Here is a 115,343-nt window from a genome sequence, read left to right as displayed (position 1 = left end):
AACCAACACATACCCATTCTCTACTTCAAAGTGCTCAAGTAAATTTATTAAGTGTTTATGTTTCAAATGTTCATATATGGGAATGGAGTTCTTTAATATTGCTATAGCATCTTCTGGTTGTCCTGTATATTCTTTCGTCTTCGCACCAGCATACTTTACAAATTTTCTTGTCCCATCTTTTTCAATTCCAAAACATATATTACCAGAGTCCTGTTCATCAAAAACACTGAATACTTCCCCCATATTTATAAGCCATTCGAAGTTATGTATTTCTTTTAATTGAAATGATACTTTATCTAAATTTATAACCTTCATTTCGTCCATTTACTCCCTCCATTTTCTTATAAAGACATATTCTGTTAATGATGAGGATTACCTTCTTCTACTCCCCTTTCGCTCCAAAGCAGCCTAAATAAAAAAGCATCATCCCTTTTACAATCAATGTGTGATTAGTTAAGTGTCTGCTATTTACCTCAGCGCTTTCCCTAATATCTTTGTTACAAATTTAGTTTTACCTTCCGTATAGGCAGTTCGGTCTTTTGCTGTTTTCGCCAACTTCATTTTTATCTCTTCATATTCTGCAACTGCTTCAGGATTGCTACGAAGGTAATTTCGAAATAATAAATGTTTAGCTAACTCTGTACTATCTTTATTACACACATATAGGTGGTGTTCCATCCAATTAGTATGTTTTCCATTCCAAGGAACTGTTTGATCTTTTCTACCAAAGGCTTCTCTTCCCTTAAAACTCCAATTCTCTTGATAATAATACCCTATTACTTGGAGGTTTTTTATAACAGTAGGGAGAACACTGTAATCTTCTATTACAACATCTATATCTAGAATTGGCTTTGCTCCAAGCCCTTTAACCGACGTACTTCCAACATGTTCTACACTTATTATTAAATTTCCTAAATGATTTTTAAGACTATCTTCTATTAATAAAAATGAAACTTCCCATTCTTCCGTTTAAGGTGAAATTTCAATACCAGTTGGATTATTCTCATTTATAAACAAAGACATCCCCTCCGAAATATTCAGAATTTTACTTTAATGAATAATCTTCTCCAAATAACAATGAATTCCTTTTTGAACTAAATTTACCCTCTTCTACCATAAGCAAGATTCCATTTATTACAGAAATGCTGCCCTATAGGATATTAAAAATAGGGCATCCCTTTTATTCAAGGAAAGCCATCGTGTACTCTCCCGTGGACCAACTATTTACATTTTATCTGTAAAGTGCCACAGCTTGCTCTAAAAATTTTACATATTTTGCAATAAAGCCTTTGGGCTCTAAAATCTTAACTTTATTACCAAATCCAGCTAAAAATTGATAAGCATAATGATTCTCAGGCAATTCAATTGTAACAAGGTAACTTCTTGCCGCTTTTTTTATAACAGCGTTTTTCCCGTATCTTTCAATAAATTGATCTCTTACAGAAACATCTATCGATAGTTGTACATGAACCAATTCTTTTTGTTCATTATGTTGTTTTTCATGATTAAATTCCTGATCAGTCCTTGGAACAAAAAGACCGTCTTTTTGGATATTTACTATCCTCGTCAACTTAAATGTTCGATAGTCTTCCCGTTCTAAACTATAACCAAAAAGGTACCAATGCATTTCCCTAAAATGTACCTTATAGGGTTCTACGAGTCTGTACGTTTTGTTTCCTATTTGATCCACATATTCAAATTTTAATAACCAATTTTTCTCAATTGCTTGCTGGATAAATAAAATTTCTTCGTTGATTTGGCTTCTTCCAGGCCAATCATAGAATGTTACATCAAGTGTTGGAGAAATATCTGCGCTAGTCATTCCTTTTATTTTTTGAATAGTCGTTTGAATCTCTTGATTGGTAATCAATCCCTCAAACCCACCTAAAGCTACCAGAATGTTTTCAATATCCTTGTGATTTAGTAATCGTTTATCGAATTTATACTCTTCCATTAGCGCATATCCCCCTTCAGCACCATATTCCGCATAAATAGGGATGTTAGCATAACTTAATGTTTCCATATCACGTTGAATCGTTCGTTTCGATACATGAAAAAGTCTGCTAAATTCAGTTGCCGAAACAACCTCTTTTTGTAGCAAAATCATCACTATCGAGATAAGTCTCTCAATTTTTTTCATTTTTCCCTCCAATATACGACATACATATGTCGCCTATGTCCTATTATACTTCAAATATGAAAAGGAGGAATAAAATATGAAAGCAGTAACTTATCTACAATTTGATGGAAGAGCAGAAGAAGCTTTGTCTTTTTATGAAAAGGCATTACAAGCAACTAGTGTAAAAATGGTGAGATTTGGTGCCTTTGGGCAAGATCCAAATGCCCCATTAACGGAAGAAGAACAAAACATGATTATGGAATCTCGTATGGAGTTTTCAGGAAATATTTTAATGATTTCTGATGTTCCGCCTTTTATGAAACCTGCGACTGGAGAACTCATAAAAGGAAATACAGTCTTAATTAGTATTATTGATGCTGATCCAGACAGGAATAAGCAAATTTTCGAAGCGCTTTCAGAAGGTGGGACTGTGATCCTCCCGATCTCTTCTACACCCTGGTCAGTAAGTTTTGGAATGTTAGTTGATAAATTCGGTATAATGTGGAAGTTTAATAGTGAGGCAAGTAAATTTCTAGATGGTTTTGTAGAGTAATATTATATTATTACTACTGTATAACATGAAGATAGTTGCCTTGAACAAATAGAGATTAATTAGCAAAGACAATGGATTAAAGATTAGGATTTCTAGCTATTGAAGGACTGCAATTCGGTACTTTACTAAAATAACTAAAAAAGCCCAATTTCTCCATTCCACTGAGAAATTGGGCTTATATATATGTGGAATTACATTAACGGTATAAATCCACATTTTTCTGATGCTACCCTTTATTAAAGTTGTTGCCATTATCATTAACAAATCTTTCAAGAAAAAGAATGCTTTTTTCCTTGCTTTCCTTCACCAAGTGATGAATAGGACAGATTTTTTTATTTGTCTATTTTTAATCATTCCATACCTTTCTCAAAAAAATCGATATGATATATGATTTTCTCGTAAACCTATTCAAATGCCAATCTATGAATCCTTCATTATTCTCCAAACCTTCTTTTACGTTAAGTCTCGAAAAATCTGTCCTATGATCTCAGCAAGTATAGTACCTATCTTTCCACTTAGAAATAAGCAGAAAGAATTCTATCCATAAAATTTAGTTTTTAACTAGAATCATAAAAAAATGTATATTGTATTCTATTTTCTCTTTCCTAGAAATTACCTATTATATCTTGTTATAACTTTATCTTAGTTATGGAATTAATTTCAATTGAAATTTCTTTTTTTAAACCGATATTAAGATTAGATAAATATTTTGTAAAGGAGTTCATCATTTTGAAATTTCTAAAAAATTTAAGTATTACTAAGAAGTTATTAATTATTATTATTGTAAGTGGTTTAGGGCTTAGTACAGTAGGAACACTAGGCGTTAGTTATATTAATAAAATGGCAAAGAGTTCAAATGAAATGTATAAAGATAACCTAATACCTCTAAACATGGTGATGCAAATCAGAGTAAATGCTAGAGCTAGCGATGCATATACTTTAGAGCTTTTAGTAACAAATGACCCTGAGAGAAACAAAGAATTAATCAAAGAAATCTCTTCCGCATGGGTGGAGATTAATTCACTAATTTCGGAAATTGAAAGTACGAACTTAACAAATGAACAAAAAAATCTAATAGAGCAATACAAGCAACGTGCACAAGAACTTGCTAAAAATAGAAATAATGTAGTGGAGCTTGCTGCTAACAATAGAAATGAAGAAGCGTACTCTTTATATCTAGGTCAGGTAGAAGAAAGTCGAGCGGCTCTTAATGATACTTTAAAAGAATTGCAGAAGTCTAACCTAACAACGGCTGAATCAATAGATACAGAGAATAAAGAAAGTAAACAAGAAATACTTATTTTTGTTACTAGTATAGTTGTTATAGCACTAATCATTTTAGTAACGCTAAGTATCTTAATTAGCCGTATGATAGTTCGTCCTATTAAAGAAGTTAAAGGCTTACTTATGGAAGCTGAAAAGGGTGACTTTAGGGTTAAGGGGAAATATGAATCCAAGGATGAAATTGGTGAGCTTACTTCTTCCTTTAACAATATGACAAATTCACTCCAAGCTGTATTCAGTACGGTACAAGACTCTTCACAACAAGTTGCATCTGCTTCTGAACAATTAAGTGCCAGTGCAGAGCAAAACAGTAACGCAAGCGAACATATTACTCTAACAGTTCAAGAACTTGCACTAGGATCTGATAAGCAGTTGGATACAGTCGAGGATAGTTCTATAGTTATTAGAGACATAACGGATCATACTAAAACAATATCTAATCATACAGATAAAATTACGAGAGAAGTTCTACATGCATCAACACTATCCACTGAAGGAAATAAGGCAATTCAAAAAGTAAATGTACAGATGAATTCTATTTATGAAAATGTAAATAGTCTTTCTAAGGCAGTAAGAAGTTTGAATGACAGATCTCATCAAATAGGTCATATTACTAACGTGATAACAGGAATATCAGCACAAACTAATTTGTTAGCATTAAATGCAGCTATTGAAGCTGCCAGAGCTGGTGAACATGGTAAAGGTTTTGCAGTAGTTGCCGATGAAGTAAGAAAGCTAGCGGAAGAATCAACTAATTCAACTGAACAAATTGCGAATCTTATACAGTTAATTCAAAATGATACGAATGTAACACTAGAAACAATGGAAAAAGCAGCGGAAGAGGTTCAATCAGGTCTTAATGTTGTGAACATAGCAGGTAGCTCTTTCGAGAAAATCGAACAAGCTGTAAATGGGATAGTTTCACAAATAGAAGATATTTCAGAATCACTTAAGAAATTATCAAGTGGAACAAACTCAGTAAATGAGTCCATTAAAAATGTAAGTAATGTTGCTCAAGAATCTTCCATGATTACTCAGAATATCTCAGCTGCAACAGAAGAACAGCTTGCTTCTATGCAAGAAATAACATCATCCTCACTGGCCCTTGCCAAATTAGCTGATGATTTACAAGTTATTATCAACCAATTTAAAATTTAGTGGTATAGTTCATTATTTAGCACCTTTTGTCTTAAAAAGAATTTATACTAGGAGTTACAATGAGAAGTGTCTTTTTGTTACTCCTAGTTTTTTTCTAAAAATCATCATCTTTTAAAAATGCATAAGCATCCCTTCTTTCATAAGCTAATTCTACGTTTTCTTTCTTCATATTTCTTAATGAAACCTTCCAAAACTATTAATCTTTAAAAGTAATAATATTTAATTCGACAAGAATTTATATAATCCATTTGCAACATAACTACCTCAATTGTTTCTTGAAAAATAATTCCTTTCAGTATTAATAAATTAAGCATGACTATAGGCGATTTAAACTTTTAAAATCATTTTATCTTTCATTTAAGTAGTAAATGCATAACTATTAACTTTGTAATAACAAAATCCTTCTTCTATAAATTTATTGTTCTGTACTATTATAACAATTGCTTATTTTTATAAGCGATTATACTTACTATGGGATAGTTGCTCATTTAGATTTTGAATAGTATCAGTATGCTGATTATTTTGGACGGAGAGTTGTTCGTAGAGATCTTGGTTAGCCTTGTTTAGTTGGAGGATATTAGATAAGACTTCTCTTTTAAATTCCTCGTAATTCATTTTCATTTCCTTTAATTCTTTTCTTAGTATAGATACATCTTTAAATAACTGCTCATTTACCTCCTGTTGTATATTTTTAAATTCCACTTTAGCTTTAAAAGAAAGCACAGTGTATTCTCCTCTCCATTTTAGGTTTCTGTCATTTATTTTATATATATGTTTTTCCGCCAAAAGTGAATGGATGATTGTCCAAGCATTCTACTATCAACTATATACATTTGTAGATAAATTAATTAAACTTTTTTGGAGTTTTGTTCCTTAATAACAATCCGTGACTCCATTCCTTTGAATAAAAAGCTTGCCCAAAACAAAAAGACCCCATTTCTGGAGTCTTTTGTTTTACTATTATCTGCTTCCTTTAATATAAGGAATACCAGATGCTTTTGGTGCTTCTGCACGACCGATAAATCCAGTTAATGCAATGATTGTTAATACATATGGTGCGATTAACAAGTACACATTTGGTATATCTTTTAGGAATGGGAAGCTGCTTCCTACGATACTTAAGCTTTGAGCAAATCCGAAGAATATTGCTGCGCCCATTGCTCCAAGAGGATTCCACTTACCAAAGATTAATGCTGCAATCGCCATGAACCCTTGTCCACTGATTGTAGAATGTGTGAAATCATTTGTAATCGATTGGGCAAAAACTCCCCCACCAATACCACCAAATGCTCCAGAAATGATTACTGCTGTATAACGCATTTTCGTTACATTGATTCCCATTGTATCAGCTGCCATTGGATGTTCCCCAACAGAGCGAAGACGTAAACCAAATGGTGTTTTATACATAACAAACCAAGCTAAGATAGCTACAATAATAGCTAAATATGAAGTCCAATATGTGTTAGAGAAGAAAATATCTCCAATTACTGGTATATCACTTAGCAGTGGAATATCTACCTTTTTAAAACCATAGCTAATTGTTTCTGTTTGTCCTTTTCCGTCAAATATTAACTTTACTAAGAAAAGAGAAAGTCCAGTTGCGAGTAGATTGATTGCTACACCAGAAACTGTCTGATCCGCACGGAATGTGATAGATGCAACAGCATGAAGAATGGAGAACACTGCTCCAACCACCATAGCAACAAGTAATGATACCCATGGAGTCCATCCATGCAATTTATCTGCAAAAAAGATATTAAATACAATAGAAGAAAATGCTCCCATTACCATTAATCCTTCTAGTCCAATGTTTACTACCCCTGCTCTTTCAGAGAAATTCCCTCCAAGTGCAGTGAAAATAAGTGGAGCTGCAAATAATAGCGAAGAAGGTATGACAATTAATAATACATCCATTAATCCCATTTACTTCTCCCCCTTTTTACTTTTATTTTTACTTAATCTATCCAATAATAGTCGAATCATGTAACTAGAAGCTACGAAGAATACAATTAACGCAATGATAATATCTACCATTTCATTTGGAACCTGTGCCTCAAGTGGCATATTTAATGCTCCAACCTTTAAGAAACCGAATAAGCAAGCAGCTAATAGAACACCTAGTGGTCCATTTGCACCTAGTAACGCAACTGCGATACCGTCAAAACCAACCCCAGTAAATCCACCTTTATTACTTACGTATTCAAATGTTCCTAAGCCTTCCATAACTCCAGATAATCCTGCGAATGCACCAGAGATAACCATTGCTAAAACAATGTTTCTGTTTACATTCATCCCTGCATATTGTGATGCATGTTGGTTAAATCCTACAGCCTTTAATTCGTATCCTTTAACTGTTTTATTTAACAAGAACCACATAATCAATACACAAGCAACTGCAATCAGAATTCCCCAGTGAAGACGGGAATAATCTGTAAGTTCTGCTAAAAAGTCTGATCGTAAACTTGCAGATGGAAAAATAGTTTCTGTACGATCTTCTTTATTAGTTAATACATTTCGAATTAAGTAGTTACTCACATGTAAAGCGATATAGTTCATCATAATACATACGATAACTTCATGTACACGGAATCTTGCTTTTAAGAATCCAGGTATGAATGCCCATAAAGCTCCCGCTGCTGCACCTGCTAAAACAGCAAGAGGTAAATGAATGATTGCTGGTAATTCGAATGCTACTCCTACCCATACAGATGCAAGCCAGCCAACGATTAATTGACCTTCTACCCCTATATTGAAAAGTCCTGTACGAAAAGCAAAAGCAACGGCTAAACCAGCTAGTATTAGTGGAGTAATCTGACGGACTACTTCACCAAAGTAATATACTTCACCAAATGCTCCATTCCATAATGCAGCATATGCATCAACTGGATTATAACCAGAAACAAGCATAATTAACGTTCCAACAATACCACCTAGTAATACAGAAATTACTGGTATACTAATTCTCTTTAATGTATTAGACATTATTGCTCCACACCTACTTTTTTAGCTTTCGATCCTGCCATTAATAATCCTAATTCTTGCTCTGTCGTTTCTTTCGGATCAACAATAGCAATGATTTCCCCTTCGAAAATAACGGCTATGCGGTCACTAACGTTTAATATTTCCTCTAATTCAAAGGAAATGAGTAGTACTGCTTTCCCTTTATCTCTTTGCTCAATTAAACGTTTGTGAATAAATTCAATTGCACCAACATCTAGACCTCTTGTAGGCTGTGCTGCAATAAGCAAATCAGGATCACGATCTACTTCACGACCAATAATTGCTTTTTGTTGGTTACCACCTGAAAGCGCTCTAGCAGGAGTATGTAGTCCTGGCGTTCGCACGTCATATTCACTAATTAAATCGCTTGCTTTCTTTTCCATAAATTTATGATTTAAAATACCAGCTTTTGAGTATGGTTGCTTATAATAGCTTTGTAAAGCCATATTATCACCAATAGAAAAATCTAATACAAGTCCATGTTTATGACGATCTTGAGGAATATGACCTACGCCACTTTCCGTGATTTTACGAGGAGTCAAAACACTAATGTCGTTTCCGTTTAGTGTAATACTACCTGAGTCTTTTTTGGTTAAGCCCGTTATTGCTTCTATTAGTTCCGATTGTCCGTTTCCGTCTACTCCAGCAATCCCAACAATCTCTCCTGCTTTTACCTCTAAATTCAGTGAATTTACAACATTTACTCCACGAGAGTCCTTCACATTGAGGTCAGCAATTTTTAAAACGGTTTCTTTTGGTTGTGCTTGTGTTTTATCGGTTTTAAACGTTACCTCACGGCCAACCATTAAGTTTGCTAATTCGTTTGCATTAGTACCACTTACGTCATATGTTCCAATACCTTCTCCTTTTCGGATAACGGTTACTCGATCACATACTTCCATGATTTCCTTCAACTTATGAGTAATAAGAATGATTGATTTTCCTTCTTTAATTAAAGTTCGGAATATGGAAATTAATTCGGTAATTTCCTGTGGTGTTAATACTGCTGTAGGTTCATCAAAGATTAAGATTTCTGCACCACGGTATAACGTTTTTAATATTTCCACCCTTTGTTGCATACCAACGGAAATATTCGCTACTTTTGCTTTCGGATCAACAGCTAAACCATATCTTTCTGAAATCTCTTGTACTTCTTTTTCTGCTTTTTTTAGATCAATTTTCCCCTTATTAACCGTTTCTTTTCCTAGAATAATATTTTCCGTTACAGTAAACGTATCAATTAGCATAAAGTGCTGATGAACCATCCCTATTCCTAATTCATTTGCAATATTAGGATTTGAAATATTAACTACTTTCCCACGAGCACGGATTTCGCCACGTTCTGGCTGATACAAACCGAAAAGAACGTTCATTAATGTAGACTTTCCTGCACCATTTTCCCCCAACAATGCATGAATCTCACCTTTTTTTACTTGAAGGGTAATATTGTTATTTGCAACAATACCAGGGAATTCTTTTCGAATGTTTAACATCTCGATTACATATTCCATTGCTTCCACTCCTTCTTACAACCTACAAAATATTCATTCTAACTTATGGCAAATTAAGTATTTCAAGAAGCAAAACCTTCATTTATACAGCATTTATAACTATATTACTATAATTTCACCAAGATAAAATTTTTAATAAAAAATAGAATTTAGCTTCTATTTTTTAGTTAAAATTCTAAATCTTAGTCGTAAAAAAGGAATAAGTGTTTGCTATGCAAATCACTTATTCCTGTATTAGCATTAATTACTAATTATTTTACAGTATCAGGAACAGTGTACTCACCGTTTTTAATTTTTGCAGTCCATTCTTCAATAGCTGCATCGATATCTGCTTTGTTTTCTACTTCTTCGTTAATTGTAGCAAGACCAACACCATCTTCAGCTAAACCGTAAACAGTAGTTTCTCCACCTGGGAAGTTACCATCTTTAGCTTTTGCAGAGATATCTTGTACTGCAGTAGAAACACCTTTTAATGCAGATGTTAACACAATGTTATGATCTCCTACTTTTCCTTCAGCAGCTTGGTCAGAGTCTACACCAATTGCCCAAATATAACTTGAAGGATCTTTTTCTTTTAATTCTTTAGCCTCTGTGAATAATCCAGCACCAGTACCACCAGCAGCATGGAATACTACGTCAGCACCAGAAGAGTACATTTTGTTAGCAATTGTTTTACCTAATTCTGGCTTATCAAAAGCACCAGAATATTGAGAATCTACTGTTGCTTCTGGATTTGATTCTTTAACACCAGCTTCAAAACCAGCTTGGAAACGAGCGATTACTTCACTTTCAACCCCACCAATAAATCCGATTTTGTTACTTTTAGTTGCTTTACCTGCAGCAACACCTGCTAAGAAACCAGCTTCTTGTTCTTTAAATGTAATACTTGCAACGTTTGGCTCATCTACTACAGCGTCAACAATTGCAAAATGTGCATCTGTTTGTTGTTTTGCAATCTCATCAATTGCACCTTCCATCATGAAACCAATACCAAATACTAAGTCAAAACCTTTACGAGTTAAGCTATTTAAGTTAGTAGCATAATCTGCATCAGATTGAGATTGAAGGTAATCATATCCACCTTCACCTTTTTCTAAGCTGTTTTCTTTACCAAAAGCTTGTAATCCTTCCCAAGCAGATTGGTTGAAAGATTTATCATCTACTCCACCTACATCTGTAACCATTGCTACGCTAAAAGAATCTTTTTCTTTATCTCCCTCAGCAGCATTATCATTTTCATCATTGTTACTTCCACAAGCTCCTAATACAGTTCCTGCTGCTAGTACTAATGAAAGTGCTAGGCCAAATTTACGCTTTTTCAAGGTTTGTACCCCCCAGTTTTTTGTATTGAAATGTTTAGTAAGAAGACCCTAAAAGTAGCTTTCCCTAGAATTATGAATAAATTCTTTTTCTTAAAACTTGAAAGCTAAATTTATCTGCTCGAAAATAATTGACAGAATAAAGAATTGGTGTATCCTTCTCATCATAGTGCATTTGCTTTAAAACAAGCAATGCCGTTTCAGGTTCACATTGTAAAATGGGAGAGACTTTGTCGTGATATCCAATCGGTTCGATTTGTGCAACAGCGTATGTAATATGCCTTTGACTATCCGATTCCAAGAATTGAAAAATAGATTCTTGATCGTATGAAAATCGTTCTGGTAAGAACTTCTGTGGTAGCTTATCCATACAATAAACAACCGGCTCGCCATTAGCTGTTCGAACTCTTTCGATACACAATAGCTCTTCCTCTTGTGAACTTGAGAAGCGTTTTACATCCTCTTCTGCCATGAGCAATGAATTGGAGCTTAGAAAAATTGTTCCGGGATTCATACCTGCTTGCTTAATCATGTTCGTGACACTACTTAGTTGCTCAATGCCAGAATTAAATAATGGCCTGCTGTTTACAAAAGTTCCAACACCATGTCTTCTGACAATAACATTCTCTTCTTCTAATGTTCGGAGCGCTTCTCGTAAAGTTGCTCTACTGACACCTAAGGTTTTCGCAAGTTCGAATTCAGAAGGGAATTTTTCTCTTTCTTTATATATTCCGACTTCTATGTCTTTTTTCAGACGATCCACAACCTGCAAATATAAATGTCTCGAATCTGATTTAATTAGCATGTGATGTTCCTCCAAAACAGTTCTAAGACATCAGACATCTGATGTTCAATCATTCCTACTAATCGAAAATACTATAACACTTTTTTACTAATAAATAAATAGAGTTTTAAGAATTTCGTCGAAAAAATACAGAAATAATTAATTGTTCGGAAATCAAACGGTTTCAACTGTATAAACTTCCCAAAAAACCACTAGTTTTACCCTTATATCATTATATTCTTTTGTTTTCATTCAGGATGGTAAGCAAAAAGAAAGCCTGAAATAGGTTATACTATTTCAGGCTTTCTTTATTGTATATTCATTTCTTCTGAGGATTTTGGCAGTAATACCGTTCTTGGTTTGCTACCTTCATACGGCCCAACTACCCCTCTTGCTTCCATTTCATCTATTAATCTTGCTGCTCTTGTATATCCTATTCTAAATCTTCTTTGTAACATACTAACAGATGCGGTTTGCATTTCAACTACTAAATCAACTGCATCCGTATATAAATCATCATCCACTTCACCAGATACTTCTGTTACATCATCTGGAATCATTTCTTCTTGGTATTGTGCTTTTTGCTGAGCAATGACAAAGTCTACTACTTCTTCTACTTCTTCATCAGAAAGAAAAGCCCCTTGTACCCTAACAGGCTTACTAGCTCCATACGGGAAGAATAACATATCTCCTCTACCTAGTAACTTCTCAGCACCGCCCATGTCTAAGATTGTACGAGAATCGGTTTGAGAAGAAACCGCAAAAGCAATACGAGAAGGAATATTAGCTTTAATAACACCTGTGATAACATCAACAGATGGACGCTGTGTAGCAATGATCAAATGGATACCAGCTGCACGAGCCATTTGTGCAAGTCTCGTAATAGCATCTTCCACATCATTTGAAGCAACCATCATTAAATCTGCTAACTCGTCTACAATTACCACAATAAATGGAAGAAGTGGTTGTTTTTCTCCTTCTTCTTTATTTTGGCGTTTAACATACTCATTATAGCCTTCAATATTTCTTGTTCCAGTGTGAGAGAATAGATCATATCTTCTTTCCATTTCACTAACTACTTTTTGCAAAGCTTGGGATGCTTTCTTTGGATTGGTTACAACAGGTGCTAGTAAGTGTGGAATACCATTGTATACATTTAGCTCTACCATCTTTGGATCAATCATCATCATTTTCACTTCATGTGGCTTTGCTCTCATTAGAATACTTGTGATGATTCCGTTAATGCATACACTTTTCCCACTACCTGTAGCCCCTGCTACTAGTAAATGAGGCATTTTATTTAATTCTGCACAAACTGCTTCTCCTGTTATATCTCTTCCAAAAGCAATCATCAGCTTCGAATCTACTTTATCATTTTTACTAGAATCTAGTACTTCCCTTAAAGAAACGACAGCCACTTCTGAATTAGGCACTTCTATTCCTATTGCGGACTTTCCAGGTATTGGTGCCTCAATACGGATATCTTTAGCTGCAAGTGCTAGTGCTAAATCATCACTTAGGTTTACTATTTTGCTTACTTTTACACCTTCCGATGGATGAACTTCATATTTTGTCACAGCCGGTCCTAAATGAACTTCTGTTACTTTTGCTTTTACTCCAAAGCTATGAAAAGTTCTTTCCAGTTTAGCAGCATTTGCATGAATTTGCTCGTACTCATTACTTTGATCTGTTTTTCTTGGTAGCTTTAAAAGTCTTAATGGCGGAAGTTGGTAATCTTCATTCTCTACCTCTGTGAACGTAATTGGTGCTATTACCTCTTCCGGCTCTTGCTTGGAATCCTTGCTTACATCTTGCTCTTCTTTGATTGCTTCTTGCTCATATGCAATATCTGCAAAAGTATTTATGATAGGTTCTTGTGGGTAAATTTCTTCTTCTTGGTTTATCTGATTTACAATGAGAGAAGGAGTTTCCTCTTCTTGATGTTTTGTTTCTTTTTTGGCTTCTTTCTGTTGTTTACGTTTTTCTTTATTTCTTTGTACAGATTCTTTCCAATCTTTCATATCTAATACAAATTCATTCCATTGATTCTTCATGAAGTTGCCAATACTAGACATGACTTTCTTAAAGGCTCCACTAACGGTTTTACCAGTTAGTAAGATAAACCCTATTATAATAACTAGAAAAGCAATTAACTGGGTTCCTACTGTATCAAATAAATAATGAAATAAAGCAAACAATACTGCTCCAATCATTCCTCCACCTAAATCTACATTTGTTGACTGACCATTTACTTCCATCCAAAACAGTTCCCACGTATTGAAGATAACACTCGGATTATTAAAGTTCCCTGTACTTGCCAGTAATTTAAATAACGTAACATGACTAAGCAATAACAGAGATGCTGTTATTAAATAAATTCCTACTAGTTTGGTATGAAACAAATAAGGCTTGTCCCTTTTCCACATTAGGAAACCAGCATAAATAATTAAGCCTATAAGGCTTAGCATATACCATGATCCCATAAAAAAGCGGAAAAAGGAGACCATTGTTGTACCAACTGCACCTAATTTGAGAATGGAAATGAAACTTATGGCCATAATCATCAAAGCGGTAAGTTCATATCGTATAGTTGTCTTGAGATGTTGTTTTTGTCTAGTTTTTCTTCTTTTTCTTTTAGCCATCTTATCACCTTATATTTTATATCGAATTTAATCACTTTCTTTTTTATGTATGAAAGAAAGCAGCCTAGTGGCTGCTTTTACCTCTTACTATATTATACCATAATTTATAAAAATACGATTATATGTGCGTAATTTTTGAACCAGGCTGAAATTGACTAGAAAGAAAGTGATTTGGGTCCGTACTTAATATGCGTATCACTTCATACTCACTTGTTTCTGTTCTAGCTACAAGGAGTGGAATACCATTATAATTAATAACCTGTTGTTGTTCAAAAGTTTCCTGAGAATAGGGAAAAATTAACTCCTCTGGCATCATGGTGTACATAATCATTGAATGATCCCTTCATTCTTTTCTGTATTATTAGCATCTATCAATTGATTTAACTTTGTCATGGCATCACCAACTCCACCTACTCCATCAATTAAACCAGAAATTACCGCGTCTTGACCGATAACATTTGTCCCTATATCACGAGTTAGATTTCCTTTAGCAAACATTAAATCTTTAAAATCATCCTCTGTGATTTTGGAATGCTTCGTTACAAATTTCACGACTCTCTCTTGCATCTTATCTAAATATTCAAAGGTTTGAGGAACACCAATAACTAATCCTGTTAAACGAATTGGATGGATAGTCATCGTTGCTGTTTCTGCAATATAGGAGTAATCACAGGATACTGCAATAGGAACACCAATAGAATGTCCTCCTCCTAATACTAGGGAAACAGTAGGCTTGGATAAGGATGCGAGCATTTCGGAAATCGCAAGACCTGCTTCCACATCTCCGCCTACTGTATTAAGAATGACTAGCACTCCTTCTATTTTAGGATTTTGCTCGATTGCGACGATTTGTGGAATTAAATGCTCGTATTTTGTTGTTTTATTTTGAGGAGGTAATTGTAAATGGCCCTCAATTTGTCCGACGATTGTTAAACAATGTATTTTAGAATCCTGAGATAGTTGTGGTACATTTGTCTGTCCAAGCTGCTGAATCTTTTCCATTAATCCGTTAACAGGCTTATCTTCCTTTGGCTGTTCTTCTGTATTATTATTATTTTGTTTAACCATATCTTTCTCCCTTTCTAAACATGATGGTAGTAGTATTAGAAGAGATCTCTTTTTTCATGCGAAAGAAAAATTGGGAAAAGTTCATGGTTATGATAGGTTGAGTGATTATAGCAGTAATTGCAAATTTGTAAACCCTAAGCTATGCATAGGATTCAAAAAAGCTTACAGCGATGGTAGGAAAAAAATTCATGCCATGGAATTCATAGAATATGCAGTAATCAGCAAAATAAACGGAGAATTTCCGGTTAAATGCTGATAGACACTTATTTTCAGGATAATAAGGGTATCTTTTCCGGTTAAGTTATGAAAAGTCCTCGTATTTCATGTGTTTTAAATAATCGGAATTTTTCCGGCTATTGGAGCCATTTTTCATGGAAATAACGAAATAAGGGTATTTTCTCCGACTATTTATCTGAATGGAGGCTTCCTTAATTCTCCGACCAATAAGATCACTCCGTCTTGAACCCAAAAGGAGTAACAAAAACAAATGTAAGATGATGAAGTATATCAATCCGTTTATGGATAAAGAAGCCGTGAAAAAATAAAATGGAGGTACCTTTAGGTTAGGCAGTAGAAGTAGTACAATTGTTGAACCTTGTAGTAGCTCTTTTGGACTTAGTCAGTTTTAACTGCAGAGAAACCACCCGTTCTCACGGGTGGCAGCTGTTGTTATTTATTTCTATATGGCTTGATTTCCATAATGATTGGTAAGATCATTGGTCTTCTTTTTGTTTTTTCGTATAGGAATTGGTTTAGGGTATCTCTAATATCTTGTTTAATGCCTGTCCAATCAAAGCTATCTTTACTAATGCTTTTTTCCACGATATCTTTTACTTTTTCAGCAGCATCTTCTAATAATTGTTCTGACTCGCGAACATAAACAAAACCTCTTGTAATAATTTCAGGTCCAGCAGAGATTTTTCTTTCTGCTTTATTTAAAGTAACTACTACTGTTAAGATCCCATCTTGAGATAATAATTTACGGTCTCTTAATACAATATTACCTACATCTCCGATTCCTGCACCATCAATTAATACATTTCCAGCAGGAATTTTCCCACCTACTTGAAGTTTATCTTCGTTATACTCAAGCACTTCGCCTTGCTCTGGCAAATAGATATTCTGAGGCTTTATGCCACATTCCTTAGCAAGCTTCTCATGTGCTTTTAATACACGATATTCACCGTGAATAGGGATAAAGAATTTCGGCTTCATCATATTAATCATGAATTTTAATTCTTCTTGGTTTCCATGATTAGAGCTATTAAATGTTTTATATCCTGCCATTAGAGTAGCCCCTGCACGATATAATTTATCAATTGTTTTCCCAACAAATACTTCACTACCAAGGAATGAGGAAGCAGCAAATAGAATAGTGTCGCCTTCCATAATGCTTACTTGCTTATGATTTTTCTTCACCATTTTTTGTAGTGCTTCAATTGGCTCGCCCTTAGTTCCAGTAGTAATAATAACCATTTGATTTAAAGGATATTCCTGCAACTCATTGTAAGTTAGAAGTGTTTCTTCCCCTACATGGAGGTAATTATATTTTGTAGCAATTTGTAACACACGTTGCAGATTTTTGCCTAATACCGCTACTTTGCGGTTTGTTTTTTCTGCTGCATCAATAATATGCTGAATTCTATTTAGATCTGTTGCAAAACAAGCAGCGATAATACGTCCATTTGTTTGAAGAAATGCTTCTGTTAATTGTTGAGTAACCGCGAAATCCGTTGTAGCGTATCCTGGCTTATCTGCATTTGTACTATCAGATAATAAACACAATACTCCTCTTTCACCAATTCTTGCCATTGCAGCATAGTCTGGCTTGTACAAGTCGCTTGCCGTCTGGTCAAACTTGAAATCACCTGTATGTACAATTGAACCTTCAGATGTATGTACGACAACTCCAATACTATCTGGAATACTGTGATTAGTCTTAAAGAATGAAACTTTAGAAGAGGTAAAGGTTAACACCGATCTCGCCGTTATCACTTCAAATTTAGCTTGTCCTTTAAAATCTTGTTCCTTCATCTTTTCCTTCGCTAATTCCGCAGTTAGGCGAGTCGTATAGACTGGAACATCTAACTCTCTTAAGATATACGATAATCCTCCAATATGATCCTCATGACCATGTGTTAGGAATATCCCTTTTACTCTTTCCCTGTTTTGTTTTAAATAACTAATGTCTGGAACGACAATATCGATTCCAAGCATTTCATTTTGTGGGTACATTAAGCCAGCGTCAATCACAAATATGTCTTCGTCCACTTCGACTACAAACATATTTTTTCCGTTCTCCCCTACTCCTCCGAGGGCGACCAGCTTTATCTTTTCGTTTTTCATCACTTTTTGTTTCCTCCTTGTTGAGTTAGGCCGACCATTGATCAGTTATGCTTATTATACTTGATGTTTAAAAATGTTTACAACCAATTTTATGAAATCTCCTCTTTTATCGTGTATTTATTTTTATAAACTAGGTAGATTTAATCATTTTACACTATTAAGATATTATTAATTCCTGGTTATCTATCCTTTGCTTATTAAGTTAAGTTTTGCATATTTTACGATCAAGAGGCAGATAAAATTTGTTTTATTACCCTGCTATTTTTTAATTTCCTCTTCCAGGCTACTTCCAAACAAGAAAATCTATGTAGTAAACAAAAAAGCCAGGAGGATAGAAAGTTTAATTTAATACGAAGTGAATTCGTCTCAAACTAAACTTCCATCCTACTGACCAATTGATCGATTGTATTTATTACAGTTAATAAATAAGGAAAATTATAATAGGTTCGCTAGGTTCTTACGCTCTTGTTCAGAAAGAGGTACTAAAGGTAATCGAACAGAGCCAACATCAAATCCTTTTAACTGTAAAGCAGTTTTGACTGGAACTGGATTAGGTGCAACAAATAGTTCGCACATTAGAGGTAATAGTTTTTGATGTAATTTAGAGGCAGTTTGAATGTCTCCTTTTAAAAACGTGGTTACCATTTCTTGCATTTCGTTACCTATAATATGAGAAGCTACTGAAATAATGCCTGTTCCTCCTACAGATAACAACGGTAATGTTAAACTATCATCCCCGCTATATACATAAAAGTCATCTGGAGTTGACGAAACGATTTTAGATACATTATTTAAATTTCCGCTTGCTTCTTTCACTGCTACAATATTTTCAATCTCAGACAATCGAATAATCGTTTCTGGTTCTATATTCACAACAGAACGACCTGGAATATTATAGATCATAACGGGTAGTTTTGTAGACTCAGCAATTGCTTTAAAATGTTGATATAGACCTTCCTGATTTGGCTTGTTATAGTATGGACCTACAATCATAACAGCATCCACACCAGCCGTTTCCGCTTGTTTCGTTAATTCTATGGAGTCATAAGTGTTATAACTGCCTGTTCCAGCAATAATGGGAACTCTTTTCTCCACTACTTTTACCACATGTTGAAACAAAGCAATCTTCTCTTGTTTGGATAATGTGGGTGATTCGCCAGTCGTCCCTGCGACAACTAGTGATTCTGTTCCATTTTCAAGTAAGTGATTAATTAATTGTGTTGTCTTCGGAAAATCTATATGTCCCTTTGCATCAAATGGTGTAATCATGGCCGTTGAAACTCTACCAAATAAACCCATTGTTCCACTCCTATTCTCACTTCGATCTCATTGTTTCTAATTCTTTATATATCTTTCTCTAGCTCAAACGCATCATGCAACACATTTACTGCACTAATCAAATCTTCTTGCTTCACTAATACCCAGATTGTCGTATGGCTATCAGCTGATTGTAAAATGCGAATTCCCTTATTAGAAAGTGCTGTAACAATTTTAAACGTCACACCAGGTACACCTGCCATACCTGCACCAACCACGGAAACTTTTGCACATTCTCTCTCTATAGTCGGCTCATAACCAATATTTTCTAATATGGAAACCGCTTTGTTTGTCATTTCATTTGTTACAGTATAGACAACACTGTTAGGAGATATATTGATAAAATCAACGCTAATTTCCTCATTCGCCATTGCCTTAAAAACATGTGCTTGTAGGTCGTATTGATCTTTTTTCGCATGTACTTTTATTTGTGTTACGTTTGCAACATGTGCAATACCAGTCACAGGTCTTTCTTTAATATCACTACCCTTACTTTCAGGGCTAGAAGTAACTAGTGTTCCTGTTCCTTTTGAATAAGTCGAGCGAATTCTAATAGGAACTTTTGCTTGCATAGCAATTTCTACTGCACGAGGATGGATTACTTTAGCACCTTGATATGCCATATTACATACTTCTGCATACGTAACCACTGATAATGGTCTAGCATTTTCTGCAATTCGTGGATCAGCTGTCATAATTCCTTCCACATCTGTAAAAATATCTATATAATCAGCACTTAAAGCAGAGCCTAGAGCTGCAGCTGATGTATCACTGCCTCCTCTGCCTAATGTTGTTATATCCCCATTTGGTGCAGCACCTTGGAAGCCAGCTACAACTATCACGTCATGATTTTTAAGTTCTTCTAGAATTCGGCTACAATCCATTTCCATTATTCTTGCATTTGTATAATCAGAATTCGTCAAAAATCCTGCTTGAGCACCTGTTAAAGCTGTAGCAGAAATTTGATCTTTTAGCAACATTTCTGTGAAAACTACACTAGAAATAATTTCGCCACAAGACAGTAGTAAATCATTTTCTCTCTTACTTAAGTTTGTTTCTGTCCCACCAATTAAAGATAATAAGGTGTCAGTCGCGTAAGGTTCCCCTTTACGTCCCATCGCAGACACTACCACTACTACTTTGTAGCCTTCATGAAGAGCATCCTTGATATGGTCTTTTGCCTGATTACGACTACTTTCATCTCTTACAGATGTACCACCAAATTTTTGTACCATTATTTTCAAATTAAACACCTCTGTACACTTTCTAAGTGTTAGTTAAGGTTAATTGTTACTAGAGAGTGAAGAGATGTTGTGTTGAGGTAACTAGTTCAACACATGAGAAAACACCTCTTACACTCTAATCTAGTTAACATCCTTCATTATTTATTGTTAAAAGCACCTATCAATGTAGGCTACTTTTTTATTCTTGATGCATGTATCTCCTGTATGTAGAGGCTAAAACAGTCTACTACAGGAAGGGCATTTTTCCTGTATGGAAGAAATTATACTATGCCTAATTTGATTAAGCTTTCTGCAATTTGTACAGAATTCCATGCAGCACCTTTTAATAGGTTGTCAGATACAACCCACATATGAAAACCATTAGGTGCATCTAAATCTTTACGAATTCTTCCTACAAATACATCATTTGAACCGACACAATCAGCTGGCATCGGATAAATTTGATTGCTAGGATCATCCTGTAGCACAATACCAGGTGCAGATGAAAGTAACTGTTTTACTTCCTCTACTGTTACGTTATCTTGATCTAATTCAAAATACACAGACTCGGAATGTCCTGTCGCAACAGGTATTCTTACACAAGTTGCAGCAACATTTAAGTCCTGATCATGCATAATTTTTTTCGTTTCATTAATCATTTTCATTTCTTCATAAGTAAAACCATTATCTGTAAACACATCAATTTGCGGAACTGCATTAAAAGCAATTTGATAATGCTTTTTATCGCTTTTTACAGGAAGAATTTTCGGTTCAAATGCTTCCTCATTTAAGATAGCTTTTGTTTGACTGTGTAGCTCATCTACAGCAGCTGCACCAGAACCTGAAACAGCTTGATAAGTAGAAACTAACACTTTAGATAGTCCATACTTTTCTTTAAGTGGTTGCAAAGCAACAACCATTTGAATAGTAGAACAGTTTGGATTTGCAATAATCCCTTTATGTGTATGAAGATCTTCTTCATTTACTTCTGGAACTACTAATGGTACTTCTTGGTCCATACGAAATGCACTTGTATTATCTACTACAATTGCTCCATGCTTCACTGCATGTGGTGCAAGATCCTTTGAAACGCCTCCACCTGCACTAAATAATGCAATATCAATGCCTTTAAAGCTATCTGGAGTAGCTTCTTGTACTTCTACTTCTACCTCTTTATAAAGAACTTTTGTCCCTGCAGAACGTTTGGAAGACAAAAGAGTTAACTTAGATATAGGAAAATCTCTACTTTCTAATGTTTTAATCATTTGCTGTCCAACGGCCCCTGTTGCACCTACTACTGCTACGTTAAATCCTTTTAATTGCTCCATTTAAAGGCTCCCCTTCCAAAGGCGAATTCTATATACATAATAAGACGATAAACATCGCCCTAAATAATATTATCTATTTTAACACAATAAAGCTGTAAGAAAAGAACCTTTTTCACAGATTCTTTAAAAAACAAGGAATTGTGAAAGCGGCTTGCTTATCACCTTACGAATGGAAAGATTAACAACTGAGCTACTGGGTCACAGTGAACCTTAGGGAGGAGAAAGAATCAGATCCTAGAAAACTATTCTAGAATTTCGCTAGATGATAAACTACTTAAAACATACTTATGAGAGGTTGAAGACTAGATAATATCTTACCATTTCAAAGAAAGGGAGAAAATCAACTCTCCGTATATATTGGAAGATTTCTCAACATTCTTCAACCCCAAAAATTAAGCTACAAAAAAGTGATAGATGGCATTTTCACGCATACACTTCTATTAATCTAAATACTTTTCTACTATAACTGGTTGAATTTGTTTCTTTTGTAGCGCAGCTTCAATTGTTTCAGGAAGCATAGACATTCTTGCCACCATGGAATTAGGTTTCTTTACAGGATCATCTTGGCCAAATGGTATAAAGTAAATATTCTTGGTTGCCATTAGTTTCATCAAATTTACTCCATTTAAACCTAGAGCATCATTTGTAGAAATTCCTAAGACGACAGGATTTTCATTTCTTAATGTAGCTTTTGCCGCCATTAGTACTGCGTTATCTGTCATGGCATTTGCAAATTTACTCATGCTATTACCTGTTAAAGGAGCAATAACCATGCAATCAAGTGGTATTTTCGGTCCAAGTGGCTCTGCTGCTACTATGCTATCAATAATTTCGTTTCCAGTCACTTCTTCTACCTTACTAACCCAATCTTTCCCTTTACCGAATCGAGTATCTGTGTTCTTTACATTTCCAGTTACAACTGGTACTACATCTGCACCGAGTGCCACTAGCTTTTCTACTTGTGGGACTACTTCTGCATACGTACAATGTGAACCTGAAATTCCAAATCCAATTCTTTTCCCTTTTAAGCTCATATTATGTTCTCCTTTCATGGTTGCAGTTGCTCATAAAGTAATTGAGATAATACCTCTGCGAGAATATTTCCTGCTGTTTTTGGAGCTACTATCCCTGGTAAGCTAGGTGCAAGCAATGCTTTAATCCCTCGTTTTTCTGCATATGAAAAATCCGTGCCTCCTGGCTTTGATGCAAGGTCGATGATTAATGTGTGTAATGGCATTTTATCGATGACTGTTGGAGTGACAATTAAATGAGGAATCGTATTTATACAAATATCCATTTCCTCTACGGCTAGAGGTAAATCTTCTAAATGTACTGGTGTTAGCCCCATTTCTATAATTCGAGCAATATGTTCACTTTGATTTGTCGCAACTTTTACCTTTGCACCTAATCCATGAAATGCTCTTGCAACGCTCATTCCCACTCTTCCAAGCCCAAGAACAATCACATTTGATCCATGAATCGTTGTATCTGTGTTTTGGATAGCCATCATAATGGTACCTTCTACTGTTGGAATAGAATTTAAAATAGCTACATCATCTCGGTTGAATAACTGGACTAGAGATCTGTTGGAATCTTTTATAATAGAATTTAAAAAATCATTTGTTATACCAGAATAAACAGTGCAGTGTTCTGGTGTTTTTTCTAGTAATTCTTTTGATAGAAATATCTTTTCATTTGAAAAAATGGTTTCTACATGTCCTTTTAAGTCCGTTCCTTTAACTGGTAGGATAATTGCATCCATATTGACAAAATCTACATTATCGATTTTTTCCTTCGTTGCACCGGTGAAGGCATGGTCCAGTTGTTCAAAACCGACTAAGGAAAGCAATGCATGTTGCTCTGTTAATTTTCTAACGATTTCAAGCTGCCTTGCATCGCCACCGATAACTGCGATTTTCATCCCTTTCAGCATGAATATTTCACCTTCTTTTTTTAGAAATCCATTTACAATTAACTACTTCAACATCTTATGTCATAATCTAATATTAGGTGAGTTGTTTGTATGAATTCGAGGAAATTCATAAGAAAAAATACGGAAGTGGTATTTTGTTCTGTGCGGAGCTTGAATCTTGAAATAAGAGGACACTGAAAAAGTGATTATATGTGTAGGCAAAAAACTAACCCATTTCTAGTTAGTTTGGAGAGATATCAGATTGATTCTGACTGGAGCGCCAGCTGGCAAAGGGCAAATCGCATTTTGTAAATGAGCTCCGTAGAAAGCCTCGGAAAAGTTTGACTTACTGTATTAATCTGTAGGAAAAGATCTCCATCAGATAAATAGTCGGAGAAATCCCCTTATTCCGTTTTTACCTTGAAAATTAGCTCGAATAGACGGAGAAATTATGTCTATTACCTTAAAACACATGAAAAACATGGACTTTTCCTTCCTTGACCGGAAAATCTACCCTTATTTACCTTCATATACGAGCCTATTTTGCAGTTAACCGGAAATTTCCGCTTATTTTGCTGATTTCTTACCATCTTAAACCATGAGTAGGGTTTACTCTAATAAAAAAAATCGATAGAAGGTCCCCCTTCTATCAATTCTTTTGCATCTTCATATGTACATAAAATTATTGTACAGCTTTAGGCAATTCTCCACTTGGGCTAATAAGAGATATTGAGAATGTATCTGTAAAGATTTTATGTGCCATATGGTCAACATCTTCTTTTGTAACAGAATCAATATCTGCAATAATTTCATCTAATGAACGGTGCTTTCCTAATAGTAATTCATTCTTACCGTTTCTACTCATTCTACTGTTCGTGCTCTCTAAGCTAAGCATTAAGCTTCCTTTTAATTGTTCCTTACTATTGAAGAGTTCCTTATCTGTGATTCCCTCTCCTTTTAAGGTAGCTAGAGTAGTTTGAATGGTGTCGTATAATTCATCTAATTGCTTAGCACCTGTTCCAGCATAGATCGTTACCATTCCACTATCTTGAAAAGCAGAGTGATAAGAAAACACAGAATAAGCTAAGCCTTTTTGCTCACGTACATCTTGGAAAAGTCGGCTACTCATACTTCCACCAAGAATATTATTTAAAGAAATAAGTGAGTACATTTCATCATGACCAATTTGTAATCCATCATATCCTAAACAAAGATGTGCTTGTTCTGTTTCTTTTGTTCTTGAAAGCTTGTTTGCATGAAAAGATGGTTTCACTATTTCCAGTTCACTTTTTCCTGCTTCAAAAGAACCAAAGTATTTTTCTACCTCTTTTATAAATGCTTCTGTAATATTACCAGCAATAGAAATAACGGTATTCTCAGGTGTATAATGATCAAACATATATCCTCTTAATGTATCACCATTAAAGGATGATAATGTTTCTTCTGTACCTAAGATCGGATACCCAAGTGGATGCTGTTCATAAACTGCCTTACTCAATAAATCATGAACAATATCATCTGGTGTATCATCATACATTTTGATTTCTTCTAATACAACATTTTTTTCTTTTTTTAGTTCTTCTTCATCAAATAAAGAGTTAAAATACATATCTGCAAGCACTTCTAATGCCATATCTGCATGAGTGTCTAAAACCTTTGCATAGTAGCAAGTATATTCCTTAGAAGTAAACGCATTAACTTGCCCTCCAATGCTATCAAAAGACTCTGCTATTTCTCTTGCATTTCTCGATTTTGTTCCTTTAAAAAACATGTGTTCCAAAAAGTGAGATACTCCATTATTATATTCATCTTCCTTACGTGAACCAGTACCAATCCAAACACCTAGTGCAACAGAACGTACTGTTGGAATATTCTCTAACACAATCCTAACACCATTTTGGCAAGTATATCTTTTTATCAATTAATTTCCTCCTGTTCTAGATACCTAGTTGAAAACTCCTATTGCCTGCTAGTATAGCTTATTCCTTCTATTTTTTCCAAAAACTTGTTTGATTATCAATGGAATTCCGATAAAATAGATTATATTCTAACTTATTTCATGCTATTATTCGAATGAAATAGGATAAATCGATTAAAAAAAGCTATTCTGATGTCAGATAGCTTACTCTTTCTTCACTAAGCATATCCGAAACAGTGTCTATTTTTAATCCTTTACTTTCTATTTGCGTAATTAGTTGATCTAGACTTTTCGTAGTAGATTCCGTTGGATGCATGAGTATTAAGGCACCATTATGAACCTTACTAATAACTCTATTAATAAGCACTTCAGGTGTAGGCTTTTGCCAGTCTATTGTATCTACTGACCAAATAACCGTACCAAGGTTGAGTGTATCTGCAACACTAACTACCTCATTAGAAAAATATCCACTTGGTGGTGCTAACCAGGTTACTTGTTTTCCTGTTGTTGCTTCTATCACATCATTCGTTTTTACGATTTCTTCATGAATTTTGCTGCTAGTAATTTTACTCATATCTGGATGAGTATAGGAATGATTACCAACTTCATGTCCAGCCTCTACGATCATTTTTGCTAATTCAGGATTCTTCTGTACCCATCTGCCTTCTAGAAAAAAACTTGCTTTTACTTGATGTTTTTCTAAAGTAGAAATAATGGAAGGAATATATTCATTTCCCCAAGCCACGTTTATGATAAAGCTTACCATCTTTTTATCAGGATTTCCCTTGTAGATTGGAGATGCTGGTAAGTCTTCTAAAGAAACTTTTGGTTCTATTTGTTTAAGAACTAGCTTCTTCTCATCAAACTGCCCACTCTTCTTCATTTTCTTGTAGGATTCTTCAATATCTACTTCCACACCATTTAAGCCTGGAATAGCTTTCCACACAGGGTCAATTTTTGCATCAATAGGCTCTACTTTATATTCTTTTGCTTTTTGTTTAATCGTATTATAGATCTCATTGTTTGCACTAGCTACGATGGAGTCTGATTGTAATGAACTTACATATGTATTAGATAATGGATTATTCACCAACACCCATGATAGAGCTAAAAAAACTACTAATGGTAATATCTTTTTCATCGTACACACCCCTTTACCTCCACTTTATGATGGTTGAGGACAAGGTAGAACAAAAGGGTACTGTTATGTATAGAAAAAAGATGAGCCTACTAGTAAGAGAAAATAAGGATTTACTTTCATCGGCCTCTTCACTATTAAGTCATCTTTTCCATCATGCATTATTTACTTATTGCTTTGCATCTTCTGCTTGCTCTTTTTGTTCTTTAAGAACTGCTTTACGAGAAAGATTTACTCTTCCTTGCTTGTCGATTTCGGTAACTTTAACTAGAATCTCATCGCCGATTGCAACAACATCTTCTACTTTACCGACTCTTTCTTCTGCAAGCTCAGAAATATGAACAAGTCCATCTTTTCCACTAAAGATTTCTACAAAACAACCGAATTTTTCAATACGTTTCACTTTTCCTAGGTACATTTGACCTACTACTACTTCACGTACGATATCTTCAATAATTTGCTTCGCTTTTTTATTCATCGTTTCATCTATAGAAGAGATAAATACTGTACCATCTTGCTCGATATCAATTTTCACGCCAGTTTCTTCAATAATTTTATTGATTTGTTTTCCGCTTGGTCCAATAACATCACGGATTTTATCTGGGTTGATAGACATCATTAAGATTTTTGGTGCATAAGAAGATAATTCTTCTCTTGGTGTATTAATTGTTTTCATCATAGAATCTAAAATCTGCATTCTACCGATTTTAGCTTGTTGTAAAGCCTCTTCTAGAATTTCACGGGATAATCCATCGATTTTGATATCCATTTGAAGTGCAGTTACCCCTTTAGCTGTTCCTGCTACTTTAAAGTCCATATCACCTAGATGATCTTCCATCCCTTGAATATCTGTTAAGATACTGTAGAAATCTCCAGTTTTAATAAGACCCATTGCAATCCCAGCAACTGGTGCTTTAATAGGAACTCCTGCATCCATCATTGCTAGCGTACTTGCACAAATACTTGCTTGTGAAGTAGAACCATTTGATTCTAATACTTCAGATACTAGACGAATGGTGTATGGGAAATCCTTTTCAGAAGGAATGATAGGCTCAAGTGCTCTCTCCCCTAATGCACCATGTCCAATTTCGCGACGTCCTGGTCCACGCATTGGCCCTGTTTCACCAACACTGAAGTTAGGGAAGTTATAGTGATGCATAAATCTTTTTTCTTCCTCTACGCCCAGTCCATCAAGGATTTGAACATCTCCTAATGCTCCAAGTGTACAAATACTTAATGCCTGTGTTTGTCCACGAGTGAATAGACCTGAACCATGAGTTCTTGCTAGTAAATTAACTTCTGAAGATAATGGACGAATTTCTTCTAATCCACGGCCATCTGGACGAACTTTATCCTCTGTGATTAAACGACGAACTTCGTTTTTCACTAATTTATCAAGGATCGATTTAACCTGTTTTAGTTCATCTTCGTCTGTTTCTTCTGCTTCATATTTAGCAATAACAGAATTTTTGACTTCTTTAATAGCTGCTTCACGAGCATGCTTTTCTTGTACTCGAATAGCATCTAACATTTCAGTCTCGCAAAGTGCACGCACATCTGCTTCAATGTCAGCGTTCAATTCGTAAAGTACTACATCGACTTTTTCTTTACCAATTTCAGATACAATCTTTTCTTGGAAAGCTATTAAACGCTTGATTTCATCATGACCAAACATAATTGCTTCTAACATAATTTCTTCTGGAACTTCATTTGCTCCTGCTTCTACCATGTTAATAGCATCTTTAGTACCTGCAACTGCTAAAGAAATATCACTTTTTTCTGCTTGTTCTACAGTTGGGTTAATAACAAATTCTCCGTCAATTCTCCCAACATATACTCCAGCGATTGGACCACCGAATGGAATATCTGATACAGATAGTGCTAATGACGAACCAAACATTGCAGCCATTTCAGTCGAGCAATCTTGATCAACGCTCATTACTAAACTAACTACTTGTACCTCATTACGGAATCCATCTGCAAATAACGGACGAATAGGTCTATCAATTAAACGGCTTGCAAGAATCGCTCGTTCACTTGGTCTACCTTCTCTTTTAATAAATCCGCCTGGGATTTTACCTACTGCGTATAGACGCTCCTCATAGTTAACTGTTAACGGGAAGAAATCTAAGTTTTTAGGTTCTTTTGAAGCTGTTGCTGTACTTAGCACAGCAGTATCTTCATAGCGTACTAATACAGCGCCATTTGCTTGTTTTGCTAATTGTCCAATTTCAACTGTAAGCTTACGACCAGCCCAGTCAATGGAATAGACATGCTTATCTTGTCCCATTCATAAACTCCTCTCATTCACTCACTTTATCTAGGTTCATTTAGAAATAAATTTCAACCTATGTAGTAATTATTTATCAAAATCTGCTTATTATTTCTATTCTATTAGTATACACAATTTATGTAAGTTAAAAACGGTAATCATTTATGTAATCTATAGAAGAAAACAGTAAAATTTGTATTTCTTTACAATAAAAAAGCGGGAAAAATATCCCGCTTTTTTAACTATCTACGTAAGCCAAGTTTTGTAATTAAAACACGGTAACGTTGAACGTCTTTATTACGTAGGTAAGTTAATAGGTTACGACGTCTACCTACCATTTTCAAAAGACCACGACGTGAGTGATGATCCTTCTTGTGTGTACGTAAATGATCATTTAAGTTGTTGATTGACTCAGTAAGGACAGCGATTTGAACTTCTGGAGATCCAGTATCGTTCTCATGCGTTTTGTACTCATTGATAAGTTCGTTTTTACGTTCTTGAGTGATTGCCATCCTGTTTCACCTCCTAATTCTATTACACTAATCCCCTATTACCGAGCAAGTCGTTGGTGAATCGATATGCCAAGCAATGGTTGTTTTTAGTACGTTAATAAGAATAACCTTTTTCCCTAAAAAAATCAAGTCAAAAACTCTTTTAAAAAGAAATAGTTTAGCTGATGCCTACCAGTATATCCTATATACTATTTTTTATGCCTTATTCTCTTTATTTTTTCGAAAATATTCTAAGGCTGTTTGCTTATCTTTTGCGATTTGTTCTATTAATTCATTTATTCCATTAAACTTTTGTTCACTTCTAATCCTTTGATGCCATTCTACTTTAACCTTCTCACCATATATTTCAGTATGAAAGTCAAATATATGAACTTCAATGGATACTTTTTTATCATCAGGGTGGAAGGTAGGTTTTGTTCCAACATTACATACACCATCATGCCATGTATCATTCACTAGAAGTCGAACTGCATATACTCCTATTGGTGGCAGCATAACATCAGCTGCCTTCTCTACATTGGCCGTCGGGAAACCAATGGTTCTTCCTCTTTTATCGCCATGAATCACTGTACCATCTATTGTATAAAATCTGCCTAACAATAAAGGTACCTTCTCCATTTCCCCTTTTGATATAAGGGATCGAATGAAAGTAGAACTCACCTTTTCTCCTTCGTATGTTTCTTTATCAATAATAGTTGTGTCAAACTTTCCACGAGAATGAACGGAAAGAGTTTGAGCGGTTCCTACTGCTCTTTCTCCATATGTATAATCAAAGCCAGCAACCACGTGTTTCGCATTTAGCCCAATTAAATAACGATCTACAAATTCCTGCGGTGGCAAAGAAGCAAATTCTAATGTAAAATCTGCAATTATTACATAGTCGATTCCGAGATTCTCCATGATTTCCAGCTTAGAATCAAAGGATGTTAAATAATCCACTTTTTTTGACTTCCCGCCAAAGATAACAGAAGGATGTGGATCAAATGTCATCACTGCACTGCTCCAACCATGTTGGTCTGCTATCCTTTTCGCTTCCCCAATCACTTTCTGATGTCCAAGGTGTACGCCATCAAATGAGCCTAGGCCAATTGCCAGTGGTGGAAAAGAATCTATTTCTTTTGCGTTTAATTCTAAATGATTCATTCTTACAACTTTCACTTCTCGCCTCACCTTTTCTAGCTTTAATTACTGTTATTCTGTCATACTAAATAGCTTATGACTCGATAATTTTTAAAATTTTCGATGGCTTTATTATATTTTTTTTCGTAGGATGATGCATATATATGGCTAATGCTTCTCCACTTTCATCTTCTATTACTATCGGATTATTTACTTGTCGTAAGTGTTCAGGTGTTTCTAAAACAGACCCGTTTCTTACCTTCATTGCTAATGTATCATTTATTATAAATTTGGGCAAATCTAATAGCGCTTTCTCAATGGGAAAAAGATAGGAATCAATAGTACCGTTATTTACATGCATTTCTATCTCTTCAAACGTTAAACAATCTTTCTCCGTGAAACTTGCAGATCTTGTTCTTGATAAATCTGACATATGGGCAGGATAACCTAGTTTTTCTCCTATCATGACAGCAAGTGTACGTATATAAGTCCCCTTGCCACAATTTACACGAAAACGAAATGAAATGGTATCTCCTTTTAATTCATCCCACTCTTCTGTAAGTTCAATGGAATAGATGTTTACTTGTCTAGAAGGTCTTTCTATTTCTATTCCTTTTCTCGCATATTCATACAATCTTGTTCCATTGACTTTTACTGCTGAAAACATGGGAGGAGTTTGGGTGATAGTACCTGTTAAACTAGCAAGAACCTCTTGTATCTTTTCTCTAGTATACGATTCTTCTACCTTTTTCACTTCAACTACTTCTCCAGATGCATCTTCTGTTGTAGTAGAAAATCCAATAGTAACCTCTGCATCATATTCCTTCCCAGCATCTGTTATATATTCAGCGACTTTAGTAGCTCTTCCTAGACAAATCGGTAACACTCCTGTTACATCAGGATCTAATGTTCCTGTGTGACCAATTCTTTTCATATGTAATATTTTTCGCAAACGGAAAATACAATCATGCGATGTAAGTCCCTTTGGTTTCCATAATGGTAATATACCTTCCATTCTATTCCTATCCTTTCTATCCTATAAAAAATGGCTCCTATTTTATCCTTTCTATCTAAGAAGGGAACACCTTTTTAGGGAAAGAACATTAGTAGGAGCCATCGTAAATATTAATCTTCTGAATGATTTTCTTTTGAGATTTGATTCAGAAGTGTATCAATTCTATTTCCATAATCAATGGATTCATCAAACTCAAAAGTAATCTCTGGAGTTTTACGTAAACGAATTCTTTGTCCGATCTCAGAACGGATAAATCCTTTCGCTTTCGCTAGTCCTTGAAGTGTATTTTCTCTTTGTTCTTGGTCACCCAAGACAGAAATATACACAGTTGCTTGTTGAAGGTCACCTGTAACATTTACATCTGTTACTGTAACGAAACCGATGCGAGGATCTTTAATTTTACGACTAATAATCTCGCCAAGTTCCTTCTTCATTTGTTCACCAACACGATTTGGTCTTAGACTCATCGCGCAATTCACCTCATTTATTAAAGCCATTCTAAATCTGTAATGGTTCTTTCTATTTCTGGAAAAGAATCAATAAATTTTTGAACTTGCTGTAAGACTGCATCACAAGTAGCTTGGACACTTGCAACTGTAACTACAGCTAACTTTGTTCTTTGCCAGGTGTCTTGAAAGTCTATTTCTGAAATAGACACATTAAACTTTTGCTTTAAGCGGGTGGTAATTCTTTGAAGAACCGCCCGCTTTTCTTTTAATGAGTGAGCATCATAAATGATACATTCCACTGTCATTAAGCCAATAATCATTTACGCTCAATTTCTTCCATTACGTATGCTTCAATAATATCGCCTTCTTTAACATCATTGAAGTTTTTAATGGTAATACCACATTCGTAACCTTGACTTACTTCTTTCACATCATCTTTGAAACGTTTAAGAGTATCAATTTCCCCTTCAAAGATTACGATACCGCCACGAATTAAGCGAATGCCTGAATCTCTTGTAATTTTACCATCTGTAACATAAGAACCGGCGATTGTTCCGATTTTAGAAACTTTGATTGTTTGACGAATTTCTGCTTGACCGATAATTTTTTCTTGGAATTCTGGGTCTAGCATTCCTTTCATCGCTGCTTCAATTTCTTCAATTACTTTATAGATAATACGGTGTAAGCGTACATCTACTTCTTCAGCATCTGCAGCACGTTTAGCATTCACATCTGGTCTAACGTTGAATCCAATCACTATTGCATTAGATGCAGCTGCAAGCGTAATATCAGATTCATTAATCGCACCAACACCCGTATGGATAATTTTTACGTTAACACCTTCTACTTCTATTTTGTAAAGAGCTGCAGCTAATGCTTCAGCAGAACCTTGAACATCTGCTTTCATAACAATGTTTAAGTCTTTCATTTCCCCTTGCTTCATATGTTCGAAGAGGTTATCAAGACTAATTCTTGCTTTTTCCGATCTTTGTGCTTGAATTGCTTGTGAAGAACGAGCTTCCCCGACTTGTCTTGCTGTTTTTTCATCTTTAAAAACAACAAAGCGGTCACCTGCTTGAGGTACATCATTCAATCCTGTAATTTCAACAGGAGTAGATGGTCCAGCAGTTTTTACTCTTCTACCAAGATCATTCACCATTGCACGAACACGTCCAAATGTAGCTCCAACAACAATTGGATCTCCTACATTTAATGTTCCATTTTGAACAAGTAATGTAGCAACAGAACCTTTCCCTTTATCTAGCTCTGCTTCTATTACCGTTCCAACAGCATGACGATTTGGATTCGCTTTATATTCTTCTACTTCACTTACAAGTAAGATCATTTCAAGTAGAGAATCAATGCCTTCTCCTGTTAACGCTGATAGTGGAACAAATATAGTTTCTCCACCCCATGCCTCTGGTACTAATCCATGTTCTGTTAATTCTTGCATAACACGGTCTGGGTTAGCGGTTGGTTTATCCATTTTGTTTACTGCTACGATGATTGGTACTTCTGCTGCTTTAGCATGGTTGATTGCTTCAATAGTTTGAGGCATTACTCCATCATCCGCTGCAACAACTAGGATGGTAATATCCGTAATTTTAGCACCACGTGCACGCATTGTAGTGAAGGCAGCATGCCCAGGAGTATCTAAGAACGTAATTTTCTTATCATTATCTTCAATTTGGTAAGCACCGATATGCTGTGTAATACCACCAGCTTCACCAGCTGTTACTTTTGTGTTACGAATGCTATCTAAAAGCGTTGTTTTACCATGGTCAACGTGTCCCATGATTGTAACAACAGATGGACGCTCCACTAATGCTGCATCTTCATCATCTGTAAAATACACTTCTAAATCAGTAGTATCAACAAGAATTTCTTCTTCTACTTCCACACCGTAATCTGTACAAATTAACTCAATTGCATCTTTATCTAATTCTTGGTTAATAGTTGCCATTACACCAAGCATAAATAATTTTTTAATGATCTCAGATGGTTCACGATACAATTTTTTTGCAAGTTCCCCAACTGTTAATGATTCAACAAACGTAATTTTTTCAGGAAGTTCCTTTTCCTTTCTTGGTGCTGGTGGTGCTTGAGGAACAGGATTTTGCTTCCCTTTACGGTTGTTATTATTGTTTCTCTTATTGTTGTTATTATTAAAATTATTGCCTTTTGGCTTATTAAAGCCGCCTTTATTGTTGTCTTTAGTTGTTTTTCCAGGTGTGTTTACTTTACCTTTTTCAGCCATTGCATCACTTTCCGCTTCATATACCTCTGCAATATTCTTTGTCACAGGTTTATTTTGTGTCGATTCTTCCGTTTTTTTATTATAAAAACTTTCCAATTTCTTAACTGTATCTTCTTCTAACGTAGTCATGTGATTGGACACTTCAACGCCCAATTCTTTTAATTTTGAAATAACATCTTTGCTTGAAATATTATGTTTTTTTGCATATTCATATACTCGCACTTTACTCATCATTTCACCCCCGCTAGAATTAATCGAGCAGCGTTAAAAGTTTCTTCGCAAAGCCATTATCTAACACAGCAACTACTACTCTTTGCTCTTTGCCAATTGCTTTTCCTAGCATTTCTCTATTAGGAACCAACTTGACAGGCACCTTATATGAGTTGCACTTGTCCGTGATTTTTTTTGTTGTGTTATGTGAAGCATCCTCAGACAATAATATTAGTTTTGCGTTTCCACTTCTAATTTCTTTTACGGACAGTTCCTCACCAGAAATAATTTTCCGTGCTCGATTTGCTAAGCCAAGTAATGACATCCACTTGTTCTCGTTCATCTGGATTGTCGTTGCTCCTCTTCGATTAGATCTAATAACTCGTCATAAATGGTATCTTCCACTTTCACCTCGAGTTGGTTAGAAAGAATGTTTTTTTTCTTGGCCAAAAGTACTGCTTCTTTATCCATAGAAAGATATGCTCCACGACCTGATTTCTTGCCAGTTATATCGATAGATACAATTCCTTCTTTAGATCGAACGATGCGAACTAGTTCTTTTTTCGGTTTCATTTCACCTGTAGCGACACATTTACGCATTGGAACTTTTCTACGATTGTTCACACACATTCACCTCAATCACTCAAAATCTTCCGTATTTAAGCGAAATTCCTCTTCTTCTACTTCTTCATCATCGAAGTTGATTAGAGTATTTTCTGTTGGATAGATTCCTGATTCTCTAGCTTCAGACTCTGATTTAATATCAATTTTCCATCCAGTTAGCTTAGCGGCTAAACGAGCATTTTGGCCTCTTTTACCGATTGCTAATGATAATTGATAATCTGGTACTACAACCGTTGTTGCTTTTTCTTCCTCGTTTACAATTACTTCTAAAACTTTGGAAGGACTTAATGCGTTTGCTACAAAAACAGTTGGGTCATTTGACCAATTGACAATATCAATTTTTTCCCCTTTTAACTCATTTACAATAGCTTGTACACGAGTTCCTTTTGGTCCTACGCATGAACCTACTGGATCTACCTCTTCGTTAGCAGAGTATACAGAAATCTTAGAACGATCGCCAGCCTCACGTGCTACTGATTTTATTTCTACAGTACCATCAAAAATTTCTGGTACTTCCATTTCAAATAATCTCTTTAATAAACCAGGATGAGTTCTAGACACATAAATTTGTGGACCTTTTGTGGTTTTTTCCACTTTTGTTAAAAAGACTTTAATGCGCTCATGAGGTTTATAATGTTCATTTGGCATTTGTTCATTAGTTGGTAGGATAGCTTCAATTTTACCTAAGCTTACATAGATAAATTTACTATCTTGACGTTGAACAATACCAGTCATTATATCTTCTTCGCGGTCAATAAACTCAGAATAAATAATGCCTCTTTCCGCTTCACGGACACGTTGTGTTACCACTTGCTTTGCAGTTTGTGCTGCAATACGACCAAAGTCTTTTGGTGTAACTTCTAACTCTACTATATCTTCTATTTCATAATTTGGGTTGATCTTTTGTGCATCCTCTAATGAAATTTCTAGACGAGGATCAAAAACTTGATCGACCACTTCTTTTCTTGCAAAAACACGCATAGATCCAACACCTAAATTTAAATCAATGCGCACATTTTGTGCTTGGTTGAAATTTCGACGATAAGCTGAAATGAGTGCTGCTTCAATTGCATCCATAATCACCGCACGCGAAATTCCTTTTTCTTTTTCAAGTAACACTAGAGCATCAACTAATTCACTGCTCATGAGCGTGTATCCCCCTTTAATCTCTAATATAAAACCTATTGACCCAACAAATAGAGATGTTTCTTTGTCAATAGAATTGTTCCTTTATTTAGGAAAGAAAATTAAGAAAAGCTTACAGCCAATCTTGCCTTAGCAACCTTTTCATAAGGTATTTCTATTATTTTCTTTCTCGTTTTAATTCTGACTTCCACAGTAACCGTTTTGCCATCAAAAGCTGACAAAACTCCTTCGAAAGTCTTTTCGTTTTCAATAGGTTCATATGTCTTTATATGCACATTCTTACCAATTGATTTTTCAAAATCTTTGTCTTTTTTCAAAGGTCTTTCCGCACCAGGGGAAGATACTTCCAGAAAATAATTTTCTTTAATAGGATCGACTGCGTCCAGTTTTTCGCTTAGCTTTTCACTAACCTCTGCACATTCATCTATATCCACACCTGTTTCTTTGTCAATATATACTCGAAGAAACCAGTTTGGACCTTCTTTTACATATTCTACATCTACTAATTCTAATTTCAGCTCTTGTAAGATTGGTTCTACCATTTCTTCAACAATTTCTGTTACTTTGCTCATAATTTTTCCCTCCTCTAGCAAGGAACCATTCATTATGTTTTTTAGGTCAACCTAAAAATATTCATTTGGTTTCATATGTATAGGCTGCCTAAAGTTAACTATCTATTAGCCCTGTCATTTGCAAAAAATGCCTACAACAAACAGGAAAGAGTGGGTTGCCCCACTCTCTACTCGTGAAAGTTATCTTTAGTATTTCCAAATAAACTATACCATAACCACATGATTTATGCAAATGAAAGTCCGCTAATTCAAGGTTTGTCCATATATTACATGGAACTTCTAGAACAATGAAAGCTGATTTTGATCAGGCATATCTCCTAAACATCCGTGGTTATCTAAGTATTGCATAATGGTTTTAGAAACCTTTCCACGTTGTTGTAAATCTTCTTTTGATAGAAATTCTCCATCTTTCCTTGCTTGCACTATATTGATGGCTGCATTTGTTCCAAGCCCTGGAATACTATTAAATGGCGGAATTAAGGAGTTTCCCTCTATAAGAAATTCAGATGCACTAGATTTATATAAGTCCACCTTTTTAAAGTTATATCCTCTTTCCACCATTTCAAATGCAATTTCCATTACTGTTAACAGGTTTTTTTCTTTCGTAGAGGCTTCAAGTCCTTTACTACTTATATCATCAATAACTGCTTTTATACTTTCAGACCCTTTTACCATGGCATCTACATCAAAATCATCTGCGCGCACGGTAAAATAGGCTGCGTAATACAGAAGGGCATGATGCACTTTAAAATAAGCAATTCTTACAGCCATTAATACATATGCTGCCGCATGCGCCTTAGGAAACATATATTTTATCTTTTTACAAGAATCTATATACCATTCAGGCACTTCATTCTTGCGCATTTCCTCTTCCATATCATCACTTAGCCCTTTACCTTTACGCACACTTTCCATGATTTTAAAGGCAAAACTTGGCTCTAATCCCTGATAAATCAGATATACCATGATATCATCACGACAACCAATTACTTCACTTAAATTACAAATATTATTATGAATTAGTTCTTGTGCATTACCTAGCCATACATCTGTTCCGTGTGATAATCCTGATATCTGTACTAATTCTGAGAAAGTTGTTGGTTTTGTATCTTCAAGCATTTGTCGAACAAATTTTGTCCCAAACTCAGGTATTCCAAACGTTCCTGTTTTACAATAAATTTGTTCTGGAGTAACACCTAAAGATTCTGTACCACTAAATATCTTCATTACTTCTGGATCATCTGTTGGAATAGTCTTTGGATCTATACCACTTAAGTCCTGAAGCATCCTAATTACAGTTGGATCATCGTGTCCTAGTATATCTAGCTTTAAAACATTATCATGAATGGAATGGAAATCGAAGTGAGTTGTTTTCCACTCTGAATTACGGTCATCTGCAGGAAATTGTATAGGCGTAAAATCATATACATCCATATAGTCAGGTATTACAATGATTCCACCTGGATGCTGACCTGTTGTTCTTTTAACACCAGTACAACCAGATGCTAATCTATCAATTTCTGCCCCTCTTATTTGCAGATTATTATCATTTTGATATGCTTTTACATAGCCATACGCTGTTTTATCTGCAACTGTACCAATGGTTCCAGCACGGTAAACGTATTCTTCACCAAATAGTTCCTTGGTATAGTTATGGGCAATTGGTTGATATTCTCCGGAGAAGTATGATGATAGGTAAGCATTTGAAGTTATCTCCAGCTTTTCCCCCATCTCACACCGTACGTGACCCTTTCAGTGTCATACGGCGTTCCATCGTTAACATTGTCGAAGTTATTCAGCTAAGTTTTGGATTTCCTACTTCCATTCTTAACTGATTTAGTTTTTTAACTGCTTTTAAATCAAAAGTTTCAAGCAGTGTTTTGTACTTTGGATTTAGTGTTGGGTTACTATTGTGAATTAGCATATGGTAGTCCTTTTTAATAATTATTAGGTTATCGTAATCATCAGCTCCACCTTGGGCAGTAGGTTTTTTGTGGTGACATATTGCGTTAAACGGAGTTAATCTTTCAGCCGTTATTCCACAGCAACCTTTTTGGGCAACGTATTTACTTAGACGATTATCTTCGTATTTTACGCTTTTGGACTTATAGATACCTTTTCTAAACAATTCTATTTCAGTAATGGATACGTTGATAATCTCTTTGTGAATGGTTTTTCGGTCATTCGCCTTGTAAATTGTGAATTCTGGTTTGCGTTGACCTCGTATATCGTGTCTGACGGCTTCCATCGGATATACTAATATGCCATTGCTTTTAAATCTAGGACAATTGTAGCCAGTGTAGAATTTTTCAATCACTTTGTTCTTTTCAATCGTTAGGTTGAAAATATTTCTATACAGAAGTGATTTAATATTTTTGTGCACTTTATGCCTAATATCATTGAAATCTAGAGATACTCTAGTAGCTATTTTGTAATAGTTTTGCATTCCAAGGATATTGGCGTTGTACATCATAATTCTTTCTGGCGTGGGACTCTTTCTTATCTTTGTAAGTTTATGCCTAATTACTTCTTCTACCTTATTTTTGGATTTGGGACTCATTTTTGAGTTCACTATATATCCAGTTTTTCTAGTTCCCTTTTTGACGGCTCTGAACCTAATTCCTAAGAAGTCTGTACCGTTCTTACGGAGATTAGTAATTTTGCTTTTTTCTTTACTTGTCTCTAATCCAAGTCTTTCTTGTAGCCATTTTTCGACGGCTATTTTGATTTTCTTGGCGTTATCGTAGGAGTTCGTAAAGATTTTAAAGTCATCCGCGTATCTTACTAGGTACATTGGTTTGAGCTTAGTTTTCTTTAGGGCATCTGTTTTGTTTCTTTTTAGTTTATAAGGTACTCTCGTAGGTTTTGTTTCCCATTGATTTGAAATCCACCAGTCAAACTCGTTAAGTACAACATTTGCAAGTAAGGGTGATAATATCCCTCCTTGTGGTGTTCCATTCTCTGATACTCCTATCCCTTTGATTTCAGCTTTAAGCATTTTCTTAATAATAGATAATACTCGTTTGTCCCGTATTCCAATAGTCCATAGTTGTTTGAGAAGCTTGGAGTGATTAACGTTATCGAAAAATCCTTTTATGTCTACATCTACCACATAATGATTTAAACTATGATTTACTAGATGATAACACCTTGCCAATGCATCGTGGGTACTTCTTTTTGGTCTAAAACCAAAGCTGTTTGAGTTAAACTTTCCTTCCACAATCGGTTCTAGAATTTGCAAAAACATTTGCTGAATTAGTCTATCCTCAATTGTTGGAATTCCAAGTGGTCTCATATCGCCATTAGGTTTAGGTATTAGTACCCTCTTTACAGAATGAGGTTCGTAGTTTTTGAGTCTTTTTCTTGTTAATGCTACAAGTTTATTGGTATCCATACTTTGTAGATGTTTGATTGTGTGTCCATTTGTGCCCTTTGTTTTGCTTCCAGTGTTACTTTTGATATTCCGATATGCTAACCTAATGTTCTCTTCCGATATGATAAAATCATATAGGGTTTTAAAGTATCTACCGTTAGCACTTTCATCGTATAAACTATCCAACTGGTCTTGCATTCCAAAGTATTCGTTGTTTCTTAACTTTTGTATCATTAAGTCAGTCAACTAATCACTTCCTCTCGAAAGTTTTCGTTTCTTTAAGTCTTACTAGAACCTGACTTTTTGTAGGTTTGTTTCGACGTTAACGACTAATGCCCTTCCCTCAAGAATGTTTTATCCTCTGACCTATTGGTTATTCAGTCGTCATAGGCATTCTTGTCAGCGGTACTACGGCATCACTGCCACTTCCGTAAATCTATGTTATAGCGTTCACTTTTCCATAGAAACACTTTTAACGAAGTGCAACCTTCTGATGTGTCGGAAGCTTCTCACGTTCCACTATTCCTATCTGTACATAATCTACTTAGGTCCCCCCTAAATCCCGTTGAGCTGGACTGTGCCTATAACACAGTATGGACTTTCATAATCAAACGTTTACTCATCCACACTCAAAATTCCTAATAGGAACCCATACCATTTCTGGTATGTGACATTAACGAGAAGTCAATCGAGGGTTCGTCCCAGTTATTCTACTGATACTGACCATATAGATTTTATAGACACCAGACCTATCATTCACGGAAGCTTTGTAGCTCCTTTTCCTCGCCTAAAACGTTAGGGTGAACTTCAGCCCACTTTAGCGGGCTTCAGACAAAAGTTTTTTTTGCAATACTTCTAATGCCTGCCGCAGCTTCAGTGAGTGCGTTTCAGGGCGTTACCCCATCATTCCGCACTTCGAAATAGCAGTTCTCCTAGCTTTAAAAGCTAGTGGCTAATCTTTTCAATTAGCAACGTGACGCACTGAGATCAATATCCGGAACCTTATCCCCCTTAAATCCAAGAAAAGTTTCGAATGGAATATCGTGTCCATCTTTTTTATATCTAATTCCACAATTTGGACAGTTTTTGTCTGGTAAGTCAAATCCAGATCCTACAGAACCGTCATTGAAGAATTCCGATTGCTTACATTTTGTACAAACATAATGTGGTGGCAATGGATTTACTTCGGTAATTTCCGTCATTGTTGCAACAAAAGAGGAACCTACAGATCCACGAGATCCTACTAGATATCCATCATCTAAGGATTTTTTTACAAGCTTATGCGAAATCAAATAGATAACGGCAAATCCGTGTCCTATGATACTTTTCAACTCTTTTTCTAACCTTGCTTCTACGATTTCTGGTAACTCGTCTCCATAAATGCTTCTTGCCATGCTGTAGCTCATTTCGCGCATTTCTTCATCAGAGCCTTCAATTTTAGGTGTGTAAAGGTCGTCTTTAATAGGCTTTATCGTATCAATCATGTCGGCAACTTTATTTGTGTTTGTTACGACAATTTCTTTCGCTTTTTCCTTGCCAAGAAAGCTAAAGGAATCTAGCATTTCATTCGTTGTACGAAAATGCACATCTGATAGCTTATGACGATTTAAAGGATTTGCTCCTCCTTGTGATCCAACTAAAATTTCGCGATAGATTTTATCATTCGGATTTAGATAGTGAACATTTCCAGTTGCAACAACCGGGATTTCTAATTTATCTCCTAGTTTTACAATGTTTCCAATAATTTCTTCGAGTGCTTTTCTATCTTGTACTAACTCTAACTCTATTAAATGGGCATAAACCTCTTTTGGCATTACTTCTAAATAATCATAAAATGGTGCAATATCTTCTACTTCTTCTGGCGCCTTCTGCATCATTGCCTCGAAGACCTCGCCTTTATCACAAGCAGAGCCAACTAATAGCCCTTCACGATATTTTTGTAATACAGATCTTGGAATACGAGGTACTCGGTAGAAATAATTAATATGAGAAATGGATACTAGCTTAAATAGATTCTTCAAGCCCACTTCATTTTGAGCTATAACCGTGCAATGATAAGGCCGCGCTCTTTGATAAGCATTACCTTGACCCATATTGTCGTTCAATTGATTATGATTTAAAATACCTTTTTCAGCTGCATCCTTTAACATCTTTAATGCAAGATAACCTGTTGCTTCTGCATCATAGATAGCGCGGTGATGCTGTGTTAATTCGATATCGAATTTTTTAGCTAATGTATTTAAACGGTGGTTCTTCATCTCTGGATACAAAAATCTACCAAGTTCTAATGTATCTATTACGGCATTAGTTGATTTTGGAAGTCCTGCTTTTTGATACCCAACGTTAAGAAAGCCCACATCAAAACTTGCATTGTGTGCTACCAGAATGCTATCTCCTGTCCAATCTGCAAACTTTCTTAAAACAATATCTATTTCAGGTGCATCTCGGACCATATCATCTGTAATACCAGTTAAATTAATCGTGGTCGCAGATAATCTATGGTGAGGATTAGAGAATGATTCAAACCGATCAATAATTTCGCCATTATGAATTTTTACAGCAGCCAACTCAATAATGGTATTATACACGGCAGAAAGTCCTGTTGTTTCCACATCAAATACTACATATGTTGCATCTTCCAGTACTGTATCTATAGGGTTATAGGCGATAGGCACTCCATCATCGACTAAATTCATTTCCACACCGTATAAGATTTTTACATCATTTTTCTTACCAGCACCAAATGCTTCTGGAAAGCTTTGAGCAACAGCATGATCTGTAATTGCTATAGCTTTATGTCCCCATTTTTTTGCTTGAGCAACTAAATTAGCTACAGATGAAACAGCATCCATTTGACTCATTGGTGTATGAAGATGTAATTCAATACGTTTTGCATCTTCTTTAGCGGTATCTTGACGTTCTACTGGCTTTATTTCATTCAGATCATTTCCGATCATCACAAGATCACGGACAAATGTGTCATTTTGAATACTTCCACGTGCTCTAAGCCACATTCCCTTTTTTACTAATTGAAAAAGAGCTGCATCTTCTTTATCTCGTGAAAACATTTTGACCATGATCGAACTTGTATAATCCGTTATTTTAAATGTTAATAACGTTCTACCACTACGTAATTCCTTTGTTTCAGCAAAAAATACATATCCTTCAACAGTTACTCGTCGTTCCTCATCTAAAATTTCTTCTAGTTTTCGGTAATCACTATCATCTTTTATCGTCAATCCTATATTTAGAGGACCTGATGGTATTACATCTCCTGCCTCTTTCTCAGCTTCCATCTTCTGAATATCTAATAATGCTTGCTTCCCTCTTTCTTCATCTTCCTTTTGTTTAGCTAGCAAGAATTGTTCATATTCTGGATTTGAAGCTTCTTCCATAATTTCTGTATCTAATACGAAGGCAGGAAAACCAAAGACTTGATAGGAATCAGTGATCATCTCAGCATACTTCCTTTTAATCGCCATACTTTCCATATCATTTCTTACCGATATGGTAAGTTTATTACCATTGTATTTCGGTACTTGTTCATTTAATAATTTTAATAAAGGGGGAGATATTCCTTGCATCTGCTCAATACAAGCAGACCAATATTCTTGAATTAACGCATCTGTCACTATTCCATTATTCACTTTTATATCAAATGTGATGGAAGCTATGTGCGTAAAACTACTTTTTAATTTAGCTGTAAAAAGCTGATATAGTTTAAAGGGAATAATCTCTTCAAATAAAAAGTGAAAATGCCATTTTTTTGCGCGCTTTTCGACAACAATCTTCTCTATTCTTGCGTTGCGAAAATAGGAAACATACGTGTCATCCGTCAATTGCAATTGTTGCAAAAGAATCTGAAAACGTTCTAGCTTCCCTTGTATATCACTCATTTCATTCGCTCCTTTCCAAAAACTTAACAACTAATTTTTATTATATCATAGAATACATGCACATTTTTTCTGTAGAACTCTATAAAATACTGGGAAGCGACTTGTCGAAATTTCCACAAAATTTGCGCTTTTTCGTCCATAAAAATAGAAAAAGACTTAGCACTTTGGCTAAACCTTTTTCTAAAGAAGCAACTATATTATTGAAGTAATTTGTTCACTGTAGCTAACAATTCATTTTCATGTACTTCTAGCATTTCACCTGTACTTCTCACTTTTAATTCTACGATTCCTTCTGAAGCTTTTTTCCCAACTGTAATACGAATTGGTAAACCAATTAAATCAGAATCTGCAAATTTCACACCAGCTCGCTCTTGTCGATCATCTACTAATACATCTAGACGGTTTGCTTTAAGCATGGAGTATAATTTTTCTGATAGCTCATTTTGATTTTCATCTTTTGTATTAACAGTAATCACATGAACATCGAAAGGCGCAACTGCTTTTGGCCAAACAATTCCGCGATCATCATTAAACTGTTCAACAATTGCAGCCATTGTTCTAGATACACCGATACCATAACAACCCATAATAATTGGCTGTGTTCTTCCGTTTTCATCTAAGTACGTAGCACCCATTGCTTCACTATAACGTGTTCCTAATTTAAATACATGACCTACTTCTATCCCTTTAGCAAATGCAATGATACCTTTACCATCTGGAGAAAGATCTCCTTCTTGAATGAAACGAATGTCTGCATATTGTGTTACTTGGAAATCACGGTCAGGATTTATGTTAATGAAATGGAAGTGCTCTTCATTAGCTCCACATACACCATTTACGATAGATTGAACAGCATTATCAGCAATTATTTCCACATCTTTCACTTGAACTGGTCCAAGCGATCCTACTTTACAACTTAAAACCTTTTCTGTTTCACTTGGATCTGCTAGTTCTACAACACTTGCTCCTAGTAAGTTCTTTACTTTAATATCATTTACTTCATGATCTCCACGAACTAATACAAGGACAAATTTTTCGTCTGCTTTAAATAACAGAGATTTAATACATTTATCTGCACTTATTTCTAGGAATGAAGAAACATCCTCAATTGATTTTTGATCTTTTGTTTCCACTTTTTCTAATTCTAATACTGCTTCATCCGATTTAACATATGTGTTAATAACAGGTGCCATTTCGACATTTGCTGCATAATTTGACTCGGTAGAATACGCAATGGTATCTTCTCCGACATCAGATAATGCCATAAACTCATGTGTATCTTTTCCACCCATTGCTCCACTATCTGCAATAACTGCTCGGTAATTTAATCCACATCTTTCAAAGCTATTACAATAGGCTTGGAATAATGCATCATATACTTCTCCAAGACTTTCTTGAGATGTATGAAAGCTATATGCATCCTTCATAATAAATTCACGTCCACGTAAAATACCAAAACGAGGGCGTTTTTCATCTCTGAACTTTGTTTGAATTTGGTAAAGAGTTAACGGTAAACGCTTATAAGACTTAATTTCATCACGAACTAAGCTTGTAATTACTTCTTCATGAGTAGCTCCAAGTGCAAATTCACGACTGTTTCTGTCTTTTAAACGCATTAATTCTGGTCCATAAGTAAACCATCTTCCAGATTCTTGCCAAAGCTCTGCTTGTTGTAATGCTGGCATAAGCAGTTCTACACCACCAGCTGCATCCATTTCTTCTCTGATGATGTGTTCAATTTTCTTTAATACTTTATTCGCTAATGGTAGATAAGAATAGATACCACTTGCATTTTGTCTAATATAACCTGCTCTTAATAATAGTTGATGACTTTTAATTTCTGCATCAGCTGGTACTTCTCTTAATGTTGGAATTAACATCTTACTTTGCTTCATCTATTAGCACCTCTATAATTTAAATAACTAAAATATTTAATACGTATCTCTTAATAAAACAATATTTCCCCTTTTATGTAAAGGGGAAAATAATATTTATTGAATAAAAAACCGTTGAATATCATTCCAAGTAACGACAATCATTAATAACATAAGTAGGGCAAATCCAATAAAATGAACCATTCCTTCTTTCTGTCTATCAATCGGCTTCCCTCTAACTGCTTCAATAGCAAAGAATAATAATCGGCCACCATCTAATGCTGGTAGTGGTAATAAGTTCATAATACCAAGATTTATACTTAAAACCGCAGCCCAGTTAATTAAAGAATAGATCCCAGATTGAGCAACCGTATCTGTTGATTGATAGATGGCAACAGGACCACCTAAAGCATCAATAGAAAACTGTCCTGTAACTAATTTCCCAACTGCCCCGATGATTGTTTTTGTCCAGGTATAGGTTTGCTCAAAGCCAAATTGGATAGATTTCAATGGAGATTTTTCCATTGGACTATAAACACCAACTAAGCCTATCGTTTCCCCATCCACTTCAGACTCTTTAGGAGTTACCTCTACGTTCATTTCTTCTCCATTACGTTCAATTAAGAACTCCAAATTTTCACCTGGGCTCTTTTGAATAATAGAGACAACTTCTTTCCATGTTGTAACAGATTGACCATCAATACTAATGACACTATCGCCTTCTTTTAACCCTGCACTTATTGCTGCACCATCTTCAGTAATTTTCCCTAATTTCGCCTCATTAGAAGGCATACCTTGTACAAGTGCAATCACAATAAAAAGTAAGAATGCTAGAACAAAATTCATAGCTGGTCCTGCAAAAATAGCCAGTGTTCTTTGTAATAAAGTTTTACTATTAAATTGACGATTATATGGTGCAATCTGTGTTTCTACACCATTCTCTACAATAACAGCATCTTCTTTAATAGAAAAAGTTAAAAGATTATCTTCCAAATCATCTTCTGCATACCCTTTAATAAATAGTTTATGCTCTAAATCTGCCTCTTCCACATTTATAACACGTGCTTCTGGATATTTTTCTTTATTATTTAAGATGATTTTCGTTACTAATTCACTGTCATTACGAAGTAAACCTATCCGATGACCTGCCTTGATATCTACTATTTCTGGATCTTCTCCTGCCATACGCACATATCCTCCTATTGGAAGAAGGCGGATGGTGTAAAGTGTTTCCCCTCTTTTTATGGAAAGAACTTTAGGACCCATTCCGATCGCAAACTCACGACATAATATTCCTGCTCTCTTTGCTAGAACAAAGTGCCCTAACTCATGAAAGAATACTAAAGCACCAAAAATAATGATAAATGCTATGACTGTATACAAATTCTAACCACCTTTTTATAGAAGTGTGTAAACTCTTTTTCTTGTTTGCCTATCTACTTCTTGGATTTCTTCTAAGCTTGGATGATGAATCGTTTGATGTGTATCAAGCGCTCTTTCAATCAATTCCTCAATTTGTAGGAAGCTTATTTCTCTATTAAGGAACCTTTGTACAGCTATTTCATTAGCAGCGTTTAATACAGTTGGCATCGTTCCACCAATTCTTCCTGCTTCATAGGCGAAAGCTAAACATCTGAATCGATTTAAATCCATTTGTTCAAAATGCAATTTCCCTATACTCGCTAGATCTAATCTGTCCGCATTAATTAATTTCATACGATCTGGATACGAAAGGGCATATTGAATGGGCATTCTCATATCTGGTGTTCCTAATTGCGCCATTACACTACTGTCATGGAATTCTACCATAGAGTGAATGATACTCTCTTTATGTAATAATACATCAATTTTGTCATATGGAAGGGAAAATAACCAATGTGCTTCTATAACCTCTAAGCCTTTATTCATCATGGTAGCTGAATCAATCGTAATTTTTGCACCCATTGACCAGTTAGGATGTTTTAGAGCATCTTCAACCGTAACATTCTGTAAATCTTCTCGTTTTAAATCGCGGAAGCTTCCACCAGAGGCTGTAACGATTAAACGCTCAATATTTTTTTCTTGTTCCCCTTGTAAGCATTGGAAGATAGCAGAGTGTTCACTATCTACCGGTAGAACTGGAACCTTATATTTAGCAGCTGCTTCCATTACTATATGACCTGCTGTAACTAATGTTTCTTTATTCGCAATCGCAATTGCCTTACCTGCTTCCATTGCTTGCAATGTCGGCTTTAAGCCTACACTTCCTAAAACCGCATTTACAAGTACATCTGCTTTATGATATACGGCAACCTCTACTAATCCTTCCATTCCATAGCTAAGTGTTACAGAAGGGAATTCAAGCTTTAATTTCTCATAATCCTCTTTCTCTGTTACAGAAACAAGCTCTGGTTTAAATTGTTGAATGATACTTCTTGTTAAATCTATGTTTTTTCCTGATGAAAAAGCAACTAATTGGAAAGATTCTGGATGATTTTTTATTACATCTAGTGTTTGTGTTCCAATAGAACCAGTCGCTCCAAGTAAACTTATATATCTCAAATGCCCTCACTCCTACAACCCAATTTCATTTTTAAATCAAATGAAGAAAACGTTCGAAAATAAAAAATAATAATGGCCATACAAAAATTAGACTATCAAAGCGATCTAAAATTCCGCCATGACCTGGAAGTAGACTACCAGAATCTTTCACATCATAATGTCTTTTAAGTGCAGATTCTGCTAAATCACCAATTTGTCCAAATATAGATAATAAAATAGTCGTGATGATAAATCCTATGGACCATTCTATGTATCCAAATACATTAAATAGAACTCCTATTAGAATAGCACATAGTATTCCTCCGATAAAACCCTCGACTGTTTTGTTAGGACTTATATCTGGCCATAATTTACGTTTTCCTAATGCTCTTCCAATAAAGTATGCACCTGAATCTGTAGCCCAAATAATAAACAGTGAATATACTAAATAAGCCAAGCTCTCTTCTCTTATTTGAATGAAGAAATGAAAACCTATTCCTATATAAATGACGGATAATGCCGTGTAAGCTACATCATCAAATGTAAAGCGGTTTTTAGAAAAAACCATATATGATAGTAACAGTAATAGGACAACTAAGCCTACTTCTACCTTACTAATATCCTTATATCCAATATCATTTCCAGGTAGAACCAGTAGACAAACCGTTACAATGGAGAGAACTCCTGGAAACGATAATAAAGGTAATTTACGCATACGAAACATTTCAAAAATTCCTATTGCTGCAAGGAAAAAGGTAAAGATTATTAATGGAACTTCTCCGATTAATACAACCGGAAGAAAAATAGCTATTGCTATGATTGCTGTTATAATTCTCTGCTTCATCTTATTTTTCCCAACTCTCTTCAGACTCCACCAAAACGACGCTGTCTATTTTGGAATACTTCAATGGATTCAATTAAATCTTCTTCACTAAAATCTGGCCAATAAGTATCTGTAAAATATAACTCTGTGTAAGCTATTTGCCAGAGCATAAAGTTGCTAATTCTAATCTCACCACTCGTACGAATTAACAAATCAGGATCACTTACATTCTTAGTCATTAAATAGGATGAGAATTTTTCATCTGTTAAATCATCTATATTTAATTTCTTTTGTTCACAATCCTTCGCTACTGCCTTCACCGCTTCTAACATTTCAGCTCTAGAACCATAATTCAGTGCAAAATTTAAATTCAAGCCTGTATTATTTTTTGTTTTTTCTACCGCATTATTTAAGGAATTTAATGTAGATTCTGGTAATCCCTCTGTATATCCAATTGCGGTAACTCGAACGTTCTTTTCTATTAGTTCAGGCAAAAAAGTACCAAGAAATTGTTCAGGTAAGGACATAATATAATCTACTTCTGATTTTGGTCTTTTCCAATTTTCTGTAGAAAAAGCATATAAGGTTAACACCTTTACTCCCAAATCATCGGCCATTCTTGTTATCCGTTTTACACACTTCATTCCTTCATGGTGTCCAGCAATTCTTGGCAGCTTTCTTTTTTTAGCCCATCTGCCGTTTCCATCCATGATGATTGCAACATGTTCAGGTATATGCTGCTTCTTTACTATTTCAATACGGTCTTGGAGAGTAGAAGATACATCCTTCTTCTTCCATAACCTTATTTTGTTAAACATAAATAGCTCCTCCAAAATAAATCTTTTCTTTCTTCCACCTATGTTCCAATTGGATAAAAAAAAGATCCACTTCTCTAATTTCTTTTCTATTAAGGGTGAATAAAATAAGTTCCCTTACTATATTATAGGAAACTATCCAGCATAAGCAACTATCAATTAAAAATAGCATATAATTACAAACGAAAACTCTTCTTTCTTCCCCTTTTTTTTCCTTTCTATAGCAATTGTTTAACAAAAGAGAAAAAATTTAAATAACAGTGAAATCTTCTCCTACCCTCGCTATAAGCCTTGAAACTCCTAGGCAAAACTCAGGGGTTTCTAAAAAACAAAAAGCTCTCTAATATTAGAGAGCTTTTAAAACAGAATATATATTCCTTACACTTCTAAAATTTCTTTTTCTTTTTCTTTTGTTAGAGCATCGACTTTAACAATGTATTCATCTGTTAACTTTTGAATGTCATCATTGAATCCACGAAGATCATCTTCTGTGATTTCTCCGTTTTTCTCTAACTTCTTCAAGTCATCATTTCCGTCACGGCGGATATTGCGGATCGCAATTTTTGCTTCTTCAGACTCTTTTTTCACGTTTTTCACCAATTCTTTACGACGCTCTTCTGTAAGCATTGGAATGGATAAGCGAATAACACTTCCATCATTTGATGGATTTAAACCGATATCTGATTTTAGGATTGCTTTCTCAATATCACCTAATACAGATTTATCGTATGGTTGAATAACTAATAGTCTTGCTTCTGGAACACTAATACCTGCTAATTGATTTACAGGTGTAGGAGCACCATAGTAATCAACAGAAATTCGATCTAATAAAGCAGCATTTGCACGACCAGCACGGATGCTTGCTAGCTCTCTAGAATAGCTTTGGATCGCTTTATCCATTCTTTCTTTTGTATTAGCTATAACTTGTTTTGGCATTATTTTTTCCCCCTTACAATTGTTCCGATTGTTTCTCCCATAACTGCTCTTTTAATATTTCCATCTTCTGTGATAGAGAATACTATTAATGGGATATCATTGTCCATACATAGGGATGAAGCAGTGGAATCCATTACCGCAAGTCCATCTTTAATTACATCGAAATAAGTTAGTTCATCGTATTTAGTAGCTGTTTTATCTGTTTTAGGATCTGCTGTATATACTCCATCCACATTGTTCTTAGCCATTAAGATAACATCTGCTTCAATTTCAGCTGCTCGTAATGCCGCAGTAGTATCTGTTGAGAAGTATGGATTACCAGTTCCCGCAGCAAAAATGACTACTCTCTTTTTTTCAAGATGTCTTATAGCGCGTCTTCTAATATATGGCTCAGCAACCTGTCTCATTTCAATAGAAGATTGAACTCGAGTTTCAATTCCTAATTGCTCTAAGCTGTCTTGAAGAGCTAATGAATTCATAACAGTTGCTAACATACCCATGTAGTCAGCATTTGCTCGATCCATTCCCATTTCTTCTCCTATTTTACCACGCCAGATATTCCCGCCGCCAACTACAACTGCAGCTTCTACACCTAGTTCTGCTACTTCTTTTACTTGCTCGGCTACATTTTTTATGATACTAGGATTTATACCAAAGCCAGCTTCTCCAGCCAATGCTTCACCACTTAATTTCAATACAACTCTTTTATACTTAGGATTACTACTCATGAAAACCTCCGCTTTGTGAAATATCTTGAAAAATAGGGAACACCGTGGTGCCCCCTATACATTACCATATATATATGATTATTTTTTGTTAACTTGGTTCATAACTTCTTCAGCAAAGTTATCTTCACGTTTTTCAATACCTTCTCCTACTTCATAACGAACGAATTCGCGTAAAGTAGCACCTTTAGATTCAACAAATTGACGAACCTTTTGGTCTGGGTTTTTAACGAAAGATTGATCAAGTACACAAACATCTTCAAAATATTTGCTTAAACGGCCTTCTACCATTTTTTCAACGATATTAGCTGGTTTGCCTTCGTTTAATGCTTGTTGAGTTAATACTTCTTTCTCATGAGCAACTTCTTCTGCAGAAACTTGATCACGAGATACATATTTAGGATTTAATGCAGCAATGTGCATAGCAACGTCTTTAGCAGCAGACTCATCAGTTGTTCCTTCAAGAACAGTTAGAACTCCAATACGTCCACCCATGTGAAGGTAAGCACCAAATGCATCATTATCTGATTTCGTTTTGATTTCATAACGACGTAGAGATAATTTTTCACCAATTTTAGCGATAGCAGCATTGATGTGTGACTCAACAGTAGTACCTGCAGTAATTTCAGAAGTATGAGCTTCTTCAACTGATGCTGGTTTGTTAGCTAAAAGATGTGCAGCAAGTTCTTTAACTAATACTTGGAAACCTTCGTTTTTAGCAACGAAATCTGTTTCTGAGTTCACTTCAAGGATAACTGCTTCGTTTCCTTCAACAGAAACGTAAGTAGTTCCTTCAGCAGCAATACGGTCTGCTTTCTTAGCAGCACTTGCAATTCCTTTTTCACGTAAGAAATCGATCGCTTTATCTAAATCACCATTTGTTTCAGTAAGTGCTTTTTTACAATCCATCATTCCAGCACCAGTTTTTTCACGTAGTTCTTTAACCATTTGAGCTGTAACAGCCATAGTAGTTAGCCTCCTTAAGGTCTATGTATTATTTTTTTATCCAAAATCACGTTGTTTTAAGCAATATTCTTGAAAAAAAGGTGATAAGAGGGATGCTCTTTATCACCTTTTTCACAAGTCCCTAAACGTTATACTTCTTATCCAATTAGATAACTAGTAACTAATCCTCAAACAAGTTTATTCGTTTTATTCAGCAACCGCTACTTCTTCACCTTGTTTAGCTTCTAAAATAGCGTCTGCCATTTTTGCAGTTAATAATTTAACAGCACGGATTGCATCATCATTCGCAGGAATAACAACATCAATTTCGTCTGGATCACAGTTAGTATCAACAATACCAACGATTGGAATATTTAATTTATGAGCTTCAGCAACTGCAATACGCTCTTTGCGTGGGTCTACGATGAATAGGCAATCTGGAATCTTTTTCATATCTTTGATTCCGCCTAAGAATTTCTCTAAACGCTCAAGCTCTTTGTTAAGTTGTACTACTTCTTTTTTAGGAAGTACTTCGAAAGTACCGTCTTCAGACATTCTTTCGATTTCTTTTAAACGAGCAATACGTTTTTGAATTGTTTCAAAGTTTGTTAAAGTTCCACCTAACCAACGTTGGTTTACAAAGTATTGACCAGAACGGATAGCTTCTTCTTTAATAGCATCTTGTGCTTGTTTTTTAGTACCTACGAAAAGAACTGTACCACCGTTTCCAGCTAATTCTTTCACATAGTTATAAGCTTCTTCTACCTTCTTAACTGTTTTTTGAAGGTCGATGATGTAGATACCGTTACGCTCTGTGAAAATGAATTTCTTCATTTTTGGGTTCCAACGGCGAGTTTGGTGACCGAAATGTACACCAGCTTCAAGTAATTGTTTCATTGAAATAACTGACATGTGTTTTTTCCTCCTAATGGTTTTGATTTCCTCCGCTTTTATCATTTTTAATCAAAACTGTAAGAACAGCACCAATGATTAAATCCAAAAGCGTGTGTATTAACACCATTTGTTAATATAGCATATGTATTTTAGACAATCAAGTATCTTTACTAAATTTGTCTAAATTTAAGAAGTAATTCTATTTCTGTTTTGCCTTTATTTAATTTTCTTGCGATTTCTTCAATAGATTTCCCTTCTTCTTTTAGCTCTAAAGCTTCTTCTAATAAGGTTTTTTCTTTTTCTATTTCTTTTACTTCTTCTACCTCTTCTTCTAATTCCAATTCGACTTTTTCTGCAGGAAGAATTAAATTTAGCAGTTCCTCAATATCTTCTTTTTCTATTTCATTTGGAATAGAATTTATTTTATTCAAACTAGAAGTATAATTTTTCAATAGAGCTTTATTTGTATTTACACCTTTTGGTTTCCATTCTAATTCTTTATCAAGATCTACTTTTTCTTCCATAACAGTAGGAATGTCTTTTTTCGATGCTTCTGTAGTTGTGCTTTCATCTAGCACAACCGTTTTAGCTCTAGTAAGTTTTTCGATAAACTCTTCATTTTCTTCTTTCATTTGCTCTATAAAAGAGGTAATGATATCTTCCATTTCCTCTAAGTTTTTTGCTTGAGCACTTTCCATATTCATCAATTTATTTTGCCTTAAGTATAAAAGTACAATAAAAAGAAAGGCAATTAAATGTAAAGTAATACTTAAAAAAAGTAAAAAATTAATCATTTCATCCCTCTATCCACTAAAATCAATACTATTTCCTTTGTAAGGATGCTTAAATGTACTACTCTCTTGCTTTGTTTCATCCTCACTTCTTTTCTTTTGAAGATTTACAAATTCGTTATCCTTCTGTTTTCTCCATTGTAAAGGTGTTTGCGCTTCCCCTTTTATTACCGCTGTCCTTTTCCGTTCTTCTTCTTTTCTTAGCTCTTGTCCTGCTAAATGATACATATGCTGAGATTTGTGGTCTTGTTGTTCTTGAATTTTACCTGCATCCATTGTACGCGGAAGTGCTATTTGCATCTCAATTGCTTTTAAACTCATAACCTTCCCCCTGTTCTCCTCTTTAGATTACTTTTTCAAGAGAGTGTCTTAGTTTAAATATCGCTTTAGAATGTATTTGAGAAATTCTTGAAGTGGATAGATTCATCACACTGCCAATTTCAGTAAGTGTTAATTCCTCTTTATAAAATAAGCTAATGACCAATTGCTCTTTATCGTTTAACTCTTGAATCTTAACAGACATTTCTTGTACTAATTCATCTTTCAATACTTTCTCTTCAGGTATTAATGTCTTATCATCTCTAATAGAAAAACTCTGAGATTCTTTGTCATCGCTCTCATTCATTTGTTCATCAATAGAAAGAACGTTAGCAAAAAAATGTTCATTCATTGTTGAATATACTTCATCTACTGGTAGTTCAAGCTCCTCAGCAACTTCTTGAGCAGTTATATTCCGCATTAATTTTTGCTCCAGTTTTTCTATTGTTGCCTCAATTTTCTTTGACTTTTCTCTTGTACCCCTTGAAAGCCAATCTTCTTTTCTTAATCCATCTATGATACTGCCTCTTATCCGAAAAGATGCATATGTATCAAATTTCAAGTCTCGTTTCGGGTCAAAGCGTTGCAAAGCATCATAAAGTCCCATCATACCAAGACTTGTTAACTCGTCACGTGAGACACTTTTTGGCAATCCAACAGATATTCGTTGCACATGAAAGCTGACTAAAGACATGTGTTTTTTTATTAATTGATTACCTACCTCCGTATCCCTTGACTCAATCCATTTTTCCCAAGCTTGTTTCTCTTCTATTGTTGAATCCTTCTCCATTGAATACCCTCCTAAGCAGCTTAGACAACCTCTAGTTCATTTGTATCTATACTTTCCAGCCTCTTCTATTTATAAAAAATTCATATAACTAGGAATTACATCTCATTTGTTTAATTGTCGTTTCTTCGATCCTGATTAAGTTCCTGCTACTTGTGCAAAATAATGTTTCTCACTTGCCAAAGAGGATAGTTAAGATACCTACCTTCTGTAAAGTCCCACTTTCCCCTTTACTTTCATTAAGGGAATGATACTTGTTACATCATCCATTTACATAAGTTTTTATAAAGTATTTTTAGTTACACTCTTTACAAAAACCGCCATTTATAAAACCTCCTTGACTTCACCTTTAGAAGCTTTAAACCAACTTGAAATCATTAACGAGGAAACATCATTATTTTTATTATATCTACTCTATTTTTAACTTTAAGAAACGTATCCATTCAAAAAAGTTAACGGTTGAATGAAACTAGTTCTATTAGTAATAAATATAACCAATTATGTATACAATTCACTATTGATTTTAGCAGAAGATACGAATATTTTCTTAAAGTTTTCCTTCCTCTATCTAAAAAATAGGTATTATTCACTATTAATTAGGAGAATCTTTACAAACCTTTTCGTATCAAACAAAAAAAAGACTATCTCTGGTGCAGAATAATACCCTTACTAATAGATTAATCTAGTAGGTATCTCCTTGCTAGAGATAGTCTCATTCATGATAAAGCGAGAATATATTTTGCACAATATAAATTAGATAATATGAGTTCCTTTGTTCACGGTTCGTATCGTTAACTCATGAGTAACAGGAGAAAATTCAATTGTTCTTCCGCTATTTCCTCCTACATCCTCACCAGATATATGAATATTTAATGTTTGAAGAACTTTTCTTACTGCTTCTGTATTTCTAGGACCTATTCTCATAATATCGCTCGTGCCATTAAATTGAAACATTTGTGCACCACCAGCAATTTTAGCCACTAATGTTTTCCTATTTAGGCCAAGCGTTTCTAGCTTTTCAACCAGTTCAATAATAGCAGTATCAGCAAATTTGGCTTTATTGATTGGTCCAGACTTGGATAATGTAGATTCTGGAAGCATGATATGAGCTAACCCTGCAATTCTTTTAACAGGACTATATAAAACAATTCCAACACATGAGCCTAGACCAGATGTGCGAATAGTATGAGGTGCTTCCACTACATTCATATCCGCTATTCCTACTTTTACTACGGTGATTTGTTCATTCATCCTCTTGCACTCCTAATGATTGAAAAAGGGTACTAAAGGAATCTGGATCTGGTAACAAGAAGAAATGGCCATTTACACGTTTCGATACTTCGTGATCTTTCTCTACTAATTCTGTATTAATAACAATCGCATAGTCACTTACTTGAGAAAGCTCAATTAAACCGTAAGTAACAATTGCCCCTACCATATCGATTGCTAAAGCAGGTACAGATGGATATAGAGATAGGTTTGTTAAATCAGACAAAGAGGATAGATAAGAACCTGAAAGGATATTCCCTAACTCTTGTAATGCAGATAATGCAATCTCATCATATGGTGGTTGACTTAAATCTATTGCTGAATCACCAATCATATCCCGTATAAATTTATTAGCTTGTTCAATTGGAAGCATAAAAAACATACTCCCTGGCACATCTCCTTCTAACCTAAGAAAGACACCAGCAACAATATTTTCAGAACCACCAGCCATTTCCATCATTTGATCAAAGGAAACAATTTGTACGTCAGGAACCTTCATATCAATTGTCTTATTAAGTAATTTAGAAAGAGACGTAGCCGCATTTCCTGCCCCGATGTTCCCTATTTCTCTCAATATATCAAGTTTTAAAGAATTTAAGTTCTTAATAAATGTCATACTTACTCATCACTTTTATTTTTCATGAAATTCTTTAGTACATTTCTATCAAAAACTTTTTCCAAGTCAACGAGAATCAGTAAGCGTTTATCTAATTTCACAACACCCTTAATATAATCAACTTCGTTTCCGCCAATTGTTTCAGGAGCTGCTTCGTATTTAGATGTATCTACGTCAACTACATCATTAGCAGAATCAACAATAATCCCTACTTCCATATCCTCTAGCATGATTATTATGATTCTTGTTGAATCTGTATACTTAATTTCTTCTAAATCAAATCGTAAGCGTAAATCAATAATTGGTGTAACTACACCTCTTAAATTGATAACACCTTTAACAAAAGGTGCAATATTTGGAATTCTTGTTATATGCATTTTCTTTTCAATAGACATAACCTGATGTACAGAAATAGCATATTCTTTTCCCTTAAGCTCAAATATTATTAATTTTTCATCTGTCGAAACAGCCTCACTCATCCACTATTCATTCCTCTCATTTAAGCAATAATGAAGCTACAGGCTGCTATAGATAAACCTTCAAAACAGCCTGATCTATTATTAAGTCTTCCTATTTAATTAGAGCATTGCAATCAATAATTAATGCAACTTGTCCGTCACCTAGTATAGTTGCTCCAGAAATAGCATAGGCACTTGATAGATAAGATCCTAGAGATTTTAATACTACTTCTTGTTGACCAATGAATCCGTCTACCACTAAGCCTGCTAATTTGTCACCTTTTCTAACAATTACGATAGAATAATAAGCATCCTCTTCTTTTGTAACAGGCACATCGAAAATATCACTTAAGAATAACAATGGTACAACTTTTCCACGGAAATCGATTACTGTTTGATTATGAGCTTGCATTAGCTCATCTTTATGGACAATAGCTGTTTCAATGATAGAAGATAGTGGTATAGCATATTTTTCTTCTTGAATTTCAACAAGCATGACAGAAATAATCGATAAAGTTAATGGTAACTGGATAGAGAATAGTGAGCCTTTTCCTTCTTGTGATTCAATGGTAATAGATCCGCCTAATGATTCAATGGTATTTTTTACAACATCTAATCCTACTCCTCTACCAGAGATATCTGATATTTGATCTGCTGTAGAGAAGCCAGAAGCAAAAATTAATTCGGCAATTTGTGTATCAGTTAAAGTTTTAGCCATCTCTGAAGTCAAAATACCTTTATTAATTGCTTTAGCTAATACTTTCTCTTTGTTAATACCTGCCCCATCATCTTCTAGCTCAATAAATACGTGGTTTCCACTATGGAAGGCTCTTAAAACAACAGATCCTTCTTCGTCTTTATTTCTTGATTTTCGAACTTCAGGTGTTTCTATACCATGATCTAAAGCATTGCGGATCAAGTGAACTAGCGGATCACCAATTTCATCAATAACGGTTCTGTCTAATTCTGTGTCCGCTCCGACAATCTCTAAATGTATTTTCTTGTTCAAATCTCTTGCTAGCTGTCTAACCATTCTTGGGAATCGATTAAATACTGTCTCAACTGGTACCATACGCATATTTAATATAATATTCTGAAGGTCACCTGTAATTCTTGACATTCTTTCTACTGTTTCATGTAGCTCTTGGTCTTTTAGATTTTGGGAAATCTGCTCAAGTCTTCCTCTGTCAATAACTAATTCTTCAAATAAATTCATTAATATATCTAAACGTTCAATATTAACACGAATCGTTTTATTAGATACCTTTGAAGTGGTTTGCTTTTCTTCTGCTTTTTCTTCTGTCAAAGATGGTGTTACTATTTCTACAGTCTCTTGTTCTGGAGCCTTAATCTCTTGCTTAGTTTCTTTATGTGTCGATGCTTTAGCAACAAATTCATGAACAACTACTTTCTCTACCTCTGAAATTTTTAGAATAGCTTTCTGTATTTTATCAGATGGTTCTCTCGAGATAAGCGTTACTAAGAATTCAAAATCAAATTTTTCCTCTTCTAGCTCCTCAACCGGAGGAACCGTTTTAATGACTTCTCCTAATGTTTCCAATGCTTCAAAAATCATAAATACACGAGCAGCTTTTAATAGACAGTCCTTCTTTAAGGATACGGTTATTTGGTAAGTAAAGAAGCCTTGATCTGATGATTGCTGCAAAACGGTTGTTTCAAACTCATCATATTCTTGACTAGTTTGTTGACTTTCCATAACACTAGTAGAAGCTTCTTCTTCGTTAGCTTTAACTGTCTTATTTATTGGATTTCCTTGTTCGATTTGTATTAGCTTTTCGACAACTGCCTCTACATTTCTTTTGCCATCTCCGCCACTGGCAATAGATTCAACCATTGCATCTAGATCATCCACAGCTAAAAAGATGACATCTAAAATTTCTGGTGTAAAGACAATTTTTTTATTTCTGATTGCATCTAGAACATTCTCCATTTGATGAGTTAGGCTTGCTAAGTCTTCATAGCCCATCGTTGCAGACATTCCTTTTAAAGTATGAGCTGAACGGAAAATTTCGTTCACAATTTGTAAATTTTCTGGGTTTTTCTCCAACTCTAACAAATGCTCATTACATGATTGTAAATGCTCTTTACTTTCTTCAATAAACACTTCTAAATACTGACTCATTTCCATGCGCTTTCACATCCCCTGGCTTTATACATACTTTACTATTGTCTCTGCAATCTGTTCTACCTTTTGAATTTCATCTATTAGATTTGTAGCAATGGCGGTTTTTGGCATTCCGAAAACAATGCAAGTTTCCTTTGATTCAGCAATAGCCTTTACATTTCCTTTTTCCGCTAGCTTTAGCAGTCCATTTGTACCATCTGATCCCATTCCCGTCATGACAACAGCGACCTTTGCATAATCCTCTATATGACTTGCTGATTCAAATAAAATGTCTACAGAAGGTCTATGACCATTTATAGGAGGTGACTCATCTAATTCAATCACCACTTGATTGCCCAATGATTTCAATTTTAAGTGCTTCCCCCCTGGTGCAATATAAGCATGTCCATTTTGTAATAAATCTCCATGCTCTGCTTCTTTTACCTGTATCGCGGAAAGAGTATTTAAGCGATTTGCTAAAGACCTTGTAAATCCTTTTGGCATATGCTGTACAATAAGTATTGGTGCATTTATATCTGATGGTAACTTAGAAAGTACTTGCTGTAGTGCTCTTGGTCCCCCAGTAGAGGTACCGATCACCACCATTTTTTTCTTTGCTTTTAGCCAAGATACCGAAGTATCCGTCTTTACTCCTACACTATCTTTTTGCACTCTTGGTTCCATTTTACTATAAGACGAATGCAAAGGAACAGAGTTTTTTCCAATTACAGATAGATTATTCAATGTGTTTGCTTTAACTTTACTTACTAGTAGGACTTTAGTCACTAATTCATTCTTTACTTTATATAAATCAAGTGAAATGGAGCCAGATGGTTTTGCAATAAAGTCGATTGCTCCCATCTGCATTGCTTGAATCGTATTTTCTGCTCCTTCTTTAGTCGTACTTGATAGCATTAATACAGGAACTGGATGCTCAGACATTATCCTCTTTAATGCACTTAGTCCATCTAACACAGGCATTTCTACATCTAACGTTACTACATCTGGCTTTAACTCTTTTATTTTTTTTATCCCATCTTCCCCATTCCTAGCAGTTCCAATGACTACTATTCTTGAGTCTTCTGAGAGAAAATCAGATATTAATTTGCGCATAAATGCAGAATCATCTATGATTAGTACTTTTATCTTCTCCATGACCTGCCAACTACCTTTCAAACAGGAACCTTTTTAATTTTGAAACAAAGCGGTTCTTCTCTTTCATAATAGGTTCTGTAAACTGTTGTTTACCATATCTATCGGCAATTTTTTTCAAAGATTTAGTGGCTTCTGATTTTTCATTAAAAAAAATAAAAGGTATTTGACTTCTTACTGCTTGGGGAACATTCGGATCATCCGGTATTAAACCTAGATGAATAAGATCTCTCTGTAAAAAGCGATTAACAACTTGTTGTATTTTTTGTATTGTATCGAAACCATCTTTATCTGTCATTGTACGATTGACTACTAAGTAGAACGGTATATCACTCTTGCGAAGATGAATGAACTTCATTGCTGCATAGGCATCCGTAATCGACGTAGGTTCAGGTGTTGTGAGTACGATGATATCATCCACCGATAATATAAACTGTAATGAATCCTCGCTTATTCCTGCCCCCATATCAAATAAAATATAATCATAGTTATTTAAACACTCTTGAAAATGTTGAAAGAATAATGCTAATTTACTCTTCATTTCCACAAAATCGGTAAGACCAGATCCACCAGCAATATAGTCTAATCCTTCTGGGCCCTTCATGATTATCTCTTTAAAACTAATGTTATTTTTAAAATAATCAACAATTGTATAGCTCGATTTCTTTCCTAAAAGAATGTCAATATTCCCCATTCCTATATCCATATCAAGAAGAAGTGTCTTAAACCCATTTTTTTGTAAAGTTAACGCAAAGTTAAGGGAAAAATTCGATTTACCAACTCCACCTTTACCACTTATAATTGCCAGTGTTCGGTTATTTCTATGACTTATTATTTCCTTATCCTTGCTCTTATTAAGTTGTAGGATTTTTTCACGTAAGATAGCAGCCTGATCTGTCATATTATTCAACCTCTAATATCCTATTCACCAGTTCTGTTGGATTAGCTGGAATGATATCATCTGGTACATTTTGTCCAGTCGTTATATAAGCAGCCCCAATTTTGTATTTCACAATTAAATTTAGCATCGCTCCATAAGAAGAAGTTTCATCTAATTTTGTAAAGACAAAATGATTAATTTGGATGGCGGAAAACTGATTATAAATTTCCTCTAAGTCTTGTTGTTTTGCAGTCATTGATAATACTAGTAGTGTTTCCATCTCTCTTTTATAATCGACAACTTCCATTAAATCGTCCACATATTTTTTATTACGGAAATTTCTTCCTGCCGTATCGATTAATACGACATCACATGTATTAAGTTTCTTTGAAGCAGCATGAAAGTCTTCTAATGAATAACATACCTCTACAGGAACACTTAGTATATTTGCATACGTTTTTAATTGCTCAATTGCTCCAATTCGATATGTATCTGTTGTAATAAATCCGACTTTTTTTTGTTCTTTTAAAATGATATTACCAGCAATTTTTGCAAGTGTTGTTGTTTTTCCTACTCCAGTTGGACCTATAACATTAATATATTTTTTTTGCAACTTTAATTCTCCAAAGGAAAAGGGCGAAATCATTTCCATTAATCTATCTCTTGTCCAATTTACAATTTCCTTATGGGAGGCATTGCTTCCTGTGGCATACCACTTTTCTACTAGTACATGTAATAGAGCAGTATGAATGGAATGATCAATGCCTTGATTACTTAAATTTTGCAATACTTTCTTAATTGGATTTGGTATTTCTAGCACAAGCTCTTTATTGGAGTCTGTTATAGATTGAACAGATTGATTTAACTTATCAAGTTCCTGCATAATTTTTGGATATTCTGGGGTTGGTGGTTTCTTTTCAATAGATTTATTTGGTACATCCCATTTAACATCCACATCAGGAATAGGGTTGCTTGTCTTCAGTAATATAGGACTTATTACAGCTTCTTTTTTGTTTTTGGCAATTGCACTTGGCTGATTAGATAAACTTGGATCAATTGCTGCAAGCACTTCTATATTTCTTTTTTTAAATAGACCAAGAAAGCCGCCTGTATAAACGACTTTCGAATGAAGGATGACAGCTTCATTTCCTAATTCTGATCTCACTTTTTTCATTGCTTCTGGCATACTTGATGCTAAGTATTTTTGTATCTTCATTCTATATTCACCACCCCAACACTTTGAACTTCTACGTTCGCTTCTAATTCATTATAAGAAAGAACAGGAACTTGAGGGAAATAACGCTCGGTTAACTGTCTTACATACATACGAACAGCAGGAGAGCATAATAAAATAGGTAACTGCTCTAATACAGATAATTGTTCAATCTGGCTAGCCATATTCTCTAAAATAGTTTGAGAAGTACTTGGATCCAATGCTAAATAATTACCATGTTCTGTTTGCTGTATATTATCTACTATTAGTTTTTCTACCTTACCTGACAATGTTATTACTTTCAGAGAATCGTTCGGATTGGAATATTGATTCGTTATTTGTCGTGCAAGTGATTGTCTAACATACTCAGTGAGTAAATCTGTATCTGAAGTCATCTTACCAAAATCGGCTAAAGTTTCAAAAATAACAGGTAGGTTTCGTATAGAAACATTTTCTTTTAATAATTTGACTAGTACTTTCTGAATTTCACCGATGGATAACGGATTTGGTGTTACTTCTTCAATAAGTATTGGATAACTCTCTTTTACATGGTCCACAAGCTGTTTTGTTTCCTGTCTGCCTAATAGCTCAAAAGCATTAGATTTGATTACCTCTGTTATATGTGTCGAAACAACAGAAGGAGGATCCACTACAGTATAGCCAAAAATCTCTGCTTGTTCCTTTGTACTTTCGGTAATCCATTTTGCAGGTAATCCAAAGGAAGGCTCTATCGTATCAATTCCTTCTATAGAGTCGTCCTCCATACCTGGACTCATAGCAAGATAATGATCTAGTAAAAGCTCTCCACGTGCTCTATCATTCCCTTTAATTTTCAATCTATATTCATTAGGTTGTAGCTGAATATTATCCCGAATTCGAACAACTGGAATCACTAGTCCTAATTCAATAGCAAGCTGTCTTCTAATCATAACAACTCGATCTAATAAGTCCCCACCTTGATTGGCATCTGCAAGTGGAATGAGACCATATCCGAATTCAAACTCTATTGGATCAACATTTAGTAAGCTAACAACACTTTCAGGGCTCTTAAGCTCTTCTGCTTGAATTTCCTCTTCCATTTCCTGCATTTGAGTGGTATCCTCCACTGGTTTTTTCGTAAGTGCATACCCTCCAAACGCAAGCAAACCGGCAATAGGTATTGTAAATATATCATTAATTGGTGTTACTATTCCTAGTGCAAAAATGGTAATTGCTGCTACATACAGCATTTTTGGATATTGCATTAATTGAGACGTTATATCTGTTCCTAAATTCCCTTCAGATGCAGCTCTTGTAACAACAATCCCCGTAGCGGTTGAGATTAATAACGCGGGTATCTGACTTACTATACCATCACCAACAGAAAGTAAGGAGAAATGCTGTGCTGCATCTCCTGCAGACATGTCAAGTTGAAGCATCCCAATAACAATTCCGACAAGTAAGTTAATAAATACAATAATAATCCCAGCAATTGCATCCCCTTTTACGAACTTACTGGCACCATCCATAGATCCATAAAAATCAGCTTCTCTACTGACCTTCTCACGTCTTTGTCTAGCTTCTTGTTCAGAAATCATTCCAGCATTCAAGTCTGCATCAATACTCATTTGTTTACCAGGCATAGCATCTAATGTAAATCGTGCTGCTACTTCTGATACACGTTCAGAACCCTTTGTGATAACAACGAATTGAATAATTACTAATATTAAAAAAACCACTAATCCAACAGCAATATTACCACCAACAACGAATGTTCCGAATGTATGTACCACTCCACCCGCATCTCCTGTTGAAAGAATAGATCGAGTAGTAGAAACATTTAGACCAAGTCGGAACAATGTTGTTAATAATAAAAGGGACGGAAAAATGGAGAATTCAAGTGGCTCACTCATATTCATGGTTAATAAAAGAATAAGAAGTGCTAAAGTTATATTCAGTAATATTAAAATACTCAATAGCCATGTTGGAAATGGAATTATGAGCATGGCTATTATTAGTATAACTCCAAACACTACTGTTAAATCTCTTCCTGCTGCCATTTCTTTTTCTCCTAACTACAACATTTAAAAATATAGTTTCACTATTTATTATTTACAAGTTTCTGTGAACTAGTATTATCATCGTGTTCTTTCTTTTGTTTGGTAAACTAATGCAAGAATTTCGGCTACCGCCTTATAAAATTCTTCTGGAACCATATCACCGATTTCGACCTGTCCATACATAGCTCTAGCAAGCGGCCTATTTTCAATCATCACAACATCATTTTCATTCGCAACCAGCTTTATCTTTTGAGCAACAAAGTCTACTCCTTTAGCTACTACATATGGTGCATCATATTTTTCTTCGTCATATTTTAATGCAATAGCATAATGTGTAGGGTTCGTAATGACAACATCTGCAGTAGGGACATCCTGCATCATTCTTTGCATAGCCATTTCTCTTTGCTTTTGTTTAATCTTAGATTTAATTAATGGGTCCCCTTCCATATTTTTATATTCATCTTTTATATCTTGTTTAGACATACGTATATTTTTCTCATAGTCATATCTTTGATATAAATAATCTGCTAACGATAAAACTAAAAGGGCTGCTGAAGCATATAGACCCATTTGCAAAGTAAGCTTAGCAACTGTAACTAATATGGAGCCTATAGATTTATTTGATAAGGATAAGATTTCTTCCATCTTTCCCCACAAAACAGAAAAAACAACTAAACCTATAATGATAATTTTCAACATTGATTTTAATAGCTCCACAATGGAGCGAATGGAAAACATCCGTTTAAAACCTGATAACGGATTAATTTTTTCTAGTTTGAAATGGATAGATTCTGTAGAGAATAAAATTCCTACCTGCATATAATTTGCAATTAATGCTGCTACAAAGGCTGCTGCTAAAATAGGAGCTAATAGTAGTCCTACTTCCATTAATATATTAATAAATATAGTTCTGAAGTTATTTACAGTTAAGGAAGTTAGCATGAGATCACTAAAATTATGATTCATAATAGACATCAATCCCTCTAACATATACTTCCCTGTAAAACTCAACACTCCAAATACAATTAGAAGTACTACAGCAGTATTAACATCCTGACTTTTTGCAACTTGTCCTTTTTTTCTTGTATCCTGCCTCTTCTTAGGTGTAGCCTTTTCTGTCTTTTCCCCAGCAAAAAATTGAAGATTTAATGAAAGAAGCTTCATTAGCCAGCACCTCCAATTAATTTCATTAGATCGCGCATTGTAGTAAGAATGGTTGAGAATAGTTCAGATATTGCTCCCATTAAAACCCCCATAACAATAAACAAGATAATTAAACCTGCTATGATTTTGATTGGGACACCAACAACAAATATATTTAACTGTGGAACTGTACGTGCGACAATTCCTAAGCCTACATCTACTAAAAAGATACTTCCAACAACAGGAATCGACATTTGAAAAGCGATGGAAAACATCAAGCCAAAAGTTTTTACTATGTATTCCATTAGGTTTCCATCTCCGAAAGGAATCCAAGGTTGATTTAGTGGAATGAATTGATAGCTATAAAAGATCCCATCTAATAGAAGATGATGTCCATTAGTAGCTAATAAAAAAAATAAAGCTGTTACTGTTAAATATTGACCTGTTAATGGGCTCTGCGCACCGGTTTGTGGATCTATTACGTTTGCAATCGCAAAACCTAATTGAAAGTCCATTAATCCACCTGCCATTTGTACAGCTGAAAATAACATATTTGCACAAAAACCTATTAACAATCCTACAAAGGCTTCTTTTATAATAAGTAGGTAATAGGCAGTATCGATCTCAAATACTGGTACTTCCATCCCCCAAAACATAATTAATGCTAAAAAAAAGCCTAAACCTACTTTAAATTGAGTTGGAATCGTCCGATAAGAAAATATAGGAATCATTAAGAAAAAGGACGTTATACGAACAAAGATTAGAAGAAATGCTGGAAAATTTGATAAAAATTGCTCCATCATTATCTACCCAATAAACCTAGTTAAATTGGAGAAAATATCTTCCGTATAACTAAGCATATGATTTAACATCCAAGCTCCAAAGAAAACAAGACCTACTAACACTGCAACTATCTTCGGAACAAAAGCAAGAGTCTGTTCCTGTATTTGTGTAGTTGCTTGAAAAATACTAATTATTAAGCCCACTACTAGAGCTATTAATAGTAAGGGACCACTAACTAGTAATACAGTCATTATCCCTTTTTCAGCTACTGATATAACCATTTCTTGTGACATTTTTCCACCTTCTTAAAAACTTTCTAACAAAGATTTAACAACTAAATACCAACCGTCCACCATTATGAATAAAAGAATTTTAAATGGTAAGGAAATCATTACTGGTGGAAGCATCATCATCCCCATGGACATGAGAATACTCGCCACAACCATATCTATTACTAAAAAAGGAATAAAAATCATAAACCCTATTTGAAACGCTGTCTTCAGTTCGCTAATTGCAAACGCTGGAACTAATGTGGTTAACGGAATGTCATTTATAGATTCTGGAGCCTCTTGGCCAGTATAATTTAGAAACAACGCAAGATCTTTTTGCCTCGTATGTTTACTCATAAATTCTTTAAATGGTAAAGCCGCATTATCATACGCTTGTTCTAATGTAATCTCCTCATTAAATAATGGTGTTAAAGCTTTGTCATTAACCTCTTGAAAGGTCGGAGCCATTACAAAAAAAGTAAGAAATAATGCTAACCCAATAATTACTTGGTTTGGAGGCATTTGTTGTGTTGCAAGCGCCGTTCTGACAAAGGAAAGGACTATTACAATTCTTGTAAAGCTGGTTAACAAGATAATAATACTTGGTGCTAAAGAAAGGACTGTTAATAATAACAATAGCTGAACAGATGTCGAAACATTCCCTGGGTCACTATTGTTGAAAAACTGCACAAACTCATTCATTTTTATCAGACGATCCTTTCTTACTTAGTACATCCATTTTCTTTTTCCGTTCGTTGGATACTTCTTTTAATTGCTCTCTTAAACGGTCCGAGAATGATTCTTTTTGTCTTGTCACAACATGATTATTCTTTACAACATTCTTCACCTTTGTCACAATATCGCTTGGCTGTACAAGTTGGTCTAATTTTTTATTATAGTCTTCTAATATATCTCGATATTCTTCTTCATCTTCTATTTCTTTTATTAGCTGAATGCTTTCTCCAACCCCAACTACTAATAAACGTTTACCAACTTTAATTATCTGAATAGAACGATTAGCACCTAAAGTGGTACCACCGATATTTTCTATTATTTGTGAAGACTTATAAGCATGATTTCGTTTATTAATAAATCGGAGAATATAATAAATCAAAAAAACAACAAAGATAGTAGCAAAAATCATTTTAATGAAATCCCAGATAGTTACACCAACTGAATTGGTAGTATCTTGGCTATCTGTCTGCTCTTCTTCCTCATTATTGTTAGCAGTACCATCATTGGTTTCTGATTGATTTTCATCTGTTGTTTCCTTATTTTCTTCAGCTGAGTCATTATGTAACATATCGTAAACATTCTTATCAATTTGTTCTGCATAGGCTTGGTTTCCAAAGCCTAGCAGAACAACTAAGAGTAGTGAACATCGAACTAATACATTTACTTTATTCACTTACGGCACCCTCTATAATTCATTTTTTTAACTTAATGTTTTACTAATTGCCTCTATAACACGATCTGCCTGGAACGGTTTTACGATGAAGTCCTTTGCTCCTGCTTGGATTGCATCAATAACCATCGCTTGTTGTCCCATTGCTGAACACATAATTACTTTTGCATTAGGATTGATTTTTTTAATTTCTTTTAATGCTGTAATACCATCCATTTCAGGCATTGTAATATCCATTGTAACTAAATCTGGCTGACTTTCCTTATACTTTTCAATCGCTTGTTGACCATCTGCTGCTTCACCAACGATTTCATACCCGTTCTTTGATAAGATATCTTTGATCATCATTCGCATAAATGCTGCGTCGTCTACAATTAGAATTTTGTGTGCCATTCCTCTTTTACCCCCAATAGTATGTTATCTTAATTTTTTTAAACGATCCTTTTGACTAACAATATCGGTAACTCGGACTCCGAAATTCTCGTCAATAACCACTACTTCCCCTTGTGCTACAAGACGATTATTCACTAGTATATCAACTGGTTCTCCAGCTAATTTATCTAGTTCAATAATGGAACCAGAAGACAGCTCTAAAATTTCTTTTACGGAGCGTTTTGTTCTTCCCAGTTCTACCGTCACCTGTAAAGGAATATCCATTAACATATCTAAGTTTTTCGTTTCTGTTCCCATTGGAGGAACTGTTTCGAAACTAGAGAATACTGCAGGTTGTACACTTGGTGGTGGACCTTGAGTATGATTATTAGAACCAAAATACTGTTGTTGATTTTGTTGTCTACCAACAGGCTCACCCATATTAGTCATATTTCCTGAAGTTTGACTTCCTTGACTATAATGTGGAGTCGCCTGTGGCTCTTGTATTGGTTCTTTTGGCTCATATACAGAATTATAATCTACATTGCTTATATTGGAAACTTCTTCTTCATTATTTGTTGGATTTAATAACCCATCCACTAAGCTTTTTGCAAAAGATATTTGTAATAATTGCATAATATTAGAATCAATTAGTTCTCCTATCTTGATTCTAAACGAAATTTTAACAAACATTTCATCCTGAGGTATGTTAGCTGTGCCTTCTCCTTGATTAAAATCAAGTATATCCATACTAGGTGGTGAAATGTCCACTCTTTTAGCAAAAATGGTAGACATGGAAGTAGCAGCAGATCCCATCATTTGGTTCATCGCTTCTTGAACAGCACTAAATTGAATTTCATTCAATGCTTCATTTGTGCCAGTTCCATCCCCGCCAAGCATTAAATCTGCAATTACAGCCGCATCCGATTGCTTGATAACAAGTAAATTCATTCCTGAAAAGCCCTCTGTATAATTAACACGAATTGCTACATATGGATGAGGAAATTCCTCTGAAAGCTGACTTTGTAATACAACACTTACACTTGGTGTTGTTATGTCCACTTTATGATTTAGTAAGGTAGACAATGCTGTTGCAGAGCTTCCAAATGATATATTCCCAATTTCTCCTAATGCGTCTTTTTCAATATCAGATAAGTATTGACCTTGATTAAGGTCTATTTCTTGTGTTGCTGGTTGATCGTCTCCTCTTAAAAGAGCGTCAATCTCATCTTGAGAAAGCATATCCTTACTCACCACTTTCATTCCCCCCTTCTAAAGCTCCTAAAACTTGAACAGCAACCTTCTTACCTACTTTTCCAGGTTGTCCAACGAACTTCGGTATATCCCCAACCTTAATGGTTAAGGGTTGTTCAATGGCTTTATTTATTTCAATTACATCCCCAATGTCTAACATTAAGAAATCCTGTATAGTAATATCAGAAGTTCCAAGTTCTGCCACAATAGGAACAACCGACTGCTGAATGTTTTCTTCAAGCCTTGAAGTAAATTCGGGACGCCTTTCTTTCTTCTCTGCTTGCATCCAATAATGCCCTGATAATTTTGGAATAATTGGCTCTAATACGACATGTGGAATACATATATTAATCATCCCGCTAGTTTCTCCGATAGTTGTATTCAAGGAAATGACTACAACCGTCTCATTCGGGGAAACCATTTGCAAAAATTGTGGATTGACTTCGAATTCTGCAAGGGATGGTTCAATATCTACAATATCTTCTAAAGCTTCTCGAAAATGATCAAAAGCATTTTCAAATGTATTGGACATAATCTTTGTTTCTATTTCTGTTAAGTTTTCTACTTTGTTTAAACTACTACCTCTTCCACCCATCATCCGATCCATCATTGCATAGGCAATATTAGGATTAACTTCCATTAATACTCGACCTTCTAGAGGAGGCACTTCAAATACATTTAGGATAGTCATCTTAGGAATCGATCGAATAAATTCCTCATAAGGTATCTGATCTGCTGATGTTACAGTGATTTGGACATATGTTCTTAGCTGAGCAGAGAAAAAAGTAGTCAATAAACGAGCATAGTTTTCATGAATACGTGTTAAGCTTCTAATTTGATCTTTAGAGAAACGTAATGCACGTTTAAAGTCATAGACTTTTACTTTCTTTTCCTGCTGTTCCTTTTTCAACTCATCTGCATCCATTTCTCCACTGGAGAGGGCAGATAATAAAGCATCTATTTCACTTTGGGATAAAATATCACCTGACAAAATGACTCACCTCCATCTATTCTCTTTTTATTTTATTGGAGTAGAGAGTTTACAATATAAACTTGTACTACTTTGCCTTCTTGCATCAATTCATTGATTTTATCCTTAAGATCGTTCTCTAGTTTAGCTTGTCCATCTTTCCCTTTTAAATCATCTGGCGTTTTCTCAGATAATTCTTGGATGATTAAATTCTTCACTTGGAAATCTCTTTGTGCTAATTCTTCCTTTGCTTCCTTACTATCTGTTTGAATCTTAAAGGATATTCGAATAAAATTGTCTGTTGATAAATTTGTAGTCATTTCTTCAATATCTACTGAATTTTCCACGATTTCTTCAATGGAAGGTTCTTTCTCTTCATGCTCTTCACCAGTGAATTTCCAAATATAAATAAAAGCACCAGCACCGACTAAAGTTATCGTTAGTAATAGTATGAGCATAATAATGATAATTTTATTATTCTTCATTTTCTTCTTCTCCCAATCCAGGTAATCCAAAGAGATTTACTTTTTGATAGAATCTATTTATTAAGTTCTGGACTTCTTCTTCTTTTTCTTTCACTACATACTTATTTCCATTTGTCAAAGTAATAGTAGTATCAGGAAAAGACTCTACTGTTTCTATAAAAAGTACATTTAATAAAAATGTTTTCCCATTTAATTTAGTTAGATTTATCAATTTTTTATATAAGGGGCTGCCATAAGAGTTAGCCCCTTATCCTCCATTTATTATCGTTTTAAGTTAACTAATTCTTGTAAGATTTCATCTGAAGTAGTGATAATCTTCGTATTAGCCTGGAATCCTCTTTGTGCAACGATCATATCTGTAAATTCTTCTGATAAGTCAACATTTGACATTTCAAGATAACCACTGTTGATAGAACCTGTACCAACTTGACCTGATGTTACAAGTCCGCCGTTTACTGCTGGGTCACCAGCTAATTCGCCTGAGTTTGCAGAAAGTTGATATCTATTGCCGCCAACTTTTGTTAAACCTTCTGGGTTAGCAACCTTTGCCATTAGAATTTGGCCAGCTTGTTGTGTACTACCATCTGCTGCTACATAAGAAATAGATCCGTTAGAACCAATGCTGAAGCTTTGTGCAGTACTTGGTATTACAGTACCACCCACAGCAACACCTGTAGCAGTACCATCATCGTTAATACCACCAGTTACTTGTAGAAGTTGACCATCACTGCTAACGATATTTCTATTTGCATCTAAATAAAAGTTACCTGATCTAGTGTAAGATTCAGAGCCTGCACCATCAACAAGTACGAAGAAGCCTTCACCTGAAATACTTAAATCTAATGTTCTATTAGTTGTTTGCATACTTCCTTGTGTTTGGATTGTATCAACTGATGCTAATTGGGAACCTAAACCAATTTGCTTCGCATTCATACCACCAGCATTAGCTGTTGGAGCAGTTGCACCTGCTGAAGTTTGGCTTAATAGATCACTGAAAGTTACGCGGCCTTTTTTAAATCCAAATGTATTAACATTGGCAATATTATTCCCAGTAACATCTAATTTAGTTTGGAAGTTTTTCATACCACTGATTCCTGAATATAGTGAACGTAACATAATTAATTTTCTCCTCTCAATTTAAACTGCATCAATCAGTCAGCAGTTTACCCAGGCTTCCATTATTGGTCCAGCCTTTTTATCGTTTAATTTAGAACAATGGTTCCATTAATATTGGTGAAAATCTGCTCGGTTGCTTCTTGTCTATCCATTGCTGTTATAACGGTATTATTCTTCGCACTTACTATAAGTGCTGCATCATTTAAAAGAACAAGTGATTCTTTGACACCCATCTTCTTTGCTTGTCCCACTTTTTCTTCAATAACCTTCCATTTCTCATCATCAATAACTATTCCTCTTTGTTGCAATCTTTCATTAGCATGCTTACTAATGTTCAATTTATCTAAGGATGAAATGGATTGCTTTAAATGTGTGTGAAAGCTTGTTACATTTTGCGATTGGTTCGTACTTGCGTTAGCTTTTAAAGCTTTAATACCGTTTTTTATGGCTGCTTGTGATTGTAATGAAGGATAAACGGACTTATCCATCTAATCACTTCCTATTCAATTTTTATTATTTGTCCAGAGGAAATTTGACTTTTTGCCTCATCATTTAACGTGAGTAATATTTGTCCATTTTTTAAGGAAACGGATTGAACTTTACTACTAATTTCTTCGTTATTACTTAGATAGGATACTGATTTTCCAATTAATTGGCTAGCTAAGACTAAATTGTTCTCTGCTGCATTACCACTCATACCTGAGATATTAGCAGGGGTTACTATGGTCCCATCTTCTAGAGTAAACTCCACACTATCATTCTTGTAAGCTACACTAGTAACCTTCCCAGTTCCAGATTTCACTACTTCAGCACCAGTGTCATCAGTTTCAAGCTTACTCCAATTTACTTCTTTCCCCATAAATTGACCATAAGATATTAAATTAGATTGAATTTGTAGATTAACAAAACTAGACATCGTTGTATTTAAATTTTGCATCTGCTCAAGACTAGAAAACTGTGCCATCTGTGCAATGAATTCTTTATCTTCCATTGGTGATGTAGGATCTTGGTTTTGTAATTGTGTTACTAAAATCTTTAAGAAATCATCTTTACCTAGATTAGAATTTCCTGTCGTTTTAAGAGATGCCTGGTAGTCTGATAGATAAAGCGACGAGTCATTAATAGTATTCGTCATGTATTAACTCCCCTATTTCCCATATTTATTAATTCTTCTAGAAAGGTTCTTTTACGTTTTTCTTCATCCTCATCTGATTGATTTCTCTCTCTTTGAGGTGTTTGTTGATCTTGCTCTTGTTGTTGCTGTTGTTGTGGATCTTTATTAGCCTTTTCTTGCTGTTGGCCTGTTAGCACAATATCAATCTTATCCACTTGGAGGTTTTGGTTACTTAATCCATGCTTCAAACTAGATAATTGAGTATCTAGAACTTCCTTAGCATCTGCAGATGATGTAAATATTTTCGCAATCATATTTCCTTCATTCTGCGTTATCTCTATACGAATAGATCCTAAATGATCAGGTGCAAGGCGAATAGATAATGTTTGTGCATTGCCTACTTTAGTAAAGCTACTATTAGATAAGATTTGTTCAAACTGTTGTTCTAAATTAGAGCTACGTACCATTTGATTTGTTTGACCATTCATTAACACAAGTGGCTCTTGTCTTAAGAAAGAATTCTGCAATGAATTGACTATCAATGTGTCAGATTCCAATTGGTTCGTTGCTGCTAATTGAGTAATATTAGTACTAGTTTGGTTAAGCATTTCCTCTGATTTCTTTAAAGAACCAATTAATAACGGGTTCATTACTTTTTGAACTACGGATGTAGCTGGATCCTTTGTTGCTAACTGCTTATCTAACTGTGTTAAAAGGTTGTTAATAGTAGATTTAAGCTCTGACTTTGATTGCTCACTAGTAGATAAACTGTTTAAAGATAGCATCTTCATAAGCGTTTGTTGTTCTTTTGTCGATTGAACATTTTTCTCGGTACTACTTATTCCTAAATTAGTATCCTTGTCTTGAAGCATGTTCTTTTGAATCGAAAGAAGATTTCCATCAAAGGTTAGAAATTTATTTTGGACTAATGCTTTCGTTTCCATTGCTACTTGCTTCTCTTGATTTATGGTCGATTTCTGATTTTCAAGCAAGTCCTCTGTATCAATAGAGGTAGGAACTTGTTGTACCTCAACTTCTGGTTTCACATTTGTTGATAAGGAATTATCCTGCAACATGGAATCAACCGCTAGATCTAATCCATCTAAAAGATTAGAATCTTGACTTACCATATCTGTAGTTGGCTGAACATTTTGCTTAATATGCTCATTAGTCATAAATGCTATATCCCAAAAGTCTTCACTTATTTCTCTAAAAGATCTACCCTCTTTTAAAGATAAGTCACTAGTCTTGTCACTTTCTGACTGTTTGTTTATCTTTTGTACAGTATTTCTTTCCACCCCACCAATAGGCGTAACTGGATTTGATTCTGTTGATTTTTCATTCTTAGAAGCATTTTGAACTTTTAAAACAGTAGATTTAAATGAGTCACCATCATTAGGATATGAATAAATCTTTTTACCCTTTTGACTGATTTTTGGGATCGATGATGTAATATCTAGCCTGTTTTGTAAGTTGACCATAAATTCCCTCATTTCTTGCATAGTTTCTGCGATTTTTTCATAGCTTGTAGATTCTTGTGTTGTTTTTGCTGAAACCTCAAGAGCTTTTAAATCCGCAAGAAGTGAAGGCAATTCTGTTTTTTCAATCATAGATGAAGTGATATTTCCAATGGTATTGTCGTCTTTCAAAACTTCTACTATTTTACGCTCAATTATGTCAAGAAGATCGGTCATTACCTTATTTAGCTGAGTGGTATCCATATCCATATATAACTTTTTATCTGTATCTGCATTGATATTAGTACTCAAATCTGGTTTTATATTTGTATTTGATACTAGATTCTTATTATCATACAAACCTACATTTTTATTTATAAGGATGCCTGAACTACTATTTATATTGAATCCTAGGTTCACATTCGCATCTTCCCCTAGATCCACACTAGTATTTTGTTCTCTTCCTACACCAAGACTTGAATCTGTACTCACATTTAATGCTTTTATCAAGGAATCATCCATATATTTTGTCACTAATTGAGTTATGGTTGAAATCACTTGTTCTATTGTTGATGGATTAGCTAGTGACTTGATAGACTGGTTACTAGGTGATTCACTTTGTTCCACTTGATCGCTAAACAGAATTTGTATCATATCACTTAATCCTTGCCCTGGTTCTTCGTTGATAGTTTGCTCTTGTTGTTGTATGGCTGGATTATTAGTCGAACTGGTATTAACAGTATTCATTAAGGTAAGAAACAAATTATTACTTGATTCATTGGTGCTGGTTGGAAAAATTGTGTTTGAACCAATGTTTATGTTTGACCCGATATTTAATAATGAGTTAATGGTTTTCATTTGCATTTTTCACCTCCTTTTACATTTTTTAAATTTCCTGATTAATTATTGAGATGAGTCAGATGCACTTGTAGTATCATTTGATAGTAACTCTGTATACCTAGAAGCAACTGTTGGTTCCATTTTCTCTAATATCGGTGAAAGTTTTGCTGGTTTTAGCTCTGCCAATATTTTCAAAGCTTCATTCTCACTCATTTCAGAAATGATAGAAGCAGCATTTTTTGCAGACATCGTTTCATATGTTTTGACTATCTCTGCAATATTCTTCTGTGTTTCTTCCTGTGTCGATTTTAATGAGTTTAATTCGCTTTGTAATTTCTCCACTTCTACATTTGCTTCTTGAGCACTATTTTCGCTAGTTTCTAATTGTTTTTCTAAGGATTCTATTTGATTCTCTTGTTCTTTTAGTTTTTCTTCTAATGATGTAATGGTGCTTGTACTACTTTCTATCGCTTTATCTGCACTCACTTCTTCTTGGCTACTAAGAAAAGGAACATAATTCATTAACTGTTTACCTTTTTCTACTACATTAACGCCAGAATAAATAAGTAACATGACTATAACAATAAGTGCAAACATAGAAGGAATAACAAACACTAATAGAAACCGTTGAAAAATGTTAAATGGCTTTTTCTTTTCTTCATACGAGTTTTCCACTTAACCACCTACCTTTTCATGCTGCATGAACTGCTGTAAGGAAATTTCGTCCATTAGCTTTGCTTCTTCTGCTTTTTCTTCTAATAAATAATTGGTATGACCATTTTCTTTTATTTTTATAAATTTCTTAACTTCTAAGTTCTTTTCTAATAGTTTTTCTTGATAAAAACTCATGGAAGTACGTGCGTTTTGAACGACTTTTTGACTATGTTCAATCGTTTTTGTTAAGTTACCAATAAATTGCTGATTATGCCTAATTTCTTGAATAGAAAGTCCTGAAGATAATTTACTAGCTTGATAGATTTCTAAATCTTCTTTCCTTTTTAATAATTCATATAAGTTTTCTGCTGCTTCCTCAAATCGCTTTACTGACTGATTATAGACAGAACCAGCTTCTTCTTTTTCTCTTTCTCTAATCGCTAAAATTTTTTCAAATTTAAATCGATAGCTCATTTATTATCCCTCTGCTCCCACTAAGGTTAATAAGGATTGTAGACTTTCCTCAATAGAGACCTTCTCATCTGTTGATTGTTTAATATAAGATAGTATATTTGGGTATCGTTGGATGGCTGCATCAATTTCTTTTGAAGAACCTCTTTTATATGCACCAATATTTATTAAATCCTCTGAATGAATATACGTACTTAAAAGGTCTCTTAATCTTTCAGCTGCCTTAACATGTTCTTTTGGAACAATATGATTCATTACCCTACTAACACTTTTTAAGACATTAACTGCTGGATACTGACCTTTATTCGCTAAGGTCCTATCTAAGACATAATGTCCATCCAATATTCCTCGAACAGTATCTGCTATTGGTTCGTTCATATCATCACCATCAACTAGTACTGTATAGAATGCAGTAATACTTCCATGTTCATTTGTACCTGTTCTCTCTAGTAGCTTTGGCAGAATGGCGAATACAGAAGGAGTATATCCTTTTGTAGTAGGAGGCTCTCCTATTGCTAATCCCACTTCCCTTTGAGCCATTGCGACACGAGTAACAGAATCCATCATTAACATGACGTTTAAGCCTTTATCTCGAAAATACTCTGCTATAGCTGTAGCAGTGTATGCACCTTTAATTCGCATTAATGCCGGTTGATCAGAGGTTGCAACAACAACGATAGATCTTTTCAAACCTTCTGGACCGAGGTCTCTTTCTATAAATTCTCTAACTTCACGACCACGTTCCCCTATTAACGCAATAACATTTAAATCAGCTTTTGTATTTCTAGCAATCATGCCAAGGAGTGTACTTTTACCTACACCACTTCCTGCAAAGATACCGATTCTTTGACCGTTTCCTACCGTTAAAAGACCATCAATTAATCGAACTCCAACTTCAATTGATTCTGAGATGGGCGGGCGTTTTAAAGGATTTGGTGGGTCTTGATCAATCGGTACTGATTTCAAACCTTTAGGTAGCATAGAACCATCTAAAGGCATTCCTAATGCATCAACCGCAGTACCAATTAAATCAGGGCCAACCTTAATTTCTAAAGGAACGGACGTTGCTTCGACTAAACATCCTGGTGATATATCATTTACCGATGTGTAAGGCATCAAAATAATATTTCCGTCATTAAAACCTACTACTTCCGCTTTAATTTTACGTTTATTTTTTGAACCTATAATGATATGACAAACATCACCAATTGAACTTTCAGGACCTTGTGATTCAATCATTAATCCTACTACTTTTTTCACTCGTCCATAATGTTTGTAAGAATCAATCGATGCAATCGAGTCAAGCAATTCCTCTGCTCTCATTCCTTACTCACTCTCCAGTATCTCTAACAATTTTTCTTTCACGATTGTTAACTGTGTATCAATTGACGCATCTAGTTGTCCATTGGCTGTTTCTATTAAGCAACCATTCTCAGGTAATGATTCATCTGGAAAGATAAACAGATTAGGTGGAGCAGGAAATAATTGTAGTAATTCTTCTTTTTCTCCTAAAATCATTGGATAATGAGATGGATGTACATGTAATTGAATTTCTCTTTGCTTTCTTACATCACGTAATGCATTCTCTACTAAATGAAGAAAATATTTCTCATCCTTTTCAATAGAATGATGAATGATTTTCTCTGAAACTTGGATTGCTAAGTTTAATATTGTACTCTCTGCTGATTGCAAGTAATTATTGTAATCATTTTTTGCAGCAACGATCGATTCTTTCGCTTCTTTAATGAAAACTGATGCTTCTTGGTAAGCCTGATTACGACCTTCTTCAAATCCTGAATGAAAGCCCTCTGTTCTAGCCTGTTCCATAAGCTCAAGCTTTTCTGTTTCCCAATTACTATACATCAGACCCACTTGCTCATTCGCCTGTTCCAATTCATACATTGCCTGCTGTTTTATTTGTTCTGCTTCTTGATGTGCTTTGGCAATGATATCTTGATATTCCTGATAAGATAATTCCTGACTTTTTCTAAAATCATCATTTACTGTATCTATATAGCGAATATTTATTACTTTTTGATTAGTATCTGGTTGATTGGCCCATGCAGACTTAAAAATCCTAGACAATAATATCATCTCCTCCGCCACGAGCAACTACAATTTCACCAGCATCTTCTAAACGTCTTATAATCGCAACAATTCTTGATTGTGCTTCTTCTACATCTTTCAAACGTACAGGTCCCATAAATTCCATTTCTTCTTTAAAGGATTCAACCATTCTTGTAGACATATTGCTATAAACAATTTCTTTAACTTCATCACCAGAAACTTTTAATGAAAGCATAAGATCTTCGTTTTCACAATCACGGATAATTCTTTGAATCGCACGATTATCAAGTGTAACGATATCTTCGAATACAAACATACGTTTCTTAATTTCTTCAGCTAATTCAGGATCTTGAATTTCTAATGCATCTAAAATAGTACGTTCTGTAGATCTATCTACACCATTAAGAACTTCTACTACTGCTTCAATCCCGCCAGTTTGAGTATAATCCTGTGTTACTGTGCTAGATAGTTTTCTTTCAAGAACTTGTTCTATTTCATTAATAATCTCAGGTGATGTACTATCCATCACTGCTATTCTTCTAGCAATATCTGCTTGTACCTCTTGAGGAAGCTCAGATAAAATCTGCCCTGCTTGAGTAGGTTCTAGATAAGATAGAATTAAAGCAATTGTTTGTGGATGCTCATTTTGTATAAAATTAAATATCTGACTTGGATCTGCTTTTCTTGCAAAATCAAACGGTCTGACTTGAAGAGAAGAAGTAAGTCTATTTAATATTATCGATGCTTGTTCCGAACCAAGTGCCTTTTCAAGGACTGTTTTTGCATATCCTATACCCCCTTGCGAAATATAGTCTTGCGCAAGGGCGATATTATGAAATTCCTCTAAAACATGATCTTTGGAATTAGTCTCTACTTTTCTTACTCCTGAAATTTCAAGTGAAAGCTGCTCAATTTCTTCTTCGCCTAAATGTTTGTAAACAGATGCTGCAACATCAGGACCAAGGGAAATAAGGAGAATTGCAGCCTTTTGTTTACCTGATAACTCATTTGACTCTTTTCTAGCCAATTACTTCACTCCTTAATCTTCCGTAATCCATGTACGAAGTAGTTTTGCAAATTCCTCTGGTTTTTCCTTCGCCATTTTTTCTAATTGCTTTTTGCGGATTGTTCCTTCTGTTTCCTGCTCTGTATTCACATCAGCTACAGATGGTACTGGCTGAATAATTTCTTCTACTTCTTCTGCTTGTTTTTTCTTTCTTGCTCTCATAAATAAGAAGATTAATAGAATAATAACTGCTAATAATACGCCACCAACTGCATAAACCCACCAAGGAATAGAAGTGGTAGCAGCCGCTTGTTGTGTTGCTGACTTACCATTAAACTTTTGAACAGATACAGCGATCTTATTATTGATTTGATCTTCTGTTAATTCTTCCCCATCCGTTGAAGTCTTATCAATAGATGTTCTAACAATCGTACTTAAAATATTTTGAATATCATCAATACTTTCTTGTGATAATGAAGTCGGATCATCCGCTGTAGGTGGCTCCACCATTACTTGAATACCTAAATCACGAACTTTATATGGACTTTCTACAATTTGTTTCTTAATACGGTTTACTTCACTGTTAACTGTGCTTTCTGTTTTCTCATAATCACCGTTTCCAGTTCCTGCACCAGTTTCAGCATTATAGGTAGTAGTATCTGTTCCTTCTTCTGCTTGAACTACTCCCGCAGCATCTGCTGCATTTTCACCTGCATATGTTTCTGTAATATTTTGTGCGCTAACAGCAATACCAGCCATATTTTCTTCATCAACTGGTGTTACTAGGTTTTCTTCTCTATTTTCTTGGGTAAAGTCAATATCAGCAGTTACAGAAACTACGACTTTATCTTGACCCATTAATGTACCTAACATTGTTTGAACTTGTCTTTGTATATCTCTTTCAATTTGTTTCTTCACATTATTTTGCGATGTAAAAGTATCAGTTGCAGAATTATTTGAAGAATTTAAGTCAAAATACTCAAAGTTTTGGTTTGTTATGACGATATTATCTGTAGGAAGGTTTGGAACACTTTTGGACACAAGTGTGTATAACCCTTTGATTTGATTTTCTGAGAAGTTATAGCCGGCTTTTGTATTTAGGACAATAGAGGCTGTAGCTTCTCCACCTTGATCTGAAACAAAGACACTTTCTTCAGGTAATGTAATAACAACATCCGCCTCATTAATTCCATCTATCCCTTTAATAAGGTTCGAAATTTCTGTTTGCAGGGCATCTAACTTTAAAACATCGAATTCATTATCCGTCATTCCAAAACTTGCATTTTCGCTAAAAAATGAATAATCAATGCTACCAGACTCAGGAATTCCCTCAGAAGCAAGTTGTACTTTTAAAGTATCAACTGAATCTTCAGGAACGCTTATTGTCGTTCCACCATCAGATATCACTGATGTAATCCCTTTACTATCTAAGTTTTCTTTTATTGCACCTGTCTCTGATGGTTGTAGATTACTGTATAGTGGAACTAAATTATCTCTTGTAAAGAAATACGTTGTAAAAATAACAAGAAGAAGAAGCAAAAGTAATCCACTTATAGTAAAGGTCTTTTGCTTTTTTGAACGACTTCCCCAATATTCTTTTAACGGATTAAACATCTTGTTTAGATTCTCTTTCATTATATTCCCCCGGTTACCATGATTTATAAGCTAATAACCGCTTAAGTTTAACTATACAGACATTCTCATCATCTCTTGATAAGCCTCTACTGCTTTATTACGAATCTCCATAGTAGCCTGTAATGTAATACTTGCTTTTTGGGATGTAATCATTACTTGAGATAAATCCACGTCTTCCCCTTTAGCTAGCTTGTTAGTTAGTACATCTGAAGCATTTTGCGCTTCATTTACATTATTAATAGATTCTTTTAAAAATGAAGCAAAGCTTTTTTGTGTATCTGCTACCGAGCTTTTAGCTACAGTACTTGTATTTGTTAAAGGTAATGCTTGTGATACAGAACTTAAGTTAATAGGTGCCATCGTTTACTCCTTCTAGCTTTTATTTGCCGATTTCTAATGTTTTCATCAACATACTCTTTGATGCATTTAATACTGTCACGTTCGCTTCATAAGATCTGGTTGCACTCATTAAATCCACCATTTCACGTAATGGATCAACGTTTGGCATCTTAACATATCCGTCTGCATCAGCATCTGGATGCTCTGGGTTATACACCATCTCATAAGGAGTATCATCTTCTTGTATACTTGTTACCTTTACTCCATTTCCAGCGCTACTTCCTTGAGCTGCACTTAAGTGCGAAGCAAATGATTTACCTTCTTGTGATTGAAAGACTACTTGCTTTCTCGTGTAAGGCTGCCATTCGCCGTTTACTAGCTTACCTCTTGTTGTATCCACGTTTGCCATATTAGATGAAATTACATCCATTCGTAACCGCTGAGCAGTTAAAGCAGATGCTGTAGTGTTCATACTATGAAATATAGTCATCTTACTTTCCTCCTCTGATTACAGTTTGCAATGAATTAAATTTCCCACTAATTCTTTCAATAAGCGCATTATAATAAATCTGGTTTGTAGCGAGATCAGTCATTTCTTTATCCATATCCACGCTATTTCCGTTACTATTGTAAGCTACATCTGTTCTAGTAACTACTTTAGAACTAGAACTGCTACTTCCGCTAAAAGGAATATGCTTCGTATTAGTTAGCTTTGCTTCCATTGTTTGATTTAGCGTATCTTTAAAAGTTACTTCCTTCGCTTTGTAGTTCGGTGTATCTACGTTTGCGATATTTTGCGATATAACTTTTTGTTTTGTATTTGCATAATTTATGGCATTTTCAAGTGTAGATATTGTATTTGAGAAAAGTTTCACAACCATTCACCTCAATTTCGATAAAAATGTAGAATTTTGCTGTATTATGGCGATTTTTTTACATGATAGAGTTTATTTTAATTAATTTGTCATAATATGTCCATGAAAATAAGGTTAAATTTAATAATTCTTTTGTACTATTTTAGTTAAAATGATGAATAAAAAGGAACAATTGGTGCTATAAATTATATACTTTATCCATATTTCATTTAGTATAAGCTACTATTATCATAGTATATAAGGACTAATAAGCCATGTTATTTGATGTCTGCATGATTACTATACTTGTAATGATCATGTCATGTAAATGAAAAATAATTGGTAAAAAATGAGAGAAAAAACAGTTGATTTTTTTATTTTTATTGGGATGAAATGCTCTTTTTACATGCTATACTCATTTCCAAAGTTGTGAACATGATTTAGTCATAAAAAGAACCGAGATGATATATTACTGGAGGAAACCTAGTTATTTTTACAAAAAAAATAATAGATTCTTTTTTGAAGTTTATTTGTGTGATGTTTGTTAGAAGTTATATCGCTTGGCTACCTACATAATATACTCGAAATAGCTTCATCATGTAAATGAAAATTAATGGTAACAAAGTTATTCAATTACTTACATATCTTTTTCTGTTTTCGATCTATATTATCATGTTTGAAATGAAACAAAAAACCTTTCTGCTCTGGCAAAAAGGTTTTTGTTAGTATTAATTAGTTTTTAGTTTTTCAAGCTCAAGTAAGAACTTATCATTAAGTACTTTAATATAAGTACCTTTCATACCTAATGAACGTGATTCAATAACTCCAGCACTTTCTAATTTACGTAGTGCATTAACAATAACAGATCTAGTAATTCCTACACGGTCTGCAATTTTAGATGCAACTAATAATCCTTCATTACCATTTAACTCTTCAAAAATATGTTCAATCGCTTCTAATTCACTATAAGATAAGGAACTAATAGCCATTTGCACAACAGCCTTACTTCTAGCTTCTTCTTCAATTTCTTCCGCTTTCTCACGAAGAATTTCCATTCCTACAACAGTAGCACCGTATTCAGCTAAGATTAGATCATCATCATGAAATTGCTCTTGTAGTCTAGCTAGAATCAATGTTCCAAGTCTTTCTCCACCACCGATAATAGGAACAATAGTAGTTAAACCTTTAGCAAAAAGGTCCTTGTTTTCGATAGGGAAAGCAGTATATTCACTATCTATTCCTAAATTACTTGAAGTTGTTTGGATATTAAATAAATTATTAGTGTACTCTTCTGGGAATTGACGATTTTCTAACATCTTTTCAATTCGATCATTTTCAATGTGTTGGTTAACAGCAAAACCTAATAATTTTCCTCTTCTGCTAACAACAAAAATATTTGCTTCAATTACTTCACTTAAAGTCTCAGCCATTTCTTTAAAGTTTACAGGCTTACCAGCTGCTCGTTGGAGCATAGAATTAATCTTTCTTGTTTTTGTTAATAAATCCATTTCCTTTTCCTCCTATTAACTAAAACCAATGCTATAATGAATCTTCAATTACTAACCTTAAAGGAGTATTTATCTTGATCTTACAGTATGAATTGGCTCAAATCTTTATTTCTAGAAATTGCTCCTAGTTTTTCCTCGACATATTGAGGAGTTATTGTAATCTTTTCCATTGTAATTTCTGGTGCTTCAAATGATAAATCTTCTAATAATTTCTCTAAAATAGTATGAAGTCTTCTCGCTCCAATATTATCAGTATTTTGATTTACATCATAAGCCACTTCTGCTATCTTACGAATAGCATCGTCAGAAAATTCAATTTCTATACCTTCCGTTTGCAATAATGCTCTATATTGTTTAACTAATGCATTATCAGGCTCTACTAAAATACGATAGAAATCATCAACCGTTAATTTTGTAAGCTCTACACGAATTGGAAAACGACCTTGAAGCTCAGGAATTAAATCAGATGGCTTTGACATATGAAATGCACCAGCAGCAATAAATAGAACATGATCAGTTTTTACAGATCCATATTTCGTCACTACTGTAGACCCCTCTACAACTGGTAATATATCTCGTTGAACACCTTCTCTAGATACATCTGCTGAAGAAGAACCTCCGTTTGATTTACTAGCAATTTTATCAATTTCGTCGATAAAAATGATTCCCATCTGTTCTGCACGAACAACAGCTTCTTGTGTAACTTCGTCCATATCAATAAGCTTTTGTGCTTCTTCATTAATAAGTACGGTACGTGCTTCTCTTACAGTTAACTTACGTTTTTTCTTTTTCTTTGGCATAAAGCTTCCTAAAGCATCTTGCATGTTCATGCCCATTTGTTCCATTCCAGAGCCTTGAAGCATATCAAACATGGAAGGTTGTTGTTCTTCTACTTCCACTGTTATTACTTCTTCTTCTAGCTCACCAAGTGCTAACTTTTCTTTTATAATTTTCTTCTTTTCATTCTTGCTTAATTCTTCAGCACTTGTTTCTTCTGGTTCTGTTTCTGTATTTCCTCCTCCGAATAGCATTTCAAGAGGATTTTTATAGTTTGCTGATTTTTTCGTATTAGATGGTACTAATAAATCAACAAGGCGATTATTTGCCGCAATTTCTGCTCTCTCTTTAACATGAAGGACTTTCTCTTCCTTTACTAAACGAACGGAAGTCTCTACAAGATCACGAACCATTGATTCCACATCTCTACCAACATAGCCTACTTCAGTAAATTTAGTAGCTTCTACCTTCACAAAAGGAGCAGCAACAATTTTAGCAATTCTTCTTGCTATTTCTGTTTTACCAACACCAGTTGGTCCCATCATAAGAATATTTTTCGGACTAATTTCATCTCTAAGCTTTTCGTCTAACAAGCTTCTGCGGAAACGGTTTCTTAATGCTACAGCAACAGCTTTCTTTGCATCTTTCTGTCCAACAATATATTGATCAAGACGTTCTACAATTTGTCGAGGTGTTAAGCCTGCACTTTTTTGCATTAGTAATTCCTCCCTTATAGTTCTTCCACAATGATATTATTGTTAGTGTACACACAAATGTCACCAGCAATTTCTAGTGCAGCCTTTGCAATTTCATATGCTGATAGCTGTTCACCAGAATAGTTTTTCAATGCTCTTCCAGCTGCAAGTGCATAGTTGCCTCCAGAACCGATAGCAAGAATGCCGTCATCAGGCTCAATAACTTCTCCTGTTCCAGATACTAAAAGTAAGTCTGTCTCATTCATTACAATTAACATAGCCTCAAGCCTTCTTAACACTTTATCGCTTCGCCAAAGTTTAGCCAATTCGACAGCTGCACGTTGCAAATTCCCATTATACTCTTCCAATTTTCCTTCAAATAGTTCAAATAGTGTAAAGGCATCCGCAACTGAACCTGCAAAACCTGCAATAACTTTGCCATTAAATAATTTTCTCACTTTACGAGCAGTATGTTTCATTACAACAGCGTTCCCAAATGTCACTTGTCCATCACCAGACATTGCAGATTTACCTTTATGTTTTACTGCAAAAATCGTTGTTGCATGGAATTTTGGTATTTCAGACATGTTACTTCCTCCTTCTTGACTATGCCCTAGGGTGAAAGGACATGTAAGTATTTTTTAAATAGTCATTTGTTACATGTGTATAAATTTGTGTAGAAGATAAGAATGCATGCCCTAACAATTCTTGTACAGTCCTCATATCAGCTCCATTTGCTAACATATGTGTGGCAAATGAATGTCTTAATTTATGAGGATGTATTTTGCCTTGCAAGGATGAAGCATTCATCATTTTATTCAAGATATCTCTAACTCCATTGTCTGTTAATTTTCCACCACGGTAATTGACAAACAAGAAGGAATGAGATGTGTGATCCTTCATTAGTTTACTTCTACCATCCTTTATGTACGCTTCTAATGCTGTATGTGCAAAACTACCAAAAGGAACATAACGCTCCTTTTGTCCTTTTCCTTTAATCAATACCGTTGAAACACTAAAATCAAGGTCTTTTATTTGAATGTTTGTACACTCTCCAACCCTAATGCCTGTTGCATACAGTAATTCAAGGATCGCTCGATTTCTTAGAGATAAAGGACTATCTGAATCACAAGAAGAAAAGAGTTGTTGCAATTCTTCTTCATAGAAAAAATCTGGTAGACGCTTTTCTAATTTAGGAATGGAAACAGTAGAAAAAGGGTTGTTTTCTACTATCTTCTCTCTCACTAAAAAACGATAAAAGCTTCTTAAACTAGATATTCTTCGAGCTATCGTTTTTCTTGCTAACTCTTCAGAAAAAAGTTCTGTTAAATATAACCTAACATCAGTAAATTGAACAGCTTCTAATTGGTTAATTACTTGATTCTTCATAAAATGAAAGAACTGGTTAATGTCTTTTGAATAAAATTCAATTGTATATGGCGAGTAATTTTTCTCAATCTGTAAATACTCAATAAACATATTAAGAGAATCTTCTAATTGATTTTTCAATTTCTCACCCCACAAGCTTCACCATATTATCATATTTTATGATGGGAATCAATTAATTTACGAATTTTTCACAAAGTTCTGAATTGTTTAAATCCCTAAGCAATAAAGTATTCATCTTTTAATAAATTTGAAACCACTGCTTACTTGTAACACCTAATTCAGTATACCTTTCGTATGAAGAAGTAAATCACACTCTACTTAACTATATGTAATTTGGTGCATTTTATATAACTATACGAGTATAAGTTGAAAAAGTTTCTATGTCCTAGTGTATTTAATCACATTTTCTTAAAATACACAAAACATTTGATAAAAAACTTTTTAAAAAATGAAAGAGTAAGCTATTTAGCTCACTCTTTCATTCAGAAACTCTCATGTTAGCTTTGCGGCTCTTCTTTGTAATCACATTTAACACACTGAACTTGAACACCTTTTTTTAGTTTTTTCTCGACTAATAAACTTTCACATTTTGGACAAGGTCTTTGTAAAGGTTTATCCCATGAGATGAATTCACATTCAGGAAAACGATCGCAACCATAAAAAATTCGGCGTTTTTTGCTTTTTCTTTCAATTATATTTCCTTCATGACAAGTTGGGCATTTTACTCCGATTTCTTTTACAATAGGTTTTGTATTACGACAATCTGGAAAATTACTACATGCCATGAACTTACCATAGCGACCCATTTTATATACCATCGGATGTCCGCATTCCTCACAATCTTCTCCTGCTGGTTCATCCTTAATTTCTACTGTTTGCATTTCTTGTTCAGCAATCTCTAAGTTTTTTTCGAAAACTTGATAAAATTCATCAATAACCTTTACCCAGTTTACTTTTCCTGCTTCAATATTATCCAAGTCTTGCTCCATATTAGCAGTGAATTCTACATTAAAGATTTCTGGGAAAAACTCTAAAATTAATTCAAGAACTATTTCACCTAGTTCAGTAGGTATAAACCGCTTATTATCAAGTGCTACATAACCACGCTTTTGTATTGTATCAAGAGTAGGAGCAAAAGTGGAAGGTCTACCTATTCCTAATTCTTCTAATGTTCTAACTAGTCTTGCCTCTGTATAACGTGGAGGTGGTTGAGTAAAATGCTGTTTAGGTTCAATATCCTTGTGTATAACCGTATCGCCTTCTTGTAAGTCAGGTAATTTACGATCTACCTCCTCTACTGCATCATCTGAACCTTCTACATATACTTTCATAAAACCAGGAAATTTAATTTTAGAACCTGTTGCTCTAAATATAATATCACCATTCAATAAATCGACACTCATAGTATCCATAACTGCAGGAGCCATTTGACTTGCAATAAATCTTTCCCATATTAATTTATATAAGCGCAGTTGATCTCTTGAAAGAACGTCTTTAAGCATGCTTGGTTCTCTGGAGATACTAGTTGGGCGAACTGCTTCATGGGCATCTTGAACATTTGTATTTTTCTTTTCTTTTTTCTGATCTGCTTTTGTATATTCATTACCATATGTTCTATTAATATAATCTGCTGCATCTGCAATCGCAATATCAGATATTCTAGTAGAATCCGTTCTCATATAAGTAATTAAACCAACTGTTCCTTCTTTTCCTAAATCAATTCCTTCATATAATTGCTGTGCTAGCATCATTGTTTTCTTAGCACGGAAATTTAATTTTCTTGCTGCTTCTTGTTGTAAAGATGAAGTAGTAAATGGAACTGCAGGATTTCTTTTTCTTTCTTTTTTCGTTACTTTTTCTACTGTAAACTGATTATTCTTTATTTGTTTTGTAATATTTTTAACTTCTTCTTCCGAATGAAGATCCATTCTTTTTCCATTTACTCCATAAAATGCTGCTTCAAATTGATTTTTACCTTTTAAGAAGCTTCCTTCTATGGACCAGTATTCTTCTGGAATAAATGCCTTAATTTCTTTTTCTCTTTCTAATACTAAACGGACAGCAACAGATTGAACTCTCCCTGCGCTTAATCCCTTTTTCACTTTTTTCCAAAGTAAAGGACTAACATTATATCCCACTAAACGATCTAATACCCTTCTCGCTTGCTGAGAATCTACTAAGTCCATATTAATTGGTCTTGGATGCTTAAAGGATTCTTTAATAGCATCTTTTGTAATTTCATTAAAAACTACTCGACAATCTGAATGTATATCTACATTTAAGCTATTCGCTAAATGCCACGCAATAGCTTCCCCTTCACGATCTGGATCGGCTGCTAGATAGATTTTTTTTGCCTTTTTTGCAGCGGTTTTTAGTTCCTTTAAAACTGGACCTTTCCCACGAATCGTTATGTACTTCGGTTCAAAGTTTTTATCTACATCAATACCTGTTTGACTTCTAGGTAAATCTCTTATATGCCCCATTGAAGCTTTTACTTTATATTTTTTTCCTAAATATCGTTCTATTGTCTTTGCTTTTGCTGGAGACTCAACGATTACTAAAAAATCCGACATCCAATGTCCTCCTTAGAGGGATTTAAATATTCACTATTATTGTATACTATGATTCGGTTTGTCAAACATTCCGAAAAACGTAAACGTTTTCACGCTTTTTATTTATAAATAATACCAATTTTTTAAAATCCTTTTATGTTGCACAATGTATAACAATTTACCAAAAATAGCAATAGTTTTTTTATTTTTCACGATGATTTTTTTCTTTTATAGCTAAGGTTAGCTATAGAAAATCGGTGAAGGTAGATAATTCCCAAATTATTTTTATACTTTTATCGTAACACTTTCCTATAAAATTTAAAACAAATACTACTTGTCCTATGGACTCATAGGTATTTAAAATCTTCTATTATCTATAGAAGTTGTCATTCACTATGCTAGTAATTCCATTCTTCTAAAATATCCTTAGCCTCCAAAACAGCTTTAGCTCCTTGTTGAATTAGTTGGTTGGGACCAGTAGAATATGGACTTAGGATATTTCCAGGAATCGCAAAAACATCTCTTCCTTCATTAACCGCAAAATTTGCCGTTATTAAAGACCCACTTTTCTTTTTTGCTTCTACAATTAATGTTCCATTACAAAGACCACTAATAATACGATTTCTCATCGGGAATTGCCATTTTAACGGTTTAGATGTTGGGGGATATTCGGATATCACTAGATGGTTATTCATCATAGTGGTTGCTAATTCTAAGTTCTCTTTAGGATAGATATGGAATAATCCACCTGCAATAACACCAATTGTTTTACCTCCGTTCGCAATGGCCTGCTTGTGCGCAATGGCATCTACCCCACTCGCTAATCCACTTACAATCGTAATATCAGCTGCTATTAATTCTTGAATAATAGTAGAGAGTACATTTTTACTATAGCTTGTAGCCAATCGCGAACCAACTATCGCGAGTTTTTTCTTAGATTGAAGTAAAGATAGATCTCCTTTCACATAAAGAACCCATGGTGGTTGATATATTTCTTTTAGTAGAGATGGATACAAAGGGTCAAAATAGGTAATGGTTTTTATTTGGTTGTATTCATATTGAACGATTTGCTCTTCTACAAAGTTAGTATCGAAGACTTTCTCCAGCTCTTGCTGAAGCTTTGGAGTTAAATTTCGAGTGGTTGAAAAGTGGGAAAGTGTGGGGTCACTCTTTAATAGATGGTAAATGGTATTCCAGCTTATTTCACTACAGTGATTCAGTTTAACTAAACGTTCCGATATTCTATTCAAGTTATCTCCCTTCCTTTAATTAGATTCCTTTATAAGAGCATTACTTAACATAAAAATAATAAGGGAACTATCCTCTACATTATAAAAGGAAAATTACAATAATACTAGTACAGCCTTAAGATAAAAATGACATGCTAAAGAGGAGAAAAAAGATCTTCTCCTCTTTAACCTTACCTTATGTTACTTTGCTACTATTTCATGTGTCTTACATTTATCGTATAGTGAATGCTCTTTTAATGCATTGATTAGTGTTGCTCCCATATCTGATGGAGTTTCTGCCACTTGAATTCCGCATTCATTTAACACAGAAATTTTTTCATCTGCTGTCCCTTTTCCTCCTGATATGATGGCTCCTGCATGCCCCATACGTTTTCCTGGTGGTGCTGTTCTTCCTCCGATAAATCCAACTACCGGCTTTGTCATATTCTCTTTTATCCATCTTGCTGCCTCTTCTTCAGCTGTGCCTCCAATTTCTCCTATCATGATAACAGCATAGGTATCTTCATCTTCATTAAATGCTTTTAATACATCAATAAAGTCTGTACCATTTACTGGATCTCCACCGATCCCAACTGCTGTTGATTGACCAATTCCTGCTTGTGTTAATTGATGAACCGCTTCATAGGTCAATGTTCCTGAACGTGAAACCACCCCTACATGACCTTTTGTGTGAATATATCCTGGCATAATGCCAATTTTACATTCATCTGGCGTAATGACACCTGGACAATTCGGGCCTATTAGTCTAGTTTTCTTTCCTTCCATAGACCGTTTGACCTTCACCATATCAAGTACTGGAATGTGTTCCGTAATACATATCACTAGGTCTAACTCTGCATCCACAGCTTCTAATATCGCATCTGCTGCAAATGGAGCTGGTACATAAATAACAGAAGCAGTAGCACTAGTTGCATCAACCGCATCTCTAACGGTATTGAAAACTGGAACTTCTTCAACCACAGTACCTCCTTTTCCAGGAGTAACTCCACCAACAATTTTTGTTCCATATTCAATCATTTGCTTTGTATGAAAAAGTGCAGTCGCACCTGTTATTCCTTGGACAAGGACTTTTGTATCTTTATTAATAAAAACACTCATCTTATCTACCTCCTTGGTTCACTAGGTTAACAATTTTTTCTGCACCATCTGACATGGAATCTGCTGCCACAATATCAACACCAGAATCTCTTAAAATCTTTTTCCCTAGCTCTACATTTGTACCTTCTAAGCGAACCACTAACGGAACAGTCAGACTTACTTGTTTTGCTGCTTCTACAATACCTGTTGCAATAACATCACATTTCATAATTCCACCAAAAATATTGACAAAAATACCTTTAACATTGGAATCGGAAAGAATGATTTTAAACGCTTCTGTTACTTTTTCTGCCGTAGCACCGCCACCAACATCTAAAAAGTTAGCGGGATCTCCGCCATAGTGTTTGACAATGTCCATTGTTGCCATGGCAAGGCCGGCACCATTTACCATACAGCCTATATTTCCATTTAAGGCTATATAACTCAAGTCATATTTAGATGCTTCTAACTCTTTTTCATTTTCTTCATCTAAATCTCTATATGCTACAATATCTTTGTGTCGATATAATGCATTAGAATCAAAGTTTAATTTAGCATCTAACGCCATAATATTACCTTCTTCTGTTAACACGAGAGGATTTATTTCTGCAATAGAGCAATCCTTCTCCACAAAGACTTTATATAAACCTGTCATAAAAGTACATGCTTTATTGATTTGTTTAGCTGGAATATTAATATTAAAAGCAATTCGACGAGCCTGAAATGGGGTTAAGCCATTTACCGGATCGATCACTTCTTTGAAAATCTTTTCTGGCTGTTTTTCTGCAATTTCTTCAATCTCAGTTCCACCTTCTTCTGAGGCCATTAAAACAATACGAGAAGTAGCACGATCTACTACAAAACCTATGTAATACTCTTTTTTTATTCTACAACCTTCTTCAATTAATAAACGTTTTACTACTTTTCCTTCTGGTCCTGTTTGATGTGTTACAAGGGTAGTTCCTAAGATTTCTTGAGCAAATGTTTTTACTTCCTCTAATGTCTTCGCTACCTTTACTCCTCCAGCCTTACCACGACCACCTGCATGAATTTGTGCTTTAACAACCCAAACATCAGAATTTAATGTTTCTGCAGCACGTACTGCCTCATCCACTGTAAAAGCTACTTTTCCCTTTGGTACTGAAACGCCGTTTAATTCTAAAATTTCTTTTCCTTGATACTCATGAATATTCAAGCTTCCACACCCCTTTAATTTCCCTTTTTTGTGTAATGAAGACCTCTGCATTTCCCATCCTTAGCTAATTAATAGAAGGAAATTTTTTTTGTTTTTGTTTTAAAATCAAAAAATCGTTTACACTGTAATAATATTCTTTATGCAGGTGAAAATACGATTATTTAATAGTAAATTCAAAAACTTATTTGATTACGCTTTCATTTTATAAGAAAAAACCTTTCTTTGTCTATAAAAAAGGCTTTTATCTTTCTATATTTTCAAAATAAAATATTTTTTCTTTTAATTTTCTGCTTTCTCTTTCTCAACACTGTATATAAAGGCAAACACTTCTGCTACTGCCATATATAAATCTTCCGGTATTTGCTCATTAATATTTAAGGTACTAAGAAGCTCTACTAAAGATGGATCCTCTTGAACAGGCACATCATTATCTTTCGCTTTGCCGATGATTTTATCTGCTATTAGCCCTTTCCCCTTCGCGACTACTTTAGGAGCGTTCTCTTTATTACTATCATAGCTAAGCGCTATTGCTTGTTTTCTTTTCTCAAAGCTCATATCTTTAGATCAACTCCTCTATAGCTACTTATCCCCATATGAGAACTCCCGTATTTTACCGTATCCTCGGTAAGCTTGCTTAACGGTTTTGTAGTAATAGATAATAATGTATACTGAGCTTCTTTTAAATTTCTCTTTAAATCTTCTGAATAGTGTTGAATAATCGAAGCTAGTTCATCAGATTTGTCATTATGCACCGTAATACTCATAATTCTATTTTGCACATGCATATCAATGACCGTTTCTTTGAGATGAGCCAATTCTAAATAAAATAAGATTCGGCAATAATCACTATCTACTGTCCCATCTTCTTTTTTTCTACCATTATATTGAAGTGTTACATCTATCTGTTGGTTCATAAAACGAAGAGGAATTTCCGTTATCAGCTGCATCATTGGTCCAACTGGCTGAGATAACAACTGATATCCTGTTATCTTTTCAATTACTTGACTGGCTACTTCTTTAACCGAAGCTGGAACATCACTTTTTAACAACTCTAACAACAAAGGCTTTAACATTTCCTTATTATCAAGAAGTTCTTTCTGTGAAAGAATCGCATTAGTTAGTTCATTTTCATAGGAATAGCCTACTCTTTGAATGACTTCTTTTATGAGATCAACAGTAGGTTTATCATTTTCAAGTGATACCCCTTCTTGATTCATCTTCGAAAGTAATTGGATGATTTCAGACTGACTTTGATTATTCTTCGCTAGCTCTATTTGCATATGATTCAATAATTCTGTTAATCCTTTAGATGATTGCACAGTAGATAGACTTTGAAATACTTCTTGTGTTAATGGCATATTCCGTTCTACCATTAATCGAATGGTTGCCAGATCTTGTTTGAGCATGGAGCTATCCTTTAGCCACATACTTGCATTCTGTACGATATCTTTTGTTACTGGTAGATTATTAGTAAGTAGATTTTGTATTAGCGCTTTGCTCTCATTCGTTTCTGGGAGTGAAAGTTGTCTAAGGAGGCTGGAAACATTAACTTTTTCCCCATCTTTTGGTTCTCCTAATACTTTTAAGATTGGTTTATCTTTTGTAAGATCCACTTGAAACCAATATTGATTGTGTAAAGATAGAGGAATAGAAAGATTTGCCATCATTTTTTGATTACCAATTTGTACTTCAGCCATTTGCTGAGGAAACAACTTATTAATTTTGCCAAAAACGATTTGCCCATCCCTCAGTTGCAGTGACTTTGTTCCAAGTTGATTCTCACTAAATATCCCTTGAGTAATATGATTAATATTCATTATACATTCCTCTTTATCTTTTCGTTTAACATCACTTAGCTACCTCTATGTTTAGCAGTCATTCTTGCACATACTATCTTTAGCTCCTACTAGCTTCTACCATTTCTTTAATAGGCGAAAAAGATTTGCGGTGATGCTTAGAAATCCCTACTAATTCTAATGCATGTAAGTGGTCTTTTGTTCCATACCCCATATTACTAGCAAAGTGGTAGTCTGGATATTCTTTATCCAAGTCTTTCATCAATCTATCTCTTGTTACTTTAGCAATGATACTTGCTGCAGCAATGGATACACTTTTACTATCTCCTTTTACTATTGATTGACTCGGGTAAGGTGTGGTCAAATTCATCGCATCAATTAATAAATAATCAGGTATCCTATTTAGTGATTGAATAGCCTCAAGCATTCCTTTTTTCGTTGCCTGGTATATGTTAATACGATCTATTTCCTCTGGGTCAATCATCCCTATTCCTATTGCTATTGCTTCTGCTTGTATTTTCTCATAATATAACTCTCTTTTTTTCTCAGAAAGCTTTTTGGAATCATTTATACCTGGCAAGTAAAAATCAGCAGGGAGTATGACAGCTGCTGTTACAACAGGGCCAGCTAATGGTCCTCTTCCTACTTCATCTATTCCTGCTATGTATGTATATCCTTCTTTCCTAAGCTTTCTTTCATAGCTATTGATGGACATAAAATGGTCATGTAGCTTTTGTTCCTTTTCTCTTTGCTTTTCCCATGCTTGTAAGAGCTTCTGTGCGCCCTTTCTATCGTCTTTTCTTAATTGTTGAATATATGGATCTTCCAGGTCTATAATCGTTTCTAAAGCGGTTTTAATTTCTTTCATCGTTTCTACTTTCATTTGTTACACCTCTATCCTTTTTTATCGGTACAAACTTTTCATTTTTCACCTAAATTCCCATAAAAAAGAGAAGGGCTTTTTTAGTAGCCACTTCTCTTAAGCTCTTACTCTTCTTCCGATCCTTCTTCTACCTGATCTCTAGCACTTTCAAAGGTTAAAGGCCCAAATTTCTCGCCTCTTATATCACGAATAATTAGTTCCGTTACTTTATCGTAATCAATCATTCCTCCGCTTGAGAGTGCACCTCTAAAAGTACCTATATGATCAAAAAGCTCTACTGTGTCCTCAGGGATTATGTCTAATTGATAACGCTCCTTTAAACGCTGTGGATATTCCTTTTCTAAGAATCTTAAGCCATAAATAGCAATATCCTGTAGGTTTAAAATAGTATCTTTTATAGCCCCTGTTAAAGCTAATTTAAGTCCCACTTCTTGGTCTTCAAATTTAGGCCAAAGAATTCCTGGAGTATCTAGAAGTTCTAGCTCTTTTCCAACCTTGATCCATTGCTGTGCTTTAGTTACACCAGGAGTATTACCTGTTTTTGCAATGTTCTTTTTCACCAATCTATTGATAAGAGTAGATTTTCCTGCATTCGGTATACCCACTATCATTGCTCGAATGGCACGCGGTCTAATTCCTTTTGCTCTCATTCGATCAAATTTCTCAGACAATACTTCTTTTGCTAGTGCACTTATTTCTTTCATTCCGACACCAGCATGTGAATTAATAGCAAGTGCCTTTATGCCTTTACTTTTATAATAGCTTATCCACTCTTTTGTACGTTCTTTATCAGCCATATCTGCTTTATTTAATAGCACAATACGTGGTTTTTGCTGGATAATTTCGTCGATCATAGGGTTACGAGAGGATTGGGGTATGCGTGCATCTACTAATTCAAAAATAATATCAACTAATTTAAGTTTTTCTGTTACTTGTCTTCTGGCTTTTGCCATATGACCTGGAAACCATTGAATGGTCAATTAAAACACCTCTAATTCTTTCCATTACTCTACAATTTTTGCTTCTGATAACGGCCAATAAACAACACTAGTTGTCCCAATAATTTTTTCAAAGCTTACTGTTCCAACACTTGGGTCGCGACTGTCTCTACTATTACGTCGATTATCTCCCATAACAAAAAGCTCGCCATCTGGAACCGTTGCAGTGAAGTCTCCCGTTAATGGACCAGCCACTTCTTCTTTATTAGTATCTAAATATGGTTCATCATAAGCTTTTCCATTAATATATAAAACATCATTTTTGTATTCTACTGTCTCGCCAGGTAAACCGATTACTCGCTTAATATAATCTTTTCCTTCTGGCGCATGAAAGACCACAATATCAAATCTTTTTGGATCTGCTACTTTATAATTAATTTTATTAACAATCATTCTATCATGGTCCAATAATGTTGATTGCATAGATTCTCCATCTACTACTATAGGAGCAAATAAAACAGTCCGAATAACAAATGCAAGCAAAACTGCAACTAAGATCGCTTTACTCCATTCCCAAAGTTCATTTTTCTTTTTATTTTTCTTTGCCATATCATTCACCAATCCTTATAAAAAATGAGCTTGTATATCTTGTTTATTGTAGCGAATATTCAAGGGGAAGTAAAATATGAGAGTGGATTATCCTTTATGGAACAGTGATCTTATGTATGGTAATAAAAAAGAGCTTGTTACAAGAACAGGCTCTTTTTTGGTAACATTTATCGAATTTCTTTAATACGAGCTTTTTTACCACGTAGGTTACGTAGGTAGTAAAGTTTCGCACGGCGTACTTTACCGCGACGGATTACTTCAAGCTTCGCAATTTTTGGTGTGTGAACTGGGAAAGCACGCTCAACGCCTACTCCGTAAGAAACTTTACGAACTGTGAAAGTTTCGCTAACTCCACCACCACGACGCTTAATTACAACACCTTCGTATACCTGAATACGCTCACGAGTACCCTCAACAACTTTAACGTGTACACGTACAGTGTCACCAGGACGGAACGCAGGAAGATCAGAACGAAGTTGATCTTTTGTAATTTCTTCAATAATATTTTGCATCGTTTTCAACTCCTTCCAAACAGACGCTCTTGCACTCATATTTAGAGAACACTTGCAGCGGAACATCGTTATACGGACTTATAAACAGAAGTATCTGCCTTAAGTCACAAGTGTTATCTTATCATATAGTACAAATAACTTCAATAGCATTTATCTATTTTCATAGAAAATATTGTACTCTCTTATATTTTAACTAGGGTGATGTTGATTCTTTAGTTGACTTACTAGAATCTTTTGCTTTTCTGTTAATGGATATCCCTCCAGCAGATCCGGACGTCTCTCAACAGTTCTTCGAAAAGATTCTTTTTCTCTCCATTCATCTATATGAGCATGATTCCCAGATAATAGTGTATCAGGAACTCTCATCCCTCTAAAATCTGCTGGCCTTGTATAGTGAGGATGTTCTAGAAGTCCAGTACTAAAGGAATCATTAACATGAGAGGCTTCTTTTCCTAGTACTCCAGGTAGTAACCTCACAACACTATCAATCACTACCATTGCTCCTAATTCTCCGCCAGTTAGCACATAATCGCCTATCGAGATTTCATCTGTCACTAAATGCTCTCTGATTCTTTCGTCATACCCTTCATAATGCCCACAGATGAAAATTAAATGCTCTTCTTTAGCTAATTCTTCCGCTTTTTTCTGAGAGTATCTCTCCCCTTGCGGACACATTAAGACTACTCTTGGAGATGTCTCGTTCTTTGTCTTTAAATCTGCTACAGCATCAAAAATAGGTTGTGGCTTCAACACCATTCCTGCTCCACCACCATACGGATAATCATCTACTGTCTGATGCTTATTATCTGCATAATCACGAAAGTTTACCACACCATAGGATACCTTTTGGGCTTCTTTCGCTTTCTTTAAGATAGAACTATGTAATACACCTTCAAACATTTCTGGAAAAAGAGTCAATACATCTATTTTCATCCGTTTAAAACAGTCCTTCCATCAGCTCAATTACTACGATTTTTTCCTTTACATCAACTTTCATTACGACATCTTCTATATATGGAATTAATAATTCTTTTCCACCTTTTCCTTTAGCTACCCAAACATCGTTAGCACCTGGTGTAAGAATTTCTGTAATCACACCAAGCTCATCTCCTTCAACTGTTATCACTTTACAGCCAATAATTTCATGGAAATAATATTCATTTTCTTGAAGCTCACCAAGAAAACTCTCTGGTACCTTTAAAAGGCCACCCTTCATAAATTCTATGTCATTTACATTATCATATTGATCAAAAGTAAGGAGATTGAAATTTTTATGTACTCTATGCGTTTTTACTTTTAATTCTAATGGTGTAGTAACTTGCTCGTTTTGAAAAAAGTAAATACTATTTCCTACCTTATATCGCTCTTCTGGAAAATCTGTACGAGAAATAACTCTTATTTCTCCTCTCACACCATGCGTGTTTACCACTTTTCCGACATTAAACCATTTTTCCATTTTTTTCACCTCTATCGAATTTCGACAATGATTCCATCTTTAATAAGGATGGATTTATTAGGCTGTTCCCATTTATCTCCAACTTGGATATCTAGAACGGCTAATACTTCATGATCTTTTATCTCGGTCCCTATTGGTAGTATGTGTAACTGCTCTAATTGAAACTCTATTGTTTTTCTCTTTTCTATTCTATTATGAACTTCTCTTTGGAATTTCTTTTGTATTTCCGTAGGAGAAGAATGATTTCTGAGTTGTTTCTTTTCTTCAAATTGCAGTTGTTGAATTTCTCTCTCTAGCAACCAAATTTCTTCCTGGTATTCTTTTGCAAGTGATGTCTTTTTCTGCTCTGTTAACACTTGGTTCACTGTAATAGACTGAAGAATTTTCATTGAATTCCTCCTAACTATTTTCCACTTGTACCTTATATATACCAGTTATAACACTAATTCTACAGAAGTTAGTCTTTTCACTCTACTTATTTTAATTCCACTTATAATAATAAAAGGAGGAAGGTTCCCCCTCCTCCTTTTTTAGTCTTTAATCTCGACTATAATTTTCTTTTGTTGTAATGATCCTGCTGCATAAACAATCGTTCGAATTGCTTTGGCAACTCGCCCTTGCTTCCCGATTACCTTTCCTATGTCACTCTCGTTGACAGAAAGCAAGTAAGTAATTCGATTATCCTCTTCTGTTACATTTACTATAACTTCATCTGGAAAATCAACAAGGGGCTTAACAATCGTTTCTATTAGCTCTTTCATTGTCCCAGAAAATTACTTAGCGTTTTTGATATTGTGGAATTTCTCCATAATACCTTGGTTAGAGAATAGGTTACGAACTGTATCAGATGGTTTTGCACCATTTTGTAACCATTGTAGAGCTTTCTCTTCGTTGATTTCAACGATAGCAGGTTGAGTTACTGGATTGTAAGTTCCTACTGTTTCAATGAAACGTCCATCACGTGGTGAACGAGAATCTGCTACTACGATACGATAAAAAGGAGATTTTTTTGCTCCCATACGTTTTAAACGAATTTTTACTGCCATTTAATATTGCACCTCCGAATAGTTTCACACAAGATAGTATATTATCAGATACTCCAACACTTTGTAAAGTGTTTTTTCTTGTCAGTGTTAAAAATCTATCATTACCACTAGTTTTCCCGTTAAAACGGGCTAAATGGCAACTTGAATTTTCCTTTTTTCTTACCATTTTGACCCATTCCGGTCATTTGTTTCATCATTTTTCTCATATCATCAAATTGCTTTAAAAGTCTATTTACTTCCGGAACGGTTCTTCCGCTTCCTTTAGCAATCCTTTTTCTTCTACTCGCATTAATGATTTCTGGTGTTTCTTTTTCTTTTTTTGTCATGGATTTAATAATTGCTTCTACATGGGCAATTTGCTTTTCATCCACTGTCATGTTGTTTAGGCCTTTAATCTTATTAGCACCTGGCATCATTTTAAGTAATTCATCCAATGGTCCCATACTTTTAACTTGGCTTAAGGAATCAAGAAAATCATCAAGCGTGAAAGAATTTGTTTTCATTTTCTTCTCAAGCTCTTTTGCTTTTTCTTCATCTACATTTATTTGTGCTTTTTCAATTAAACTTAACACATCACCCATACCAAGAATTCTAGAAGCCATGCGTTCAGGATGGAACGTCTCAAGTGCGTCCATCTTTTCACCCATACCTACAAATTTAATAGGTGTATTGGTTACAGAGCGAATAGACAGTGCAGCACCACCGCGTGTATCACCATCAAGCTTAGTTAGTACAACCCCAGTAAGTCCAAGTTGTTCATTAAAGCTTCCAGCAACGTTAACAGCATCTTGTCCTGTCATAGAATCCACTACTAGAAGAATTTCTTCTGGGTTAGCCAATTCTTTAATTTGTTTTAATTCATCCATTAATGCTTCATCAACATGAAGACGACCAGCTGTATCTATTAATACATAGTCATGATGATCTTCTTTTGCTTTTTCAATTGCTTGCTTTGCAATTTCTACTGGACTTACTTGATCGCCAAGAGAAAACACTGGAAAATCAAGTTGCTTTCCTAATGTTTGTAATTGCTTAATAGCAGCAGGACGGTAAATATCCGCAGCAACTAATAATGGATTACGATTATGCTTTTTACGCAAGAAATTAGCAAGTTTACCTGTCGTAGTGGTTTTCCCTGCACCTTGCAAACCAACCATCATAATAACAGTTGGAGGACGCTTCGCAACACCAATTTTACTTTGCTCTCCACCCATTAATTCGGTTAATTCTTCTTTAACTACTTTTATAACTTGTTGTCCTGGAGTTAAACTTTTAAGCACTTCCTGTCCAACTGCACGTTCACTAACTTTTTTCACAAAATCTTTTACGACTTTAAAGTTAACGTCTGCCTCTAAGAGTGCAAGACGAACTTCACGCATCATTTCTTTTACATCCGCTTCATTGACTTTCCCTTTTCCGCGAATCTTTTGCATCGTATTCTGCAGTCGGTCAGCTAATCCTTCAAATGCCATACGTCAGCCTCCTTAATCTAATTTCTCTAGTTCCTTCACTGCTTCATGCAATGCAGATATAGATAAGGTATCATGTTCTAGCATTTTTTTCATCTTTTCAAAAAGAACTTGACGTTCCTGAAATTTCTGAAGTAGCAATAACTTATTCTCATACTCCTCAAGCATTGTTTCTGTACGTTTAATGTTGTCATACACTGCTTGTCGGCTCACATTATACTCAGCAGCAATCTCTCCTAGAGAGTAATCATCCAAATAGTAAAGAGACATATAGCTTCGTTGCTTTGGTGTCAACAACGACTGATAGAAATCATATAAATAATTCATTCTCGTTGTTTTTTCAAGCATCGAATAATACCCCCGTGTTAAGTCAAAAGCCTTTACAACAACTATTGTACACACCACCAAAAAAGATGTCAAGAAAATAACTTTACAATTCTGAAATGCGGAGGGTACCCGTTTAGGGGCGTGTGGGGTGGAGCAAGAGTTTCTAAGATATAGGAAACACAGGGAGCGTTAGCGAGCTGATGTTGACTTATCGTAGGAAACACAGGGAGCGTTAGCGAGCTGATGTTGACTTATCGTAGGAAACACAGGGAGCGTTAGCGAGCTGATGTTGACTTATCGTAGGAAACTATTGTGAAGCCCATCAGCCCCTGGGTGCCCGGAGCTAGACAAATCTGAAATGCGGAGGCGCCTGTTTATGGTCGTACAAACTGGAGGGGGTCTGACTGAGATATAGGAAACACAAAGAGCGTTAGCGATTTGATGTTGACTTGTCGTAGGGAAGACACCCGGAAGTTTTGCTAGACCATTGGCGCTGGAGCTGGACAATCGAAATGCGGGGAATAACCGAAAAGCAGCATCATAACCATTCCTTTTCATTAAATAATCTGAACCTAGTGCTCCAATAAACTTACCCTAATTTCTGAAAAATTACTAGATTTACTATTATTTCTTCGTCTTCTTTCCTACAAGTGTGGATATAAGCACGTTAAGTAATAAACAAAGTTAAATAAGCGGAGATTTTCCGACTAACAGCAGAAGAACCTTTTTTTTGGGTATAATAAGAGGAATTTTTCCGGTTATACATAGCAATACCCTCGAATTTCATGTTTTTCACGGCAATAGGCGGAATTCCTCCGTCTATTTGAGCTATTTTTTATCTCAAAAACTAAATAAGGGAATTTTCTCCGGCTATTTACCTTGGGTGCTTAATCTGATTACCCAACCGATAAGCGCGGACCCTCTTGATACCGGATGCGGGAATTAACATCTTTTTATCGACTAGTTGAGAAAGTACTTTTTTTACTGTCTTGTCGCTTAGCTTCAAATACCGCTCTACTTCTTTAGGGGATATGACTTCTCCTTTTTGTATAGCTAACCGTAGCACTTCCTTTTCTATAAAAGTCAAAGAAATCTGGTCCAGTTCATCACTAAGGCATTGCCCTATTACTTGCTGTACAATCTGTTGACATCTACGAGGCTGCTCCTTCACTTGATCATAAGAAAAGCGAATAACCGTCCATCCGTCAATCACCAACTGATTTTGACGTTCCAGATTGTCGGAGAATTGCCATCTACTTACGTTCTTTAGGTGTGGACCATACCCATCGACCTCAAAGCAAATTCGTATCGTGGGCCGAATATAAGCAAAATCTAAATATCTTTTTCCATCTTTGAAATCATCGACTTCATATTCCGGATGGACATACTTGAAATGGTGAAATAAAGGCCACCATACTTGCTTCAAAAACAACATTTCAGCCTGACTATGACCTTCTTTTAAGCGACGCAGACGTTCACCAGTTCTCGCCTGCAAGTGAGTATTAAAAAAAGCTTGGTATTCTTCTTCAAATTCCATAGAATTCCTCCTATCCATTGGTCATTTCTTTAACGGTTCTATCCCTAAAATCCTTTTATTATGAAATGGATTGCAACGAATATATTCATTTGAACTTTTGACGAATTTTTTAAGTATACTGAGTTTTATTAGGTTTTAGTAAAAAAGTGGAGTAGCTAATAAAAGAGAAAAATACAGGGAAGGATTTGAGGATAGAACTATTTTTAGCTTAATAGCATTTTTTTATATTTGTCAACCCACATATTTGTTAACAAAAAAAGCATCCCAGAGTTTCGTACTCAGAGATACTTTTTCCTTTTTAGTCTTCTGCCTGCTCTACTAAGTTTGAAAACAATCCATAAACATATTTCTCTGGATCAAAGCCTTGAAGATCATCCATTTTCTCTCCTAGACCAACAAACTTAACTGGAATATGAAGCTCATTTCTTATTGCTAGCACTATTCCACCCTTTGCTGTTCCGTCTAATTTAGTTAGGACAATCCCACTCACATTTGTGCTTTCTTTAAATGTTTTGGCCTGTACTAGTGCATTTTGACCTGTTGTAGCATCAAGTACAAGAATAACTTCATGAGGTGCTCCTGGAACTTCTCGCTCAATAACCTTTTTAACTTTTTCCAACTCTTTCATTAAGTTGACTTTGTTTTGAAGGCGACCTGCTGTATCGCATAGTAGAATGTCTGCTTTTCGTGATTTTGCAGCTTGAACAGCATCGTACATCACAGCAGCGGGATCAGATCCTTCTGAATGCTTGATAACGTCTACCCCTACTCTATCTCCCCAGACTTCTAATTGGTCGATAGCACCTGCACGAAATGTATCTCCTGCAGCTAGTAAGACGTTTTTTCCCTCTGACTTATATTTGTGAGCTAGCTTACCAATTGTCGTTGTTTTTCCAACACCATTTACTCCAACAAAAAGGATAACAGTTAGCCCATTTTCTTGAATGTTTATAGCAGAGGATTCTTCTTCCCCGTTTTGATAGATAGCCACTAATTTTTCAGAAATAGCATCCTGAACTTCTTTTGGATCTTGAATATTTCTTTTTTTCACTTCACTTTTCAATTCATCGATTAGTTCCATGACTGTCTCAAAGCCTACATCTGCTCCAATTAGAATTTCTTCTAATTCTTCAAAGAAATCTTCGTCCACTTTTCTATATCTAGAAACTAGGTCATTTACTTTATCAGAGAAATTATTTCTTGTCTTTGCAAGTCCATCTTTAAATTTTTCCGTAACGGCACTTGTTTGCTGAGACATCTTTTCTTTTAATTTCTTGAAAAAACTCATCTACATACCTTCTTTCTCTATCATTTATCTATTTTTCTCAAACAGAGATATTATTAAGTAGCCACTAATTCATTTGTTTCACTTAACCTAACAGATACTAATTTAGATACTCCGGATTCTTGCATGGTTACACCGTATAATACATCTGCTTCTTCCATCGTTCCTTTTCTGTGGGTAATGACAATAAATTGAGTTTCATGGCTATAACGTTTTAAGTAGGAACTAAATCGGAATACGTTAGCTTCGTCTAAAGCAGCTTCCACTTCATCAAGTATACAAAATGGAACTGGTCGTACTTTTAGAATAGAAAATAATAACGCAATAGCTGTTAAGGCTCTTTCTCCACCTGATAAAAGACTTAAATTCTGCAGTTTTTTACCTGGCGGCTGTGCAACAATTTCAACACCTGTGTTTAATAAATCCTCAGGCTTTGTTAGTACTAAATCCGCTCTTCCGCCACCAAATAAACTTTGGAAAACCGATTCAAAATGAGCTTTGATTCCTTCAAAGGTTTGCTCAAATCGATTTTTCATTTCGTCATCCATTTCATCTATGACTTGATACAGAGTATCCTTAGCTTCTTCTAGGTCTGTTTTCTGCTCTAGCAAGAACTCATATCTTTCAGAAACTCTATCATATTCTTCAATAGCACCTAAATTGACTGTTCCTAGTTCTTCCATTGCTAACTTTATTAGTTTAACCTTTTTACGAGCTTCTTCCACCTCCATAGTTAGCGGGTAGTCTAGCTTAGCTCCTTCATAGGTTAATAAATATTCTTCACGTAGGTTTGTTAGCCTTGTATCAAGTTCCACATCAATTCGGTTCAGTTTTACTTCTTCATCTTTTAAAGCTTGTACCATTCCACGATGTATTCTACGTTCTTCTTTTACACCTAGCTCTAACTCTTCTAGTGTCATTTGTTTTTGCAATCTTTCTTCTCTACGTAAAGAAATCAATTGAAGGGTATCTTGCTTTTCGTTTTGTTTTTGTTCGGATTGTTGTTCAAGAGTTGATGCACCAGAATGAGAATTGTCCATTTCAGAAGAAAGCAATCGTAAATCTTCTGTAACAATTTCTTCTCTTCCTTTCGCTTCACTCCATTCCTGAATCATCGTATTTAATTTATCTCTTTCATGCCTTAATTGCTCTTTCTTAGCTGCTAATTGTATCCTTACATCTCCAATAGCCCTTAAAACAGATTCTTTTGAAGAGCTTTGTTCATTTTTACGTTGAGTTAAGGAAACTATTTCTTCATCTAATTCGGCAATTTTCTGCTTGCTTGTCTCTATATATTCCTCTAATTGTCGTTTACGAGCTATTAAGGTTGTTTGTTCTTGCTCGTAATCTGATTTATTGCGATCATATAAAGACAATTTATCATTCATCGTTCGTTCTTCGTACTCAATATCCCTTAAATCATCTTTCCATGATTGCATTTGGAACTGAATATCTTCTATTTTTAGCCTATTTTCTTCTAAGTGAACTTCTTCTTCACTTAAGGCTGCTTTTCCTTTTTTCATCTGGTCTTCCAGCTTTAGAGTGGCTTTTTCCATCTCAAAAATATTCTTTTTAAGATCTTCTAATTCACCTTTACGAGTTAAAATGGAAGCTGTTTTTTGTTTAATAGCTCCACCTGTCATAGATCCACCAGGATTAACAATCTCTCCTTCTAACGTAACAAAACGAGATCGATATTGTAGGGTTTTTGCCATTTCATTGGCACCCTTTAAATCCTTCGTTATAATGACATTCCCCAATAAATTTCTCATTATTTCTGTATATTGGGAATCATACGTTATGAGATTAGCAGCCACACCAATGAAGCTTGAATGACCTTCCACTAGTCTTAGCTGATGATCAGCAAGCATTTTTCCTTTAATAACATTCATAGGTAAAAACGTAGCTCGGCCAAATCCATTCTTTTTTAAAAAGTTTATAGCTTCTCGACCATTCTGTTCTGTTTCCACAACAATATGCTGCATGCTTCCACCTAGAGCAATCTCCATGCTAACACTGTATTGCTTAGGCACTTGCATTAATTCTGCAACTGCACCACGAATTCCACTTAGTGATTTTCCTCTAGCCTTTAATACTTCTTTAACTCCTTGAAAGAATCCAGAATAGTCATCCTCTAATTCTTCTAACATTTCCTTTCTAGATTTGGCTTGCTCAGTAAATCGATAGGATTGATAGAGAGACTTTTCCACCTGCTGAACTTTCACTTCTATTTCGCTAAAGCTTTTTTGATGATTTTCTAATGTTTTTGTCCATTTAGCTAATTCTGTACCAAATGCCTGTAATGTTGCAGTAATTTCTTTTTTCTTATTTTGAATTTCTTTTCGTTCTGCCGTATACTTCGCATTTTCTTCATCTAACTGGCTGGTTCTTCTTTGCTGATTCTGTAATTGTTGATCAACTGATTTTAATTCATTATTAGATGCAGCCTGTTCGCTCAACAACTCAATATAATCACTTTTTAATGACTCGATTTTCTCTTCCAAATTATCATTAAACAGTTCTAGCTCTTTTTCTTGATTTTTAAGGGTTGCTTCCATTTCATTTGAATCAGATTGCAATTGTTGAACTAAAACCTCTTGTGTTTCTTTTTGTGCATCTAGAGTAGCTATTCTAAGCGCCAATTCGTGCTTTGTTTTTTCTAATTGATCCTTATTTTGAACAGCATTTTTCTTTCTTTCTTTTAAAACTTCTTTTCTACCTTCAAGCTTTTCCCATTCTTCACTTACTAAAAGCAAGACCTGCTGCAAATCATCTATCGATTCATCTAAAGCGGAAATTTGATTTTTCATTTCTTCCATCTTTGCTTCTTTTCCTTGAAGTAAGGAAGATAGCTTTAATTCCTCTTGCTTATATTCCTCTAGCTTTTTAGAGATGGTTTCATACTTTCCATGCGCTTCTTCAATATCGTGGACCATCAGAGCGACTTCAATTTGCTCTAAATTTTCTCGATGATCTAAGAATTCCTTTGCCATAGAGCTTTGTATCTTTAATGGTTCTACTTGGCTTTCTAATTCGTGAAGAATGTCGTTAACACGGTTCAGGTTTTCTTGTGTTTCCACAAGCTTTCCTTCCGCTTTCTTTTTTCGTGTTTTATATTTAAGAACCCCTGCAGCTTCTTCAAAAATAGAACGTCGGTCTTCTGCTTTGCTATTTAAGATTTCTTCTACTTTTCCTTGACTGATAATAGAAAATGCTTCTCTTCCTAAGCCAGAGTCCATAAATAAATCAACAATATCTTTTAATCGACAGGATTGCTTATTAATTAAAAATTCACTATCACCTGAACGATACACTCTTCTTGTTACACTTATCTCATGAAAGTCTAAAGGCAAGAATTGATCTTCATTCTCTAACGTTAAGGTTACCTCTGCAAAGTTTACTGCTTTTCTAGAGTCACTTCCTGAAAAGATAACATCTTCCATTTTACTTCCTCTTAATGATTTAGCAGATTGCTCTCCAAGCACCCAACGTATAGCATCCGTAATATTACTTTTACCACTTCCATTTGGTCCAACTACTGCTGTTACACCTGGAACAAAATCAACAGAAACTCGATCAGCAAATGATTTAAAACCAATAATATCCAACCGTTTTAAGAACATACCCTCACCCCATTTCTTTTGTTTTCTCTAGTTGCAGTCGGTTCTCCAGGAGTATAATTCCATTACTGTTTATCATGATCAGCTTTTAGCATGCTTAACGATTGTTGAGCGGCATGCTGTTCCGCTTCTTTCTTCGAGCGACCTGTACCTGTACCTAGCTCTTTGTCATTTAAAAATACTTGAGAAATAAACTCTCTATTATGCGCTGGACCCTTCTCTAATAAAATCTTATATTCGATTGTTCCAACAGCATCTCTTTGTACATATTCTTGAAGCTGACTTTTAAAATCCATCACATGAGAAAAAGCACCGTCATTTATCTTAGGAAAAACAACTTTTTCTAAGAACGTTACCACAGTGGTAATTCCTTGATCTAAGTATAGTGAGCCTATAAATGCCTCAAAAACATCTGCAAGTAATGCAGGTCTTGTTCTCCCACCAGTCATTTCCTCGCCTTTTCCTAACAATACAAACTTTCCAAATGAAAGTTCATTGGCGAAGGAAACGAGAGAGGGCTCACATACAATAGCAGCACGTAGCTTCGTTAATTCTCCTTCACTCATCATAGGAAATTTTTTAAACAGAAACTCTGATACAGTAAGCTCTAATACAGCATCACCAAGGAATTCTAATCTTTCATTATCTTCATGTGGTTTTCTTCGATGCTCATTCACATATGATGAATGGGTAAAAGCCTGTTTTAATAATTTTTCATTTGTAAAATGAATATTGATTGTTTCTTGTAGTTCTTTCATCTTTTTTTCGTTTGGACGAATCGCTCGTTTCTCTTTTCGGTTGCCTCGCATATTGCCTTTGCCTCCACCTTAGCACTAAGTTTACAATTCATTTCAAGTTTAAGTAAATTGAATAAAAAACGCAAAGAAACTTGGAAAGTTCTCTCCTCTCCAAGTCATTCTATACCTAACAGGGCCATTATTAAAAAGGGGCCCTTTCTCTCGACTAGAAAACGATTTTATCTTTCTATATATACTTATCTTTCGTAGGAATCAGATATAAGTATACAATAAAAATAAAAATTTTTGTATTCTCTACTATATAATTAAAAGCTCCGCTATAAACGGAGCTTTTAGAGTTGACTAACGATTACCTATGTAATTCACCGCATCACCAACTGTTGCGATTTTTTCAGCATCTTCGTCAGAAATCTCCATATCAAACTCATCTTCTAATTCCATAACAAGTTCAACCACATCTAGAGAATCAGCACCTAAATCATCTTTGAAAGAAGCTTCTAAAGTTACTTCAGATTCTTCCACACCAAGACGATCAACTACGATTTTCGTTACACGCTCTAATACATCTGCCATTTCATTCACCTCCCCTCAAATGATTATAGAGTATTTCTCCAAAATAATAAATGCAAAGTTTAAAATATAATTATTTTGGTTTTATCGAGGATTTCTAATAATTGTTTTATAACAATTATTACATATACATACCACCATCAATGTGTAACGTTTGACCTGTAATATAACTGGATTCATCTGAAGCAAGGAATATTACAGCATTAGCAATATCTTCTGGTTTCCCAAATTGTCCTAATGGAATTTGTGTTAACATGCTATTTTTCACATCATCTGTTAGTTGGTCTGTCATATCTGTTGTAATAAATCCAGGAGCAATAGCATTTACCGTAATATTTCTTTGTGCAAGCTCTTTTGCTGTTGTTTTAGTGAAACCAATTACTCCGGCTTTTGCAGCTACATAATTAGCTTGCCCAGGATTTCCAGTTACACCAACAATGGATGTAATATTAATGATTCGACCTTTGCGTTGTTTCATCATAGGTCTTGTTACTGCTTTCGTACAAAGGAAAACACCTTTAAGATTTGTATTGATTACATTATCCCATTCGTTTTCCTTCATGCGCATTAAAAGATTGTCTTTTGTAATTCCCGCATTATTAACTAAAATATCGATGTTACCAAATGTATCTAAGCTAGTTTTCATCATTTCACTAACAGAATCACTGTTAGAAACATCACATTGAATGCTAATTGCATTTCGTCCTAGTTGTTTAATTTCTTCTACAACCTCATTAGCACGATCCACACTTCCAGCATAATTAACAATTACATCCGCACCGTTTTTCGCTAATTCTAATGCAATGGATTTTCCAATCCCTCTAGATGCTCCAGTTACAAGCGCTACTTTACCAGCTAATTTCACTTACATTTCCCCCTTTAGAGCTTCTGCTACTTGGCTACTTGTTTCTAAGTCATAAACAGAGTATATATTTACTTTACGATCAATCTTTTTAACGAGTCCAGCTAATACTTTACCAGGCCCGATTTCAACAAAAGTATCTACACCCAATTCCATCATTTTCTGAACAGAATCTTCCCAAAGGACAGAAGAATAAAGTTGTTCTACTAATTTATCCTTGATTTCATCTTTCTGCTCAATAGGATTTGCTGTTACATTTGCTATTACCGGAATTTTTGCATTCTGTAATTCGATACCTTCTAATACGGAAGTGAATTTTTCAGCTGCTGGTTTCATTAGTGCAGAATGAAATGGTCCACTAACTTCTAAAGGAATAGCACGCTTTGCACCTGCTTCTTTTGCTTTTTCAGACGCTAGCTCTACCCCTTTTGTAGTACCAGAAATAACAATTTGACCTGGACAATTTAAGTTCGCTAACTGAACAGAATGACCTTCTTCTGTAACTTCCTTAGTTACAGCTGTTAGCTTTTCTCGATCAAGACCTAATACAGCTGCCATTGCACCATTTCCTGCTGGAACTGCCTCTTGCATATATTCGCCACGTTTTCTTACCGCGTAAACGGCATCTTCAAAAGAAATAACTCCTGCTGCAACTAATGCAGAGTATTCTCCTAAACTGTGTCCAGCAACATAATCAGGTTTAATATCGTATTGTTTAAAGTGCTCGAGTAAGGCAACACTTGTTGTAAGTAATGCTGGCTGTGTATTATGAGTTAAAGTTAACTCCTCTTTTGGTCCTTCAAAAATTAACTGACTTAATGGAAATCCTAATTTTTGATCTGCATTTTCAAAAATTTGTGTTGAAGACGCATATTGGTCAAATACATCTTTCCCCATTCCAACCGTTTGAGATCCTTGTCCTGGAAATACAAATGCTATTTTCCCCATTATTACAACTTCCCTTCTTTCCCCACTGAAAGGGGCTTAATGATTCTATTCTGTTTTATGTTCAATAGCGGATTCAATGGTTGTCACAACTTCCGCTTGTACAAATTCTCGTGTTTGTCTAATAGCACTAAAAATAGCCTGGCTATCCGATGATCCGTGTGCTTTAATTACTGGTGCTTTTAACCCAAATAATGCAGCACCACCATATTCAGAGTAATCTAGCTTATTCTTAATTTGTCTTAAATTTGGTTTTAATACAGCTGCTGCCATTTTTGATTTAAAGCTACTCATTAATTCAGCTTTAATCATTTTAAACATAGACATAGCAGTACCTTCTACCGTTTTCAATACCATATTACCTGTAAAACCGTCTGTAACAGCAACATCACATACTCCTTCAAGCAAGTCACGAGCTTCTATATTTCCGATGAAATGAATATCTGCTTCTTGAAGTAAATCAAAGGTTTTTTTCGTTAACTCATTACCCTTTTTTTCTTCGGTTCCTATATTTAATAGCCCCACTCTTGGTTTAGCAATGCCTCTTACTTTTTCTGTATAAATGCTACCCATGATAGCATATTGTAATAAGTTTTCAGGCTTTGCATCTACATTTGCTCCAACATCAAGAAGGAGAAAACCTTGTCCACCTATTGTTGGCAGAGTTGGAGATAAAGCAGGTCGATCTATTCCATCTATTCTCCCTACTACAAACAATCCTGTTGCCATTAGTGCGCCAGTATTACCTGCTGAAATAAAAGCATCAGCTCTTCCTTCTTTTACTTCTGTAGCACCAAGAACCATACTCGCATTTTTCTTTCTGCGAACTGCTCTAACTGGTTCATCAGTAGGTAGTATCTGTTCTTCTGTATGTAAAATTGTCACTCTTTCATTCTTCGTTAAATAGGTCTTAATCTTATTCTCGTCTCCAACTAGCACGATTTCTAAGTCTTTATAAGTTTCAATGGCCTTTTCGGCACCTAATACTATCTCTTTTGGTGCATTGTCTCCACCCATTGCATCAATGGCAATTTTCATGATAAACTCACCTAATTCTAATATGTTATTTTTTTGCTCGATACATTTCGAATTCACCTTTAAACACTAATTCCGAGTTTACATAACTATTCACTTCAACAGAAGTTCTACCACTCTTACTATCTATATGATTTACTTTTGCTTTTGCAATAATTCTTTCTCCTATTTTTACGGATCTGGTGAAATGAATATTTGCTTTAGCAGTTAAGGCTAGTTCATCATTAATTAGAGCAACAGCAAGTGAATTAGCTTGTGCAAATAAATGATGCCCCCTTGCAATACCATTCCTTTTAAATACGTGTTCTTGTTGCATTTCAAAGATAGATATAGCTGAATGATCTAATTCCATGTCTATAATATCACCAATTACTTCTTCTATAGGTAAAGCTTTCACTTCATCCTCTAAAGTCTTGGTTGCTACATTTTTTATTCGTTCTCTTAGCTCTGGAATGGATAATTCAAGCCTATCTAGTCTTATCGTTTGAACACTAACAGAGAATTTTTCCGCTAAATCCTCATCCGTAATAAAAGGTGTTTCTCTAATGGTATGTACTAGCATTGCTTGACGTTCCTTTTTGTTTCGTTTCATATACAACACCACCGCACTCTTAAGACTAGGTACTAATAGTAGTATATAATTAAAGATTGGGGAATGCAAGACGAAATTCTTCTGTCTTGTTATCCATAATTCATCTACTTTATCTAGCTTCCCCTCCAGATTTAGATAAAAACAATTATTTTTAGATTTCCTTCTATCAAATGAAACATCATACAATTTTTAAAAAAAAGTTGCTTTAACTATTATTTTTGGTTTAGAAAAGGAGTAAAACACTAGGATTCGCTGAAGACAAAAATAGACTTTCTATTTTAATAGAAGGTCTCCAGGCTGTCGAGAAACCCCTCTATGGAGTAAGGGAGAATATAAAGTTGTATATTTAAATAGGGGGATGATTTCCATGGAGTTCGAAGCTTTTGCGGATTCCATAGAAGTCTTACCACTGAAACCATAAATCATCTGGATATAAATTATGCTTATATTAATATATTGTTGAAAAAAATTCCGCAGCCAATTTGAGGAATCATAAAATAATAAGTGGAGAATTCCGACTAATGACCATTATAATATTCATTTCCTTGCTAATAAGCGGATTTTTCCGGTTAAGGAAGGAAAATCCCTCCGATTTCATGTATTCTAAGGAAATAGGCGTAATTCTCCGTCTATTTTCTTTGTTTTTCATGGAAGTAACGAAAATAAGAGGATTTCTACGACTATTTTACTAAAAGTGGTCTTTTCCAAATCCTCTATGTTACGAAACATCATACATTATTTCATAGCTCTTTCGATTTTCTGCTATTTCCATATTTCAATGAGTGAAGTACATAAAAAACCCCTACATTTGTACTGCACCCCAAAAGTTAGAGTAAAGAATCTAACTTTTGGGGTGTCTTATTTATGTCTAAATATAATGAAAAATTCAAGCTTATGGTAGTGAAAGAATATAAAGAAGGAATACTTGGATATAAACTTTTAGCTAAAAAACATGGTATTAAGTCTCATAAGCAGATTATTAATTGGGTAAACAATTACGAGAGATTTGGAACAGAAGGGTTAATGAGAAAAGCACAGAATAAAACTTATTCTGTTCCATTCAAGCTGGATGTATTAAGCTTTATGAAAAGAACAGGACATTCAGTTACGGAAACAGCCCTGAAGTTTGGACTAACTAATCCTCCCATGATATCTGCGTGGAAAAAAGCTTTATTGGAGGG

107 protein-coding genes and 4 pseudogenes (1 of these 111 running past the window's edge) are annotated in these 115,343 nt (G+C 34.9%); 4 read left to right on the top strand and 107 right to left on the bottom strand.

All coding sequences use genetic code 11. The features are described from left to right. From F9279_RS12815 to F9279_RS12805, 3 genes and pseudogenes are all read right to left on the bottom strand, one after another. Window positions 1–324, bottom strand: partial view of a protein kinase domain-containing protein gene (locus F9279_RS12815; protein ID WP_152113593.1) — the 5' portion only. The gene continues 552 nt to the left of window position 1, outside the view; the window shows 324 of its 876 coding nt (coding positions 1–324); the start codon lies at window positions 322–324; the stop codon falls past the left edge of the window. Between the two features lie 144 nt (window positions 325–468). After that, a pseudogene (locus tag F9279_RS12810) lies at window positions 469–963 on the bottom strand (GrpB family protein); the annotation flags it as partial. A 268-nt stretch (window positions 964–1,231) separates the two neighbouring features. After that, a complete protein-coding gene (locus F9279_RS12805) occupies window positions 1,232–2,140 on the bottom strand; it encodes a helix-turn-helix transcriptional regulator (RefSeq protein ID WP_152113589.1) in 909 nt (302 codons plus the stop codon). A gap of 76 nt (window positions 2,141–2,216) precedes the next feature. Here F9279_RS12805 and F9279_RS12800 point away from each other — a divergent pair, with 76 nt between their 5' ends. From F9279_RS12800 to F9279_RS26245, 3 genes and pseudogenes are all read left to right on the top strand, one after another. Beyond that, on the top strand, window positions 2,217–2,672 hold the full coding sequence (locus F9279_RS12800; protein WP_152113587.1) for a VOC family protein: 456 nt from the start codon (window positions 2,217–2,219) through the stop codon (window positions 2,670–2,672). Between the two features lie 648 nt (window positions 2,673–3,320). Then, a pseudogene (locus F9279_RS26250) lies at window positions 3,321–4,175 on the top strand (MCP four helix bundle domain-containing protein); the annotation flags it as partial. Beyond that, the gene (locus F9279_RS26245) at window positions 4,167–5,114 is read left to right on the top strand and encodes a methyl-accepting chemotaxis protein (RefSeq protein ID WP_413463210.1); all 948 of its coding nucleotides are present in this window, start codon (window positions 4,167–4,169) and stop codon (window positions 5,112–5,114) included. The pseudogene F9279_RS26250 and the gene F9279_RS26245, both read left to right, overlap by 9 nt. A 450-nt stretch (window positions 5,115–5,564) precedes the next feature. Here the strand turns inward: F9279_RS26245 and F9279_RS12790 are convergent, their stop codons facing one another. From F9279_RS12790 to fapR, 104 genes and pseudogenes are all read right to left on the bottom strand, one after another. Beyond that, complete coding sequence (locus F9279_RS12790) at window positions 5,565–5,837, bottom strand: hypothetical protein (RefSeq protein WP_152113583.1); 273 nt, start codon at window positions 5,835–5,837, stop codon at window positions 5,565–5,567. A 237-nt stretch (window positions 5,838–6,074) separates the two neighbouring features. Further along, window positions 6,075–7,037: an ABC transporter permease gene (locus F9279_RS12785; protein WP_152113581.1), complete on the bottom strand. Its 963-nt coding sequence runs from the start codon at window positions 7,035–7,037 to the stop codon at window positions 6,075–6,077. Further along, window positions 7,038–8,096: an ABC transporter permease gene (locus F9279_RS12780; protein ID WP_152113579.1), complete on the bottom strand. Its 1,059-nt coding sequence runs from the start codon at window positions 8,094–8,096 to the stop codon at window positions 7,038–7,040. Next, window positions 8,096–9,625, bottom strand: coding sequence for an ABC transporter ATP-binding protein (locus tag F9279_RS12775; protein ID WP_152113577.1), 1,530 nt, complete (start codon window positions 9,623–9,625; stop codon window positions 8,096–8,098). The genes F9279_RS12780 and F9279_RS12775 overlap by 1 nt, the downstream gene beginning before the upstream one ends. A 251-nt stretch (window positions 9,626–9,876) precedes the next feature. After that, window positions 9,877–10,947 carry a BMP family lipoprotein gene (locus tag F9279_RS12770; protein WP_152113575.1) on the bottom strand — a complete coding sequence of 357 codons (1,071 nt, stop codon included), beginning with the start codon at window positions 10,945–10,947 and terminating at the stop codon, window positions 9,877–9,879. Window positions 10,948–11,017: 70 nt separating this feature from the next. Continuing rightward, window positions 11,018–11,749, bottom strand: coding sequence for a GntR family transcriptional regulator (locus tag F9279_RS12765; protein ID WP_152113573.1), 732 nt, complete (start codon window positions 11,747–11,749; stop codon window positions 11,018–11,020). 287 nt (window positions 11,750–12,036) lie between these two features. Beyond that, window positions 12,037–14,370: an FtsK/SpoIIIE family DNA translocase gene (locus tag F9279_RS12760; RefSeq protein WP_152113571.1), complete on the bottom strand. Its 2,334-nt coding sequence runs from the start codon at window positions 14,368–14,370 to the stop codon at window positions 12,037–12,039. Between the two features lie 118 nt (window positions 14,371–14,488). Beyond that, a complete protein-coding gene (locus F9279_RS12755) occupies window positions 14,489–14,701 on the bottom strand; it encodes a YlzJ-like family protein (RefSeq protein ID WP_152113570.1) in 213 nt (70 codons plus the stop codon). Beyond that, window positions 14,698–15,438 carry a ClpP family protease gene (locus F9279_RS12750; protein WP_152113568.1) on the bottom strand — a complete coding sequence of 247 codons (741 nt, stop codon included), beginning with the start codon at window positions 15,436–15,438 and terminating at the stop codon, window positions 14,698–14,700. The genes F9279_RS12755 and F9279_RS12750 overlap by 4 nt, the downstream gene beginning before the upstream one ends. Before the next feature lie 669 nt (window positions 15,439–16,107). Beyond that, window positions 16,108–17,784 carry a ribonuclease J gene (locus tag F9279_RS12745; RefSeq protein ID WP_152113670.1) on the bottom strand — a complete coding sequence of 559 codons (1,677 nt, stop codon included), beginning with the start codon at window positions 17,782–17,784 and terminating at the stop codon, window positions 16,108–16,110. 435 nt (window positions 17,785–18,219) lie between these two features. Further along, window positions 18,220–19,083, bottom strand: coding sequence for a 4-hydroxy-tetrahydrodipicolinate synthase (dapA, locus tag F9279_RS12740; protein ID WP_152113566.1), 864 nt, complete (start codon window positions 19,081–19,083; stop codon window positions 18,220–18,222). A gap of 44 nt (window positions 19,084–19,127) precedes the next feature. Next, window positions 19,128–20,345 carry an aspartate kinase gene (dapG, locus tag F9279_RS12735; protein WP_152113564.1) on the bottom strand — a complete coding sequence of 406 codons (1,218 nt, stop codon included), beginning with the start codon at window positions 20,343–20,345 and terminating at the stop codon, window positions 19,128–19,130. 260 nt (window positions 20,346–20,605) lie between these two features. After that, the gene (asd, locus tag F9279_RS12730) at window positions 20,606–21,652 is read right to left on the bottom strand and encodes an aspartate-semialdehyde dehydrogenase (protein ID WP_152113562.1); all 1,047 of its coding nucleotides are present in this window, start codon (window positions 21,650–21,652) and stop codon (window positions 20,606–20,608) included. Window positions 21,653–22,092: 440 nt separating this feature from the next. Beyond that, the gene (locus tag F9279_RS12725; protein WP_152113560.1) at window positions 22,093–22,686 is read right to left on the bottom strand and encodes a dipicolinate synthase subunit B; all 594 of its coding nucleotides are present in this window, start codon (window positions 22,684–22,686) and stop codon (window positions 22,093–22,095) included. Window positions 22,687–22,700: 14 nt separating this feature from the next. Further along, window positions 22,701–23,585, bottom strand: a complete 885-nt coding sequence (gene dpaA, locus F9279_RS12720) for a dipicolinic acid synthetase subunit A (protein WP_152113558.1) — start codon at window positions 23,583–23,585, stop codon at window positions 22,701–22,703. 661 nt (window positions 23,586–24,246) lie between these two features. After that, entirely contained in the window at window positions 24,247–25,485 is a 1,239-nt protein-coding gene (locus F9279_RS12715; protein WP_152113556.1) for a M16 family metallopeptidase, read from the bottom strand. Between the two features lie 181 nt (window positions 25,486–25,666). Beyond that, window positions 25,667–26,623 carry a polysaccharide deacetylase family protein gene (locus F9279_RS12710; RefSeq protein ID WP_152113554.1) on the bottom strand — a complete coding sequence of 319 codons (957 nt, stop codon included), beginning with the start codon at window positions 26,621–26,623 and terminating at the stop codon, window positions 25,667–25,669. A gap of 166 nt (window positions 26,624–26,789) precedes the next feature. Next, window positions 26,790–28,910 (bottom strand): polyribonucleotide nucleotidyltransferase, encoded by a 2,121-nt coding sequence (gene pnp / locus F9279_RS12705; protein WP_152113552.1) that lies wholly within the window; start codon window positions 28,908–28,910, stop codon window positions 26,790–26,792. A 224-nt stretch (window positions 28,911–29,134) separates the two neighbouring features. Beyond that, window positions 29,135–29,404 carry a 30S ribosomal protein S15 gene (rpsO, locus tag F9279_RS12700; RefSeq protein WP_127734500.1) on the bottom strand — a complete coding sequence of 90 codons (270 nt, stop codon included), beginning with the start codon at window positions 29,402–29,404 and terminating at the stop codon, window positions 29,135–29,137. A gap of 195 nt (window positions 29,405–29,599) precedes the next feature. Next, window positions 29,600–30,562, bottom strand: a complete 963-nt coding sequence (locus F9279_RS12695; RefSeq protein WP_152113550.1) for a bifunctional riboflavin kinase/FAD synthetase — start codon at window positions 30,560–30,562, stop codon at window positions 29,600–29,602. A gap of 55 nt (window positions 30,563–30,617) precedes the next feature. Then, window positions 30,618–31,538: a tRNA pseudouridine(55) synthase TruB gene (gene truB / locus F9279_RS12690; RefSeq protein ID WP_152113548.1), complete on the bottom strand. Its 921-nt coding sequence runs from the start codon at window positions 31,536–31,538 to the stop codon at window positions 30,618–30,620. A gap of 110 nt (window positions 31,539–31,648) precedes the next feature. Continuing rightward, on the bottom strand, window positions 31,649–32,005 hold the full coding sequence (gene rbfA / locus F9279_RS12685) for a 30S ribosome-binding factor RbfA (protein WP_152113546.1): 357 nt from the start codon (window positions 32,003–32,005) through the stop codon (window positions 31,649–31,651). Window positions 32,006–32,025: 20 nt separating this feature from the next. Beyond that, the gene (locus F9279_RS12680; protein WP_152113544.1) at window positions 32,026–32,307 is read right to left on the bottom strand and encodes a DUF503 domain-containing protein; all 282 of its coding nucleotides are present in this window, start codon (window positions 32,305–32,307) and stop codon (window positions 32,026–32,028) included. Continuing rightward, entirely contained in the window at window positions 32,304–34,475 is a 2,172-nt protein-coding gene (infB, locus tag F9279_RS12675; RefSeq protein ID WP_152113668.1) for a translation initiation factor IF-2, read from the bottom strand. The genes F9279_RS12680 and infB overlap by 4 nt, the downstream gene beginning before the upstream one ends. 19 nt (window positions 34,476–34,494) lie before the next feature. Further along, window positions 34,495–34,797: a YlxQ family RNA-binding protein gene (locus F9279_RS12670; RefSeq protein ID WP_152113542.1), complete on the bottom strand. Its 303-nt coding sequence runs from the start codon at window positions 34,795–34,797 to the stop codon at window positions 34,495–34,497. Further along, on the bottom strand, window positions 34,794–35,078 hold the full coding sequence (rnpM, locus tag F9279_RS12665) for an RNase P modulator RnpM (RefSeq protein ID WP_152113540.1): 285 nt from the start codon (window positions 35,076–35,078) through the stop codon (window positions 34,794–34,796). The genes F9279_RS12670 and rnpM overlap by 4 nt, the downstream gene beginning before the upstream one ends. A gap of 15 nt (window positions 35,079–35,093) precedes the next feature. After that, window positions 35,094–36,224, bottom strand: a complete 1,131-nt coding sequence (nusA, locus tag F9279_RS12660; RefSeq protein WP_152113538.1) for a transcription termination factor NusA — start codon at window positions 36,222–36,224, stop codon at window positions 35,094–35,096. A gap of 101 nt (window positions 36,225–36,325) precedes the next feature. Then, window positions 36,326–36,799, bottom strand: a complete 474-nt coding sequence (gene rimP, locus F9279_RS12655) for a ribosome maturation factor RimP (RefSeq protein ID WP_193224561.1) — start codon at window positions 36,797–36,799, stop codon at window positions 36,326–36,328. A gap of 276 nt (window positions 36,800–37,075) precedes the next feature. Further along, window positions 37,076–38,479 (bottom strand): annotated as a pseudogene (locus F9279_RS12650) (PolC-type DNA polymerase III); the annotation flags it as partial. Between the two features lie 112 nt (window positions 38,480–38,591). Further along, the gene (gene ltrA, locus F9279_RS12645) at window positions 38,592–40,415 is read right to left on the bottom strand and encodes a group II intron reverse transcriptase/maturase (protein ID WP_152113534.1); all 1,824 of its coding nucleotides are present in this window, start codon (window positions 40,413–40,415) and stop codon (window positions 38,592–38,594) included. 728 nt (window positions 40,416–41,143) lie between these two features. Continuing rightward, window positions 41,144–44,065: pseudogene (locus tag F9279_RS12640) on the bottom strand (PolC-type DNA polymerase III); the annotation flags it as partial. A 197-nt stretch (window positions 44,066–44,262) separates the two neighbouring features. Further along, a complete protein-coding gene (locus tag F9279_RS12635; RefSeq protein WP_152113530.1) occupies window positions 44,263–45,960 on the bottom strand; it encodes a proline--tRNA ligase in 1,698 nt (565 codons plus the stop codon). A 96-nt stretch (window positions 45,961–46,056) separates the two neighbouring features. Beyond that, a complete protein-coding gene (rseP, locus tag F9279_RS12630) occupies window positions 46,057–47,322 on the bottom strand; it encodes an RIP metalloprotease RseP (RefSeq protein WP_152113528.1) in 1,266 nt (421 codons plus the stop codon). A gap of 15 nt (window positions 47,323–47,337) precedes the next feature. Next, entirely contained in the window at window positions 47,338–48,480 is a 1,143-nt protein-coding gene (locus F9279_RS12625) for a 1-deoxy-D-xylulose-5-phosphate reductoisomerase (RefSeq protein ID WP_152113526.1), read from the bottom strand. Between the two features lie 31 nt (window positions 48,481–48,511). Further along, window positions 48,512–49,303 carry a phosphatidate cytidylyltransferase gene (locus F9279_RS12620; protein ID WP_152113524.1) on the bottom strand — a complete coding sequence of 264 codons (792 nt, stop codon included), beginning with the start codon at window positions 49,301–49,303 and terminating at the stop codon, window positions 48,512–48,514. A gap of 20 nt (window positions 49,304–49,323) precedes the next feature. Further along, window positions 49,324–50,100, bottom strand: coding sequence for an isoprenyl transferase (locus tag F9279_RS12615; protein ID WP_152113522.1), 777 nt, complete (start codon window positions 50,098–50,100; stop codon window positions 49,324–49,326). A gap of 375 nt (window positions 50,101–50,475) precedes the next feature. Next, window positions 50,476–51,033: a ribosome recycling factor gene (frr, locus tag F9279_RS12610; protein WP_152113520.1), complete on the bottom strand. Its 558-nt coding sequence runs from the start codon at window positions 51,031–51,033 to the stop codon at window positions 50,476–50,478. Continuing rightward, window positions 51,033–51,761: a UMP kinase gene (pyrH, locus tag F9279_RS12605; protein ID WP_152113518.1), complete on the bottom strand. Its 729-nt coding sequence runs from the start codon at window positions 51,759–51,761 to the stop codon at window positions 51,033–51,035. The genes frr and pyrH overlap by 1 nt, the downstream gene beginning before the upstream one ends. A 78-nt stretch (window positions 51,762–51,839) precedes the next feature. Next, entirely contained in the window at window positions 51,840–52,724 is an 885-nt protein-coding gene (gene tsf, locus F9279_RS12600; RefSeq protein ID WP_152113516.1) for a translation elongation factor Ts, read from the bottom strand. Between the two features lie 186 nt (window positions 52,725–52,910). Next, a complete protein-coding gene (gene rpsB / locus F9279_RS12595; RefSeq protein ID WP_152113514.1) occupies window positions 52,911–53,615 on the bottom strand; it encodes a 30S ribosomal protein S2 in 705 nt (234 codons plus the stop codon). Between the two features lie 152 nt (window positions 53,616–53,767). Continuing rightward, window positions 53,768–54,391: a hypothetical protein gene (locus F9279_RS12590; protein ID WP_152113512.1), complete on the bottom strand. Its 624-nt coding sequence runs from the start codon at window positions 54,389–54,391 to the stop codon at window positions 53,768–53,770. 9 nt (window positions 54,392–54,400) lie between these two features. After that, window positions 54,401–54,709 carry a hypothetical protein gene (locus F9279_RS12585; protein WP_152113510.1) on the bottom strand — a complete coding sequence of 103 codons (309 nt, stop codon included), beginning with the start codon at window positions 54,707–54,709 and terminating at the stop codon, window positions 54,401–54,403. Between the two features lie 22 nt (window positions 54,710–54,731). Continuing rightward, complete coding sequence (locus F9279_RS12580; RefSeq protein ID WP_152113508.1) at window positions 54,732–55,496, bottom strand: FliA/WhiG family RNA polymerase sigma factor; 765 nt, start codon at window positions 55,494–55,496, stop codon at window positions 54,732–54,734. 750 nt (window positions 55,497–56,246) lie between these two features. Next, window positions 56,247–56,744: a chemotaxis protein CheD gene (locus F9279_RS12575; RefSeq protein WP_152113506.1), complete on the bottom strand. Its 498-nt coding sequence runs from the start codon at window positions 56,742–56,744 to the stop codon at window positions 56,247–56,249. Continuing rightward, window positions 56,737–57,378 (bottom strand): chemotaxis protein CheC, encoded by a 642-nt coding sequence (locus F9279_RS12570; protein WP_152113504.1) that lies wholly within the window; start codon window positions 57,376–57,378, stop codon window positions 56,737–56,739. Before F9279_RS12570 ends, F9279_RS12575 begins: the two co-directional genes overlap by 8 nt. Window positions 57,379–57,380: 2 nt before the next feature. Continuing rightward, window positions 57,381–57,857 (bottom strand): chemotaxis protein CheW, encoded by a 477-nt coding sequence (locus F9279_RS12565; protein WP_152113502.1) that lies wholly within the window; start codon window positions 57,855–57,857, stop codon window positions 57,381–57,383. Between the two features lie 91 nt (window positions 57,858–57,948). Continuing rightward, window positions 57,949–59,985, bottom strand: coding sequence for a chemotaxis protein CheA (locus F9279_RS12560; protein WP_152113500.1), 2,037 nt, complete (start codon window positions 59,983–59,985; stop codon window positions 57,949–57,951). 21 nt (window positions 59,986–60,006) lie between these two features. After that, the gene (locus F9279_RS12555) at window positions 60,007–61,116 is read right to left on the bottom strand and encodes a protein-glutamate methylesterase/protein-glutamine glutaminase (protein WP_152113498.1); all 1,110 of its coding nucleotides are present in this window, start codon (window positions 61,114–61,116) and stop codon (window positions 60,007–60,009) included. 10 nt (window positions 61,117–61,126) lie between these two features. Next, complete coding sequence (locus F9279_RS12550; protein ID WP_152113496.1) at window positions 61,127–62,014, bottom strand: MinD/ParA family protein; 888 nt, start codon at window positions 62,012–62,014, stop codon at window positions 61,127–61,129. Window position 62,015: 1 nt separating this feature from the next. Then, window positions 62,016–63,209 (bottom strand): flagellar biosynthesis protein FlhF, encoded by a 1,194-nt coding sequence (flhF, locus tag F9279_RS12545; RefSeq protein ID WP_152113494.1) that lies wholly within the window; start codon window positions 63,207–63,209, stop codon window positions 62,016–62,018. Continuing rightward, complete coding sequence (gene flhA / locus F9279_RS12540; RefSeq protein ID WP_152113492.1) at window positions 63,206–65,245, bottom strand: flagellar biosynthesis protein FlhA; 2,040 nt, start codon at window positions 65,243–65,245, stop codon at window positions 63,206–63,208. Before flhA ends, flhF begins: the two co-directional genes overlap by 4 nt. Before the next feature lie 78 nt (window positions 65,246–65,323). Then, window positions 65,324–66,409: a flagellar biosynthesis protein FlhB gene (flhB, locus tag F9279_RS12535; protein WP_152113490.1), complete on the bottom strand. Its 1,086-nt coding sequence runs from the start codon at window positions 66,407–66,409 to the stop codon at window positions 65,324–65,326. Further along, the gene (fliR, locus tag F9279_RS12530; RefSeq protein WP_152113666.1) at window positions 66,409–67,188 is read right to left on the bottom strand and encodes a flagellar biosynthetic protein FliR; all 780 of its coding nucleotides are present in this window, start codon (window positions 67,186–67,188) and stop codon (window positions 66,409–66,411) included. Before fliR ends, flhB begins: the two co-directional genes overlap by 1 nt. Window positions 67,189–67,194: 6 nt before the next feature. Further along, on the bottom strand, window positions 67,195–67,464 hold the full coding sequence (gene fliQ / locus F9279_RS12525; protein ID WP_152113488.1) for a flagellar biosynthesis protein FliQ: 270 nt from the start codon (window positions 67,462–67,464) through the stop codon (window positions 67,195–67,197). Between the two features lie 12 nt (window positions 67,465–67,476). After that, window positions 67,477–68,142, bottom strand: a complete 666-nt coding sequence (gene fliP / locus F9279_RS12520) for a flagellar type III secretion system pore protein FliP (protein ID WP_152113486.1) — start codon at window positions 68,140–68,142, stop codon at window positions 67,477–67,479. Continuing rightward, the gene (locus tag F9279_RS12515) at window positions 68,135–68,848 is read right to left on the bottom strand and encodes a flagellar biosynthetic protein FliO (protein WP_226793479.1); all 714 of its coding nucleotides are present in this window, start codon (window positions 68,846–68,848) and stop codon (window positions 68,135–68,137) included. The genes fliP and F9279_RS12515 overlap by 8 nt, the downstream gene beginning before the upstream one ends. Window positions 68,849–68,875: 27 nt before the next feature. Next, window positions 68,876–69,238, bottom strand: coding sequence for a response regulator (locus F9279_RS12510; protein ID WP_152113485.1), 363 nt, complete (start codon window positions 69,236–69,238; stop codon window positions 68,876–68,878). A 24-nt stretch (window positions 69,239–69,262) separates the two neighbouring features. Further along, entirely contained in the window at window positions 69,263–70,474 is a 1,212-nt protein-coding gene (gene fliY, locus F9279_RS12505) for a flagellar motor switch phosphatase FliY (RefSeq protein ID WP_152113484.1), read from the bottom strand. Beyond that, on the bottom strand, window positions 70,464–71,462 hold the full coding sequence (fliM, locus tag F9279_RS12500; RefSeq protein ID WP_152113483.1) for a flagellar motor switch protein FliM: 999 nt from the start codon (window positions 71,460–71,462) through the stop codon (window positions 70,464–70,466). Before fliM ends, fliY begins: the two co-directional genes overlap by 11 nt. Window positions 71,463–71,494: 32 nt before the next feature. Then, window positions 71,495–71,926: a flagellar basal body-associated protein FliL gene (fliL, locus tag F9279_RS12495; RefSeq protein WP_152113482.1), complete on the bottom strand. Its 432-nt coding sequence runs from the start codon at window positions 71,924–71,926 to the stop codon at window positions 71,495–71,497. After that, the gene (locus F9279_RS12490; RefSeq protein ID WP_152113481.1) at window positions 71,916–72,137 is read right to left on the bottom strand and encodes a flagellar FlbD family protein; all 222 of its coding nucleotides are present in this window, start codon (window positions 72,135–72,137) and stop codon (window positions 71,916–71,918) included. The genes fliL and F9279_RS12490 overlap by 11 nt, the downstream gene beginning before the upstream one ends. Before the next feature lie 50 nt (window positions 72,138–72,187). Further along, a complete protein-coding gene (gene flgG / locus F9279_RS12485; protein WP_152113479.1) occupies window positions 72,188–73,042 on the bottom strand; it encodes a flagellar basal body rod protein FlgG in 855 nt (284 codons plus the stop codon). 86 nt (window positions 73,043–73,128) lie between these two features. After that, window positions 73,129–73,530, bottom strand: a complete 402-nt coding sequence (locus F9279_RS12480) for a TIGR02530 family flagellar biosynthesis protein (protein ID WP_152113477.1) — start codon at window positions 73,528–73,530, stop codon at window positions 73,129–73,131. Window positions 73,531–73,541: 11 nt separating this feature from the next. Then, entirely contained in the window at window positions 73,542–74,177 is a 636-nt protein-coding gene (gene flgD, locus F9279_RS12475; protein ID WP_152113475.1) for a flagellar hook assembly protein FlgD, read from the bottom strand. Beyond that, window positions 74,174–76,477, bottom strand: a complete 2,304-nt coding sequence (locus tag F9279_RS12470) for a flagellar hook-length control protein FliK (RefSeq protein WP_152113473.1) — start codon at window positions 76,475–76,477, stop codon at window positions 74,174–74,176. The genes flgD and F9279_RS12470 overlap by 4 nt, the downstream gene beginning before the upstream one ends. Before the next feature lie 39 nt (window positions 76,478–76,516). After that, on the bottom strand, window positions 76,517–77,128 hold the full coding sequence (locus F9279_RS12465; RefSeq protein ID WP_152113471.1) for a MotE family protein: 612 nt from the start codon (window positions 77,126–77,128) through the stop codon (window positions 76,517–76,519). Then, on the bottom strand, window positions 77,129–77,581 hold the full coding sequence (gene fliJ, locus F9279_RS12460; protein WP_152113469.1) for a flagellar export protein FliJ: 453 nt from the start codon (window positions 77,579–77,581) through the stop codon (window positions 77,129–77,131). 3 nt (window positions 77,582–77,584) lie between these two features. Further along, a complete protein-coding gene (gene fliI / locus F9279_RS12455; protein WP_152113467.1) occupies window positions 77,585–78,901 on the bottom strand; it encodes a flagellar protein export ATPase FliI in 1,317 nt (438 codons plus the stop codon). A gap of 3 nt (window positions 78,902–78,904) precedes the next feature. Then, on the bottom strand, window positions 78,905–79,663 hold the full coding sequence (gene fliH, locus F9279_RS12450) for a flagellar assembly protein FliH (RefSeq protein ID WP_193224557.1): 759 nt from the start codon (window positions 79,661–79,663) through the stop codon (window positions 78,905–78,907). After that, window positions 79,656–80,672, bottom strand: a complete 1,017-nt coding sequence (gene fliG, locus F9279_RS12445) for a flagellar motor switch protein FliG (RefSeq protein WP_152113463.1) — start codon at window positions 80,670–80,672, stop codon at window positions 79,656–79,658. Before fliG ends, fliH begins: the two co-directional genes overlap by 8 nt. 12 nt (window positions 80,673–80,684) lie before the next feature. Beyond that, window positions 80,685–82,286, bottom strand: a complete 1,602-nt coding sequence (gene fliF, locus F9279_RS12440) for a flagellar basal-body MS-ring/collar protein FliF (protein WP_152113461.1) — start codon at window positions 82,284–82,286, stop codon at window positions 80,685–80,687. 51 nt (window positions 82,287–82,337) lie between these two features. After that, window positions 82,338–82,646 (bottom strand): flagellar hook-basal body complex protein FliE, encoded by a 309-nt coding sequence (gene fliE / locus F9279_RS12435; protein ID WP_152113459.1) that lies wholly within the window; start codon window positions 82,644–82,646, stop codon window positions 82,338–82,340. A gap of 19 nt (window positions 82,647–82,665) precedes the next feature. Continuing rightward, a complete protein-coding gene (gene flgC, locus F9279_RS12430) occupies window positions 82,666–83,115 on the bottom strand; it encodes a flagellar basal body rod protein FlgC (RefSeq protein ID WP_152113456.1) in 450 nt (149 codons plus the stop codon). A 1-nt stretch (window position 83,116) separates the two neighbouring features. Beyond that, the gene (gene flgB / locus F9279_RS12425) at window positions 83,117–83,500 is read right to left on the bottom strand and encodes a flagellar basal body rod protein FlgB (RefSeq protein WP_152113454.1); all 384 of its coding nucleotides are present in this window, start codon (window positions 83,498–83,500) and stop codon (window positions 83,117–83,119) included. Between the two features lie 707 nt (window positions 83,501–84,207). Beyond that, entirely contained in the window at window positions 84,208–84,987 is a 780-nt protein-coding gene (gene codY / locus F9279_RS12420; protein ID WP_152113452.1) for a GTP-sensing pleiotropic transcriptional regulator CodY, read from the bottom strand. Window positions 84,988–85,067: 80 nt separating this feature from the next. Then, window positions 85,068–86,480: an HslU--HslV peptidase ATPase subunit gene (hslU, locus tag F9279_RS12415; RefSeq protein WP_152113450.1), complete on the bottom strand. Its 1,413-nt coding sequence runs from the start codon at window positions 86,478–86,480 to the stop codon at window positions 85,068–85,070. A 14-nt stretch (window positions 86,481–86,494) separates the two neighbouring features. Beyond that, window positions 86,495–87,037 (bottom strand): ATP-dependent protease subunit HslV, encoded by a 543-nt coding sequence (gene hslV / locus F9279_RS12410; RefSeq protein WP_152113662.1) that lies wholly within the window; start codon window positions 87,035–87,037, stop codon window positions 86,495–86,497. A 28-nt stretch (window positions 87,038–87,065) separates the two neighbouring features. Next, window positions 87,066–87,968 (bottom strand): tyrosine recombinase XerC, encoded by a 903-nt coding sequence (gene xerC, locus F9279_RS12405; RefSeq protein ID WP_152113448.1) that lies wholly within the window; start codon window positions 87,966–87,968, stop codon window positions 87,066–87,068. A gap of 377 nt (window positions 87,969–88,345) precedes the next feature. Then, entirely contained in the window at window positions 88,346–90,421 is a 2,076-nt protein-coding gene (topA, locus tag F9279_RS12400) for a type I DNA topoisomerase (RefSeq protein ID WP_152113446.1), read from the bottom strand. Between the two features lie 377 nt (window positions 90,422–90,798). Continuing rightward, complete coding sequence (gene dprA / locus F9279_RS12395; protein ID WP_152113444.1) at window positions 90,799–91,650, bottom strand: DNA-processing protein DprA; 852 nt, start codon at window positions 91,648–91,650, stop codon at window positions 90,799–90,801. 180 nt (window positions 91,651–91,830) lie between these two features. Beyond that, window positions 91,831–92,748 (bottom strand): succinate--CoA ligase subunit alpha, encoded by a 918-nt coding sequence (gene sucD / locus F9279_RS12390; protein ID WP_152113442.1) that lies wholly within the window; start codon window positions 92,746–92,748, stop codon window positions 91,831–91,833. A gap of 1 nt (window position 92,749) precedes the next feature. Continuing rightward, window positions 92,750–93,922, bottom strand: coding sequence for an ADP-forming succinate--CoA ligase subunit beta (sucC, locus tag F9279_RS12385; RefSeq protein ID WP_152113440.1), 1,173 nt, complete (start codon window positions 93,920–93,922; stop codon window positions 92,750–92,752). 279 nt (window positions 93,923–94,201) lie between these two features. Then, window positions 94,202–94,477: an EscU/YscU/HrcU family type III secretion system export apparatus switch protein gene (locus F9279_RS12380; RefSeq protein WP_152113438.1), complete on the bottom strand. Its 276-nt coding sequence runs from the start codon at window positions 94,475–94,477 to the stop codon at window positions 94,202–94,204. After that, a complete protein-coding gene (locus tag F9279_RS12375) occupies window positions 94,474–95,739 on the bottom strand; it encodes a hypothetical protein (RefSeq protein WP_152113436.1) in 1,266 nt (421 codons plus the stop codon). Before F9279_RS12375 ends, F9279_RS12380 begins: the two co-directional genes overlap by 4 nt. Window positions 95,740–95,818: 79 nt before the next feature. After that, window positions 95,819–96,601 (bottom strand): ribonuclease HII, encoded by a 783-nt coding sequence (locus F9279_RS12370; RefSeq protein WP_152113434.1) that lies wholly within the window; start codon window positions 96,599–96,601, stop codon window positions 95,819–95,821. 104 nt (window positions 96,602–96,705) lie between these two features. Continuing rightward, window positions 96,706–97,581, bottom strand: a complete 876-nt coding sequence (gene ylqF, locus F9279_RS12365; RefSeq protein WP_152113432.1) for a ribosome biogenesis GTPase YlqF — start codon at window positions 97,579–97,581, stop codon at window positions 96,706–96,708. Window positions 97,582–97,605: 24 nt separating this feature from the next. Continuing rightward, window positions 97,606–98,148: a signal peptidase I gene (lepB, locus tag F9279_RS12360; RefSeq protein ID WP_152113430.1), complete on the bottom strand. Its 543-nt coding sequence runs from the start codon at window positions 98,146–98,148 to the stop codon at window positions 97,606–97,608. A gap of 167 nt (window positions 98,149–98,315) precedes the next feature. After that, window positions 98,316–98,660: a 50S ribosomal protein L19 gene (gene rplS / locus F9279_RS12355; RefSeq protein ID WP_152113428.1), complete on the bottom strand. Its 345-nt coding sequence runs from the start codon at window positions 98,658–98,660 to the stop codon at window positions 98,316–98,318. Between the two features lie 189 nt (window positions 98,661–98,849). Further along, a complete protein-coding gene (gene trmD / locus F9279_RS12350; RefSeq protein WP_152113426.1) occupies window positions 98,850–99,593 on the bottom strand; it encodes a tRNA (guanosine(37)-N1)-methyltransferase TrmD in 744 nt (247 codons plus the stop codon). A gap of 4 nt (window positions 99,594–99,597) precedes the next feature. Then, window positions 99,598–100,116, bottom strand: a complete 519-nt coding sequence (gene rimM, locus F9279_RS12345) for a ribosome maturation factor RimM (RefSeq protein ID WP_152113424.1) — start codon at window positions 100,114–100,116, stop codon at window positions 99,598–99,600. 11 nt (window positions 100,117–100,127) lie between these two features. Beyond that, the gene (locus F9279_RS12340) at window positions 100,128–100,505 is read right to left on the bottom strand and encodes a YlqD family protein (RefSeq protein ID WP_152113422.1); all 378 of its coding nucleotides are present in this window, start codon (window positions 100,503–100,505) and stop codon (window positions 100,128–100,130) included. A 141-nt stretch (window positions 100,506–100,646) separates the two neighbouring features. Beyond that, window positions 100,647–100,877: a KH domain-containing protein gene (locus F9279_RS12335; protein WP_152113420.1), complete on the bottom strand. Its 231-nt coding sequence runs from the start codon at window positions 100,875–100,877 to the stop codon at window positions 100,647–100,649. A gap of 12 nt (window positions 100,878–100,889) precedes the next feature. Further along, window positions 100,890–101,162, bottom strand: coding sequence for a 30S ribosomal protein S16 (gene rpsP, locus F9279_RS12330; RefSeq protein ID WP_152113418.1), 273 nt, complete (start codon window positions 101,160–101,162; stop codon window positions 100,890–100,892). A gap of 119 nt (window positions 101,163–101,281) precedes the next feature. Further along, window positions 101,282–102,634: a signal recognition particle protein gene (gene ffh, locus F9279_RS12325; RefSeq protein ID WP_152113416.1), complete on the bottom strand. Its 1,353-nt coding sequence runs from the start codon at window positions 102,632–102,634 to the stop codon at window positions 101,282–101,284. Between the two features lie 12 nt (window positions 102,635–102,646). Beyond that, window positions 102,647–102,979, bottom strand: a complete 333-nt coding sequence (locus F9279_RS12320; protein ID WP_152113413.1) for a putative DNA-binding protein — start codon at window positions 102,977–102,979, stop codon at window positions 102,647–102,649. A gap of 853 nt (window positions 102,980–103,832) precedes the next feature. Continuing rightward, a complete protein-coding gene (locus F9279_RS12315; protein WP_152113411.1) occupies window positions 103,833–104,495 on the bottom strand; it encodes a DNA-binding response regulator in 663 nt (220 codons plus the stop codon). Window positions 104,496–104,793: 298 nt separating this feature from the next. Beyond that, a complete protein-coding gene (ftsY, locus tag F9279_RS12310) occupies window positions 104,794–105,783 on the bottom strand; it encodes a signal recognition particle-docking protein FtsY (protein WP_152113409.1) in 990 nt (329 codons plus the stop codon). Window positions 105,784–105,836: 53 nt separating this feature from the next. Continuing rightward, the gene (smc, locus tag F9279_RS12305; RefSeq protein ID WP_152113407.1) at window positions 105,837–109,403 is read right to left on the bottom strand and encodes a chromosome segregation protein SMC; all 3,567 of its coding nucleotides are present in this window, start codon (window positions 109,401–109,403) and stop codon (window positions 105,837–105,839) included. Window positions 109,404–109,465: 62 nt separating this feature from the next. Next, a complete protein-coding gene (gene rnc, locus F9279_RS12300) occupies window positions 109,466–110,209 on the bottom strand; it encodes a ribonuclease III (RefSeq protein ID WP_152113405.1) in 744 nt (247 codons plus the stop codon). Between the two features lie 291 nt (window positions 110,210–110,500). Beyond that, window positions 110,501–110,731 carry an acyl carrier protein gene (locus F9279_RS12295; RefSeq protein ID WP_152113403.1) on the bottom strand — a complete coding sequence of 77 codons (231 nt, stop codon included), beginning with the start codon at window positions 110,729–110,731 and terminating at the stop codon, window positions 110,501–110,503. A gap of 118 nt (window positions 110,732–110,849) precedes the next feature. Continuing rightward, complete coding sequence (fabG, locus tag F9279_RS12290) at window positions 110,850–111,593, bottom strand: 3-oxoacyl-[acyl-carrier-protein] reductase (protein WP_152113401.1); 744 nt, start codon at window positions 111,591–111,593, stop codon at window positions 110,850–110,852. Beyond that, window positions 111,594–112,538: an ACP S-malonyltransferase gene (fabD, locus tag F9279_RS12285; protein ID WP_152113399.1), complete on the bottom strand. Its 945-nt coding sequence runs from the start codon at window positions 112,536–112,538 to the stop codon at window positions 111,594–111,596. 45 nt (window positions 112,539–112,583) lie between these two features. Then, complete coding sequence (gene plsX, locus F9279_RS12280) at window positions 112,584–113,573, bottom strand: phosphate acyltransferase PlsX (protein ID WP_152113397.1); 990 nt, start codon at window positions 113,571–113,573, stop codon at window positions 112,584–112,586. A gap of 25 nt (window positions 113,574–113,598) precedes the next feature. Continuing rightward, window positions 113,599–114,162 carry a transcription factor FapR gene (gene fapR, locus F9279_RS12275; protein WP_152113395.1) on the bottom strand — a complete coding sequence of 188 codons (564 nt, stop codon included), beginning with the start codon at window positions 114,160–114,162 and terminating at the stop codon, window positions 113,599–113,601. 864 nt (window positions 114,163–115,026) lie between these two features. On the opposite strand from fapR, the gene F9279_RS12270 reads away from it, so the two are divergent. Beyond that, on the top strand, window positions 115,027–115,343 hold a 317-nt coding region (locus tag F9279_RS12270), incomplete at its 3' end, for a helix-turn-helix domain-containing protein (protein ID WP_152113393.1).

Source organism: Bacillus sp. B1-b2, from assembly GCF_009183415.1.
Classification (GTDB): domain Bacteria; phylum Bacillota; class Bacilli; order Bacillales; family Cytobacillaceae; genus Niallia.
Note: the sequence above shows the minus strand (reverse complement) of the source record. Positions and strands in the feature narration are given on the sequence as shown.

Bases quoted from the DNA above. Each gene is read 5' to 3' on its own strand.
- F9279_RS12470 (WP_152113473.1), bottom strand. From the start codon at position 76,477: ATGCAAATGAAAACCATTAACTCATTATTAAATATCGGGTCAAACATA.
- F9279_RS12555 (WP_152113498.1), bottom strand. From the start codon at position 61,116: ATGGAGAAGATAAAAGTACTAATCATAGATGATTCTGCATTTATGCGC.
- fabD (WP_152113399.1), bottom strand. From the start codon at position 112,538: ATGGGGAAAATAGCATTTGTATTTCCAGGACAAGGATCTCAAACGGTT.
- F9279_RS12725 (WP_152113560.1), bottom strand. From the start codon at position 22,686: ATGAGCTTAAAAGGGAAAAGAATTGGATTTGGAATTTCAGGTTCACAT.
- fliR (WP_152113666.1), bottom strand. From the start codon at position 67,188: ATGGAGCAATTTTTATCAAATTTTCCAGCATTTCTTCTAATCTTTGTT.
- F9279_RS12620 (WP_152113524.1), bottom strand. From the start codon at position 49,303: ATGAAGCAGAGAATTATAACAGCAATCATAGCAATAGCTATTTTTCTT.
- F9279_RS12570 (WP_152113504.1), bottom strand. From the start codon at position 57,378: ATGACATTTATTAAGAACTTAAATTCTTTAAAACTTGATATATTGAGA.
- F9279_RS26245 (WP_413463210.1), top strand. From the start codon at position 4,167: ATGACAAATTCACTCCAAGCTGTATTCAGTACGGTACAAGACTCTTCA.
- F9279_RS12565 (WP_152113502.1), bottom strand. From the start codon at position 57,857: ATGAGTGAGGCTGTTTCGACAGATGAAAAATTAATAATATTTGAGCTT.
- rnc (WP_152113405.1), bottom strand. From the start codon at position 110,209: ATGCGAGGCAACCGAAAAGAGAAACGAGCGATTCGTCCAAACGAAAAA.
- flhF (WP_152113494.1), bottom strand. From the start codon at position 63,209: ATGAAGATACAAAAATACTTAGCATCAAGTATGCCAGAAGCAATGAAA.
- F9279_RS12315 (WP_152113411.1), bottom strand. From the start codon at position 104,495: ATGGAATTTGAAGAAGAATACCAAGCTTTTTTTAATACTCACTTGCAG.
- F9279_RS12510 (WP_152113485.1), bottom strand. From the start codon at position 69,238: ATGGCACACAAAATTCTAATTGTAGACGACGCAGCATTTATGCGAATG.
- F9279_RS12480 (WP_152113477.1), bottom strand. From the start codon at position 73,530: ATGGATAAGTCCGTTTATCCTTCATTACAATCACAAGCAGCCATAAAA.
- F9279_RS12745 (WP_152113670.1), bottom strand. From the start codon at position 17,784: ATGAAAAACGAAAAGATAAAGCTGGTCGCCCTCGGAGGAGTAGGGGAG.
- rbfA (WP_152113546.1), bottom strand. From the start codon at position 32,005: ATGAGTCTAAGACCAAATCGTGTTGGTGAACAAATGAAGAAGGAACTT.
- F9279_RS12680 (WP_152113544.1), bottom strand. From the start codon at position 32,307: ATGATTATTGGCTTAATGACAGTGGAATGTATCATTTATGATGCTCAC.
- rpsP (WP_152113418.1), bottom strand. From the start codon at position 101,162: ATGGCAGTAAAAATTCGTTTAAAACGTATGGGAGCAAAAAAATCTCCT.
- dpaA (WP_152113558.1), bottom strand. From the start codon at position 23,585: ATGCTGAAAGGGATGAAAATCGCAGTTATCGGTGGCGATGCAAGGCAG.
- F9279_RS12580 (WP_152113508.1), bottom strand. From the start codon at position 55,496: ATGGAGAAGGATTCAACAATAGAAGAGAAACAAGCTTGGGAAAAATGG.
- tsf (WP_152113516.1), bottom strand. From the start codon at position 52,724: ATGGCTGTTACAGCTCAAATGGTTAAAGAACTACGTGAAAAAACTGGT.
- F9279_RS12335 (WP_152113420.1), bottom strand. From the start codon at position 100,877: ATGAAAGAGCTAATAGAAACGATTGTTAAGCCCCTTGTTGATTTTCCA.
- F9279_RS12380 (WP_152113438.1), bottom strand. From the start codon at position 94,477: ATGAGCTTTGAGAAAAGAAAACAAGCAATAGCGCTTAGCTATGATAGT.
- nusA (WP_152113538.1), bottom strand. From the start codon at position 36,224: ATGAGCAGTGAATTAGTTGATGCTCTAGTGTTACTTGAAAAAGAAAAA.
- asd (WP_152113562.1), bottom strand. From the start codon at position 21,652: ATGGAGCAATTAAAAGGATTTAACGTAGCAGTAGTAGGTGCAACAGGG.
- truB (WP_152113548.1), bottom strand. From the start codon at position 31,538: ATGGAAGGTATATTACCATTATGGAAACCAAAGGGACTTACATCGCAT.
- F9279_RS12375 (WP_152113436.1), bottom strand. From the start codon at position 95,739: ATGAATATTAATCATATTACTCAAGGGATATTTAGTGAGAATCAACTT.
- fliF (WP_152113461.1), bottom strand. From the start codon at position 82,286: ATGAAAGAGAATCTAAACAAGATGTTTAATCCGTTAAAAGAATATTGG.
- F9279_RS12575 (WP_152113506.1), bottom strand. From the start codon at position 56,744: ATGAATGAACAAATCACCGTAGTAAAAGTAGGAATAGCGGATATGAAT.
- rpsB (WP_152113514.1), bottom strand. From the start codon at position 53,615: ATGTCAGTTATTTCAATGAAACAATTACTTGAAGCTGGTGTACATTTC.
- F9279_RS12750 (WP_152113568.1), bottom strand. From the start codon at position 15,438: ATGGTTAAACAAAATAATAATAATACAGAAGAACAGCCAAAGGAAGAT.
- F9279_RS12585 (WP_152113510.1), bottom strand. From the start codon at position 54,709: ATGAGTTTAAAAGCAATTGAGATGCAAATAGCACTTCCGCGTACAATG.
- dapA (WP_152113566.1), bottom strand. From the start codon at position 19,083: ATGGGTTTATTTGGTAGAGTTTCAACGGCCATGATTACACCATTTGAT.
- flhB (WP_152113490.1), bottom strand. From the start codon at position 66,409: ATGAAGCTTCTTTCATTAAATCTTCAATTTTTTGCTGGGGAAAAGACA.
- trmD (WP_152113426.1), bottom strand. From the start codon at position 99,593: ATGAAAATAGATGTATTGACTCTTTTTCCAGAAATGTTTGAAGGTGTA.
- F9279_RS12615 (WP_152113522.1), bottom strand. From the start codon at position 50,100: ATGTTTAACAAAATAAGGTTATGGAAGAAGAAGGATGTATCTTCTACT.
- F9279_RS12340 (WP_152113422.1), bottom strand. From the start codon at position 100,505: ATGAAAATTCTTCAGTCTATTACAGTGAACCAAGTGTTAACAGAGCAG.
- plsX (WP_152113397.1), bottom strand. From the start codon at position 113,573: ATGAAAATTGCCATTGATGCAATGGGTGGAGACAATGCACCAAAAGAG.
- flgG (WP_152113479.1), bottom strand. From the start codon at position 73,042: ATGTTACGTTCACTATATTCAGGAATCAGTGGTATGAAAAACTTCCAA.
- fliI (WP_152113467.1), bottom strand. From the start codon at position 78,901: ATGAGAGCAGAGGAATTGCTTGACTCGATTGCATCGATTGATTCTTAC.
- ftsY (WP_152113409.1), bottom strand. From the start codon at position 105,783: ATGAGTTTTTTCAAGAAATTAAAAGAAAAGATGTCTCAGCAAACAAGT.
- fliJ (WP_152113469.1), bottom strand. From the start codon at position 77,581: ATGAGCTATCGATTTAAATTTGAAAAAATTTTAGCGATTAGAGAAAGA.
- codY (WP_152113452.1), bottom strand. From the start codon at position 84,987: ATGGATTTATTAACAAAAACAAGAAAGATTAATTCTATGCTCCAACGA.
- smc (WP_152113407.1), bottom strand. From the start codon at position 109,403: ATGTTCTTAAAACGGTTGGATATTATTGGTTTTAAATCATTTGCTGAT.
- rpsO (WP_127734500.1), bottom strand. From the start codon at position 29,404: ATGGCAATCACTCAAGAACGTAAAAACGAACTTATCAATGAGTACAAA.
- F9279_RS12560 (WP_152113500.1), bottom strand. From the start codon at position 59,985: ATGGAAATGAGTCAGTATTTAGAAGTGTTTATTGAAGAAAGTAAAGAG.
- rimM (WP_152113424.1), bottom strand. From the start codon at position 100,116: ATGGAAAAATGGTTTAATGTCGGAAAAGTGGTAAACACGCATGGTGTG.
- rplS (WP_152113428.1), bottom strand. From the start codon at position 98,660: ATGCAAAATATTATTGAAGAAATTACAAAAGATCAACTTCGTTCTGAT.
- F9279_RS12590 (WP_152113512.1), bottom strand. From the start codon at position 54,391: ATGATTAATTTTTTACTTTTTTTAAGTATTACTTTACATTTAATTGCC.
- F9279_RS12295 (WP_152113403.1), bottom strand. From the start codon at position 110,731: ATGGCAGATGTATTAGAGCGTGTAACGAAAATCGTAGTTGATCGTCTT.
- flgC (WP_152113456.1), bottom strand. From the start codon at position 83,115: ATGACTATATTTCATAGTATGAACACTACAGCATCTGCTTTAACTGCT.
- F9279_RS12550 (WP_152113496.1), bottom strand. From the start codon at position 62,014: ATGACAGATCAGGCTGCTATCTTACGTGAAAAAATCCTACAACTTAAT.
- topA (WP_152113446.1), bottom strand. From the start codon at position 90,421: ATGTCGGATTTTTTAGTAATCGTTGAGTCTCCAGCAAAAGCAAAGACA.
- F9279_RS12635 (WP_152113530.1), bottom strand. From the start codon at position 45,960: ATGAAGCAAAGTAAGATGTTAATTCCAACATTAAGAGAAGTACCAGCT.
- fliE (WP_152113459.1), bottom strand. From the start codon at position 82,646: ATGGCACCTATTAACTTAAGTTCTGTATCACAAGCATTACCTTTAACA.
- F9279_RS12760 (WP_152113571.1), bottom strand. From the start codon at position 14,370: ATGGCTAAAAGAAAAAGAAGAAAAACTAGACAAAAACAACATCTCAAG.
- lepB (WP_152113430.1), bottom strand. From the start codon at position 98,148: ATGGCAAAGAAAAATAAAAAGAAAAATGAACTTTGGGAATGGAGTAAA.
- fliP (WP_152113486.1), bottom strand. From the start codon at position 68,142: ATGAATGAGTTTGTGCAGTTTTTCAACAATAGTGACCCAGGGAATGTT.
- pnp (WP_152113552.1), bottom strand. From the start codon at position 28,910: ATGGGACAAGATAAGCATGTCTATTCCATTGACTGGGCTGGTCGTAAG.
- F9279_RS12800 (WP_152113587.1), top strand. From the start codon at position 2,217: ATGAAAGCAGTAACTTATCTACAATTTGATGGAAGAGCAGAAGAAGCT.
- fliQ (WP_152113488.1), bottom strand. From the start codon at position 67,464: ATGTCACAAGAAATGGTTATATCAGTAGCTGAAAAAGGGATAATGACT.
- fliL (WP_152113482.1), bottom strand. From the start codon at position 71,926: ATGAAGAATAATAAAATTATCATTATTATGCTCATACTATTACTAACG.
- F9279_RS12370 (WP_152113434.1), bottom strand. From the start codon at position 96,601: ATGAAAGTAGAAACGATGAAAGAAATTAAAACCGCTTTAGAAACGATT.
- hslU (WP_152113450.1), bottom strand. From the start codon at position 86,480: ATGCAAAAAAGTGCAGGCTTAACACCTCGACAAATTGTAGAACGTCTT.
- F9279_RS12710 (WP_152113554.1), bottom strand. From the start codon at position 26,623: ATGAAAAAGATATTACCATTAGTAGTTTTTTTAGCTCTATCATGGGTG.
- ffh (WP_152113416.1), bottom strand. From the start codon at position 102,634: ATGGCATTTGAAGGATTAGCTGACCGACTGCAGAATACGATGCAAAAG.
- infB (WP_152113668.1), bottom strand. From the start codon at position 34,475: ATGAGTAAAGTGCGAGTATATGAATATGCAAAAAAACATAATATTTCA.
- F9279_RS12805 (WP_152113589.1), bottom strand. From the start codon at position 2,140: ATGAAAAAAATTGAGAGACTTATCTCGATAGTGATGATTTTGCTACAA.
- flhA (WP_152113492.1), bottom strand. From the start codon at position 65,245: ATGGCAGCAGGAAGAGATTTAACAGTAGTGTTTGGAGTTATACTAATA.
- flgD (WP_152113475.1), bottom strand. From the start codon at position 74,177: ATGACGAATACTATTAATGACTCGTCGCTTTATCTATCAGACTACCAG.
- F9279_RS12780 (WP_152113579.1), bottom strand. From the start codon at position 8,096: ATGTCTAATACATTAAAGAGAATTAGTATACCAGTAATTTCTGTATTA.
- F9279_RS12775 (WP_152113577.1), bottom strand. From the start codon at position 9,625: ATGGAATATGTAATCGAGATGTTAAACATTCGAAAAGAATTCCCTGGT.
- pyrH (WP_152113518.1), bottom strand. From the start codon at position 51,761: ATGAGTAGTAATCCTAAGTATAAAAGAGTTGTATTGAAATTAAGTGGT.
- F9279_RS12785 (WP_152113581.1), bottom strand. From the start codon at position 7,037: ATGGGATTAATGGATGTATTATTAATTGTCATACCTTCTTCGCTATTA.
- F9279_RS12755 (WP_152113570.1), bottom strand. From the start codon at position 14,701: ATGATTATGTACACCATGATGCCAGAGGAGTTAATTTTTCCCTATTCT.
- F9279_RS12320 (WP_152113413.1), bottom strand. From the start codon at position 102,979: ATGCTTGAAAAAACAACGAGAATGAATTATTTATATGATTTCTATCAG.
- fapR (WP_152113395.1), bottom strand. From the start codon at position 114,162: ATGAAACGAAACAAAAAGGAACGTCAAGCAATGCTAGTACATACCATT.
- F9279_RS12765 (WP_152113573.1), bottom strand. From the start codon at position 11,749: ATGCTAATTAAATCAGATTCGAGACATTTATATTTGCAGGTTGTGGAT.
- frr (WP_152113520.1), bottom strand. From the start codon at position 51,033: ATGCCAAAACAAGTTATAGCTAATACAAAAGAAAGAATGGATAAAGCG.
- F9279_RS12670 (WP_152113542.1), bottom strand. From the start codon at position 34,797: ATGAACGAGAACAAGTGGATGTCATTACTTGGCTTAGCAAATCGAGCA.
- sucD (WP_152113442.1), bottom strand. From the start codon at position 92,748: ATGAGTGTTTTTATTAATAAAGATACAAAAGTCCTTGTCCAAGGAATA.